Raw genomic sequence first — 115,343 nt, 5'->3', positions numbered from 1 at the left:
CGGCAAGTGTAGAGGCTATTGGCCAGCCTATTGACATCGTTGTTAATGTAAATCCTGCGACGATTGGAGATTGTTCCATAACACCTTGTACAAATGTTGGTAAAAAGCTCGAGATCCCAATTAACATGATTCCGGTTGTAAGCGAAGTAGTGTTGGCAATAAGAATGGAACGTTCTTTCCAAATTGTAAAGGGCATAACAGGCTCTTTAGCGCGACCTTCTTGAAACACAAACCCAATTAACGTTGCAGCACTCACTACAAATAAACTTAATGACTGCCAAGAGCCCCAAGCAAAGCGGCTACCACCTTCAACAAGAATAAACATTAACGATGATATCGCGACCGTTAACAAAACAGCGCCAAGGTAATCTATCTCATGTTTTTTCCTGTTGATATTTTCATGTAAGAACATCCAAAGTCCCACTAAAGAGAGTATCCCAAGCGGAATGTTAATCCAGAAAACGTAATGCCAACTTACATATTGGACAAGTAACCCTCCAATTGCTGGTCCTGTTATTGCTGAAATGCCCCAAACACTAGAGAGGTACCCCTGAATTTTAGCCCTTTCTTCAGCGGTGTAGATATCGCCAATGATAGTTGTCGCTATCGGTGTAACAGCCCCAGCACCAAACCCTTGAATCAAGCGAAAAATAATCAGCATTTTCATGGAAGTAGCAAACCCACAGAGTATCGATCCGATTAAAAAGAAAATAATACCGATGGTTAGAATTGGTTTTCGGCCGAATAGGTCCGATAATTTCCCATAGATAAGAACGGTTACAGAGTTCATTAATAAGTATGCAGAAAATACCCAGCTATAAAGGGTAAAACCGCCCAGGTCTGCAACAATTGCCGGCATTGCCGTTGAAACAATCGTAGCTTCAATTGCGCCCATAAACATCGCTAACATCACTGTTGCTAATACTAGTGGTTTTTTTGTTTGCTTTTGTTGTGCACTTTCTTTGGGTATCTTACCATTAGCAATACTCATATTTACACCTCAAAATTAAAAAAATCAAGCTCCCTACTTGGGAGCCATAAGCATCATTTTTCACTGTTTTGAAATTTATTAATTATCTTATTTAATCGATTTAATAATGTACTTCTAGGTAAAATTCCTTCAAAGTAACCATTTTCCGTCTCAACACATAAAAAAGGTTCATTAACAAGTAATTCAAGGCATGTTTTTATCGAAGCCGAAATTTTCACTCGTGGAACCGAACTTTTCATAACCTCTTCTACACGTTTTTTCTCAAGTTGTTCAAACTCAATTCTTTCAAGGCCTAGAATAGAATCCATAATAATCGGCGTACTTATTAACCCGTGAAGTTTGTAATGAGGATCTAACACAGGTATTGCTGTATAACCGCTTTTTGTTAAAACTAATAAGGCATGTTCGAGATTATTCCCAATTTGCACATGGGCTACCCGTTCAGATGGGATCATTAATTCTTTTATCGTTAATTTTAAAAATTCATTGTTAGGAAGACTGATCATCGCCGTAACTCCTCAAATTTGTTTTTCTACAGTTACATTCTACCATAGTATTCGGGAGTCTGTGCTAATTTTGGTAACGAATCTGTTGAACCGTTTTGCATCCTCCACTACTCTTCCTGACATGAAAAAGAAAGGAACCCTAAAGGTCCCTTATTGAATCAAATCAAAAATTTCAATTGTAATCATATCGATGTTGTCAAATTGATAACGCTTTGGTTTTTCCTTATCATTATATACTTCTAATTCAAATGTCTCCGTTTTAGGATGAAATGTTACTTGGCACTTTCGATCACCATTTACCTCGAAATAACGTTGTGCTGGTTCACCACTATTTGCTGTTTCCTGAAGATTTTTTAATCTTGATAATATACCTTGAAGCTGTGACATAAACTCCGTCTCCTTTCAAACCCAAACAAACATCTATAATTATATTTCTCAATTAGCATTTTTCTATCCGAATGGATGACTTTCATAATTTTCCAACCCGTTTTTAGATATGCCAATATTAAAAGAATAAAATAACGGTGCTCATTTGTCCAAGTAAAAATAAAAAAATAGGAAATTTTTTATTACTCGAATGAAATTAGAAGTGATAAATAGTGTTTTTTGTCCTGTTAAAGTAATTGGTCATTTTGGAATAAGTATTGATAGGCAATATCAATAAACAAATAATCATCGCCATTCATAGGAAAAGAAAAAGTACGTATGGTTTCCCCAGTTTCTATATCAGAATATAGGTCAGATAAGATTCCTTTCCGTTCATTTCTCATTTTGATAATATTTTCTAAAAAATATGGCCGCCAGCTCCAATTTTTTTGAATGTATTCGGATTGAGTAATCCAACCGTCTTTCCCTTTGAAAATATTAACAGATTTCTGAAAGCCATCCTCATCACATACATACATCCGAAAGGCAATCTGATCCAATTCTTTTATCAAGGCCTGAAAAAGGGTTTGAAATGTTCCATTCCTATTTTTCATGACAATTTCTTGGACTTTGGCCTGAAAAGTTTCTGCCGTTGTATATACCGCCTCTAATTTCTTTTTTTCATAGGAGATAAAATCATGAAACTTTTCTTTTAAGCGATCTTTTAGAGAATCACGTTGAATAAATTCAGGTGAGGGTGAATGTAAATAATATCCTTGATAATAGCGACCGCCGTTTTTCCACGCAAACTGCAGTTGGTAACTCATTTCAATATTTTCAAACAAAAGAGTTGCTCCTATTTTCCTGGCCAAAAGGGACAACGTAAACAACACATCATGGAAATTTATTCCAGTCGATGTAGATTTTAAAGCTTGTAAATTAATTTTCAATATATCAGGTTCAAGTTGTCCAATCCGTTCAAAATAATGACTTTCACTATCAATTCTTGCAATTGCTATTTTAATCCCGTAGGTCCGATAATATTGCAATAAGTGATCAAATTGATCTAGATCCCCTGTATAATTTCGATCAGATATTTCTAGAACAATACGACTTAGCTTCAAACCTTTTTTTTCAAATGCAAGGAGTTCTTGTAAAAAAGGTTCGCCATGTCCGTACATTAATAAATCAGCATGTCGATTCAAAAAAATACTTACATCTTCATCTAGGGTTAGTGCTTTTTCAAGCGCCATGTTAACTAATAACAAATCCACTTCAAATTTATATTCATCCGGAATTTGATCGTCCTGAAAAAAGGACCCTAAACTAATGATATTTCCTTCGGATTTATATCTCCCTAATACCTCATAGGCAATTACAATTTGTTCATCGGCACTAAAAATCGGTTGAAAATAGGGAAATACATTTTCAAGATCCGATAGTATTTCCAATGCATCCATCCAAGTACCTCCAAAAAAATTTTTTTCATTATACCATACGCTTATGTACGGATTATCGTTCTTTTCCAAAAGGATACCATTATAACCGCTTAGAAACAATCATATCCTATACCCAAGTTGTTTTTTAAGGAGGATATGTTTTGAAAAGACTTTGTTTATTAACCATGATCCTTCCCATGTTTGGATGCAGTCACTTTGATGCTGATACAAACGCAAACATCGAAAAAAAACAGCCTCTTTCTTCGGTATCAGTGGAAGATAAAACATCAAATTCATCATCAGTGGATATTAAAAGAACACAATACAAATTAAACGATCTTAATGAGCAGATGATAAATGTTAAAAATACTGTGAATAAAACTCAGACGGTTACTAAGCCCCAAAAGAAAAAAGATTCAGCCATGCTGAATGTAGTATTAATAAAGCAAAATCCTGAATTAAGATATGGTTGCGAGGTAACAAGCCTTGCAATGGTATTAAATTTTGCAGGAGTAAAAACAAACAAATTGGACCTTTACCGCTCTGTTCGGAAGGATTCCGACCCATTAATTAAATCGCCAAAGGGTGATATTTTACGTTGGGGAAACCCAGCTGATGGCTTTGTAGGGGATATGACCGGTAGAAGAGCAGGGTATGCTGTATTTGATAAACCCATGATTGCCTTAATCAATCAAAAGCTCCCTGGAAGAGCAGTTAATTTAACCAACAAGCCCTTTGATCAAGTATTAGAGCATGTCTCAACTGGATATCCTGTAGTGGTTTGGACAACCGGAGATTACCGGCTTCCCGATCGCTGGGAGGGGTGGTACCACGGAAACCAATATATTAAAACACCTCTAGATTTGCATGCCGTCGTCTTAGTTGGTTATGACAACAGATATGTCTACTTAAATGACCCACTATCTGGAAGAAAACAAGTAAGAGTAACTAAACAACAATTTATCTCGTCCTGGAAAGCATTAAAATGCCGGGCAGTTAGTTATCATTAGGGAAAGCAGCCAAATCTTTGGCTGCTTTTTAGAATGTTTTAATTTTTTTTGAATAAACACATACAAAGGACCTTTTCACTTGCATTATCTACCGTTTTTAATGAAAATACAGAATGACTCTACTTTTTTTAGAACGTAAATAAATGATAGGCTGGTAGAAAAATGGTTAAAAAACAAACGAGGAGAACGTTTCTAAAGCGATCATTGGGCTCGATTCTTACTATGCTTGGATTAAGTTCTGGAGGCTTTCTATATGCCAATCGGATTGAGCCGACATTACTCGATATTCAAGAACTACAAATAACACATCCACTCATCCCTGACAGCTTTAATGACATAAAAATAGTTCAATTTAGTGATACTCACCTTGGTTTTCAATATACTCTTCATCAATTTAATAAATTAGTTAAAAAAATTAATAGTCTTCAGCCAGACATTATTTTATTTACTGGTGATTTAATAGACAAGCCCAATCAATATTCTGAAATTAATAAATTGATACCCATTTTAAAAAAATTACATGCTCCACTTGGGAAGTATTGCATCTTCGGAAATCATGATCATGGCGGGTATGGTTCAGATATTTACAGAAATATTATGGAAACCACAGATTTTACCGTACTTTTGAATGAATCAGTACCGGTCAAACTCAGTGATGGAAGCTTTATCTATTTGCTCGGAATTGATGATGCGATGTTAGGGAATCCCAATTTGCCATTGACTTTAAAAAATGTGCCTAAAAATTCCTTTAAAATATTATTATCGCATGCCCCTGATCTTGCAGAAAATGCGTCACAATATCCAATTCAATGGCAGCTCAGCGGCCATAGTCACGGAGGACAGATAAAAATTCCATTTTTCGGGGCACTTGTGACTCCTCCATTCGGCCAATTATACCCAGAGGGTCTCTATTCAGTCGGGAATGAATCGCCACTATCACTTTATGTCAACAGAGGAATTGGAACCACACGTCTCCCCTTTCGTTTTTTGTCAAAACCTGAGTTAACAATCTTTACACTTAAACCAGAAAAGTAAGCAAAGAAAAAACTCCTTTCATTTTCGATAAGGAGTTTTTTCTTTCAGGATATCCGTTTATTCCGTCAAAGTTGTTTTTGTAGGAATCGCTTTTCAAGTTCATCTACCGGGAGCGGTTTTGAATAATAAAATCCTTGTATTTTATGACAATTGGCATTTGATAATAATTCCACCTGTTTTTCATTTTCCACACCTTCTGCAATCACTTCAAGTCCTAGACTTTTCCCTAGGTGAATAATGGTTGAGGTAATCGCAGCGTCCTTTTCATCAACATGGATATCCCTTATAAAGGACTGATCGATTTTTAAAACATCAATAGGAAACTTTTTAATATAATTTAATGAAGAGTAACCTGTCCCAAAATCATCGATTGAAATGGAAATTCCCAGCTCTTTCAAGTTTCTTAAAATTGGGATGGCTTCCTTCGTATCAGTCATAGCCCCTTCTGTAATTTCAATTTCCAAACAATTGGGCAGTATTTCGTATTTTTCAATCATTAACTTTATGAACTGGACTAATTTAGGATGCTGAAATTGTTTAGGTGAAATATTGACGGCAACACGTATACCAGAGTAACCTTTTTCACACCATTGTTTTAATTGTTGGCATGCAGTTTCAATTACCCAGTAGCCAATTGATATTATCAGCCCCGTATCTTCTGCCAAAGGAATAAAAACACTTGGTGAAATATACCCTAGTTCTGTATCTTTCCAACGGAGAAGAGCCTCAAAGCTATGGGCCTCACCAGTGGAAATCTCAACTTGAGGTTGATAATACAAGGAAAGTTCATTTTTATTAATGGCCTTTCTTAAATGTGTTTCCAATGTAACCACATTAGTAAAAACAGTTTTCATATCAGTGCGATAAAATTGATAATGTGCCTTTCCTCGTTCCTTCACCCGAAAGAGTGCCTCATCAGCATTCTTGATAAGCATTTCCGCATCTTTCCCGTCAATAGGATACATGCTTATACCAATACTTGGAGAAATATAATACTCCTGTGAATTAAAATAAAACGATTGAGAAAAGGCAGAAAAAACCTTTCGTACAAAAGTACTTGTGGAATGCCGGTCTGTATTGACCATTAATATCGTAAACTCGTCACCACCAACCCGATAAATAAAGCACTTATCATTTTGAAATTGTAAAAGACGCTCAGCAACCCTTTTTAAAATTTCATCCCCTGCCAGATGACCAAGTGTATCATTCAAAAATTTGAAACGGTCCAAATCAATCGAAATTAAAGCAAATTCTTGGTTTTTCTTGGTAGGTGAATAAATATGATTATGTAAATGTTCCAATAATGCCCGTCTATTTAACAACCCCGTTAGTTGATCATGAAAGGCCATAAACTTAATCATTTCCATATTCTTCGCCTGTTCTGACAAGTCTTTACAAATGATATAAAGTCCTTTAATATTTCCATGTATCACGATGGGAACAGTTTTTATTTGCACGATTAATAATTGTCCCTTATCATTCAGGATCTTACAATCAAGAGACTCGAGTGCATACCCTAAACAAGTCTTTTCAATCATCCCTTTAAATTTTGCTAAATCATGGTCATTAATTATGTCATAGATAGAATGATTTGACATTTGCTTTTCTGAGTAGCCAGTTAACAAAGCGGCCGAAGGATTCGCTTCAAGAACTTTCCCTTCAGGATTTATTGTAAAAATCGCGTCTAAATTATGATCAACAATAGATCGATACCTTTGTTCACTTTCTATAATTTTATTTTTTTCAATCGACCATTCGGTTACATCTCGGGTAACAGCAACCACATAACTGATAATGTTTTTTTCATTAAAAACTGGGGTTAATATTGTTTCTCCATAAATGATCGTTCCATCACTAAAAACAAATTGATCATCAAACGTGATAATTTCTTTTCTGCTTAACATATATTCATACTTTTGCTGGAGAGACTTACCAAATTTAGCTGGGAGAACATCGAGAAGAGTTTTGCCAATGGCTTCAAGCGTTAGATTAGCTTTTTTCATTCCAGGTTCATTGACAAATAAATAGCGAAATTTAGGCCCTTCTTCAACCTTCATGACAAAAACCATATCTTGGACATGCTGAAAAATGATGTCAAAAATGATTTTTTGTATTGTCCCAGCAGTTTTCCCTGAATCTAATTCATTAATTAATAATCTATTTAAACGCCCCATTTAATCATCCTTCAGATAAAGAAAAGTTCTTATATTTTACAATAATGTTTGTACATACTAATACTTATATTTTACAATGAAATTAACTGAAAGAAAGTAATTTATCAAAAACAATGAATATTCCGCAAAAATTTATGTTTAATCTTTTATAGTATATGATTAGGTTAACATCTAAAACTCGCTTTTATTCCCGAGATATGAAGAACATTTATTATTTTCTTAATATAATTCAAAAAAGATGTTACTGTTTTATTCCTATTTCTTTATAAAAAAGGTATAATATAGATGCTTTATATAACTGAAAGGAGAACATATTTTGAATCGTGATCATAAAGGCCCCCTAATCAATCTAAATCTAACCATCGACAACCTCGCTCAAGCTATCTTTATTGTGAATCGCCATGCAAAAACAGCACCTAATCCCAAATTATTGTACAAATTAAAACAAGAAACACTAAAAAAATTAATTGAAGAAGGCAAAGCGAAAAAAGTGGGTCTCCATTTTTCTGAAAATCCGCGAAATAGTCAACAGCAGTCCGATGTGCTAGTTGAATGTGGAAGATACACCTTCCATATTCCTCCAACTAAAACTGACTTTCTAAATCTACCTCATTTTGGGAAATTAGATGAACGCGTAAGAAATCCTAAGGCTACATTATCCCTTAATTCAGCAAAAGCATTACTTCAGTTATATACTGGAATATCTGAACTCGAACAAATGCCACCGAAGCATAAAAAGAATAAAACCTATCAAAAGCCCATTTTTAAAAAATTAGGCGAAAGATATTCTTGAAGCCAGTTCTACTGGCTTTTTCTTATGGGAATTTGTCTTATTTCGCAACATCTTCTTGATGATTTTGTGAACAACATCACGAATATATAGACGCTTCATAGCCGCGGATATACAATACAGGTATAAGATAGATAAATCATTTAAAGAGGTGCTTAACCAATGAAAGGAACAGCGATTCTTTTTCAGGACCATAAGGTTACATTTATTGAAGATGTTGATCATTCTATTTATGAAGAAATAAAAGAGCAATGTGGTTGCGAACAATGCAATTGCAAACTCGAAAATAAAATAGTTAATTTTGGTTCCGTTTCACCAGTTTTCTGGCACGAAAACGAAGTTGACTGGGACTATGGTTATTAAGATTCTTTAATTTAATATAAACTCCCCTCCCCAAAAACGGTCTGAGATTCAGATCGTTTTTTAATTTCTGATTGTAGAATCTTCACCCAAAAATAGTCTATAATCATTTTAAACATAATAATAAAATTAATCCTCACTCGGAAGGATGGACAATGTTGGAACATTTAATTAATCAACGTGTTAAAAAGATCGAAATATCGGGAATAAGAAAATTTTTTAATATGGTAGCCCATATTGATGACTTAATTTCTTTTACAATTGGACAACCTGATTTTCCTACTCCAGAGCATGTGAAAGAGGCCGGTATTGCAGCGATTGAGCAAAACTTTACTTCTTACACTCATAATGCAGGAACCCTTGAATTAAGGGAGGCTGCTTGTAATTTCGTTAAGGTCAAATATGGCTTGGATTATAAACCTGCATCAGAGGTTATTGTTACTGCAGGAGCAAGCGAGGCAATCGATATTGCCTTTCGAACTATTTTAAAAGAAGGTTCTGAAGTCCTATTACCAGGGCCGATCTATCCTGGCTATGAACCTATTATTAAAATGATGGGAGCCACCCCCGTTCATGTTGATATTCGTACCAATCAGTTTCGCTTTACTTTAGAAATGATTAAACCTTTTATTACCGAGAAAACCCGCTGTATCGTACTCCCATACCCTTCTAACCCGACGGGAGTGAGTCTCTCAGAATCAGAATTAAGAGAAATAGCAGATTATCTAAAGAATAAAGATATCTTTATCCTTGCAGATGAAATATACAGTGAGCTTGAATATGACCAGCCACATAAATCCATTGCGGCGTTTCTAAAGGATCAAACCATCGTCATTAATGGTTTATCAAAATCGCACTCGATGACAGGCTGGAGAATCGGTTTTTTATTTGCACCTGAGGACATCACTAAACATATTTTAAAGGTCCATCAATATAATATTTCATGTGCCACTTCGATTGCCCAAAAGGCAGCCTTAGCGGCCGTAACAACAGGGATTGATGATGCGCTTGTAATGAAGAGTGAATATCTTAAAAGGAGAGAGTATGTTTTCCAGCGTTTATCCGCAATGGGACTTGATATAATTAAACCAGATGGTGCTTTCTATTTCTTTATAAAAATTCCTGATACCATTCCATTAAGCAGTTTCGACTTTGCCATGAAGCTCGTTCAAGAAACAAAAGTGGCCGTTGTCCCAGGAAGTGCATTTTCAGAATACGGAGAAGGTTATTTCCGGTTATCGTTTGCTTGTTCTATGGAAACCTTAGAGCTTGGCCTAAATCGGCTGGAACAATTTTTAAGAAACTGGAATTAATGAATAATTAAGACCCTCACATTTAATGTGAGGGTCTTAATTATTCATTATTACTGGCCTTTATATTTCCCATTGTTTTTAGGAGCCTTTTCTTTTTTCGCCTTTTCTTTATGTGCTTGATTTGCTGCAGCCGAGCCGAACTCACTTGCGAATTCTTCGTTTGCTACTGCAGAATCAAACCCCTTTTTGTTTTTTTGTTTAGCATCATTCTTTTTTGTTCGTTTAGCCATCAACCATCCCTCCTATTTTCTTGGTTTCTCTCATAGTTTCAAGAAGATAGGAAGAATTTATTCATGAACTATTTTAGCTCTTCCAATATTTATAGAGTGCATGTGTGCCGCTGTTTTCTTCACCTTTTTCAGCTAATTGATCGTATAAAGATTTCGCTAAAGAAAGACCTGGAACTTCCATTTCCATTCGTTCCGCTTCATTTATCGCAATTTTCATATCCTTAATAAAATGTTTTATGTAAAAACCAGGTTCAAAATTTCCTGCTAACATTCTTGGAGCAAGATTGCTCAGCGACCAGCTGCCAGCTGCTCCAGTTGTAATATTTTTCAGGACATTTTCAGGATCCAGTCCTGCTTTTTCAGCATAAATAATAGCTTCACAAACACCAATCATATTGGATGCAATCGCAATTTGATTACACATTTTTGTATGCTGACCTGCACCTGGCTTTCCTTGATAGACGATGTTTGTTCCAAGAAGCTCTAAAATTGGCTGTACTTCTTTAAATGCTTCCAGCTCACAACCGACCATAATCGAAAGCTTGGCTTCTTTTGCCCCCACATCCCCACCTGATACTGGTGCATCAATGGCCTGGATTCCCTTCTTATTAGCTTCATCATAAATTCTAATTGCCAGTGACGGGGCTGAAGTGGTCATATCGATAAGATAACTGCCGGATGCTCCATTGTGAATCAAACCATTTTCTCCGAAATATATTTCCTCTACATCGGATGGATACCCAACCATTGTGAAAGTGACCGATGCCTTTTCAGCGACCTCTTTTGGTGTTGCTGCCCACACTGCTCCTTTATTCAATAGTTCTTGTGCTTTTTCCTTTGTCCTTGAATAAACAACTAAAGAATAACCAGCATTTAATAAATGCCCTGCCATACTTTTTCCCATTACGCCCGTGCCGATAAAACCAATTACTGTATTTTCAGGTGTTAACAAAATAATCTCTCCTCTCAAAAATAATTTTCTTATATATTTTAGCATTAAGATGAAATATTAGGCATAAAAAAACCGGAACGTCCCAGTCGCTCCGGTTTTTATGCTCCATCTCCAATATTATGCACAAATTTATTTTGTCCGTTTTCGTTAGAACATAATCACAATTTACAACTCTGATGAAAAGTTTGTTAAATAAGCACGTCCGAATACTTCTTGATTATTAAATACTTCAATTGAAACGGCCTTATCCTTTTCAATCATGTTTTTAAGGTCATAAATATGTAAATCTTCTTTTAGAGGAAGCGGGTCCATAAAAATATATTTTTCACTTTTTCCTTTTACATCTAAATATTCACCGTTTAGTACTTGATCTTCACCGTAAACTATTTCCCGTTTACCAATTGCTGCAGCTAACCTGTCATCATGAATAGTAACTTTCACCTTATACAATTGATGCCCAGATAATATTTCATTGTTAATTCGAAAACGAAATTGTAGTTCGTTATTTTTTGTCAACAAAGCGTCAGCATAACGATTGACAATTAATTCATTTGAAAAGAGTAAACCACAGCCACTTAAGAGCATGGACCCACATAGGATCAAGAGCAAAACAGTAATTAATCGAATATTTTTCAGCATGTAATAACACTCCCTTAATATTTTTACCATAGCCAAATTACTTCGGTAATAAACGTAAAGAAAGGTTAATATAGGAAAAAATAATTGCTATTAGATCGCTTTGACCATTCCTCCGTCTACTAAAAATGAACTGCCTGTCATATAGGTATTAGCATCTGAAAGTAGGAAAGTGGCAACATTGGCAAATTCCTCTGGCGTACCGTACCTCTTTAAAGGAATACCTGCCTTTACTTGTGAGACAACAGTCTCCATGTTAACACCAAGCTTATCTGCGTTCATTTGATCTAAATGTTTGACTCGGTCTGTTGCAATTCGACCTGGAGCAATGGTATTAATTAGAATATTATACTGAGCTAATTCCGAAGCAAGTGTTTTTGAAAGGCCGACAATCCCAGTCCGGAAAGTGTTCGAAAGAATCAATCCTGGTATGGGTTCTTTAATCGAAGTAGATGCGATGTTTAAAATTTTCCCGCCCTGCTGTTTTAAATAGGGTAATGCTGCCCGGATCATTCGAACATATGATAATAAATTCAATTCAAATGACTTCTGCCATTCTTCATCAGTTAATTCTTCAAACGAACCAGTAGGAGGACCTCCAGCATTATTAACTAGCATATCAATTGTTTGAAACGTTTCTGCAGTAACTTTTGCCAACTGATTAATATCATTTCCATCCGTTATATCAGTTTTTTGGTAGGCCACCTTTCCCAAACCGAGAGATTCAAGCTGACTTGCTTTTTGTCTGAGCTTATCCTCTTCGCGCCCAGAAATCATAACATTTGCTCCCTCTTTTACTAACCGTTCTGCTATTGCAAACCCTAAGCCCTGGCTTGAAGCAACCACCAACGCTGTTTTACCGGATAAATTCAACTCCATTGTGTTCGACTCCTCCTTCATAAATCTACTTCTAGTATACAGGATATATTGAGGGAATACTTGGTAAAATATATTAAAAAAGAGACAGATTTTATCTGCCTCTTACCTAAACTTAAGATATGGTTAGAATGTGTGTGCAAGATCCTTTGCACGTGCAATCGCATTTTCTTTTATTTCTTGCGCCTTGTCAGGCATGGCATTATGACCTTCCACAAACAGCCCTTCAAGAGTTGGTACTCCAAAGAAACTCATCATAACGCTAATATAACGGTGTCCCATTTCCATCTGTGCTGCAGGCCCTTCTGAGTAAAATCCACCTCTGGCTTGAATATGCAAGGCTTTTTTATCCGTTAAAAGACCGATTGGACCCTGTTCCGTATATTTGAAGGTCTTTCCTGCAACAGCTACTGAATCAAGATATGCCTTCATAATGGGTGGAAATGAGAAATTCCATAAAGGTGTGACAAACACATATTTATCCGCACTTACAAACTGCTCACTTAACTCGTTAAGACGGCCTACCTTTTGCTTTTCTTCTGCAGTTAATTCATCAAAGCCTTGACCTGAACGAAGTTTCCCCCAGCCACTAAATACATCTGCATCAATATGAGGGATATTTTCTTTATACAGATCTAGATGAATAACATCATCACCAGAATTGATTTGTTTATAACTCTCAATAAATGCTTTACCTACTGCCATACTATAGGACTGTGTTTCATTGTGAGGATGTGCAGTGACATACAAAACACGTACCATTTAAGCTCCACCTTTCTTTTAAATAGGCTGTGTTAAACTTGTCTGTTGATTTCCACTCCAGGCGCGAGCGGTTCGCGGGCGTTGCGGGGAGCCTCCTCGGCGCTATAGCGCCTGCGGGGTCTCCCCTGCTCCGTACTCCCGCAGGAGTCTTCGCGCCTTCCGCTCCAATCAACAGAGTGTAAAAATCAACAATAACCTTTAACACAGCCTTTATATAAAGACATAATTATTATCTGTTAAAATGATAAAAAATAATCAAAAAAGGATTCATCCAAAGACAAATCCTTTTCTTACATCATTTATTCATTTGTATCAAAGGAGTAAGGGTTAGGACCAATGTTCATTCTCATTTCATCAGTCAACTGGAATGGTTCATTAACCATTGCCTCATTTGTTGTTTGACCTAGTTGTGAACTTCCATCATAATGTACAGGTTTTTGTTCCATAATTCCATTCACCTCCACTATATCGACTTTTTCACGTGCCATTCTAATGAAACATTTTCCTATTTCTGTTTATCAAATCACCTAAAAGAACTAATCGAAAATAGGTATTATGTATCAGTTATTATTATACTCAATATTCCACAAAAAAAAGATAATAATATGAAAAATCAAAAAAATAAATGAATAACAGAAAAAGACCGGCTAATTATCAGCCGGTCTTTTCTATATAATCTATTTACTTTGTAGCAGCATTAACTGCTTCAATAACCTGATCGGTAGTTTGCATATTTAAAACCTCTAGAGCAAGCTTTTCCATATCAGATTTTTTCAAATCCTTGATTTGTGAGCGAGCTTTTAGTATGGAAGTGGCACTCATTGAAAATTCATCAAGTCCAAGCCCTATTAGAACTGGAATAGCTGTTTCATCTCCTGCCATTTCCCCACACATACCTGTCCATTTTCCTTCTGCATGTGCAGCATCAATTACCATTTTTACTAATCGCAAAATGGATGGGCTATATGGCTGGTACAAATAAGAGACACGCTGATTCATCCGATCGGCGGCCATCGTATATTGAATTAAATCGTTGGTTCCGATACTAAAGAAGTCTACTTCTTTTGCGAATTGATCCGCTAAGATAGCCGTTGACGGGATTTCCACCATGATTCCAAGTTCAATATCATCGGCAACTTTTTGACCTTCAGCAAGGAGCTTTTGTTTTTCTTCTTCAAGAATACCTTTTGCAGCACGGAACTCATCTAGGGTTGCAATCATTGGGAACATAATTTTTAAATTTCCATAGTTGCTAGCCCGTAACAGCGCTCTAAGCTGGGTGCGGAATATGTCTTGCTCTTCTAAACATAAGCGAATAGCCCTGAAGCCTAAAAATGGATTCATTTCTTTTGGAAGCTCTAAGTAAGGAAGTTCCTTATCTCCACCGATATCGAGGGTACGTACAACCACTGGCTTCCCGTTTAAACCCTCTAATACTGCTTTATAAGATTCGAACTGTTCTTCTTCTGTTGGAAGTTGATCTCTGCCCATGTAAAGGAATTCAGTCCTATAAAGACCTACACCCTCTCCACCATTTTCAATTACTCCTTTTAAATCCTTTGGAGTACCGATATTGGCGACTAATTCAACTTGGTGATTATCATTGGTTACAGTTGGTTCATTGACAAGCTTGGCCCATTCAGCTTTTTGGACTTCATACTCGGCATGAACTTTACGGTAATGCTCGACAAGTTCAGGTGTTGGATTAATATGTACTTCACCTTTTAAACCATCAACAATGACAAGATCCCCATTATTAATTTCCTCTGTAGCTGTTTTTGTTCCAACTACCGCCGGAATTTCCATGGAACGAGCCATAATGGCTGAATGTGAGGTACGTCCACCAATATTTGTTGTAAATCCTAATACAAATTGTTTGTTTAATTGTGCTGTGTCTGAAGGAGTTAAATCTTCCGCAACAATGATTACTTCTTCAGCAATCATGCTTGGATTGACAAGCTGTACACCTAGTAAATGAGCTAATACTCGCTTCGTTACGTCACGAATATCGGCAGCACGTTCTTGCATATATTCATTATCCATTTGTTCAAACATCATTATGAACATATCTGCTGTTTCTTTTAATGCAGACTCAGCATTTACTTTATCCGACTGAATTTTATCTTCAATTGGGGAATGTAATTCAGGGTCAGATAAAACAAGAAGATGTGCTTCAAAAATTGCTGCTTTATCAGCACCAAGCTCAACTTTGGCACGGTCACGAATTGCTTCGAGTTCTGTTTTAGATTTCTCTATTGCCTTACGAAAACGGTCAACCTCAGCAGCAGCATCATCAATTGTTTTTGATTCAAATGCTAAATCTGGTTCAACAAGGCGGTATGCTTTTGCAATAGCGATACCGTTTGATGCGGCTATCCCATGTAAAAAAGTCATTATTCTGCCAATCCTTCTTTTTTCAATGTTTCTTCAAGGCTATTTAATGCATCGTTTGCATCGTTACCTTCTGCAGAAATGGTAATATCAGCTCCTTGGCCAACACCAAGAGACATAACGCCCATAATTGATTTTAAGTTTACTTTTTTACCTTTATATTCTAAATGAATTTCAGAATCAAATCTGCTTGCTGTTTGGACTAATAAAGTTGCGGGTCTAGCGTGAATACCTGTTTCTGCGATTATTTTAAATTGCTTTTCTGACATGCTAATCAAACTCCTTTAATTTATATAAAATATCCTTCATTAAAAATAAACATTTCTCATCATTTAGTCAACTAAATCGATAATTAACTAAAGAGAAAAAATCACTTCTTTTCAGTTATTTTTTCCAAAAAGAAAACAAACATGTAATGAATAATATCATTTTGGACTTATTCAAACAACTGAAAAATCTATTTTATATCAATTGTCACAAATCTGTCAAAAACAATCAAAATCTATCATTTTTATTTGGATTATTTTTCTATAAATCTTTTAACTTTTGCCTAATCTGACGAATTTTCCTAGAAATTCGAGTGGTCTCCTCTTTAGAAAAAGTAAAACCTCCATATCGAACTTTATTAAAGATTTCAATTATTTCCTCCGAATCTGTAATACCTACTCGCAACCACCATTCCCTCAGCGTCTCAAAAGGAAATCGTCCTAAATTTATTTTAGATTGTTCCTGGTAATTTCCGGCTTCTTTTAGGTCATCACTTCCCTCAAGAATGGATTTACTACCTTTACTGCTAATTCTACTTAATAGTAAGTGGAGAAGATTTAAGATTGGTCCAGCAATACCAGAAAATACCCAAACAAATAATTTTAAAATACTAAAAAAAAGCAATTGAATAGATCTTATTAAGAAAGTAACAGATATACCAATTATAAAAAGTGACGCAAGGATTTTTATTAAATACATCGCAAACTTAGATTTATCAGTTTTTATTGTATTCCACTTTCTAACAAAACCACCGATAATAACTAATAGGATTTGTATAATAAGTAGAAGGATTATCTGATTTTGATATGGGTAATGACTCTTCCTGAATAGACGATTGCAATAATCCCCACAAGGAATGTCCAAAAAAGTAAGAGTGTCTCAGATTGCTGAAAGGCATCTACCTACAAGGTAAGCCCCCGCCAAAAAACAAACAATTCAAGTACCAGACCCATAAAAATGGATAAATCCGACCGGTGCCCAACCACCATCAGCAAAGGTAAAATGGTGAAGAAAAAGATCCATTTTCCTTTATTGCTAAATTTTTCAAGAATAATGATGTATAGTATGAAACTGCTAAAACACAAAGCAGCTAACAAGAGAATAGGAGGTAACTCTTCTTTATTTATATAAAATAAAAAAAGAAAAAGAAAACTCATGTTTAATTCCAAAAGAAAATGGCTCGATATTCCTGCCAAACGTTTCATCATAGCAGAACCCCACTCTCTTGATGAATTTCCATTTTTCTTAACCTTCCTTGCTGATGTTCAATTTTAAGTTCAAATAATTCAGTCCCTTTATTAGCCATGTTGAAAAGGGTCCGGTTGGTATCATCCGTTCTAATACCAGCATGTAAAAATATAGCCTGAATAGGCAAATGCCTATTATAAAAAGAGAGCATCTGCTTATAAGGTAAACTCGTATTTTGTGTATTAATAGATCGAATATTTATACACATCGAATTTATTTTATTAAAATTTTATATTTTTTCCAAAACATAAAAAAAAAGGAGATCTCTTTCTGAGACTCCTTTCAATAATTCGATTAACTTCTTGGTTCTTTTAGATATTGATACAAAACATCGCCGCCCCTCTGACCAATTCCACGGAAATGTTTAAAATCTTTTCTTTTTACCAGCACCTGACGAAATTCCATAAACTGATCGTTTGTAACATAATACTCAGAGAGTTCCCCTGTCATGAGCCGATCCAAGATCTCTTTAATCATTTCTTCCGTCATTCAAAACACCACCTTTACCTAATTATATTTTATCGTATCTGCCTTTCATTAAGCCAACATTGCAAATGTTCAATAATATTTGAAAGCGTTTTCGATTCTTTTGTTGTTATTTTTTTCATATAAATATAGTGGTAATAAAGAATTAACATAATTGTCAAATAAAAGGCTTTACGAATTGAATAAAGTAGTGCAAACTGTTATTTAACTGGATTTTATTTATAGTTTTTGAGGTAAAGGAGCGAGACTTAATGAGAAAAGCAGAAGTAGGAAATATCATTGAATTCCGTGGTGGATTGAAAGGGATTGTTGAGAAGGTAAATGAAAATTCTGTCATAGTCGACCTAACATTTATGGATAATTATCGTGATTTAGAATTGGATCAGCGAACAGTTGTCAATCACAAAAACTATAAAGTTATAAAAGAAAGCGCTTATTAAAATACTAGAATGCTAGAAAAGGCAGTCCGTGTAATGATGGCTGCCTTTTCTTTTTTGACCTCAAATGGATTGTTATTGGCCTTTTCCAGTTTCATTTGCCAACTGCTTTAATGATTTGACTTTTCCGTGTGGATTTTGATCTTGTTTCCGGACAGTCCATTCTCGTTCTTGTTCACTTTTAGATTTGCTCATTTCTTTCACTCCTTTCCTTTTTTATTTTTTTCTTTTCTTTAGGTTCTAATCAAAGGAAATAGTAAAATAAGTGATGTAATGATTTCCATTTGAAAAACTTATTTGATAAAATTATTTTTATGTTTCTAAAAAGGAGATCGCATAATGAAAAAATTCTTCCTAGACCCTCGTCTGCTTATTGGTTTGATTATTGCTCACGCCCTTATATTTTTTTCATTTCATGATAAAGCGATCTTTTGGTATATATTCACTGGATCAGTCCTTGTATTAATCGCTTATGCCATGTTTCAAGAAGAGGTTGATGATGAAGTATCCTTCATTGGTTATATTTTTCTTGGGGCAATTACTGGTTTATTATTGTATTTTGTTTTTTGGCTTGGCATCCGAGGAATGAAGATTCTCCACCTTCCGTATGAGACAAGTCTTAAGAATCTATACAAATGGTTTGCGCCCACATTATTCTGGCAATACCTTGCACTTGTATTAGTTGCAGCTCCGGGGGAAGAACTTTTCTGGCGTGGTTTTATCCAAAAAAGATTGAGCAATAAGTTTACGCCAATATTCAGCATTTTGGTCGCCTCGATTCTGTACGCTTCTGTCCATATTTATTCTGGCTCGTTTTTGTTAGTCCTTGCTGCCTTTATTTCTGGTTTAGTATGGGGATATCTGTATTTGTGGAAAAAGAGCATGCCTTTGGTCATCGTATCTCATATTATTTTTGACCTAATGTTGTTTATTATCTTACCTTTACATTAAAAAGCAGTTGCTCTTAAACAACTGCTTTTTTTATTTTCTTAAACTTGTTGGTAGTGGCTTTAACCAAAGTAATATAAAAAAAATCATGCAAATATAACCAAACAATGGATATAAATAGGAGAGCAGCGTTCCGTAGTTCACAAGACTAATCAAGTAAGAAACGACAAAAATAAGCGTTACAGATATCATTGTCGGAATTGACATATATTGTTTCAACTGCCGGTCCAGTCCAAAGACATTTCCAATCACGGAGGTGAAAATTTCTCCATAAATAACAAGTACAAAGATCCCATATAAGAAAGGTGCTAAATTTCTCATAACAATTGCCATGGGGATATTATATTGTTCCAAATTTGGAAGCATAATTAAGGTAAAATGACTGGCAATTAAAATGATTGTTAGAGCAGCTCCCCCAAGAATACCTCCCCATTTAATCGTCCAATCATCCTTAACTTCTGTTGCAATCGGTACTAAAACTGCTTGGGATAGCCCCAGATTTAATGCCACATATGAAAATGGAGCAATAACACTTTTCCAGCCATCATCAGCATGGGGGATAAATAATAATTGCTTCATGAAGTTGGGCATTTGAACTGAAAAGAGCATTAATATAATGCTGAATGTTATCATTAATGGAACAACAAACGTATTAACAGCATAAAGACCTTTTGTTCCAACTAACATGACTATAAAAGATAAAAAAATGGTTAGGAAAACACCAGCTGTTTTCGGCAGACCTAACTGTTCCTCAAAAACTGCCCCAGCTCCTGAAAGCATGACAGCACTAACTCCAAGAAGCATAAAAAGCATAAATACATTTATGACACGACTTGGCCATTTACCAAACAAGTACTCATTAAACTCTTGATAAGATTTGGCATCTATATGGGCAGCCATTCTCATTAGTTTCGAACCCAATGCTATAAAAAGATAGCCGCTCATTAATATACTTATTAAGCCAAAGAAACCAAACCGTGAAAAAAACTCCACGATTTCTTTTCCCGTGGCGAAGCCAGCTCCTACTACAGTCCCTACATAAACTGCAGCTACTTGAAATGCTTGAGTCCAATCCCTCTTCACATCATCTCCTCCTTATCATCAATATATGATAAAGAGGACAAACAAAGACGAGCTTTTTTCCTTAATTAGAAAGCATTACCATAAACAAATCTCTTGAAAGTCAAAAAAGGTCAGAGTATACTATCGACATAAGGTCAAATATAGTCAAAGTCAAACTATAAATCTAATATATACAAGGAGGATATTTACTTATGCTTTGTCAAAAATGTAATGAAAACAATGCGAACATACAATTAAATGTAATAATTAATGGACAGCGTAAGGAAATCAAACTCTGTCAAGAATGTTATACAAATGAAAAGCAAACTTTAGGAACCGGATTTAATCAAAATATGAACTTTTTTCAAGGATTCCCATTTGAAAACTTATTCATATCTAACGCAGAACCAATTAAAGAAGGCATCAATCAACCTACACAACAAACTGGAAGAAAAAATGGTCAAAGCGGTTTTATAGACCAATTCGGACGAAATTTAACCCAATTAGCGAAAGCTGGTTTGATTGATCCAGTTATCGGTCGCGATGGAGAGGTTAAACGTGTCATCGAAATCCTAAATCGACGTAACAAGAATAATCCTGTCTTAATTGGTGAACCAGGGGTCGGGAAAACGGCGATTGCTGAAGGTCTTGCTCAGAAAATTGCTGAAGGAGATGTCCCAGGCAAGTTACGCAATAAAGAAGTTTATTTGCTAGACGTTGCTTCCCTTGTTGCCAACACAGGAATCCGCGGCCAATTTGAAGAAAGAATGAAACAGCTCATTTCTGAATTACAAGAGCGGAAAAATATTATTCTTTTCATCGATGAAATTCACTTACTTGTTGGTGCTGGTTCGGCTGAAGGGTCTATGGATGCAGGGAATATCTTAAAGCCTGCCCTTGCCCGTGGTGAACTGCAGGTTGTTGGTGCAACTACACTTAAAGAGTATCGACAGATCGAAAAAGATTCCGCCTTAGAACGCCGCTTCCAGCCAGTTCATGTTCTTGAACCAACACTTGAGGCTGCGATTGACATTTTAAAAGGGATACAAAAGAAGTATGAAGATTACCATGATGTGACCTATTCCCAAGAAGCAATTCTTGCTTGTGTTCAATTGTCACATCGCTATATTCAAGACCGTTTCTTACCTGATAAGGCAATAGATTTGTTGGATGAGGCTGGTTCAAAATTAAATCTTACATCAAATTATCAAAGCAATGAACAAATTGAACAGCGCTTAAAAGATATTGGTGCTGAAAAAGAAGAGGCACTGAAAAACGAGAATTATGAAAAGGCTGCTTCTCTTCGCGATGAAGAAGCCAAACTGGAAAAGGCATTAAATATCGTTTCAGCTGTTGATAGACCGATTGTCGATGTATCACATATTCAAGAAATCATCGAAGAAAAAACCGGCATCCCTGTTGGAAAATTACAACAAGATGAACAGCTAAAAATGAAGTCATTAGAAAAAAATCTAAATCAGAAGGTTATTGGCCAGGAAAAGGCTGTGAACAAAGTGGCAAAAGCGATTAGACGCAGTCGTGCTGGCTTAAAATCAAAATATCGTCCGATTGGTTCCTTCTTATTTGTCGGACCCACTGGAGTTGGGAAAACAGAACTAACCAAAACACTTGCCAAAGAACTATTTGGCTCTAAGGATTCGATGATCCGCCTTGATATGAGCGAATACATGGAAAAACACAGTGTCTCCAAGTTAATTGGCTCACCTCCTGGTTATGTTGGACACGAAGAAGCTGGTCAGCTCACAGAAAAAGTGCGTAGGAATCCTTACAGTATTATTTTATTAGATGAAATTGAAAAGGCACATCCTGATGTCCAACACCTCTTCCTGCAAATTCTAGAAGACGGACGCCTGACGGATAGCCAAGGTAGAATAGTTAGCTTTAAGGACTCTGTAATCATTATGACAAGTAATGCTGGTGTAGGCCACAAAACTGTTCATGTAGGATTTGGAACAAACGAGGCGATTGAAGAAGCAAGTATTCTCGACTCCCTTGGCAGCTTCTTTAAACCTGAATTCTTGAATCGCTTCGATAGTATCATTGAGTTTAATTCACTCGGTAAAGAGCATATTCTTTATATTGTTGATTTAATGATTCATGAATTAAAAGAAACGCTTACTGAGCAAAAGATTGAACTAACTATTACATCGGAAGCAAAAGAAAAGCTGGCAATGCTTGGATACCACCCAGCATTCGGGGCCCGTCCGCTCCGCCGGGTAATCCAAGAGCAGCTTGAAGATAAAATAGCTGATTTTATCTTAGAACAGCCAGATGTTAAAAATTTAACTGCTATTGTTGAAGAAGATGAGCTTAAAGTTGTATCAAATGAAGCAGTGGTTAAATAAGTAAAAGAAAAGCCTTTCTTGAATGTCTAGAAAGGCTTCTCTTATTGATTCTTATAGATTTTTATCATCAACAGAGTTTAACCAATTTTCAATGACACCCACCACAGACTCCACACAACCAGCCTCAAATGGAGAGATTAGATTAGCAGACTCCACTAACTTTGTGAATGACATACTGCCACCTAGCTTACATAGCTTCACATAGTCAGTCCATGCTTCTTCTTGATTTTCTCTGGAGCGTTTCCAGAATTGAAAGGCACAAATTTGCGCAAGTGTATAATCGATATAGTAAAATGGTGAATTAAAGATATGCCCTTGGCGTTGCCAGAAGCCACCATTTTCTAGGTATTCATTGCCTTCATAATCTTTATGCGGTAAATACTTTTTCTCAATTTCTCTCCATTGACGCTTTCGCTCTTTTGGTGTTGCTTCCGGGTTTTCATAGACCCAGTGTTGGAATTCATCAACGGAAACTCCATATGGCAGGAATAACAATGCATCACTTAAATGAGAAAACTTGTATTTATCGGTATCTTCTTTAAAGAACAAATCCATCCATGGCCATGTAAAAAATTCCATACTCATTGAATGAATTTCACATGCTTCATAGGTCGGCCAAGCATATTCAGGAATCTCAAAATGACGGCTCGAATAAACTTGGAACGCATGACCAGCCTCATGTGTCAAGACATCAATATCTCCTGAGGTACCATTGAAATTTGAAAAAATGAAAGGTGCTTTGTAATTCTCAATAAAAGTACAATAGCCACCGCCGGCTTTTCCCTTCTTCGCAACAAGGTCCATCAAATTATTTTCCTGCATAAATCGGAAAAATGCACCAGTTTCCTCTGAAAGATCCTCATACATTTTTTGCCCATTTTCAATAATCCATTCTGGAGTACCCTTTGGAGTGGCATTACCTGTTTGAAAATTAAAAGATTCATCATAATATTTTAGCTTATCGAGGCCTATTCTTTCCTGCTGGCGCACCTTTAATTTTGTTGCGATTGGGACAATATATTCCTTTACTTGATTACGGAAATTGGCAACCATTTCAGCATTGTAATCGGTTCTCATCATCCGGTAATAACCAAGTTCCACAAAGTTTTTAAAACCAAGTGTCTGAGCAATTTCAGTCCTTACTTTGACAAGGTCATCATAAATTCGATCAAACTCTGCTTCATGTTCAACCATAAACCCAAATTTCGCTTCATTTGCCCTTTTTCTCATGTTTCTGTCAGTTGACTGAGTAAATGGCTCTAACTGGGCAAGAGTCCTTTCTTCCCCTTCAAAATCAATTTTTGCAGAGGCCATTAGCTTCGTGTATTCCGTTGACAATCGATTTTCTTTCTGGAGTGACGGAACAATCTCTGGCTTAAATGTCTTAAGTTGACCTTCCGCAAGGGCAAAAAGCTGTTTCCCCCATTTTTTTTCTAATTCAGGCCGGAACTTCGAATGAACAAGGACTTGATAATACTTTGTCACTAACCCTTCAACCTCAGGTTGTATTTCATCCATATAATCCTGTTCTTCCTTATAAAACTCATCATTAGTATCAATTGAATGACGAATATTACAAAGATTGAACATTGTCCCTAAGCCATTTCTAAGTATATTTATCTCATTCATTACCCCGTTTTGTTCTTCTACCGTGGCTGCGTTTTTTAAGTTCTCAATTGCAGAATTAAACTTTTCGGTTACTTCTTCTAAATTTGGCCTTATGTATGTATAGTTCTCAAACCCCATTGAAACAACCCCTTTTAAAATTTTTCTAATATTCCAACCTATTTTATTATATACTATCAACAAACATTCCTGACAATAAAAAAAATACGGCCAAAGGCCGTATCAGGCTGTCGAAAAACCATCGGCTGCCATTTATTTATTCAATTACCTCAATATATTCACCGCGTTAATTTGTTATAATATTATGGGTATATAGACTTTAAACAGGTCTGTTAATTAGCGCTCCAGGCACTTCGCTTTCCGCGGGCGTGACGGGGAGCCTCCTCGGCGCTTTTAGCGCCTGCGGGGTCTCCCCTGCCCCGTACTCCCGCAGGAGTCTTCGTGCCTTCCGCACCAATCAACAGAGTGTTTTCAATAAAGACCTTCATCTCAACTAATAAATAATAAAAATAAGTGGTGAAATCAATGTTAATCCAATAGAGTCTAGCCAAAGTGAATATGAATTTGTATCTATTGATGAATTGGTAACTGATGACCATCTTCTTCGTTTGATTGATAAATATATTGATTTTTCGTTTCTTCTTGATAAGGTCCGTCCTTATGATAGCGATTGAGGAATGTGAGCGAACAGGCTCTTCTTACTGCATCCTGCCAAAATATAGAAAAGATTGTGACACACTTAGCAAGGTTAGAAAAAGTGTGTTGCAATACTTTAGGTTGATTTGCCTCCCTGTTGATTGGAGCGCAGGGCACTCGACTCCTTCGGGATAGAGAGGTCACTGGAGACCCCGCAGGCGCCAATGCGCCGAGGAGGCTTCAGGACCTCCCCGCGGAAAGCGAGTACCAGGAGCGGAAATCAACTGGCCCATTTGCAGGGACATTCAATAAATTTAGTATTTAGATTCTGACAAAATAAAAAATTGCCGAGAATAATACCCTTTCTCGACAATTTGATACGGCCAAAATGGCCATATTAAAATTTACCAGCAGGCAAACCTAGTTTTTTTAACAAATCAATCGCTTCTAATTTTTCCGATTCATTAAGTGCTGACATGAGTTTATCGATTTGCTCTGCATGTTCAGGAAAAATTTCCTGAATAAACTTTTTCCCGTCTTCTGTGATTTGAGCATAAGTGACTCGTCTATCTTTCGGGCAGGCAATTCTTTTTAACATCCCTTTTTGTTCAAGTTTGTCAACAACGTAAGTAATACTTCCACTTGCAAGTAAGATTTTCCCGCCAATTTGCTGCATTGGCTGGTCACCTTTATGATATAGAAGTTCCAAAACGGCAAATTCCGTAGGATTTAACCCACTAGCCTGAATTACTTTATTTACATGTTCGTTAATAGCTTTATATGCTCTTGAAAGGACGATAAAAAGCTTTAATGAATTAGCTGTTGAATTATTTTCCATAAAAAACTCATCCCTTTAGTATAATATATTACACTGACACTAATATCTTGATTTCAAGATTATTATAAGAAATTTTTCGAAGGATGTCAATTTAGCCAATATGGTAAGAATATTATGTAAGTAAGCGAAACTATTGGATAATAGGAATATTAATCGAACCAATATTAAATATTTCTTATTTCCATCATTCGATAGTAAGATATGGTTAGAAAATATTTACTATCTGAATAAAGAAGGGATAATTATGAGTCAACAAGCAGTTTTACCCCAGCGCGCACCAAATGCCTCAGGGTCAACCATGTATAAAATATTATTTATTATTGGTTTGTGCCATTTATTAAATGATGCGATTCAAGCTGTCGTCCCTGCAATGTTTCCTATTTTGGAAAAATCAATGGGTCTTAGTTACACCCAGCTTGGAATCATTGCTTTTTCCTTAAATATGGTATCTTCTGTTATGCAACCAATTGTAGGATTTGTTACAGACAAAAGACCAATGCCTTTTGTACTGCCGATTGGGCTGTCTTTCACCTTAGTAGGAATACTTGGATTAGGGTTTGCCTCAAATTTTGGGTTGATCGTCCTGTCAGTTCTTTTCATCGGCCTTGGGTCAGCCGTATTCCATCCTGAAGGCTCACGGGTTGCTTATATGGCAGCAGGAAATCGGCGAGGACTTGCTCAGTCTATATATCAGGTCGGCGGTAACACGGGGCAGGCATTAGCTCCTCTTATTACTGCATTAATTTTGGTTCCACTTGGACAGATTGGTGCTTCCTGGTTTACAGTTGTTGCCGCACTTGCGGTTATTTTATTAGTTTATATCGCTAATTGGTATAATAAAAGGTTAGTAGTTTCTCCCGATAGGATAATGAAAAAGAAATCTAGTGTAGAAAACAAGAAGGGGTTAACTAAAGAGGTAAAAAATACCTTAGTGTTGATCCTATTATTAATTTTTGCACGAACTTGGTATACATCTGGAATAACTAATTTTTATACTTTTTATGCCATTAAGGAATATAGTCTAGCGATTAAACAGTCGCAGTTTTTCCTCTTCGCTTTTTTAGTTTCTGGTGCAGTCGGGACTTTTTTTGGTGGTCCACTATCAGACCGTTTTGGAAAGAAAACCATCATTTCCTTTTCAATGTTAGCGACCGTCCCATTTTCAATTATTATTCCATATTCACCGCCAACACTGGCATTTATATTCCTTATTATTACTGGATTTATTTTAATGACTAGTTTCTCCGTTACGGTGGTTTACGCGCAGGAATTAGTCCCAGGAAAAATTGGTACGATGTCTGGGTTAACAGTAGGCCTTGCATTTGGAATGGGGGCAATTGGTTCTGTGGGACTTGGGTATATTGCAGACTGGGTTGGATTACAATCGATGATGAAATGGCTCGGAGTTTTGCCATTACTAGGTTTAATTGCCTTCCTTCTGCCGTCAGATAAAAAAGTTTGGGAATGGAATAAACAACACTGAAAAAGGATGGGCGTGGGAGCCCATCCTTTTATATTTCCTGAATTTTTTGGAATAATTCTTCTTTTTCCTCGTCGGTAAGCATTCTTTCTGCCATTGGAAATAAAACATTTTCCTCTTTGGAGAAATGCTCCGTTAAGATGAAGTAGGCGTTTTGAATTAGCTCGGCCGCTTGTTTCTTTTCCTCTGTTGACCCGAGTCCACTCCCTACCATAGTCAGAAATTCACCAATATTTGCTTTTGCTTGATCATGCTCATATTCCATTACAGCAATTGGTCCTGAAGTTGTTCCGATATAAACACCCATCATTGGAAAAAGTATCCCCTCTTCTCGTTCTGAATGGGGATCTAACGCCGCCCTAAATTCTTTTACTTTTGTAATCAATGCTGCAAAATTAGCCTCGATATCATTTTCTTGATTAATTTTTTGTGTTAAGTCATAAAGGTCCTCTAATTGCCTTAATAACGGCTGATGCTCACTTTTTAATTGCTTAAGTCCTTTACTTAGTTCAGCTTGGGGCATGCCTCCAAACGTACTCATACAGCCACTCATCAACAATCACCTCTATCTCATTCATTGCTTCAAGTATAAAATCAAGCAGTCGTATATGTAGTGACATTGCTCACATTTATAAAAAATTGTGAATGACTGAATTAATTTTTGTCTGATTCATGAAATCTTCTTAATTTTTTTTTAAATTTTAACATTTATCACACAAAAAAAGTTTGAATGTTTCATATAATAGAGATAGAACCTACAAGGGAGGGAAAAGATATGAAAACCCCAAATTATCACGATTTTTATCAAAAAGCATTAATACCTATTGGTTTCAATGACTTACTAGCCCTACAGGAATCTAAAGCATACTATCCGAACTCACCGTTGACTCATTGGCTGATTGCCGTAGAAGGGGTACAACTCCCACAAACAAAAATATACTATCATTGGAAAGTAAGTATTTACCCTGCTGATAGTGAGGGCGACTTCAATTGGAAAAAACCATACTATTGTTCTCCGAATATGGAATTCATTGAACAAGCAAACACATTTGCCGCTTCGCTTGTTACAGCCAGCAAAAACGATCATTTGTCTTCAGCTACCCTTCTAGAGAAAATAAGCTAACTCCTAAAAAATATCCTTCTGCTTCACCTTCTTTTTACTCTCATTTGTGAAAAAACCCACATATAGTAATAATCAAAAGTTTACATAAAAATAGGTGCCGTTTGCAGATAGCAAACAGCACCTATTTTATTTTCATTTACGCTAAACGAAAGACAATTCCATGTCCACCCTTTGGATATTCCCATTTTATGTTTTGATAAGGGCACCCGATCCGACAGCTTCCACATTCATGGCAGCCTTCATAACCTACCTGCATGCGTGTTCCTTCCCACTTATAAACCTCAGCTGGGCAAAATACTGTACAAATTTTATCGGGACATTGTGTCATGCATACATCATGATCCAGTACGGTCAAATGAGATTTTGTATCACATTTAAAACGGAGGAGATACTGTTTTTCCTCGATATTCTTCGTTGACATTATTTCACCGCCTTCCAAGCTCGATAAATATCTTGTAACACTCGAATGGTTCCACGTTCAGATGTCACACTCTTCATTATTTGTTTTTGTTTTTCCCGCTTTGGTGTCCCATCAACGGTAAAGAACTTGCTCATTGCTTTATTCATCATTGGAACATATTCATTAAAGTATTGTGGATATTTCTCAAATGTATGTGCGGCATCTTTATATTTCTCTAAATCTTTCATTATAAAACTATTATGAAGTGCATCACGGTAACTATTTAAACTTGATTCTCTAAAGTCACCACGGTTATGGGCGGAAACTACAGCCTCAGCAGCCATCTTTCCAGATGACATCGCCATGTTCGAGCCTTCACGATGAATCGCATTAACTAACTGTGCTGCATCTCCTACGACAATCACTCCATTTCCAGCAACCTTCGGAACGGAACGATAGCCACCTTCAGGAATGAGATGGGCAAGGTATTCAGCGGATTCTCCCCCAGCAAGCATTGGTTTGACCATCGGGTGAGTTTTCAAGTAGTCTAAGAGCTCATATGGCTTTATTTTCGCTTTGATCATGCTTGACAGTGTTGTACCTACCCCTATATTTAAGCTTTCCTTATTCGTGTAAACAAAAGCTGTCCCAAGGTTTCCTTTGGTTGAATCACCAAAGATTTCAATCGTACATCCCTGGTTATCTTCCAAATTAAAACGATCATTTATTTTTTCTTTTGGTAAATTAACCACTTCCATCACTGTTAAGGCTACTTCATCTGGACGAAATTCTTTATGGAAGCCTAACTGTTTTGAAAGGAGTGAGTTAACCCCGTCAGCAAGCACGACGACATTCGCATATACTTCACCATTTGGACGATCAGTACGTACTCCAACGACCTTGCCGTTTTCAACGATACATTCAGTAACTACCGTTTCAGTAATGAGGAGGGCCCCGGCATCGACTGCCTTTTTGGCAAACCATTGGTCGAACTGTGCTCGTAAGACTGTAAAGTTATTATATGGCTCTACACCCCATTCAAGACCTTTGTAACCAAATTGTACAACGGATTCTTTATCCATCATCCAAAAACGCTGTTCAATAACAGGTCGTTCCAATGGTGCTTCCTTCCAAAATTCAGGAACTAATTCCTCCATTTGTTTACGGTATAGTACCCCGCCCATTACGTTTTTAGCCCCTGGGTATTCCCCTCTTTCAATAAGCAAAACATTTAGTCCATTCCTCGCACATGTAAGCGCACACGATGTACCCGCTGGGCCTGCCCCAACAACAATCACATCAAATTTTTCAGGCATAGCTTATTTCACCGCCTTTTACAGATCTTAACTGTTTAAATTGTTCGATTAATTTTGGAATGATCTCCAGAGCATCTCCAACGATTCCATATGTGGCTACATCAAAAATTGGTGCATTTGGATCTTTATTAATTGCGATAATTAAATCAGAATTTTTCATACCAACTACATGTTGAATGGCCCCGGATAAGGCAACAGCAAAATAAATTTTCGGAGTAACAGTTTCACCTGTCTGACCAATTTGAAGATGGTGTGGCAGCCAGCCCGCCTCAACTACATCACGAGTGCCGCCAACGGTTGCGCCAATGGTTTCTGCAAACTCATAGAGAAGCTGAAAGTTTTGTACATCCCCCATTCCTTTTCCTCCACAGACGATGACATGTGCGTCAGCTAAATTGGCTTTTTTTGTTACGTCATTCACAATTTGTAGTACTTTTGTGCGCATATCTTCTTCTTGAAGTGCTATTTTTTCTTCAATAATTTTACCTGTTCTACCTGACACTGGTTCAAGTGCCTTCATAACCTTCGGTCTTACGGTTGCCATTTGTGGACGATGCTTTTTACAAAGGATAGTAGCCATAATATTACCGCCAAAGGCAGGTCTGCTTGCTTCTAGCAATCTATTATCTATATCCACGTCTAACATGGTTGTATCTGCGGTTAATCCAGTGTTTAAATCTGTCGCTACAGCACTGGCTAAATCCTTCCCATTTGGTGTTGCACCGTAGAGGATGATTTCTGGTTTGTACTTTTCAGCGAGGAGCATAACGCCCTTCATATATGATTCTGTACGATAATTCTTTAAGACAGGATGGTTTATCAAATAGACGATATCCGCACCATAGGAATTAATTTTATTCGCTAATGGTTTAATTTCATGACCTAGTAAAAAACCTGCTAAAGGAACATGTAATTTATCCGCCAACTTCCTTCCGGCACCTAGTAATTCTAGAGATACGCCTTCGATCTTACCATCGTTTTGTTCGATGAATACCCAGACTCCCCGATAATCATCTAGATTCATATAAAATTCCCCCCGTGACAAAAGATCAATCCTTATTATTTAGATGGCTGGATTGTTAATAGGTCTTTTTTCTCCATCAAAATCTCCATAAGCTGCTTAACCTGCTCATCTGCAGCACCCTCAAGTCTTTTACCACCTTCTGGGCGTGGTGGTGTAAACATTTTCCCAACGATTGTTGGTGAACCTTTCAGTCCAAGCTGGGAGCGTTCTACATTTTCAAAATCACTAACTGCCCAAATTATAGGTTCGTACCTTGCGGCTGTAATCATGTTTGGCATTGGTGAATACTCAATCTCATTAATTTCTTTTTCAATTGTTAATAAGCAAGGCAGGTCAGATTGAATTAATTCATAACCGTTGGTTAATTTTCGTTTAATAAGAACTGTCTTTTCTTTCTGATTTACTTCTGAAACTTCAATTACGTTTGTGATGGGCGGAATATCCATTCTTCTTGCAATTCCGGGACCAACTTGTCCTGTATCACCATCAATCGCATGCTTGCCACAAATAATCATATCTACTGGGTGTTCTTTATTGATTTTTTCTAATGCTTTAGAAAGGGCATAACTAGTTGCCAGTGTATCTGCTCCTGCAAAGGCACGATCGGAAATTAAAAATCCTTTATCAGCACCTATTTCTACACTCTTTTTAATGACAGCAGTCGCTTGTGGCGGTCCCATTGATAAAACGGAAATAGTACCTCCCGTTTTTTCTCTGATTTTTACCGCCTCCTGAACAGCATGAGCATCGTAGGGGTTCAAGATGGTAGGGGCACTGCGTCGGTCGAGTGTGTTGGTTTTTGGGTTAATTTTAATAATTTTTGTATCAGGTACCTGTTTGACACATACGACAATATGCATGTAGGAATTTCCCTCCTCCATAAGATCTGAGATTATTGAAAGCGTTTGCTCTCCTATGGTTGAAAATGCTTTTATTAACGATATATGAATCGCAACAGAAGCATAGTACCAAACAATGATAGTTTTCTTATTTTTTTTACAAGATTTTATTTAACTAGTGATGATTAAAAGACTCTAAACAATTCTTTGTGCAGTATCTAGGAGGTGGTTAAATAGTATAAACAATTTGAAGATATGACAAGTTGTGGTAAGATATGTAGTTAAACGTGTTGTAAATATTTGATAAAATAGTACTAATATAACTATATGAAATATTTAGATATAAACAATGATAAAAATCACAGTTCATGTCTAATTTTGTAGATGTTTTGATTTGGGTTATAAGAAGGAAAGGAGATGTGTGGTGACTAAGGTTATTTTTGGCAGTGTACTTTCGGCGTTATCTACAGGGGCAGGGGCACTAATTATTCTATTTATTCATCAATCCATTACACATCGCTGGAAGGATGTTTTATTAGCCTTTAGTGCTGGATTATGATGGCTGCTTCTACAATAGGTTTGATTCCTGAGGCAATGAAAAACGGGGGATTTGCAGCCCTTTTTGTAGGAATATGTCTGGGGGTATGGACGCTGTCTCTATTAGAAAAAAATATTCCTCATATTGACTTACAGCACAACAAAACTGGAATCCAATTTGACGAGAAAGGCTCTCTTAATTATCTCTGCGATTACTCTGCATAATATTCCTGAGGGATTGTCTGTAGGCGTCAGCTATGCGTCCCAACAAGGCGATACGGGAAATCTTATTGCTTTAGCGATTGGATTTCAAAATGCGCCGGAAGGCCTCCTTGTTGCATTATTTTTAATTAATCAGCGGATAAGTAAATTAAAGGCCTTCATTATTGCCACCTTAACAGGTGCCATTGAAATCGTTACTTCGTTATTAGGGTATTTTTTGACCTCATTTGTTCAAGGCCTTGTCCCTTATGGGTTATCTTTTGCGGCTGGGGCGATGTTATTTATCATTTATAAGGAATTAATACCTGAAAGCCATGATAACAGAAATGAGCGGGTTTCTTCCTATGCTTTTATCTTGGGGTTACTAGTCATGGTGTACATAATAAATGTCTTTTCATAATATTATTTTATCTTAAGGAATGCAGTGTAAAAGTTTTTTTTGCTACTCTTGTTGTTAAACTAATACCTTGGGCAATATCATAATCATTTGTTTAAAAGCAAATTTAATTTCATCATTTGGCCTGGAGGAAGCTTCCATGACCTTTTGATACTCATTTATTAACTCATCCAGCTCTTGGCTATATTTTATAGTCACTTCACTTGTAAATCCAAGTGAATACGCACTATTTATCATAAGTTCCCTTTTAGCTTTTATCTCTTCAATCATTTCATTATGGCTAATACGATGCTCGTACAATGTAATCCCCCTACCTATTACTCTATTGCAATAAAACACTAAAAATTAGACTACTTGATGAATTATGACAAGAATTATGATAAAAGTAAACACATTCGCAAAAGTAGACAAAACATTTTATTTCTTTCGTTTTTCGACAATTTTTTCGATTGATTTCTTGTTTTTGCGACAAAATTCTCCAATTCCAACCAACACTTTCTTATATCTCATGGCTGTTTTAGTAAAGATTGTTGTTATTTAACCCGCAGCCCAAATACACTTCGCTTTCCGCGGGCGGCCCGGGAAGCCTCCTCGGCGCAAGCGACTGTGGGGTCTCCCCAGCCCCGTCCTCCCGCAGGAGTCTTCGTGTATTCGGTCTGCTCAGTACTTTCTACAAAGTTTTTCATCTTATTTCAAGAACAACAAACTTTTAGAAAACAGCCTATTTCATTAATTCAATAAATGGGCAATAAAAAACTGGCAGTAGATTTCTACAGCCAGTTTTTTATTTTTTTATTGAGGAATTTCTAATTTTTCGTAAATCGGCACCCATCCTTCGGTTGTAACAAAGATCCTTACTGCGACCACTTTCCGATCTTCTTCCAACGTAAAATAGTGCCTTGTATTTTCAGGTACAGAGATCAAGTCGCCAGGATTTAGATGGACTTCAAAGAACTCACCATCTTTGCCTTGGATGATAAATACACCGTGGCCACTAACTATAAAGCGAACCTCATCATCAGTATGATGATGTTCATTTTTAAAATTTGTCAGTAAGACATCCAAATTTGGAGTATTTTCTGACAAGGAGATAACATCGTGTGCTTTGTAACTCCTTCTAGCAGAGATATCAGCGATTTCTCCTGCAAAAGCACTTAGAATTTGTTCTTTTTCTTCCCCGCTCAAAAGATACTTTTCCACAAGCTCTACTGGGAGTTTGCTAATATCCCAAGTTTCATAAATAACGTCCTGAGATTCAAGAAAACCTGCTACTTCTTCTTGGACTTGGATTTGCTCATCTTTGTTCTGAAAAGTAATATACGCCATTTTAATCCATCCTCCCCTTTGTGTTGTTGGTTAGATTACTTTAAATAATTGGTTTGATTTGTACTCTAAAATGCGTAATTGATATCGAAATAAAAACTCGGATGCTTCAAGGATTTTTTTCGCCTCAAAAGCCGTTCTCCCCCATACAGTGATTCCATGGTTACGAATTAAGACGGCACCTGTATCTCCTGAAACATGTTCAGAAAATTTAGTCGCAAGTGTTGGGATATGGGCATAATTTCGAATGATGGGTATTTTTAAGACGGCGTCTTCTTCCCACAAATCAAATGCCTTGATTAGTTCTTGTCCTTTGAATGTAACCTCACCGTGATCACCATAAACTTCTGAGATAACATTATTATCAATAGTATGGACATGGAGACTGCAGCCAGCCTTCGTTTTTCGATAAATTTCAACATGAAGAAGTGTTTCTGCTGAGGGTTTTAAATGAGTTTCTTCAACTGGGTTACCAAATTTATCAACCAGTAAAAAATCTTCATCTGTACGCCTGCGCTTATCCTTACCACTAGCCGTCACCAAAAATTGAAGTGGATGTTCACTAACTTTAATCGCCAAATTTCCGCTTGTACCCATAAACCAGTCTCGGTCTGCTAGTTCATCCTTTACATCGGCTAATTCATTCCATCTTTCGTTTAGCATTTGAGTTCCCCCACCTCAATTCAATGTCATACCGTTACCTCAGGATTCCCCCATAGCTCTAATGCTAGTTTAAGTTCAGGATAGTTTTCAGCCCCTTCGGCCAATAACTTGCCTTGGAGATTTGTTTCTATCGCTTGTCGGAATGCAAGACCGCCGCCTCGGGCACCATCTGGATGGCCATGAATTCCACCGCCTGCGTTTATGACAGAATCGATACCAAAATCCCGAATCAATAAAGGCACCAAGCCTGGATGAATCCCAGCTGACGGAACAGGGAAGGACCTTTTAAAGCTATCTTTACCTGTTAATTCACTGGCAATTGAAAGTGCCTTCGTATTTTCTAATGCCACAGTCCCATAAGGAGATGGGAACAATGATAAATCAGCACCAGCATAACGGAGAAGTTTACCAAGCATTAATGAATGGGATAATCCAAACACCTGAGATGATGTAAATGCACCACTGACGGCTGGATGAGCCATTAGCGGTAAAGAGATTTCATTATCCTCTCTTAATTCCTGCAAAACATCTAACCCATAGGAAAAAACATTGAACAATAAGAGGTCAGCGCCAAGCTGAGCAGCCTTCCTTGCCTTATCCTTCAGGTGCGATGTTCTGCCTGTTAGGTTTATTGCATATAAAGTTCGGTGCCCGGTTTGATCATATACTTCTTGAAGTACTTTTTTTCCTTCAAGAATTCTTTTTTCAAATGGTGTTAATTGATTTTCGAATAGGATTTCATCATCCTTCACAAAATCAACACCACCCAGGGCTTGTTGTTTTAACTGCTCGACTAAAAACGTGAGGTCTTTCCCGAGTACGCCTTTAAAGATGCTCATTAATAGCGGTCGATTATAGACGTTTAATTTCTCCCGAAGACCTTCGATCCCAAATCTTGGACCTGGAAACTGACTCTTTAATCCCTCATCAAATTGCAAATCAAGTAATTTAATTTTTCCATCCAATGAAAGCTTACCGAAAACGGTGGTTAAGATGGCAGGGAGGTCGTTTGAAAAATTGAGCGTTGGATAGGCGATTTGGATTATTGATTGATCCTCTTTTTCTGATGGAAACTCTTCTACAGAGACGACTCTCCCTTTATGCTTGCGCAATTGGCTTTGCTCTAATTCAGGCAAGTTTGTCCATGAACCGACTGTTAGTCCAAGCGCAATTTCTTCAGCCTTCTTGTTCGGATTCTTTTCATTATGAAGTAAATATGTAGCAATAATTTCAGTCACTCCAGAACCACTTCCTTTTAATCAAACATAAAAAAACCTCTTCAGCAAAGAAGAGGTTAGCTGAAAACTAACATCTTCTCATCTATCAGCCTTGTTGCTGTAAGAATTAGCACCGTGCTTAACACTACGTATAAGTCGGTTGCCGGGCTTCATAGGGCTTTTCCCTCCGCCTGCTCTTGATAAGAAAACGATTCGTATTTTTATTAAATTATGATACTTTTTAACTTTAATTTGGATTATCGCAAGAAAAAAATAAATTGTCAATTAATTTTTTAGAATATTTCCAAACGACTAATTCTTTCGACAGCTTCAGCTAATCGGTCTTCACTTGATAGTAATCCTACCCGGACATAGCCCTCTCCAAATTCCCCAAATCCAATTCCAGGTGCAACCATAATATGCGCCTGTTCAAGGAGCAGATTAGCAAATTCCGCAGAGGAAAAACCTTCAGGAACCTTAAGCCACGCAAAAAAAGATCCCTTTGGAGCGCTGACATTCCAACCTAAGGAACGAAGACCATCAATCAATACATTCCTTCTTCGCTCATACAACTCATTTAGTTCTTTTACACATTCCTGAGAGCCCGTTAATGCCTCTCTTGCTGCCTCTTGAACGGCTCCAAATAAACTGACATACAAATGGTCCTGTAGGAGTTCAATCGCGGAAATGACGCTCTCATTTCCAATAGCAAAACCAACACGCCAGCCCGCCATATTAAACGTTTTAGATAATGTATAAATTTCAATTCCAACGTCCTTTGCGCCTTTGGCCTGTAAAAAACTCAAAGGTTTTTCACCGTCAAAACCAATGGACCCATAGGCAAAATCATGGACTATACAAATATCATTTTCACTCGCAAGTTTTACAGTTTCTTCAAAAAACTCACGAGTGGCCACAGCGCCAGTGGGATTATTAGGATAATTGAGGAACATGACCTTTGCTTCGGCTAAGACTTTCTCGTCTAATTCGCTATAATCTGGCAAAAAGTTTTTTTGCTCCTTTAACGGCATCATTACCATTTCTGCTTTGGCCAGTGCAACCCCTGACAAATAATCCGGGTAGCCTGGATCAGGTACGAGGATGGTATCTCCGGGATTTAATAAGCACTGGGGTATTTCAACAAGCCCAGCCTTCCCGCCAAACAAGATGGCCACTTCTTTATTCGGATCAATGGTTACTCCATATTCTCTTAAATAAAAATCAGCCACTGCCTGCTTTAAATAACTGTGTCCCTGAAAGGGAGAGTATTTGTGATTGATTGGATTTACTGCTGCTTCCTGAAGTTTGGCAACGATATGTGCGGGTGTTGGCTGATCAGGATTGCCCTGTCCTAGATTAATCACATCATACCCCTGTGAAATATACTCCCCGACTTTTTTAACAAGCGAAGCAAAAAACTGCTTCGGAAGACTGTTTAATAGTTCAGATGGTGGAAATTGCTTCATGGTTCACCTGCTTTACTGATTTATAAAAAGATAATTTATTGTGAAATTCTAGTCACAAATGATATAACTTTTATAACAGCTTGTAAAGAAAAAATTCCGAAAGTTCAAACGAGGTGGAGATTTTTGAAATTTAAAATTTCATGTTTACAAATGGATATCGTCTTTGGTGATCCAAATAAAAACTATCAATCGGCAGAAAGACTCATTGAAAAAGCAGTAACTGACCAACCCGACATCATTGTCCTTCCAGAACTTTGGACGACAGGGTATGACTTAACCCGTCTTAATGAAATTGCCGACAATAATGCTAGTCAGACAATTGATTTTCTTCAAAAAGCAGCCCAAAAATACCAAGTGAATTTCGTCGGAGGATCGGTAGCCAACCGTGAAGAAACCGGTGTAAAAAACACCCTGATCATCATCCATAAAGAAGGCAAACTCGTCCACAGTTATAGTAAACTTCACCTTTTTAAGCTAATGGATGAGCATGTATATTTAGAAGCAGGATCCCAAAAAGGACTTTTTCAATTGGAAAATCATAAATTTGCCGGGACGATCTGTTATGACATCCGTTTTCCAGAGTGGATACGGGCTCATTCAGCAGAAGGGGCTGAGGCACTGTTTGTGGTGGCGGAATGGCCAGCACCGCGCTTGTCTCATTGGAGAGCATTATTAATTGCCAGAGCGATTGAAAATCAATGTTACGTTATCGCCTGTAACCGTTCCGGTCAAGACCCAAATAACCATTTCGCCGGGCACTCGATGATTATTGATCCGTGGGGAGAGGTCATAGCGGAAGCCGGCAAAAGTGAAGAAATCTTATCAGCAGAGATTGACATGGACTTAGTTAAGGCTGTTCGCAAGCAGATCCCAATTTTCACAGATAGAAAACCAGAATACTATTAATAATTTTCAAAAAATATTGACAATATCATTTTGTTACTGATATGATTTTTACCAGTTGAATAGATTTTCTCTTATCATGAGCTGGCTGAGGGATTTGGCCCTTTGAAGCCCAGCAACCGACCTTAAACCGATCGTAAAATGGAGCGCTTAATGCGCTTGGAATCTCCTTAAGGCACGGTGCTAATTCCAACAGAAGGATGATCTTTCTGAGAGATAAGAGGTGCGACAGACAAATTGTCTTCCCAAGCCTCTTTCAGATGAGAAAGAGGCTTTTTTATTGCCTGCGTGCATAAATAGGCCTTCAAAAACAAGGAGGAACCCTAATGAGTCTACTAAAGCAGAAAACATACCAGCCTTTAACAAGCGAGAGTGCTATTGAACTAGCACTTGAATTAAATATTTTTACTAGGTATGCTAAACTATCCTGTAAGGAAATTGGTGACGGCAATCTCAATCTTGTTTTTCATATTGTTGATGATTTAGAAGGTAAAAGTATTATTATCAAACAAGCTCTCCCCTACGCAAAAGTAGTGGGTGAAAGCTGGCCATTAACACTGAAAAGAGCAAAGATTGAAGCAGATGCCTTAAAAATTTTCAGGCAAATTGCTCCTGTTTATCTACCAGAAGTTTTTTTCACAGATGACGTGCTTGCCGTCACTGTAATGGAGGACCTTTCCCATCTAATCATCGCAAGAACTGGCTTTATCAAAGGTGAAACCTATCCATTGATTTCTAAACATCTTGGTGAATACCTTGCAAAAACATTATTTTACACTTCTGATTATGGATTAAGCCCAGCCATAAAAAAGGAATATGTCCAACAGTTTATCAATCCCGAACTTTGCAAAATTACTGAGGATTTAATTTTCACCGATCCGTATTTTAATGCAGACACCAACGAATTTGAAGAGGGTCTCCGTCCTGCTGTCGAAGCAATTTGGCACGATGATGAACTAAAATTTCATGTCAGTGTTTTGAAGAAAAGTTTTTTAACAGAGGCAGAAGCACTCCTTCATGGTGATTTACATACCGGAAGTTTGTTTGCCGATAATTTTGAAACAAAAGTAATCGACTCTGAATTTGCTTTCTACGGACCTGCCGGCTTCGATATTGGTCAAGTATTTGCGAATCTACTTTTCCAAGTAATTGCAAATGTTGAAAAACGGGACCTTTTTATCAATCATATTGAAACGGTATGGAAGGTATTTGAAGAGCACTATACACGTTTATGGAATACAGATAATAAAGAGGAAGCAGCAAAAACTTCTACCTTCTTAAACTACCATTTAACAAAACTTTTTGAGGACTCACTTGGATTTGCTGGCTGTGAGTTAATCAGAAGACAGATTGGATTGGCACATGTTGCCGATTTAGATGGGATTGAGAATGAACATACACGAATTGCTGCAAAACAAAAAACCCTAGAACTAGGAAAAGTCCTCATTAAACAACGAAAAGACATCAAGAATCTTACAGCATTTATTGCAACGATAAAGCAATTACAATAAGAAAAGCGAAAGCGCCTTGCACAGGGGCTTATGACCCCGAGCCCCTAGGCGCTGGAGCTAGACATTAGAAAAGCAATCCACAGCGGATTGCTTTTCTAGTCAATTGTTGCCCACATTTCCTCTGGATTTAGTTCATAAATACCATTTTCACGAAACATGTAGTGATTAATGATAAATTCTCTGCGAATAGTGGCATAATCGTCATGAAATTGTTTTATAAACTCATTTAGCTGTTTTTCTTCGTACTTTTCACCTATTTTTAACCCGCGTATTATGTGCTCGAACACAATTAATTTTTTCTTACGCTGGGCGGGAATATTTTTTAGTTTCCCATTTTTCGTAAAGAAATTTTCGATAATTTTTTGTCTCTCAAGACTCGACTCGACCATTTCATCCAACTCCTCACCCTTTTTTTCTAACAACTCTGTAAACACCTTTGCCTGCTGGTTTATCAGCGATTCATTTAAGTAAAAGTAGATGGTGTTCTTGACTCTTCTGTCATACACTACATGGATTTCCCGTAGTTTCTTTAAATGATGCGTGATGGTAGGAGCAGACAAGCCGAGTTTTCCAGCAATTGCCTGTCCATGGAGTGGACCTTTTGCCAATATAGCCACAATTCTAATTCGTGTTGGATCTCCCATTGTTTTATAAAAAGCAACCACCCTATCTAATTGGATCAATGTATTCCCCCCATTATACAAATTCGATAATCATCTAATTAGATATATATCAAATTAATTAAATCCTGTCAATTACCAGTAAAAAAACACTCCCCAAAGGAAGTGTTTTTAAGATACTCTTCTATTTACAGCATTGGATTTTCATCCTTTGCTTTTAGACGCTGCCATCTTTTCTCAACCTCAGCTTCAAACTCTTCTAGCATTGGCTTGTTCTCATCTTTTAAAAGGTGTTTTGTTTTGCCCATATATTTTAACCAATCCGAAAGCGGAATGCGTTTTTTCTTGTCTTCTGGATTGTAAGTAATAGTTGTAACACCCTGCTCCACTTCATAGAGCGGGAAGAAACAAGAATTAACAGCAGCTTCGATAATGGTTGTGCCGAAACGATCATCAGATTTCCAGTTAAGTGGGCATGTGATGAGAAGTTTCCCATAAACAGTACCTACATTTTGTGCATACCATTGTGCTTTCGCACCTTTTTTAACTAAATCCTGCGGAAATGCTTCGGAACCAGTAAACACATATGGAATATTGGTAGATGCCATAATTTGCGCTGTATCTTTATGATGGAAAGCCTTTCCGCGCTGTGTTTTTCCTACACCTGAAGTACTTGTCATATGACCAATAGGAGTCGAATAGGACATTTGTGAGCCAGTATTCATGTAACCTTCATTATCATATTCAAGCATAATTAGTTTATGACCACGAAGAGCCGTACCGATAGCTGATCCCATACCAATGTCCATCCCGCCATCACCAGTAATCATCACAAATGTAGCATCATCCGATACCTCAATTTCACCGCGGCGTTTTAATTCCATGAACGCTTCAACAGTACCTGAAAGCGTAGCAGCACCGTTTTGGAATAAATTATGCATCATCGTTTGCTTATGGGATGTACTTGGATAGGATGTTGTTGTTACATACGCACAGCCTGTTTGGAATAGAGTAACAATGTCTCCCTCAATTCCTTTAAAGAACAACTCAAGACCTGCAAAAATTCCGCAGCCTGGACAAGCCCCATGACCTGAAGCAATTCGTTTTGGTTTACCAGTTAAGGCCCGCAGCGGTGGGATTTTCACCTTTAATTTATTTGTTTCTTCATCCATTTTCACATCGATTAATCCGGTTTTAAAGACATCACCATGCTGTGGTAAAATGACTGGCTTAAGAATTTTCTCTGCGTTGCCAGGGATATGACCATAGTAATCAAATGGCTTTTCGGCGTAGCCTTTTTCCATTGTATCCAGTGCCATATCGAAAAAAGCCTGTGCATCACTTGCATAGAAATCCTTACCGCCAAGACCAAATACGCGGCTCAACACAATCGTCTTGTTGTCTTTGTCATCTTGAAGTGCAGATTTCACTTCATGGGTAAGGTTAGGACCATTTGCCCCGTAGGAATCCGCACGTTCCCCAACCAATAAGGATTTTACATTCTTAAGTGCTTCACGAATTTCCTTTGCAGGGAACGGACGGATAATGTTCGGGCTGATAACCCCGGCCTTAATTCCTTTTGCACGAAGTTGATCCACAACATCCTTAGCAGATTCAGCAGCAGAGTTTAATAGGAATAGTGCTACTTCTGCATCTTCCATTCTATATAAATCTAATACAGGATATTCTCTTCCGGAAAGCTTCGCATATCCTTCAGCAACCTCTTTAAATACTTCGCCAGCATTGTACATTGCTTCTGACTGTTGGAAGTGATTGTTGAGGAAATCATCACCACTCATATGGGCACCAATCGTTACTGGTTCCCTCAAATCTCTAACAAAGTTGTAATCTGTTGGACACTCACCCACAAATTGCTGCACAACTCTGCGGTCTTTAAAGAATTCAACGCGACGTTTTTGATGGGATGTAAAGAATCCATCATAAGCTACAATAACTGGTAAACGAACTTTAGAATGTTCCGCAATTTTTAACGCCATGATATTCATATCATAAACAGCTTGAGGTGTTTTTGCAGTTAATATTACCCAGCCGGTATTTAAAGCATAATACAAGTCGGAGTGGTCACCGCGAATATCTAGTGGACCACTTACAGCACGAGTAACTAGGTTCATCACCATAGGAAAGCGAGTACCTGATTGTACTGGCATTTGTTCAAGCATATATAAGAATCCATTTGCACTTGTTGCATTAATTACCCGTGCACCTGTAGCCGCTGCCCCATAACAAATACCTGCTGAACCATGCTCACCATCTGCAGGAATCAACTTAATATCATGTTCTCCACGTGTTTTCATTTGATCTAAAAATTGTGCAACTTCTGTTGAAGGGGTAATTGGGAAATAGCCCATAATATGATAATTGATTTGTGCTGCAGCCATTGCAGCCATTTCATTTCCAGATTCAAATGTTGAAATTTGTTCTGCAACTTCTTTGGTTGTTAATTTATCTTCTAAAATAGCCATTATTGGACCCCTCCTGCAATATAAGGAAAGTTTTGCTTTACACGATGGTCATCTGCATACCCAAGTAATTCGCGAAGATCACCTAGTGCATCTGTTGGGCAGGCTTCCACACATTTCAGGCAGCCTTTACAGTATTGATAATCAATACCTTGAAGGAACATTTGTTTTCTGCCACGCTTATCTTCTCCTTCTTCCCAAACAAAACAAAAGTCCGGACAAACATTGTCACAAGCTGCACAGTGAATACATTTGTCTTGTTGGAACTCTGGAAGGAATCCTTGGCGTGAACCACTTAAATCTTTATAAATACTATTAGCTTGAGAAACCATGACCCCACCAATTTCCTGAGTCATGTATCCTAGCAGTGGCAATGGACGTGTAAAGGCTTTCCCTTCTGCCCCAGCTGGTACTTCATATGTTTTAAATTGAACCTCATTGTAACCGCGGTCAAAGGTACGTATATTTGGTTCAACAAGATGCGGATATTTCTTCGTAAACGTTTTCCGAATGACATCTCTCATTGATTCGGGATCTAAAAAGTCACAAATACGATATAGTGCACCAAGCATGGCTGTATTTACTTTAGTTTTTTCCTCAACGGCAATGGATAGCGCATCTACAATTGCAAGTGTTCCGTATTCCAATTGTAAATCCTTTTTTACGTCATCAAAATCTCTAGATGTATTAACTAGAACGATTCCATCAGCATTTAATCCGCTGACAACATTAACCGTTCTATATAATGCTTCATGGAAAACACCAACAATATGTGGTTGTTCAATTGGACTATGGTCGCGAATTTCTACATCTGGTTCACAAAAGCGAATGAAGCTCTTAACTGGAGAACCCTTTTTTTCTGACCCGTAAGATGAAAAATTAGCTCCCTTTAAGCCAAGACTTAGAACGCCTGCCTCCGCTAACATTTTTCCAGCTAAGTTAGCTCCGAGTCCTCCAATTGATTCTAAACGAATTTCAAAGAATCCTAGTTCGTTTTTTTTCGGTAAAATTGACATAATGTCCCTCCCCAATTTTGAAAAGCTGAAGCACCTTGACTTGGGGCTTATAACCCTGAGTCCATAGGCACAACAGCTAGACATCTCGTAAAAAATATTATAGAAATAGACAGAAAATTTAACTCCCCTCAATCATTGTAAGACAATTATTTTTATTAATCTGTGATAAAAGTCAAACACAGTGAAAAAAGTTTTATAACACATCAATTTTTTATCTCATAAACGTTACTATATATGATTTAAACAACAGTTTATAATTATATAACAGATTATTTTTTGTTATATAACAACAAGAAAAAAAATAAAAAGAGGCCTGCACCCCGATATTAGGATACAGACCTTTAGAAATATTTATAGATCATTAATGACAATATACGATGCCTTTACTGGTCCGTGCACTCCAACGACAAGATTCAATTCAATATCCGCAGAGTTACTAGGCCCTGTTATGAAATTGATGCACGAAGCAACATGACCAGTACGCTTATGAATCTCCCGCATTTTTTGAGCAGCTTGTGTGATCCGTGGAACAAGAGTACTTTTCGGGACAAGGGCAATATAAGTAGCAGGTAAAAAGCTGACCGTTCTTCCTTTATTCTCATCGCTAAACAACACAACCGTACCAGATTCAGCAAGTGTTACTTCACTAATTGTTATTCCCACATTCGCCTTTTCAGCTTTAGCGATGTTTTGTTTCCCTTTGTTATGATCCCATTCGTAAACTTCAATATTTTGAGCTGGCCATTCCTTTTTTAACAGTGCATCCAGCCCCCATTTTGAAAAGCGTTTATCTTTCCATGTTACAATTGGGCCGCCCCCATATCCTGAAACTACTTCATTTAGAGTCGATGATAAATCTTTACTGTCAGTAACATAAAGGTTTGTATGAATTTTCTTACATTGTTCTTTTAGCACCTCTAATAACTCGTCCTGTCTAGCATCTTTTAAAACGTCATATTGGGGCTGAAATTTCCAAGTCGGCCTTTCAACCTGGGAGGAAATTCGCGGGCGTCCAAGACGGCTCGCAATTTGGTTTAAAAATTTATCTCGATTGTGAATCGTCCCAACCATGATTATTTACCTCCTTTTTCACGGTTTTTAAACCAATCTCTGAATCTCTCTTTATTTGGTGCCGGAAAATCTCGAATATCTGTCCAAGCCTTTAACGGACCTGGTCCTTTTGATATCTTCTCTCCAACTGTAAAAGGATTCATAGCAGCGGGTGCCAGCTTAGACCCGATATTGTACATGATTGGTGATGCTGCCCCTAATCCAAACGCCTTCATTAACAGCTTTTCGGAAATTGGTGCTTTTCCCTCTTTTTCAACAATAACTTCACGGTGTTTATGCAGAAGGTTATGTAACGGTATTTTTACTGGACATACTTCTGTGCAAGCACCGCATAGGGTCGAAGCGTAAGGCAATTCTTTAAACTCGTCGTATCCGCCTAATAATGGTGATAGGACTGCGCCGATGGGACCAGAATAAATGGAGCCGTAGGAGTGTCCGCCTACATGTCGATAGACTGGGCATACATTAATACATGCAGCACAACGGATACACTGTAATACTGACTGGAATTCTCCGCCAAGAATCTTGGATCTTCCGTTATCAACAATGACAAGGTGAAATTCCTCCGGACCGTCAACATCCAATGCTTCTCTCGGTCCTGTTAATACAGTTATATAACTAGTTAATTTCTGACCTACCGCGCTCCTAGTTAATAAACTAACTAAAACCTCCATCTCCTCAAAGGTTGGGACCAATCTTTCCATTCCCATAACTGTAATTTGCGTTTTAGGTAATGCTGTTACTAAATCAGCATTTCCTTCGTTCGTTACGAGGCTAAAAGATCCCGTTTCTGCAACAGCAAAGTTACAGCCAGTAATTCCGATGTCTGCTGATAAGTATTCCTTGCGGAGCATTTCACGTGCATGCCATGCTAATTCTTCTGGTTTTGATGTTTTGGTGTAACCTAACCTTTCCGTAAACACGTCTCGAATTTGCTCTTTATTTTTATGCAATGCTGGCACGACGATATGTGATGGAGGATCATGGTCATCAATTTGCAAAATGTATTCACCTAAGTCGGTTTCGATTACCTCACAGCCTTCTTGCTCCAGTATGGAATTTAAACTGATTTCTTCAGTAACCATTGATTTAGATTTAACAATTTTCTTGGCTTCCTTCTTTTTGACAATACTTCGTATATATTCGTTTGCTTCTTCTTTTGTTTGTGCAAAAAATACATGACCGCCACGTTTGGCCACATTCTCACTTAATTGATCTAAATAATAGTCTAAGTTTTCAAGTACATGTTGACGGATTTCTTCCCCATGCGAGCGCCAGTCTTCCCAATTTCCTAATTCCTCAGTTGCCAAACGTCTTTTTACGCCCATACCGTCTTGTGCTCCAGCAACGGCACCACGCATGAAGTCATCATGAATCCCTTTACTAACACGTTCTTTAAATTGATCCGTGCTAATCTTCATTGCCATACAGCTATTCCTCCATCCTTCTAGATTAATAAATCAATGACTATTTAATACTTCAGCAATATGCATCACCTTGATTGGCTTTCCTACACGATCAATCCGTCCGCCAATGTTCATTAAGCAGGCTGCATCGGCACCAATTAGATACTCAGCGCCAGTTTCTTCCACATGGCGGACTTTTTCATCCACCATTTGCTCTGATATTTGCGCCATTTTAACGGCAAAGGTGCCACCAAACCCACAGCATTGTTCCTTTCCAGGTAGTTCAGTGAATTTTAGACCTTTTACATTACTTAATAGAATCATAGGAGCTTTTTTAACACCTAATAATCTTGTCATGTGACAAGAGGTATGATAGGTTACATTTCCTTCAAAGCGAGCACCAACATCCTCAATCTTCAAAACATCAACAATAAATTGTGTAAGTTCAAATGACTTTTCAGCCAATTTTTTTGCTTTTGGTTCCCAAACAGGATCTCCTTTAAAAATGTGAGGATATTCGTGGAACATCGTTATGCACGACCCTGATGGAGATACAACGTACTCAGCATCTATAAATGTGTCAATCATCCGTTTCATTGCTTCTTTTGTTTCTTTAACATACCCACTGTTATATGACGGTTGACCACAACAAACCTGTGATTCAGGAAAATCAATTTCACATCCGAGTCTTTCAAGTAGTTCGACCGTGGCTTTCCCTACATTACTTTGAAACATGTCTACAATACAAGTTGCAAAAAGTGTAACCTTCATGTTTGTCTTCCTCTCCTAAATCAAATTTCATTAACCTTCTGATGAACTGGTCATCTGATGACTCGATGAAAAAAAACTACTTTTTTATATTTATCATACTACAATAAAAGTAGTTCTTTTTGAAAGTGCTTCCACAAAATTTTTTTTTACTTCACTATATTTGATAGTACTAATTTATATAGATAAATGAGCAGATTGAAAATACTTTTGCAGTATGGCCTCCACATTTTCCAAGTGAACATGCATTAACTTCCGAGCTTTTTCTTCATCTTGCTCTTTAATTGCTTCATATATTTCCTTATGTTCTTCATAAAGGCGTTCCACAGTGGTTTGCTTGGAAAAGAGCCAAACCCTCCGTGTTTCTTTCATGGTTTCACCCATTAATCCAGAGACATGATTCATTAAGCTAAGCAGCAAAGAGTTTTGTGCAGCATCTGCAAGGGCTAAATGAAATTCTAGATCTGCTTTTTCTCCAAGTGTTTCATTCCCTTGTGCACTCTTCATCTCTTCAAGCGCTTTCTCCATCATTTCCAAATGATGACTCGTTCTTTTCTTAGCCGCCGCCGCTGCAGTACCAATTTCAATAATCTTACGAACCTCTAATAGTTGGGCAATATCTTCTTTGTTCATTAAAATCGCTGTCGATAGTGGAAAAGTAATTTGGTCTGTTTCAAATTCCTTTATGTATGTGCCTTCCCCTTGTTTCATCTCAACAAGCCCCATCGCTCTCAATGAAGTTAAAGCTTCACGGATGGCAGACCGCCCCACTTGGAAATTTTCAGCCAACTGTTGGACAGAATCCAGTCTTTGACCAGGTTTAACCTGACCTGTTCGAATCATTTCATAAATAGCCTCTGCTACTTCTTCATATATTTTTTTGGGTTTTATTTTTTTATAATTCACTAATCCAGCCCCTTACAACATTCGTTTCTCAGACGCATCTTTATTATACAGTTTTTTCAAAAATCTGCATCTGTAATCTATTTTCTACTCAACAAAGCTTTCCGCTATTTATAACGTGATAATATCGTAAAAAATAAATTTTGCAAAAAAAGATTGAAATTTTACCAATTCGTCCATATAATTCTTTTTAGCAGCATGAACATCTAATCATCTGATGACCTAATCACCATTTGAAAGCGGTTACTCATATAAAGGAGGGTAGACATTATTACTTAGGGAACAAATTAAAATAAGCTAATTCGGGGGGATTAAGCTAATATGACATTTACTCAAAATTTTACCGCTGTGGGAGATAATCTCGCACTTTCCGCGGTTGTTGCACTAATTCCTATTCTTTACTTTTTCTGGGCTTTAGCTATTAAACGGATGAAAGGCTATCTAGCTGGATTATCGACGCTTGCAATTGCCTTAGTGATTGCAATTTTCGCTTATAAAATGCCAGCGGGTATGGCATTTATGTCTGCCTCACAAGGTGCTGTTTATGGTATACTGCCCATTGGCTGGATTATCATTACGTCAGTATTCCTGTATAAACTAACTGTAAAGACAGGACAATTTGATATTATTCGAACTTCCGTCGTTTCTATTACCGAGGATCGCCGTTTGCAAGCTTTATTGGTAGCGTTTTCCTTTGGAGCATTTCTTGAAGGTGCTGCAGGTTTCGGAGCACCAGTTGCCATATCAGCTGCACTTTTAGTCGGTTTAGGGTTTAATCCCTTATATGCTGCAGGGCTTTGTCTTATTGCTAATACTGCACCTGTTGCCTTCGGAGCTATTGGTGCCCCTATCATTGCCATGGAAGGTCCAACTGGTATTGCCGCCACAGAGATCTCCAAAATGGTTGGCCGCCAGTTGCCATTTCTATCAGTCTTTATCCCATTCTATCTTGTATTTATCATGGCAGGCTGGAAAAAGACAAAAGAGGTACTGCCAGCGATTCTTGTTTCAGGAGTAGCATTTGCTGGTACTCAGTTTTTTACTTCTAACTTTATGGGACCAGAACTTCCCGATATCTTATCAGCCTTGGTTTCATTATTCGCACTTGCTGTCTTCTTAAAATTCTGGAAACCAAAAACTATCTTCCGTTTTACTTCTGAGCAAGAACTTGCTGCTACATCAGCAAGGAAACTTAAAACCCAAGAAGTAAAACATACGGGTGGACAAATTTTCAAGGCTTGGTCACCTTTCCTATTATTAACTGCAATTATTACATTATGGGGCATGCCGACAGTTAAACTTGCGTTAACTGGCCATTATGAAGGTGCAAATGCAATTTTAAAAGCTATTAATACCATCGGACATGCACTAACATTTATTCCAAATGTTCCATTAATTAACAATAAAATAATCAACTCGGCTGATGCACCGATTCCTGCAATTTATAAACTTGAACTTCTTGGTGCCGCAGGTACAGCAATCCTTATCGCGGCAATCTTAACAAAATTCATTGTCGGCATCTCTTGGAAAAATTGGATTGCTACATTTGGAGAAACCATTAATGAATTAAAATATCCAGTAATTACAATTGCAGCCGTTGTTGGTTTCGCTTATGTAACCAATTCATCTGGAATGAGTACAACTCTCGGAATGACACTAGCCAAAACTGGTTCATTACTATTTCCGTTTTTCTCACCTTTCCTTGGCTGGCTTGGAGTGTTCATTACTGGTTCTGATACTTCTGCAAACTTATTATTTGGTAACCTCCAAAAAATCACAGCAACTTCCGTCGGAATGGACCCAGTGCTTGCGCTCGCGGCTAACTCATCAGGTGGTGTTACCGGAAAAATGATTTCACCACAATCCATTGCCGTTGCTTGTGCCGCTGTAGGTCTTGCAGGAAAGGAATCCGACTTGTTCCGTTTTACAATCAAACATAGTTTCTTCCTAGTAATCATTATTGGGATTATGACCTTTGTTCAAAGTCATTTTCTAAGTTTTATGATTCCTTAATAAATAGTTCGTCAAGACCCATGCCCAAAACAGCATGGGTCTTTTGTATGACTTGCTTCTTTTTTTGTCTAAAATAGGCTATAATAGAATATTGTTTTCATTTATCTTAAAGGGAGTATTCATATGAATGTTATTTGCTCTACCTTGAATGCTAAGTTTATCCATACGAACCTAGCGATTCGTTATTTAAAGGCTTATGCCGCACCGGATTTTAATATACAAATCAAAGAATATACTATAAAGGATCCTGTCCTAAATATCGTTACTGATCTTTATCAACAGAAACCAAAAGTGATTGGATTTAGTTGTTACATCTGGAATATTGAAGAAACGATTAAAGTAGTAAATCTGTTAAAAAAAGTAGATCCATCGCTTGTTATTGTTCTAGGCGGTCCTGAAGTTACTTATGATACGCGTGAATGGATGGAGAGAATACCTGACGTGGATTTTATTGTGATGGGTGAAGGTGAACAAACCTTTAAACAACTTTTAGCTGAAATCCAAAAAAACCATAATTATAACAAAGTACCTGGCATTGCCTTCCGTGATAATCAGCAGGTTGTCATTACCCCCCAAATGAATAAGCTGGACCTTAAGGAATTACCGTCACCCTACCGTTTCCCTGAGGATATTGCTCATTTAGGTAAAAGAGTCACCTATATTGAGACAAGCCGTGGTTGTCCATTTAGTTGTCAATTTTGTTTGTCATCGATTGAAGTTGGTGTCCGTTATTTCGATCGTGAAAAAATTAAAGACGATATACGATATTTAATGGCAAATGGAGCCAAAACAATTAAATTTGTCGATCGAACCTTTAATATTAGCAGGAGTTATGCAATGGAAATGTTCCGTTTCTTAATTGATGAACATCTCCCTGGAACCGTCTTTCAGTTTGAAATCACGGCAGATATCATGCGCCCTGAAGTTATTGAATTTCTTAATCAAGAAGCACCAGCAGGACTTTTCCGCTTTGAAATCGGTGTCCAATCAACTAATGACTTTACAAATGAACTCGTGATGCGAAAACAAAATTTTTCGAAACTGACAAGAACTGTCTCGATGGTAAAGGAAGGTAGAAAAATTGATCAGCATCTAGATTTAATAGCTGGTTTACCTGAGGAAGACTATCATTCATTTCGAAAGACATTTAATGATGTCTTCGAGTTGCGTCCAGAGGAGCTGCAATTAGGTTTTTTGAAAATGCTCCGAGGAACAGGGGTCAGACTTCGTGCTGACGAGCACAACTATATTTATATGGATCATTCACCATACGAAATCTTGAGCAATAACGTGCTTTCCTTTGATGATATCGTTAGAATTAAGCAGGTCGAGGATGTGTTGGAAAAGTACTGGAATGACCACCGGATGGATACAACGGTTGAATATTTAATAACAAATGTTTTCCCGTCACCGTTTGACTTCTTCCAGCAGTTTGGTTCTTACTGGGAAACCCAAGGCTGGTCAAGAATTGGTCATCAACTGGAAGACTTATTCCGCAGACTATATACCTTTTTGGAACACTTGGACGTTAGTGACATTGAGGCAATAGTTGGCCTTATGAAATACGATTATCTCAAAAACCATAAATATAAACCGAGAAAACCATGGTGGGAAGTAAGCTTTGACAAAGAAAAGAGAACACAAATTTACAAACAAATTTCCGAACATCCATCCATTTTAGGGCAATCGTTTGTTGACCTTCATCTAGATGAAAAGGAATTATTTAAACATACGATGCTGGAAGAACTATCCTTTGATTTAGCAGAGTTTCAATCAACTGGGAAGATTTCTAAACACCCTTCCTGTCTATTAGCTTATTTTGATCCCATTAAAAGTGGAACACTTATCTTTTCATATCTTGAAAGGTAATAAGCCGGCAATGCCGGCTTATTTCTTTTTTTTGTTTTTCTTCTCTTTTTCAGATACCCGCAAAATATCATATAATTTTGTGCCGTTAACATCGCCAAATTCGATGCTGAATTCTTCAGTAGGAATACGTGGTGGAGTTTTACGGCGACTTTTCATTAACTTCTACCCTTTTTCCCTAATTTTGAATTTCGATTTTGAAACCTAATAGCATTGTTATTATCGGTAAATTCCGCTGAAAATTCGCTTTCCTGGACATTTTTATGTGGTGTTTTTGTGTACTTTTCGACTGCATCAAATTCTGCTTTACGCTTAGCCATATATAATCCTCCCTTAAAAATTAATCTTACATCCTTAGTTTTGAACAATTTAGAGGTAATCATTCGTTTCCTTATTTTTCATAAATAAAATTACAGGACTCGAAGAAAATAAGAAAAAACAGGAGTGAAGCAAACATGAAAAAAGAGAAAAAGAATACACAGACTGTAGATCAAGTAAGTATGAATGAAACAATGCCACATCAAATTAGTGCCCCAAGCTTCGAAGGTACTGGCATAAAAATGGAGCCGCCTTTTGTCAATAAACACGGTGTAACTATTGGTGATAGTATTTATGCCTCTCCTAATTCACCATTAGAAAATTGGACAAAAGATACGGACCCCTCAACCATGGCGGGGGATGAATGGGTTCATCCTACAAATGATATTGGCTGGAACACATCAGAAAATCGTGAGTTATTGGAAAGTAAAAAGAAACCACAAGCCTATCCTTTTATGCACCCCTCAAAAGATGTTAGTCAAGGAACTGATTGATAAAATAATTTTCAGCACACTCTGGGTCTCACCACTCAGAGTGTCCTTTTTTTATCAGACACCCCCAAACAATCACTGATATAATAAAATCAGCAGTTTTCCGGAGGTGCCATTATTGTTAATACCTGAATTAGCTGAAAAAATTGTCCGAGAAGTCCAGAAGTTAATCGGTGAAGATATTATTGTAGTAAACACAGAGGGGTTTATTATTGCAAGTACTGACCCAGTTAGAGTCGGGACTTTCCATGAAGGAGCCTTGATCGCTTTACAAAAAAAACGCAAGTTGATTATTACAGCTGAAGATCAATTAAAGTTATCTGGTGTAAAGGCAGGGATAAATTTACCTATCTTCTTCCAGCATGATGTAATTGGAGTAATTGGAATTACTGGCGAACCAAATAAAGTTACCCCTTTTAGTGAAGTAATCCGAAAAATGACAGAACTTTTGATAAGCGAAAATTATTATGCCGAACAGTTTGATTGGCATACTCGAGCAGTAGAATCATTTGTAATGGATTGGGTTCAAGCAAAAGAGTGGAATCACTCTTTCTTAGACAGAGCAAAACTTCTCTCCATTGACATTGTGGCCAAACAGAAATGTCGATGAAAATGCTCAATTATAAAATGGCGCAATCAAAAGACACACTTGCCTCGACCATTGTTACTGCTAACCCCGGTTGCTTATTACAAATGAAGGTTGGGATTGAAAAGGAAGGACTCTCTGAGAAAATGAGAGGTGTACACATCGTTGATCTTTTATTGGAGGCTGTAAAGGAGTAATAGAAAAGAGCCGTTTGGCTCTTTTTTATTATGTTTTCAAAATAATTATCCAATAACGAAAAACATTACCACTAATAAAACAACAAATTATATTAATAATACTTATACAGAGGAAATTTATTTATCTCTGTACCGAAAATAAGGAGTTGAAAAAAATGGCTAATAGCAGAAACAAGTTGTTAGTACCTGGGGTTGAACAATTTTTAGATCAAGTTAAATACGAAATTGCCCAAGAATTTGGGGTTAACTTAGGATCAGATACAGTTTCAAGAGCAAACGGATCTGTAGGCGGCGAAATTACAAAACGCCTAGTACAACAAGCACAAGCACAATTATCTGGACAATTCCCACAAAAATAACTTCATAAATATGGACAAAAAGTCCGGAATTATTTCCGGACTTTTATTTATACTTATGACTATTCTTATTTTTTCCATCTGATTTTTTATTTTTTTGCTCATCATTTTTATGGGTGTCTTTTTCTTTATTTTTCCCTTTAAGCTGGTTGTCTTTTTTTTCCTTGTTATTTTTGTTGCTGTTATTTTTGTTGTTGTTATTTTTGACAGTATTTCCAGGACTATCATTCTCTTTTTGTTCTTCTTGGTTCAGAACTTTTTTGTTCACTGATGTTTTTTCTTTTTGATTATTTTGCTTTTTAGGCTGCCCCTGATTTTGTTTTAATTGATTTTCATCAATCTTTTTTAATTGACCAGGTGATTTTGATTTTCCATTGATCCATTGCTTTTCAGATTGCTTTTTCATATCTGCAATCCCTTTATTCTGGATGGCCTTATTTTCTGCGTGTTGTTTTATAAGTCCTGAAGGAATGGAGTCGTTAGGTTTGGTAAGTATTACTTTACTATCTGCTGGTTTTTCTTTCTTGTTTGGTTTCACTGTACTTGTTCCATTAGTAGAAGCTTGGTATTTTCCAGGTGTAATACCAAGTTTATGCGCTTTCTTCCATTCTTCCTCCGTAGCAGTTGTAAAAGTTAGTTCAATATTTTGTTTATCTACTGATTCTTTAATCTCTTCAATGCTTTCTTTAAGTCTCTTTTCCACCTTAACATCGGGTTCTTCGGTCCGAACGGTGGAGATGATTACTTGTTCTTTAGTATTCAAATAGCCTTCTTTATTCATTTCAGCTATGATCGTTTGTGTTAATTTGGAAACATTTTCCTTTTTCCAGTTATTCAGATGAGAGACAATTTTCTTACCATCTTTGTTAAATCCTGTGATCTTAACTACTTCCATTTTTTTATTAACAGCAAGCTCGATACTAGGATTAACATCAATGGACATGTATGCGTATGCCTTATTATTTTGATACATTGGAAAAAATGAGCCTAACAAAATTACGAATGCAGCCATAAGTGCCCATACCGGTTTACATTTAATAATATTTTTTAACGGATTAAAAGAATTTGAAGTTTTAACCCTTTCCAAAGGAAAAAAGTGAATTTCTTCCCCTATCACATATGGAAGATTTTGTTTCCTTGAATGCAAAAATTCACCTTCAGGGGTCAACAACGTAAGGAATTCATTATCAATTTCCATTATAATTCCCTTTTTCATGTATCAAGCACCCCCTTTATATAATCTTTCATATAAACATAATCACTCGCTAAAATAAGTGCAATTGCGATAATATATTTCCTGTTTCGTTCAATCGTCTTTCTACTGACATCTACCATTTTTTCTAATTGTTTAATGGGCAGACGTTTATTAGTAAACAGCATTTCTTTTAATTCTTCGTTTTCTACTAACATTTTTGCTGCAATAATTGCGTTTTTGCGAGCATCGAAATGCTTAGGTGAATTTTCAACTAAGTCATTAAAACTCAAATCAAAGGTGGTTAATAATTTCTGAAAGTGAACAATCTCATCCTTTCTTAATTGTTCATCATTCTTTTTTTGGTAATCATCTAGTGAGAGTTCGTTAACAATAATTGTTCCTGCGGTTTCTTCATCGGTAGTATCATTAGTCAAGTCAAAACTTAGATGTTGATTTTTAGATTGTTTACGGATGTAGTCAATTACTCTTCTTTTAATAATGACTTCGGAAAAACTCAATAAGGAGTTTCCTCGCTCTTTTGAATATTTCTCAATCGCTTCATTGAATGCGATGAGACCAATACTAAATTCATCATCGGTTTCATAAATATATCGTCTACATACAGAAGATACTGTTTTAGCAATAAATGGTTTATAGGATCTAATTATTTCATCAAGTAAATAACGGTCACCTTGTTGAATTAGCAGGACCGTTTCTTCCAATGTTTTCTTTTTCTTTTTGGCCATAAACAATAAACCTAGCATATGCTCACCTCTATTCGACCCATTATAACATACGAGCGTTATCTTGGACTTTTTTTGGAGGTAAGCATTTAGAAAAAAGAAGAACAAAAAGGCTTTCTTTACCTATTTTATTTTTTAAAGCCATTGCACTTCCTTTCTGTCTGATCATTCTTTTTGAAAGCTTTTACTACATAGTTACGATTCACCTTAAGCAATTTGTGGGGGTTCAATTTAAAAAATTTTTCCCAATAAAAAACTTCAAACCAGAATCTCCTGATTTGAAGCTTTTTAATGATTTGAAAGCTTTAATGACAGTAAATATTTAATCAAAAAACCAACGAATAACCCAGGAATCAAAAACAACATCGGTAAAAATACAGGACCAGGGTGAATTTGAAGAATCGTAACCTTAGGTGACACCATTAAACCAACAGTAACAAAATAGGCACTGAAGACAAATGGTAAATACGAGTTTTTTTCATTTTCAGGCATAGCAGTTCGATAACCATCCCACATGGAAAACATATAGACACATGGATAAAACATAAGCCATTGATAATTAATAACCGCTTCTGCTTGATCAATTTCACCTAAGAAACTATACATAATCCCCAAATTAAAATGACTAAAGGCATTTATCATTACTTCTAATACAACAAATAAGATCCCTTTAATATATTGACCCATTAGCACCTGACTAAAACCAGGGAAAGCAATATTCCATAAAACCGCTTCGTGTTTGCTCATCTTTTTCATCTTACAATCCCGCTTCTCATGGCATATTTTTTAACTAAAAAACACCTCAACTTAGCTTAACCAAATATGCCAAAAAATAGCGGATATTCAATAATTTTTCCCAACTTTAATTCCTCTTCAAAATCCGTAAGTATGTTTTCGCAAAATGACAGCTTGTGTGCAAATAAAAAAGTGGCGGGTTTTTATTCCGCCACTTTTCTTAATTTTCTTGGTCCATTGGATTATAGAGTTTAACTGTTGGATTCTTCTCTTGAAACCATCTAAGAGCAAAGTCGTTTTCAAACAAAAATACATAGTTCTCATACCGGTCTTTAACTAAAAGTGAACGGGAACTTGATAAATTTTCATCAACCGTTTCACTATCTACCCAACGAGCAATTTTTGAACCCATGCGTTCCATTAAAACTTCAGCATTATATTCATTTCTCATCCGATGTTCAAATACTTCAAACTGTAATTGACCAACTGCACCTAATAAATAATCATCCGTTTTAATTGTCTTATAGAGCTGAATCGCTCCTTCTTGGACAAGCTGCTGAATTCCTTTATAAAAGGATTTTTGCTTCATGACATTTTTAGCAGAAACTCTTACATATAATTCAGGTGTAAATTGAGGGAGTCTCTCATATTGAAAGTCATTCTTCCCCGTAGTCAATGTGTCGCCAATTTGATAGGTACCGGTATCGTATAAGCCGATAATATCCCCACTAACCGCTTCATCTACGGTATTTCGTTCTTCGGCCATAAATGATGTTGATTGCGAAAGTTTAATTTGTTTATTCAAACGTGGAATGTTCACTGTCATTCCTCGCTCAAATTTACCAGAACACACTCGTACAAAAGCAATTCTGTCTCTGTGGGCAGGATTCATATTGGCTTGTATTTTAAACACAAAACCTGAAAATTGTTCTCCTAACGGATCAATTTCCCCAATAGTCGAGTTACGCGCCATTGGCGGCGGAGCAAACTTTAGGTAAGACTCAAGAAATGTCTGAACACCAAAGGCAGTTAGCGCACTTCCAAAGAATACCGGCGTCAAGTTACCTGCTGCGATTTTTTCCGCTGAAAATTCATTTCCAGCCTCATTGAGGAGCATAATTTCATCTAGTGTTTGATCATAAAGTCCTGATTTTTTTAGTGGATGGTCTCCAGCTATTTCCCCGTCATCATTTAAGGGAATAAAACGGTCTTTTTCATCTACACGGAACTGTTCCACTCGATTATTATAGCGGTCATAAATTCCAAGGAATTCTTTTCCCATCCCGATCGGCCAGTTCATTGGATATGATTCTATACCAAGTACCTCTTCTAATTCAGCCAACAGTTCAAGTGGCGGCTTGCCTTGACGATCAAGTTTATTCATAAATGTAAAAATAGGAATACCGCGCATCCGGCATACTTTAAAAAGCTTGAGTGTTTGTGCCTCTATCCCTTTGGCAGCATCTACAATCATAACAGCACTATCAACAGCCATTAAGGTACGGTACGTATCTTCACTGAAATCCTGGTGCCCAGGAGTATCCAAAATGTTAACTCGGAATCCTTCATAGTCAAATTGCATTACACTGGAGGTTACTGAAATTCCCCGTTGCTTTTCAATCTCCATCCAGTCACTTGTTGCAAACTTTCCTGTTTTTTTCGCTTTTACAGTTCCGGCGTCTCGGATAGCACCGCCAAATAATAATAATTTTTCTGTTAGCGTGGTTTTTCCGGCATCTGGGTGGGAAATGATCGCAAATGTCCGGCGTGACAATACATCTTCTTTAAAATTGTTACCCATTTCGTTTTCCTCTCTTTTGACAATAAAAATTTTTGTCCATAACTTCAATCTTATCTCTCCAGCGATAACTTTGCAATATTTCAATTGAGTAAAAGCGATTATTTCTTTATCCCAATGCACAGAAAGAATATAATGAAAGGAAGCGGTAATGATGAAAACAAGAACCGTTAATACATAACCACAACCGGAGGTAACAGGATTGGATATCACTAAAATTGATCAGCAAACCTTGAATTTATTGCATAAAGCCTTTGAAATTGTACTCACCGAGAATAAAATTCCTTATAAAAAAATTGGAATTGCTGAAGAAGACGAACAACTACTATTTTTGTATGAAGGAAAAGATGAAAAAGTTCATGTTTTTAAATGGAGTAAAGCCTCAAGTATTGGTGCAAGTATTGGAACAATTGCTCAAAGTGTATTAATGCCAATCATTCCACATCTTCGCCTATTGTCATAGCTTTTATAAATCACACCATCACTTATTGTGCTGGTGTATTTTTTTGTGATGAAGGTATTTATGTTTCCCAACGATTCCCACATCCATTTTTCTGGAAATCCCTTTATAATAGAGTATGACCCTTTTAAGGAGATGAAGAAAAATGAAGCCTAATATAAAAAAAGTTTCTAAGTTTGTTCCGCTAATTGCAGCGTTAATATTAGTTATTGCAGGAATCGTCTGGATTATTCAGTCCACTAATAAAGAAGTAGCTATTCCGTTTTCTTCTGTTGAGAAAACCATTCAAGCTCAACAAGGAAAGGTAGTTAAAATAATTGAAAAGCCAGATGGAAGTCTTTATATACATGCAGGGGAAGCTGTATTTGTTTCCCATGTTCCTCCAAATAGCCAAATGATAGATAAGTTAGTTGTTAAATATAATATCGAATACTCCTATTCAACAAGCAGCAAATATGGAAAATGGATTCTCGGCGGTGTAATTCTCCTGCTGGCAGGTGCAGCATTCGCTCTTCAAAAAACAAAAGGCGGCTTTGGATTAAATAATTCAATGAAAAATAGTGTTGCCAAGTCTCGTACACTTCCTTCCATTAGTTTTAAAGATGTAGGAGGAATCGGGGATGAAATGAAGGAAGAAATATTACAAACCGTTTCGACCCTGAAAGAACCGGACCGTGCCGCAAAATTAGGCATTAAACCACCAAAAGGGATTCTATTATATGGTCCTCCGGGTACTGGCAAAACCTTACTTGCTCAAGCAATCGCCCGTGAATTAAATGCTGCTTTCTTTTCGGCAAGCGGTTCGGCATTTAATGAAATGTTTATCGGCGTTGGGGCCAGCCGAGTCCGTTCCTTGTTTAAAGCCGCAAGAAAAGAAGGTCCTGCCGTTATATTCATTGATGAAGTGGATGCTTTAGCTGCTAAAAGAAAGGCACATGGTGGAGAGGAAGCAGAAAAAACCTTAACAGAATTACTTGTGCAACTGGATGGCGGTCATCCTAATGATGGGATTCTATTTATTGCTGCGACCAATAGAAAAGATATGCTGGATGAAGCTTTTCTTCGTCCGGGAAGAATCGATTTCTCCTTCCATGTACCACTTCCAGATACAAAAGGAAGAAGGGAAATTATCGCTATTCATGCTAAAAATAAATCATTTTCCAAGGATGCTCTTGCACACTTAGATGAATTAGCAGAAAGCACTTCAGGCTTCTCTGGGGCGGAACTTCAGTCTTTGTTTGAAACGGCAAGCAGAAGAGCCGTTCGGAACGGCCAAGATATGATCCAAAAACAAGACATTGATTATGCACTTGATCGGACGATCTTAGGAAACACTTCCCGATCATTACAAGATTATGAAACTAAACGGAGAGTCGCCATTCATGAAGCCGGTCATGCTATTGTAGCCTCTTTAACAAAGCCAGGTTCAGTTAGAAAAGCAACCATTATCCCTCGTGGTGAGGCGTTAGGCTATGTAGCACCAATTCCAAAGGAATTGCATTTGTCGACAACCAGTGACCTCTTAGAGCGCGTTGCAATGATATTAGCTGGTGGGGTTGCAGAAAGAATGCATCTAGGAGAACACAGCATCGGTGTAAGCGGCGACGTCGGGCAGGCAAAACAAATCATCGAACAAATGGTTGATACCGGAATGCTCCAAGAAGGTTTTACCTTGACCTTCAATAAACAAGATAAAGAAGAAAAGATGCAAGAACTATTTGAAAAAGCATTAGAAAAAGCAGAAAATCTTATTAAGAGTCATCCATATCAGTATCAACAATTAGTCGATGCCTTATTAAAGAAAGAAACACTAGAAGGCTCAGAAATTGAAGATATTGTTTCCGGAACCCAAGCGACCTTAAGTGACAACATGGTATTAGTATAATTAAAGCTACGAAAAACCAGGTGTTATTTCGAGCACCTGGTTTTGTTTATGTTAATTATCTAATGTTTTTTTGATTTGGTGGTAAACTAAGCATTGACTTCACCAAAAAGGAAGTGAATGATTTGTTCGGAAAAACTAAGATTTTTGAAAATGAGCAGCATAAATATAATGACAAAGCAAAGGAATACCTTGTCAGTCCCCAGAAGACACAAGGCTTACTTAACAAAGCGATAAAAATGGCGAATGCGAAGAAAGAAAATTTAGGAGAAGTTTGGGAAAAGCTGCAATTATTTTTTGAATTAGTTAAAGCATATTCAAAAGGTGAATATAAAAATGTCTCGCCAAGCACCATCCTCACCGTCATTGGTACCTTGATTTACTTTGTTTCGCCACTTGACTTAGTACCAGATTTCATCATTGGTCTTGGCATCCTTGATGATGCAGCTTTAATTGGTTATACTGTAAAGAAAATTTCCACCGAATTAGAGGCTTTTAGTAAATGGAAAAGAGCAGAACTTTTTGCGAATAAAGACCCGCTTGATTAACCAAGCGGGTCTAATATTTTTATCTAAAGCAAGCTGCCCCTACAATAATCAAGAGGATAAATAATACTACGATTAAAGCAAAACCGCCGCCATAACCGCATCCACCATAGCCGTATCCACAATATCCACCATAACCAAACATTTTTCAAGACCTCCTTTTTATCTTAATCAAATTCTTAGCACCATGAAGCCCCAATAATGATTAACAAAATAAATAAAACGACTAGAAGGGCAAATCCGCCGCCGTAGACACCAACTGCACCTGACATGTACATTACCTCCTTTTCTTAATTCCATATATCCTATTCACTAGGTGAAAAATGTGCGATAGACACATATCCAAAATACCCAGTTTTGAAAAAAAAGAAGAAGCCCATTCTTGGTACAAAATCAAGTACAAAAAGGTATACATCTGTTGAAAAAAATATTTTTTACAAATTTATCCTTCTTCAATTGACATTCTTTTCTATTTTTCATACCATGTTCACAAATAAATATAGAATGGAGCCCCTAACTTGAGGAACGCCGCAACCTTATTGTTCATACTTTTCATGGTATTTTATCGGACAATTACTCGGATTTGTGTGAAAACTGAAGAGCACTCCCCCTTGAAAATTGGCCATAGAGGTGCAGCAGGATATTGTCCAGAGAATACAATTTCATCCTTTACGAAAGCGATCGAATTAGGAGCCGATTACCTCGAACTCGACATTCAGATGACAAAAGATGGTGAATTGGTTGTGATTCATGATTCAACAGTTAACCGGACAACGAATAGTAAAGGGAGAGTAAGGGATTTTACCTTACGAGAAATTCAAAGTTTTGATGCAGGCAGTTGGTTTCATCGTAAATTCGCGGGCGAGAAAATACCTTCTCTGTCAGAGGTTTTTGATAAGTTTACTGGAAAGATTGGTTTTCTAATTGAATTAAAAAAACCATCGCTTTATCCCCTAATTGAGGAAAAACTTGCGGAGGAACTAAAGAAAAGAGAGTTAACATCAGGTGACAGGCAAATTATTGTTCAATCCTTTGATCGGGAAGCTCTTAAACGTTTTCATGAACTTCTTCCTTCCATTCCAATTGGCGTGTTGGTTAAGCATTCCGGTGTGAAGATTATTACTAATAGGAATTTAAAGTCGTTTGCTGGCTATGTGTCGTATGTAAATCCCAAAATAACCATGGTGAATAAGCGGATGATTAAAAGAATTCACCACCATGGCTTCAAAACGATTATTTGGACAGTGAAAAAAAAGAATGACTTAAAAACTTTAAAAAATTTACATGTCGAAGGAATTGTCAGTGACTTTCCAGATTTATCTTAAGGAAAAGGAATAGGGCCTATTTTAAATAGACCCTCTTTTGTTCTTTTTTAACATTTTGGTTCAACAATGGGCAGTTCCCGATTTACTAGTTTAGGTGATAAAGGTTTAATACTACAAAAACAAGACAAATCAACAATAATGCAGGTATCTGTTCTTACCAATGAAAAAACCTCATCGCAAAATTCCACTGGATACCCATCCATATCTACTGGCATTAGCAGCGATAATGTTGCACAACAATGTCTTGAATCGATATTTTCTATTCGGAACACTTGTGTAGTAAAAAAATGACCATTCCTTGTTCTTCCAAAAACCTCAAATGCACATTTTCCATTTGACAGGACAAACGGAATGGTATCATATCCAATCTTATCGCACACAAATCGAAAATCTTCTAAGACTAATCTTTGTTGTTCTTCAAGAAGTTGTTCCATTTCAACACATAAACAGTGCTCCTCACACCGTTCTTTCCCCATGTTTTCCCTCCTCCCTTGTCACCACTCAACTGTCCCTAATTTTAAAATATTCTATTGAGAAATGTTGGTATAGGCAACTTTCTTATGAAAAAACAGGTAAGTAACTAATTATTTTTAGATAGGCTTTTACCGTGCTAAAAATATATAGGTATACAAACAAAAAAACTGGCAGTAAAGAAACTCCATGTTTCTTCACTGCCAGTTTTATATTTGGAATTATTACTCTAAGACTTAATTTAGAAGAAGATGATATAGAGGATCAATGCCAACAAAATACGATAAATTGCAAATGGCAACAATCTTATTTTGTTAATAAGCTTTAAGAAAAAGCGAATAGACAAAAGGGCAAAAATAAACGCACTAATAAATCCTGCTATAAAAATCGGCATGGCATCTAGAGTCATATATTCCCAATTCTTTAATAAAGAGAGAAAACTAGCACCTGCCATGATCGGTACAGCCATAATAAAAGTAAAATCAGCTGCAGCACGGTGACTCATCCCCATCAGAACCCCGCCTGAAATAGTTGACCCAGAACGAGAGAACCCTGGCCAAAGTGAAAAGCATTGAAACAATCCAACAGTCAATGCTTGCTTATAAGTAATTTGGTCAACTGTTTGTACTTTCGGTAGTTTTGGACCAAAAATGTCAGCAAGAATCATTAGGACCGCCCCAATTACTAGGCCAATTAAAACAGTTGCGGTTGAAAATAAATGATCATCGATATAATCATTAAAAAGAACGCCAAGAACACCGGCAGGAATTAATCCCACAATAACTTGGGAAAGTTTAAGACGACCATGGCCTGCAGTTGTTGCGTGTTTTCTGAAGCGACCTAATCCTAATAAATCTATAAAGCGGTCTTTAAAGGTAACAACAACTGCCAATATCGAACCAAGTTGGATGACGACTTTGAATGTGTTAGCTCCATGCTGAGTCAAAAACTTTTCAGATTGCAGCCACATATCATCCACGATAATCATGTGCCCAGTCGATGATACAGGTGCAAACTCTGTTAAACCTTCTACCAATCCAAGAATAATAGCTTTAATAATCATAAGTAGATCCATTTCTGTCTATCTCCTAACCTTGTTGTAAAAGTTTTGTATCGGATTATGTTGTATAACTCATCCATTTTACTCATTAAACAATAACAATGCAATATTTATTAAATTCCAGTTTCCCCTTCACTCTAAATAACGAAGCTACTCTATTAATAGTTTCATGTATTTTTTTATAGATATTAGAAATGTAATCTCTTACAGTAAATTCACTAAATATTGTTTTAAAGCGGCAAGCAAAAAGAAGCGATGCCATTGAAAGGATCGTTTCTTATTATTAGGCTCTATTCCATGTAATTTGGAATTACTTGAAAACAGCTTTTCATTATTATTAATCGTTGATGATTCTCATTACACGTCCATTAAATTTCTTTTTGTAGTATCCTTGTGTTAAATCAGCAATACCAATTCCGGTTGAACTTTGTGAACCAATGAATTTTCCAGCGCCTAGGTAAATACCCACATGACCATCTATTTTATACGTATCAAAGAATACAAGATCACCAGGACGAGCTTCACTCATTGTAACTCTTATTCCAGTGTTTTTTAAGATATCTGTATGAGCGCCTACTTTAATACCTGCCTGGCTAAAGGCCCAAGCAACAAATCCAGAACAATCAAATCTTCCATGGGCAACATCATAGGAGTTTCTTCCTCCGCCAAAAACATACACGGAGTTTCCAATATACTTTTCTCCAGCACGAATGACAGTATTAATTGCTTCATTAGTGGTTGTAGGTAAAGAAACATTCATATTGACGGTTTCATTATTCGTATCTATACCCTTAGAATTTTCGACTTCGTTTATTAACTGCGCTTCTTTAATCGCTAGTGACCCATCTTTCTGTTGTAAATCAGCTTTATCGGAAAGTATTTCCTGTTCTTTCTTCTTAAGTTCTTCTTTTAAAGCTTCATTTTGCTCTTTTTGTTCTAATATCTGTGCTTGCATTCCAATAAGTTCCGTTTTCATATTTTGCAAATCATTTAACTGTTTCACTACTGAAGATTGCTTCGTTTGGACTGCTTTTAGATCCTCTTTATGCTGTGTAACAAGATTTTGATCTGCTTCAACCATAGATGCCACAGCGCCAAGTCGGCCTACGAAGTCACTAAAGTTTGAGGAACCTAGGATAACATCTATATAACTAACTTGCCCTCCACTTTCTTGAAGTGATAAAGCACGTTTTTTTAAGATGTGATTCCGTTTATTAATTCTCTCTTGAATGGTCATGACTTCTTGTTGAAGATTCTTTACTATGGATTGTGCGGCCTTTACTTTTTCTTCTGTCTGAACAATTATTTTATTATTATCTTTAATAGCTTGCTCAACTCTGTTAATCTGTTCAGATAGTTTAATTAATTCGTCTTGAACTTGAAAAACTTCTATATTGGCATTTGATATATCCGTTTGAAGTCCTGAACGCTCATCCTGTATGCTTTTAAGGTTTTTATTTTCCTTTGCATTCACGGCTGGACAATAGAATACACTCCCTAGTCCTATAAAAATGGTCGAACTCAGTACCAGTACCTTCTTTTTCAATTTGTTCCCCTGCCTTCTTAAAATAGACATCAAGCCTCTAAGACGTATGGTATTTATAGTTCTAAGTAAACGGAAAAATTTTCTATGTAATTACTAATTTACCAATTTAATAATCTATGCTATCCAATAATATAGGTCAATCTTCATATTAACTTCCCAATATCAGCTTATTTTGTCCCTATTAGAAGTATATCAACTAACTTTGTCAAATAAGTAAAAATTACATTACATTTATATATCAATGGTAATTTTAGGTAAGGTTTACCTTCGAAATCAACACTTAGGTTTAACAGAACCTAAACTAAAAGAACCACAATCTCTATGAACTAATGAAAAGAGATTGTGGTTCTTATAATTTACCATCGTTTCTATTGTCACTCAATGCTGTAGATCTCCTTAGATGCAGATAAAAAATACTACTGATTCTTTACTAATTCTTTCAGACTACCTTTGCTTCGTTCAATAATGTTTAAATGCGTTTCTCTTGCCAATTTAACATATTCCTTCCTAACCTGATTCCAAGCATTTCGACGGTCACGTCCAAAGGCTACACTTGATTCTGCATTTTTTTCGAAACTATCCTCTAACTGGTCAACAATATTGAAAATTGACATGATTGGTGTTAAAGCTAATTTCTCTACTTGCCCAGAAACCTCTAAAACCTGATTCTTAAGTTCTTCTCTCTCGTTCTTTGGTAACTCCTCATCCTTCATTTCTTCTTTACCGAAGGAGAATTGATGCATTAGTTCAGACACCATTTCCTTGTTTGTTTTTTTCGACTGTTCATACAAATTCGCAGCTGATTTCCTGAATTGTTTATTAAATTTGATAACTTCCCTTAATGCATTAATGTATGCATCCTCCCTATTTTCGCGAATCTGCTCAGCTCGTTCACGTGATAGTTCAAATTGATCCCAAAATGTGTTTATAAATGAACCTACCGCTACCGATTCTTCTGCTGATGGCATAATTGTTTCTTCAGCAGCTTGAACCGTTTCATTTTTCTTCTGTGCCATCGTCTTTCCTCCTCTTTCTATTATTGACTTTCTCTATTGGATCCTTCATTTGGAATGAAGGAATATAGAGCTCAAAAAAGCTGGTATACATTTTGAAAAATTGATCCAATAACGATTGGTAGGATTCTAGTTGATTAGCATAACCCTTTAAGTATGTAATTCCTGCCTTAGTTATTGAGTATCTTCTTTTAGCAGGACCGCTTCCAGTTGTATCCCATTCTGAAGATAAAAGCTCGTCCTTTTCTAGTTGTCTTAACAATCTGTAAAGATTCCCCTGGTCAAGTGTTTTAAACCCAAATGCCTCTAGCTTCTGGCTAAGTTCATACCCATGTAGTGACACCCTGCTAAGAAGCAATAAAATAAATGGTAGCACAAAATTTTTTGATGGATTAATTGTTTGATTGTCTTGATTCACCATATCTTTATCACCTCACCCTATATATGTATTTTACACCTATGAGTAATATTTTGTCAACTCAGTCAATAATTATGAGTAAAACTAAAACTCGGGTGTCTACATTTTCTTATATTTGGCAATACACTAATAAAAATACCAAGGTGGTGTGAAATGAAAAAAGCAAAAATTAGTAAATTAGGTGTCCCCTATTTGCATTTCGGCAAAGGAGATCCGTTGGTGTTAATCCATGGATTAGGTGAAGTAAAAGAAGGCTGGGAATACCAGTATGAATTAGCTGACCAGTATGAGTTGATTATCCCTGATTTGCGTGGTCATGGAGCGTGTAATAAAACAGAAGGAATTTCAATTATAAACTTTGCATTAGACATAATCGGTTTATTAGAGGAGTTAAGAATTGAAACCGCCAACATTTTGGGTTTATCAATGGGCGGGGCTGTTGCCCAGGAGATTTACCGCCAGGCACCCGAACGCTGCCGCACTCTTCTGTTAATAAGTACCTTTCATTATTTCCCTCTGAAGCTTAAAAATATATTATTTGAACCTCGCAAAGAACTACTCGAGTCAATTTCACTGTCAAAAGGTCACTCAGAATATGCTTCACGGCTGGCGCTTTACTTCTGGAATAAGGACATAGTAAAAAAGTTCGATAAATGTTTCCAACCAAAACAACAGATATTCGTTGACTCCTTAATGGCATGCTTTGAGGTCAATAATTTGTCGTTATTACCATTGGTAGATGTTCCGACCCTAATTGTTGGCGGACAATATGACTCCGTATTGCCTGTTTGGATTCAAGCTTGGATGCACAAGTTGATTCCACATTCGGAATTTATAATAATGAGGAATACCGGTCATTTTGCCAAATTGGAAGCAAAAGACCGGTTTAATAAACTCTTGAGGAGATTCCTCAATCAACAAAAAACAGCTGCTTAACTAGTAATAGCGGGAAGGATGGGATGTCCTTCCCGCTATTACTTTATTCCTGTATTATGAAAGAAATTCCTATATTTCTTGTGACCGAGAGGAAAGCCATTTGTCCGCGGAAATGGAAAACTTTCCGGTTAAGGCCAAAGAAACATGGCCGCCTTCAAAGACTTCGTACGTTTTATCTTCACTAGATACCATGTCAATAACCGGAAGGCTTTGTTTTTCTAATACTAAGGTATCTCTTGATGTAGAGAATACAAAGAGTGGACAATGGATATTTTTTAAATCTACTTTCTTGCCGGCAATGGTAAGCTCTCCTTTGAGGAGTTTGTTATCTTTATAGAGATCATTAAATAGCTGCTTGAAAGCTGCCCCCGAAAACGATGCGGAGTCTTTTGTCCACTTGTCCATCCTGCGCCATTTTTTTACATACTCTAAATCATGTGCTCGTGAAATCAGGTTTACCCATGGGCTAACGTAAACTGGAGAAAGTCCTCTAAACATTCCATACATTATTTCAGTTGGAATAACACCGTAAACCTCTGATAGACGATCAAAATTAAGTGTCCCTTTTTGCAGCCCTTTTAACCACTTATCCGGAACGATCCCCACACTAAAATCAATTGGTACGGTTGCAAGGATTAAATTCTTGATTGGCAATTCTGTAAGGGCGGTAAAGATAGCAGCAATTGTTCCGCCTAAACAATAGCCAATCATTGATATTTCCTTTGCACCTGAATGTCGTAAGGCACGTTTGACACCCTTTTCCAAATAATCAAGAATATAATTATCAAGGGTGATCTCATTGTCCTCATAACCAGGAGAACCCCAATCAAGGAAATAAACATCATATCCTCTTTCCGTTAATCCTCCGACAACACTACTCCCTTCCCCGATATCTAAAATATACGGCTTATTTAGTAAGGAATAGACTAAAAATACTGGGATTTGATATTTTTTTTCTTTTGCTGGGTGGAAATATAATGTTGACTTATTTCTTTTCCAAACAATTTCTCTTGGTGTTGGAATAATATCTGGCTTCGGCTCAGTTAAGACTTTATAAACTTGTTCCCACCTTGCAGATTCTTTTTCTACATCAATATAAGGAATAAAATTTATCGCTGATGCTTTAGCACTCATTATTCTCAGCCCCTTTCATCTTTAATGCCAGCAGCAGATAGAACTAACTCTTTTTCCTTGTCATCTACCTTTCCTTTTTGGACAAAATTTTTTAGAGCGGTAATTTCCTGCCTTAATTCTTGTAAATCCTCTTTCAGTTTGTGTGATTCAGCCATTTCTTGGCCCACTTTTTGAAATTCAGTCTTCATCTGTTGTACGATATTGACTATTTCTTGAAACATCGCAAAGTTTTCCTTAGTTAACGAACCTAAACTATCTTGTAAATTCCAAATTTGTTCTTCTAAAATATCAATTTTTTCTTCCGTTTGAAGAGTTAGTTTTGCAACATTGGCAACATCTTTTTTCGTAGGAATATTCATGACACCCGCCATAAACGCTTGGTTTTTCCTTAACAGCCCCATGTAACGTGCATGACATTCTGTTCCAACCTTGAGAAGCCGAACGAACTCATTGTTGTCAGTCGCCATGTATAAAAGACCGTTTAATTGTTTTTCCCACACTTCACTAATTCTTCTGAATCCTTCATATGGATCATAGGATTGATACTTTGACATGTGGTCCCCCTCCTTGTCATTATGATTTTGATATTTCGTCTACTTTCTCCATATATTTATTTAATGGAAAGATCAAGGTTTTAATTTGTCTCGCAAAAAGATTGACAAAACTTTTTTGATTTTCATAGAGTAAGCTTCCAGCTTGTTTAACCGTGTTAATATATTGCTTCCTGCCTTTTTTCCTAAGCGCCATATATTGTTCAATCATTTCAAGGTATTTATCCATTGATTGATTATTGGTAATTACTTGGCATGGTTTGCCTAGAAGAGAAATGGTTCTTTTTTGAATTAGATCAATCTGGGCATTGATTTCTTCGTACGACCTAAGTGGAAAGAAATGCTGCAGACTAGTAGTGGACATTAAAAATTCTTCCCTTGCTGCCCTTTCCCATTCGGTAAATTCCTTATTAAATTTTTCGGAAATTGCTTTAATATTTTCCTGATTTCTTTGTATGTTGTCTGCAAAAAACATTGTCTCTTTAAGAAAGAACTCATCTCGGAAGGTTGCACGCTTGGCCCATTCGTCTAATTCACGAAAAGCATTGTGCCAGAGAGTATCTAGGCTGGATAGCTCTGAATCACTCCCATTACTTTCGGTAACTTGTTCATCTTCTTTCTTAGTTTCAAGGGTATACTCTGCTGCTATTTCAACTACAGCTTCTACTTCTGTTTCAGTCGGTGTTTCCATTTCTTGTTTTTTCTTTTTTGATTTAATTTCTTTAACTTGTTCCTTTTCACTATCTCTTTTTTCAGGCATCCTACTCGCATCCTTTTCAAGAATTTTAATTTCTTCCTTTTTCATTACTACTAAAGGCCTGACGGTAAATTTCAGCAAGTTCACTTATAAATGGTTGTTTTGGATTGGCAATCGTATCTTGATCGTCGAAGGCATGCTCTGCCAGTAATGGTACTTTGCTTTCGAATTCTTCTCTTCCGACCCCATTCATCTCGATACTCATTGAAATTTCTAGTTCTTCTGCTAGTTTAATAATTGCTTGAACTAGGCTTTCTACACCTTCTTCAGTTGTACCTGCAGGGAGTCCAAGCATACTAGCAATTTCCGCATACCGCTCATCGGCAATGAAACTTTCATATTTAGGGTATGTCATGAATTTGTTGGGTTTTGCAGCATTGTACCTTATTACATGCGGTAAAAGAATGGCATTGGCACGTCCATGTGGAATATTAAATTCAGCCCCCAAAACATGGGCAAGACTATGATTTATTCCAAGGAAGGAATTGGCGAATGCCATTCCTGCTATGGTTGAAGCATTGTGCATTTTTTCACGGGCAAGTTCATTACTGCCATCCCGATAGGCTATTGGTAAATACTTGAAGACAAGTTGAATAGCCTTCAATGCAAGTCCATCCGTATAGTCATTGGCCAACACAGAAACATACGATTCAATGGCGTGCGTCAAAACATCCATCCCTGTGTCAGCGGTAACATGCTTCGGAACCGTCATAACAAACTGTGGATCGATAATTGCTACATCTGGTGTTAATTGGAAATCAGCTAGAGGATATTTAATATTATTTTTATTATCTGAAATAACAGCGAAAGCTGTGACCTCCGAGCCCGTACCAGAAGTTGTTGGAATCGCAACAAACCTTGCTTTTCCGCGAAGTTCTGGGAATTTAACTACTCTTTTACTCGGATCAAAGAATTTTTGTGTTAAGCTATGAAAATCAGTTTCTGGATGTTCGTAAAATAACCACATCGCTTTTGCGGCATCCATCACAGAGCCACCGCCAAGGGCAATAATACAATCTGGCTGAAACCTTTTCATACGATCTGCACCACTCTTAACAGCATCAATAGTAGGTTCTGGCTCAACTTCTGAGAAGGTTTCAAATGTGATTTTACCTTGATTCTTGCTGAGGTAGTAAAGGATCTTGTCCACATAAGCATTTTTGATAGCACTTTTGCTTGTAACAATAAATGCCTTTGAGATTCCAGGGGTAGTGGCAAGTATCTGGATTGAATTTTTTTCAAAGAAAATTTGTGATGGAACCTTAAACCATTGGGTAAATGTCCTCCTTTTTGCAACCTTTTTAATATTAATAAGATTTTCCACTCCTACATTTTGTGACACAGAGTTCCCCCCATAAGTACCACATCCGATCGTTAAAGATGGTAAAGATGTGTTATAAATATCTCCAATTGCCCCATGCGTAGATGGTGTATTAACCATGATTCGTCCTGCTTTCATACGAAGTGCGAATATATCTACTAATTTTTGGTCTGCAGTATGAATAGCGGCTGAGTGCCCAAGACCACCATACTCCAAGGTTTTCTCAGCAAATAGCATGCCCTCTGCAAAACTATTAACCTTGTAGCATGCAAGAATCGGACTCAGTTTTTCACATGAGAGCGGATATTTCGAACCTACACCATCAATTTCTGCAATGAGAATCTTGGTATGTAAAGGAACATTCACCCCCGCCAATTTGGCAATCATAGTGGCAGGTAACCCGACAATTAAAGGGTTAATCGTATTAGTATTTTCAAAGATAGCAATCTTCTCTACCATTAATCGTTCTTCTTCATTAAGGAAATAACAATTATTACTAATCATTTCCTGTTTCACTTCATCATAAATTTCATGATCAATAATAAGTGCTTGTTCAGAAGCACAGATCATACCATTATCAAATGTTTTCGATAGGATGATGTCGTTGACTGCACGTTTGATATTAGCAGTTTTTTCAATATAACAAGGAACATTCCCTGCACCAACTCCAAGTGCAGGTTTACCTGAACTATAGGCTGCTTTTACTAAATTGGGTCCCCCCGTTGCGAGAATGAGTGAAACCTTCGGATGTTTCATTAATGCCTGAAAGGCTTCATGTGAGGGGACTTCAATCCACTGAATGCAATCCTCTGGTGCACCTGCCTTAATTGCTGCTTCCTTGAGCAATATTGCTGTCTCAGTACAACATTTTTGACCAAACTGCGGAAAGGCAAAAATAATCGGATTCCTTGTTTTAAGCGAAATCAATGATTTAAAGATAACAGTAGAGGTTGGATTTGTTATCGGAATTACAGCTGCAATCACCCCTACAGGCTCGGCAATCTCTACCATTCCTTCATTTTCGTTTTCATTGATTACACCCACAGTTTTCATATCTCTAATATTGTTATAAATGAACTCTGTGGCAAACATATTTTTAAATACCTTATCTTCATAAACCCCTCTTCTTGTTTCATTCACCGCCAATTTTGCTAGATGCTTATGATTTTGAAGAGCAGTTAGGGCCATGTGTTTGACGATTTCATCAATCATCTCCTGGGTGTAACAACGGAAGTCTCCAAGTGCCTTCTCTGCATTATTCGCTAAGGTGTTAATCATTGAAGTGATTAAATGTTTTTCATATACTACCTTTTCTTCAACTGCCATATAATAATCCCTCCAAATTTAATACTCTTTGGTCCATTCGACTCAAAAATTGGCTAGTACATCCGATACAATTACGTGAATTTTCACTCCTTCTCTCTACTGGTTAAAATATATCACGAGGGATAAATCGAAGAATGTCGAATTTTGCATGAAAATGAATGAATAACCATTCATTTATAAATGATTCATAAAATGTTCAAAATTAAAGTCGCACCCTTTTAAACGAATTTATTAATGAAATAATTGGTCACTTAAAATATAAAAAGCCATAAATTCTTTTTCAAAAAGAATTTATGGCTTTAACTATATTTATCAACCAGTATTCCGTAATCCGGCTGATATTCCGCTGATTGTTAGTAAGACCTCAATTAATAGATCTTCATTTGAACCGCCCTGATTGCGCAGTTCTTTTATTAACTCAACTTGTAAAAAGTTTAGCGGATCAACATATGGATTTCTTCTATATACTGATTCCTTTATATTTGGTGTATGATCCAGCAATTCTTTATCGCCTGTGATTCTGAGGAGAATTTCTTTGGTTCTTTCAAATTCTTCAAGGATATTAGTAAATATCCGCTCTGCGATTTTCTGGTCCTCAACAAGTGTTAAATATTCTCTAGCCGTCGTAATGTCTGCTTTCATTAATGCCATTTGCAGATTATCAATCGTTGATTGGAAAAACGGCCATTTTTCATACATTTGCTGGAGTAGCAACAAATTTTGTTCTCCCTTTGCTACAAATCCTGATAATCCCGTACCAGCTGCATACCATGCAGGAAGAAGCTGCCGGCTTTGCGTCCAAGCAAACACCCATGGAATGGCTCGCAAGTCTTCAAATCGGCCTTGATTTTTTCTGCTCATTGGTCTTGATCCAATGTTTAAGTCCCCTAGCTCTCTTAGCGGTGTCGCTTCCGTAAAGTAGGTAAGGAAATCTGGGTCTCCAAACACCAATGATTGATATTTTGTCAGGGCTAAGCTAGAGATTTCTTCAATCGTCTCAACCCAGATCGGATCACGTTGATATCCTTGCTCCGCTTCTTTAGAAATATGTGTTGCCGCTAGAAGTAACGTGGACGTAGCTTGTTCTAAACTACGATAAGCAATATCCTCTAGTAAATACCTTGAAGACAAAACTTCACCTTGCTCGGTAATTTTAACCCCATCGCCAATTGTTTCTGCCGGTTGAGACAGGATACTTTTATTTAATGGACCGCCGCCACGGCCTAACGAACCACCACGGCCATGGAAGAACTTAAGACCAATCTGGTACCTTTTCGCCATTTCATGAATTTCAATTTGTGCCTTATAAAGTTTCCAGTTAGCTGTCAACGTACCTCCATCTTTGCTTCCGTCTGAGTAACCAAGCATGATTTCCTGCTGGTCGCCCAATATTTGCAAATGATTTCGATAGACAGGCATCTCAAAAAGTGTCTCCATAATTTTTGGTCCAGCTGTTAAATCATCGATTGTTTCCAGTAATGGTGCCACATGTAAATGACTTTCCAAGGTTCCATCTGCATGAAGCCGATAAATCCCAGCCTCTTTGGCAAGAACAAGTACCTCAAGCAAATCACTAGGAGATTTTGTCATACTTACAAGGTAAACGGAAATGGACCGTTTTCCGAATTCACCATGTGCTTGTTTAATCATTTGGAATACTTTAATCATTTCCTGCGTTTCTTCGGAATAATCTTCATTTAACAATAACAGCGGGCGAGGATCCAAAAGGATATTTTGCAATATTTTTAGTTTCTCTTGTTCCGTAAGCGCCACATAATTTTCGGAAATACTTACTTTGCGCAATATTTCTGTAATTGCCGCCTCATGTTCACCGCTATGATTCCGAATATCGAGTGTAGCTAAGTGAAATCCAAATAATTGTACTTGGCGAATCAGCTTTTGAATAATCTTTAATTCATGTGCTGCTGGATGGTGATTTTTCAAGCTCTTTTTAATAACATATAAGTCTGCTAATAATTCATCGGCCGATTTATAACCTAAGTCCGTTTTTCCTACTTGTTTTACTCGTTCAATAATGATGGCAAAGGCCCGACGGTACACTTCTGCTTTAATTGGCCATTTTTTCTCATCTGTTAAATATGTATCTTCTAGTTCAATTAATTTAAGAAGATCATTACTAACTTCCACCCTTGAAGTGGAATGGCTGTACCGTTTCATTAAATCAACTAAAACATTTTTATATTTTTTTAAGACAAGTCTTCTCTGCTTGTTTAGCGTCTCCCAAGTGACATCATGTGTAACGTTGGGATTCCCATCGCGGTCCCCGCCAATCCATGAACCAAAACGCAAGAAATTAGGAACTTCCCAGTGTGTTTCGGTAAAGTTCTTCTCTAAACACTCTGCTACCTCTTGATGAATTTCAGGAAGCACCTCGAAAAGTGTTTGATCAAAATAATACAAACCATTTCGCACTTCGTCTAAAACGGTAGGCTTATTTTGCCGTAATTCATCCGTTTGCCAAAGAATTGAAACCTCATTAGACAAACTTTCTTCAAGCTTTTTTCTTTCTCTTCTTGTTAACAATGGATGATCAAGACTTTTAAGGATTTCAGCAATTCGCTGCTGAATCTCAAGAATGGACCGCTTCGTTGCCTCTGTGGGATGTGCTGTAATAACAAGTTCAAGAGACAAAGTATTTAGGGTATCTTGAATGACATCTTCTTCAATATTATTCTCTTTAAGCGAAAGGATCGCACTCTCTATGGAAGCAGGTTGTACAATCGTTTCATCTTCTAGTTGGTATTGTCTCCGTCTACGAATGCGGTGGTTAAGTTCTGCAGCGTTAATCAAATGGAAATACATTGAGAATGCCCGAATAACTTGTTTCCTCATTGGTGCATCTAAACTAGATATTTCTTCCTTTAGGGCATCATATATTGATTGATCAAAATGTTCTCGTAATGTTTTGCACATTAAACGTATTTTTTCCACTTTATCAAGTAATTCGGAACCACCATGATTGATTAGAATTTCTCCTAGAATATTACCTAGTAACTTCACATCACGACGCAACGGAAGACTGCTGTTATTTACTTTTACCTCTGTAGTCATACTGCCACCTTCCTTTAATCAAAAAATTCGCTAAATTTTTTATTTATTAATATACCACAATTTCATAGGTCGTGTTAAAAATAAGTTTTCTTTTTTTTTAATAAATTTTCTTTCCTACGAAAAAAACCTGCTATGAGCAGGTTTTAAGGCCGAAAAAAATTGCTTCCAATTAGGATTCTTTATCAATTACAAGCACGTATGTTTTTCGATCATCCTCATAGTTTGTAACGACAACAGAAATAATTGTTTTCTTGTCATCTTCCAGTTTAATCGTTTTGCTATTGTCGCCTTCTATCAAAATTTCTGAACTGCTATATTTAGCAATCGGTTTTAGTGTGATTTCCTCGACATCACTTGACACCTTTACATGGTAGGTAAACTCCTCACTGGTAAAGGTGCTGTCCCATGTTCCTTCAGACACTGACAGCGAAGAAAGTAATGCTTTACTTACTTTTTCGGGTGTCACGAAACCTTGTTGTTGGGTTGTGGGCTGTGTAGAATTAGTTCGATTATTTGCTTTTGAAATTGGCTGTGTAAAACCTGGTTTATTGTTTTGATTTGGTGTAGTGATCTTATCTTCTCCAGCTTTATCTTCTATAGCTTTATCTTCTAAAGCTTTAGCTTGCGTAACATGGATGGTGTACGTCTTTTGCACACCATTTTCAGCTGTTACCGTGATAATAATATCAGTCTTTCCAACGGGAAGCGTGACACTAACCCCATCTTTCACTACTAAGCTGCCATCCACCTTTATGGTTGATGTTGTTTCAATTGCTGTTGGTTTGATTGTCACCTCAGGAACTTCATTAGGAACTTCGACCTTGTAATCAGTAACCGCTGAAGAAAATTTGGGTGATAGCTCCCCTTTTGATAGTTCAATATTTTGCAAGAGATTATTGGCATTTTTCTCTCGCGTTATTGTTAAGGTATAGGTAGTTGCTGTACCACTGTCATTATTTACGAAAATGATAAATTTATTTTCACCTGTTTGGAGCGAATAAGTTCCTGCTGCCCCGCTAATTACCGCGTGCCCATTAATTGTTATCGATGATTCTGGATTGGTGCTTTCTACTAATAGCTTCATCGTTTCAATTTCGTTCCCAACTGTGGCTGCATACTCATATAAATCAGCTGCAAATTTCTGGTCAAGCTCAATCCCTTCAATTTCTAATTTTGAAAGAGTGGTTTCTGATTGGTTCTCTTGAACTGGAGCTGTGTTCGTTTCAGCATATGCTGATGGTATGTATGATCCAACTCCCAACCATACCATTGAAATAATAAGCATTGCATTTAGTGCTTTGCTAGCTTTTGGTTGTTTCATCGTTAATCCTCCTGCCTACTATCTGACGGGATAGTGGAATTTGGACTAACTTTATCATTGAATGCTTAAGTTTATCTTAATTTTTTATCTGCGATGAAATTCTTCTAACTTCGAAGAAATCACTGACGCTACCTCTTCATCCGATTTTTGGAGTGCTTTTTTAAAAAGGGAATTGGCTAAAGAGCCCATCGGCCCTGATGCATTAATTTCAAGAAAGCCCGTCACACGAGTTTTATTACTATTTAAGGCTCTTGCTTCAAAATAGCCTTCACCTAAATACTTTTCATTTGAACGTTTTAATTCAAAGGTTACCCTGGAAGGCTCATTCCACTCTTTAATATCAATTAATAAACTAACCTTCTTTTTCATTACACCGAGGTCACTCTTAAATTCCCAACAAATTTGATGTTCATTTATTTTTTCATGATGAATATAACCTGGTACAAGTGGCGCCCAATTATTTTCGTCTCGAATAAAGTCCCAAATCACTTCAATCGGGATATCTAATTCTAAATGTTGTAAATCGCTTAGCATTTTATCCCTCTTTCGTCTTCAAAGTAAAAGACCTTCGAATGTCAGAAGGTCCTTTTAAAAAATATATGTAGAATTATATATATATAGAAGAGAAAAGAGGAAGTTTATTCCACCACCCCTATAAGAATGATACTAATCTCTTTAATTATTTCTTGAATATACCGTTAGAAATTCATCAATTCGTTCGGCTGCCAGGGTAAGTCGTTCTGGCGGTTGTACCATGGCAATCCGAACATACCCTTCACCAAGCTCTCCAAATGCATCACCAGGAATGACAGCAACTCCAGCTTGATCAATCAATTCAAAGGCAAACTCACGGGATCTCCAGCCGGCAGGAATTCTTGCCCACACAAACATAGTTGCCGGGGATTTTGCCACTTGCCAACCGCTCTTTTTAAGTCCAGAAATCAGCACATCTCGGCGAAGCTCATATTCTTTCACCTGGGTTTGAAGGAATGTGAAGTCTGAAGTTAACGCCCTCACAGCCGCTTTTTGGATTGGATAAAAGACCCCATAATCAATATGTGATTTAAATGAAGCCAAGATGTCGATGACCTGTTTATTGCCAACGACATAACCGATCCGGCAACCTGCCATATTAAAGGTTTTTGAAAGAGAATTAAATTCAATTCCGACCTCCTTTGCGCCTGGGACCGACATGAAACTAATTTGCGGGTTCCCATCAAAAATCAGCTCAGAATAAGCAAAATCATGAACAACCAAAATATCATGACGCTTAGCAAAGGTAACTACCTTTTCAAAAAAGGCCTTATCCGCTAAAGCTGTAACTGGATTCCCAGGATAACTAATAATCATCATTTTCGTTTGAGCTAAAATATCTAACGGAATTTCATCAAGCTTGGGTTGGTACTTGTTTTCTGCTAACAATGGCATTGGATAGATGGCCCCGCCTGCAATGTTTACGCTAGCCTCATAGATTGGATACCCAGGGTCAGGTACCAACACATAGTCTCCTGGATTAATGATTGCCGAAGCCAAATGGGCAAGACCATCCTGCGAACCCATCAACTGCAATACCTCAGACCTTGGGTTAAGTTCAACAGCATATCTTTGCTGATAAAAATAACTTACCGCATCATTAAACTCAGGTATCCCAGCTAGTGTATACCCATACTTACTTGCATCGCCAGCGTAATCAATCAATGTATCCACAACAAACCCAGGCGGTGGAAAATCTGGACTTCCTACACTTAAATCAATGACATCCTTACCGCTTTTGATCGCTGCTAGTTTCCGATTGGCTACCTCTTGGAAAATACTAGCCGACATTTTTTTTACTTTATCTGAAGCAACGAAATTCATAGATTTCCCCTCAATCCTAAGAAAAATTTCAACTATTCTAACATATTTTAAATTATATCAGTCTAATGATTTCAATTCTATATTCCTAATTAACCATTGGTTAGGATTCATCGAGAAAGAACTAAAAAAAGAGAAGATGCACAAGGCATCTTCTCTGAGGTTATTTTTTGCGGATCGCGATAATCAGTGCAGCAAATGAAAGCAATGCCGCTAATCCAGATAGAACTAGTGATAATGAATTAGATGTTTCTAATTTCTTTTCAGTATCTTTTCCTTCAGTTTTTTTAGTATCTTTTGTCTGGGCCTTATCATTATGGTCTGTCGTTTGGCTGTCATGATGGTCCGTGGTTGTGGCTGTTACAATATCCGTAATAGAATGGGGAGCGTCTGACCCTTCATTACCTGTCCACTCGACAATACTGCCATCCTTATAATATTGAAAGGCATCCCAAGCAGCTTTTGTTGCCTTTTCCGGGTTTTTCGCCACAAAGACAAATTGTTGGAATTGACCACTTTGGATCCCTTCCCCCGTCGCTTCAAAGGTGAAAGTTTTTACTTTTCCACTAGCATCCTTTTCAGATGAATAAGTCCAGCCCGGAACAGGTTGGTAGGACATCATTTCTACCCCTGCTGGGACTTTAACCGTTACTTTTGTGGTAGCTACATCTTTTTCAACCGGCACTTTTAAGGTATAGGTTTCCCATGCGCCTGTTGATGATGTTTTTGGCATTACTGTAACATGGGCACTTGCTATACTTGAATAGAAAAATAAGCTGATTACTGCTGGGATAAATACTTTTGAAATCCTGCCAATCATTTTTTTCATAGGTAATTCTCCTTTTTAGTTACGGCTCTTTTCGTAAAATTTGTTGCTTTTGGAGCTATATAAGGGTCATTTACAAAGTTTCTAGGCAATTTTCGCAAAAGTTATTTCGAAAAGATGCCACGAAGTATATAGTTATACGGGTTGATGAACTTATACGAAAAACAACAATCTATGCGAAAATAGCCTTAGTTATTGACTTCCCACTAATACTTTGAAGTTAGAATCGATACTTTCTAATGACTTTGTCAGAACGTGTACTCTTACGTTCCACTTACCCGCCATACTAAAATGCAACCCCTTCACTTCATACTTACCATCAGCCGTTTTTGTTAAACTTACCGTTTCTTTTCCCATATCCATTTCAAGCATGGTAAAAGTTAACTGCAATTGTTCAATATCTTTGATGGGCCGTCCTGCTTTATCCTTCAGAGTGACTTCAAATAAATTCACTCCAATAATATTTGGGGTTGCTCTCAAGGTAACTTGGACGCCTTGATTGACGGTGTTGGTTTCCTTATAAGGTCCAGGCGATTGCATGGCTGTCGGTAAATTGGTTAACACCACAGATAGAACAAGGATGATTAGACCGATCAAAAGTTCACCCTTTAAGGTTGCCCCAAGTCCCTTTGCGGTTCCCTTTTTTCCTTTATAAAAATTCACACTTGCAACCAGGACCATCAACACAAACAGACTAACTTTACACAACAATACCCTTCCGTAATTCGTATGGAAAAGCGTTAAAAGGTTGGGAATATATAAAAGGCTGCCATATATTCCTGTAAAGGTTAAAAGAAGGACGAGAATTAATCCCCATTTTGAGAACTTTTTTATCATTTTTAGATAATCTTGTTTAAAATCTGTGTTTTTCCGTAATGAAAGTACACCGACAAAACCAATTAAACTTCCAATCCAAATCGATGCGGCAAATAAATGAAGAAAATCCATTGCAATTGCTAATATTTGATTCGATTGTGCTGCTGCATGACTTGTTAAGGACTTGGTCCATAACACGGCAATCCCTAGACAAAAGCAAGCCCATAAAATGATTCGTTTGGTGCGCTCGGCCATACCCAGGAAAGTAGTGAGTAGAGCAAGAGTGATTAGGATCGCCATTTGTATTAGCCAAGAATGACCATAACTCGTGTTGGTTAAGATATTTTCAAGTAATGAAAAACTAAACACTTCACTCCAAGGGATACCAGATTCAATCGTTGCCTGTAATGGCAAACTTAGTAGGATACTAAGGAATAGCAGTGTTAAACTCAAGCTAATCAGTTTCCGGAACCTCTTATCAACTGACTGCAATTCCCTTATGTCCTTAGGCATAACAAGAAGATAAAAGAAGATTAGCCCCACATAGCAGGCATTACTTATGTATTGAAGCCAGCGGAGGACAATTAGGTCCGCTTTGGGAATGTATCCTCTTGTTTCCTTATGTAAAGAAGTCGAATCTTCACCTTCATCACCAATTTGAAAGGGAATAACCCCTTCAACTGGATGGCCATCACTTGAAACCACCTTCCATTTTATTCGATAGGATCCATTGGGAAGGTTTTTCTTTATTTCGCTCTTTAGGATAGATGGTTGCTTTGGATCAATGCGCCCATTTTTTTGATCGACTCGACTCCCGTTTGAATCAAACACCTGAATAGAGTGAAAAGCCGGCTGAATGGATTCATCAAATTTAATCGTTACCTCACTAGGAGCTTTTTTTACTGTTTCATTTTCTAAAGGTGTAGATTTTTTAATATAGGCGTGCGCCGAAGAAATAGACGGACATAAAAATAGAAACAAGGAAAGGATCATTAGTAATGTACTGACCTTCATTTTTGTCTGCATCCCACACTCCCCTTGTCATCAGAATCGTTGAGGCAGTATATAAATGACATCAAATTGCCATAAAGTTTCTACTGTCGTTACTATGATAATGGTAATTAAGAACGTTAACAATATCTTTATCCAACTAACTTGTGAACAAATATTGAACTATCCTATTAATATAGATAAATTTGTCATTCATATTATCTTTTTCGCAAATTTTTTTTTAAAACAAGGGCTGTGTTAAAGGTTATTGTTGATTTTTCCACTCTGTTAATTGGAGCGGAAATCAACAGACAACTTTAACACAGCCAAAACAATAAGCCACTCTTATAAAGTGGCTTAAAAATAATTCAAATTTAATTATTTTCCTTGTGGTAACGCCCAAACCTCATCAAGAACTTCTCGGAACACATGATCCAAAATTGGGGTCATATCCTCTTTTGACACTTTTAGGGTCTTCGTATATTCCTCTAGCCGATTAATTTCTTTTTCTAAAAAAGTATTTATGGCTGCAACCTTTGGTTCAAGGTTTAGCTCATCACCGCTAATCTTCCTCTCTAGCAAAGTAAGGATTTCCTGCTTTAGCGGGCCAACCTCAAGAAGCTCCTCTACTAGTGTTCGAAATGCAATAGGCGGGACCGTATTGTACCTTTCTATCCATAGACAAGCTAATACAGGTCTAAGCACGTAAAAGTACTTTTTAATTTTCACATGATTACCACGGAGGTAATCGCGAAAATTGCCCTTCGCCATATTTAAATAATGATAGAGAGCGGATTGTGGCAAAAACACTTGATTTTGAATGGCCTTCAATTGATCTGCTAATGTAAAGGCTTGATAATAAACAATTCCCGAATGGAGCCACTCCATTAGCGGCGGATTAGATTTACGAAATAGCCTTAAAGCTTTTCGAATTTCCCAGCCATTGATATCAAGAAGATTATTAATCGGAAGCTCAATCACCTCTCGCTTTTGGTCAATGCTTAAATACCAATCCTTTTTATGGACATAAATAAACCGCACATCATAATCACTGTCCTTGGAAGGAAAACCCCATGCTCTACTGCCAGACTCAACGGCAAGACAAATTTTTACTTCATATTGCTCTTCAATTTTTTTGAGTTCAGTTAGTATTTTTTCTTTCAAGGTCATTCACTCCCTAAAAAATGCCGTGACCACAGGTGTTTACAATAATGGCGATATTCGTGATGCAATTGTTGGACTACCTGACCCTGTTTTCCTGGCAATTGATAACCCTCAAATGTAGTAATAGGAACGATTTCTTGAATGGAATTGGTGACAAACATCTCTTCGGCCTCAAAGGCGTGCTCCGTGGGATAATGGCCTTCTTCTACACCCAGATTCTTATTCTTCGCTAATTCGATGACAAACTGACGTGTAATCCCATTTAAAATCCCAGTTTGCACTGAAGGAGTATATAAGACCTTTCCTTTTACCCAAAAGATATTAGAGACGATCCCTTCAGCTACATATCCTTCCTCATTTAGGAAAATACCCTCAATATCTGGCCTATTTCCGATTTCTCTTTTAGCCAGAATATTATTCATAAAATGATGGGACTTAAGACGTTCATTTCCTTCAGGGCTGTTTCGTTTCTGCTCCAAAATAACTGCCTTTTTTTCTACTAATTCCCCAGCCTGAGGTAATGGTTTAGGAAAATAAAGAATATTTGGTTCATTAAACGGCATTACTTGTAAACCAATATCCCCTATCCCTGCCGAAACATTTAGCCGTAGATAAGCATTGGTCAAGCCGTTTAATTTCAATAATTCCTGCAAGTGTTGATTGGTTTCTTCGCGCTGAAAACGATAGTTGATGTTTATAACTTCTAAACCTTGATTCAGACGTTGTAAATGGTCATCTAGTAAAAATGGATGGCCTTCATACACTCTGAATGTTTCAAATAACCCCATTCCATATAAAAAACCATGATCAAACGGGGAAATCATTGCCTCGTCTTTTTTTAAAAATTGTCCGTTTAAAGAGATAAACATCATTAACGCCCCGTTTGCATGGCAATTTTCTTTTTATAATATTCGACGAAGTTGCGCAATAGATCTTTTCCTGAAGTGGTCAAAATAGATTCAGGGTGAAATTGTACTCCTTCAATTGGTAAATCCTTATGACGAATGGCCATAATTTCTCCTTCTTTTGTCCATGCGGAGATCTCAAAGCATTCAGGCAAAGTCTCTCTTTTGACGATTAATGAATGATATCTTGTTGCTGGAAAGGGATTTGGCAATCCTTGAAAAATCGTCTTTCCATCATGATACATTTCGGATGTTTTCCCATGCATCAGCTTTTCTGCACGAATTACATCTCCATTAAATGCTTGGGCAATTGCTTGCTGACCTAGGCAGACACCAAATATCGGGATTTTTCCTGCAAATGCTTTAATGGCATCCAAGCTGATTCCAGCCTCATTTGGACTACACGGCCCAGGAGAAACCATTAAGAATTCAGGCTGTAGTGTTGAAATCTCCGCAATTGACGTTTGATTATTCCGCTTAACCACCAATTCTTCACCAAGTTCACCTAAGTATTGCACTAAGTTAAAGGTAAAAGAATCGTAATTATCTATCATAAAGATCATCGCTCTACCTCCTCTGCCATTTCTTTCGCTTTCCATAATGCCGCTGCTTTTTTCATCGATTCTTTGTACTCATGCTTTGGATTAGAATCAATAACGATACCGGCACCTGCTTGGACATGAGCCATCCCATCTTTAACTAGCATGGTTCGGATGATAATGTTTAATTCTAAATCACCGCTAAAATCAATCCATCCAAGCGAACCGGTGTACACTCCACGTTGGACAGGCTCAAGTTCCTCAATTATTTCCATTGTTCGAACTTTAGGCGCACCAGTAATGGTCCCACCAGGAAAAACAGCATCAATAATATCAAAGCTTGTTTTGTCAGCGGCTAATTCCCCTCTTACATTGGAAACAATGTGCATGACATGGGAATATTTTTCAATGACCATAAATTCATTAACCTCGACTGTCCCATACTTACATACTCTCCCAAGGTCATTCCTCTCTAAATCCACCAGCATTACATGTTCCGCACGCTCTTTTTCGTTTTCAATTAATTCATTAGCAAGTGTGACATCTTCTTCGTGATTCTTTCCTCTTGAGCGAGTGCCTGCGATTGGACGGGTTCTTACTTCTTGTCCATCTTTTTTAACAAGAAGTTCAGGAGACCCACTTACAAGTTGAAAGTCTGGTGTATGTAGATAGGCCATATATGGAGAGGGATTTAAGGACCTTAGTTGTTCATACACTTCAAGTGCTTCTACTTTAATCGGTTTTGATTGGCGGACAGCAAGGTTCACCTGAAAGACATCGCCCTGACCAATATAATGTTGAATCTTGATTACAGCCTGAATAAATTCATCTTCAGTCATCGAAACCTCTAGATTCTTTTGGTTAGTTCCTTTAACGATATTTTCTTGACGAGTTGGGAGGTGTCGAAGCCATTTTTCTTCCCAAAAGGATATTTTCTCCTCGATTCCATGATCATTTTCAGCTAGGAACAAAAGCCACAAAATATCTTCTTTATGGTCATAGACAAACCATTCTTTCACAATAAAAAAGTAGATTTCCGGCATTTCTAAATCATCTGTTGCTAAATCCGGAAGCACTTCAATGTAACGAGCATAATCATAGCTTATGTATCCAATCGCACCGCCAAGAAAACTAGGAAGACCTTCTATTTTATCGACATGGAATTGGCTCATGTATTCCATCAAGAGGTGGAGCGGATTTCCTTCCTGTCTCTCAGTACCATTTTCATTTTGAATTTCAAGTATATGATTTTTCCCTTTGATAATAGTCTCAGGCTGAAAGGCAGCAATGCTGTAACGCCCTCCGCGACCGCTTTCCAATAGCACATGATGAGTACTATTCTCTGCTAGTACACGATATTGACTGAAAAACCTTGAATAAGTAAAAGGAATTTTCTTACTGTATAAATGAAGCTTCTTCAACAAATTCACTCCTTAGCTTTTCTCTTTTCTCATCATACTTGAAAAGGGTGTCAGGCACCACCTAATAGTGTGGTGCACGATAATGACAATGAACTTTTTCCCTGAGAACAGAAAGAAGCCCATCCATTTTCTGGATAGGGCTTCTTTTTTTAAATTAAATAGTCTTTTGTGAGTAAGTGATTAGGAAATCTTTTTCAGTTCTTCTGTTAATTTTAGGAATAATTCCTTATCCCCATGTTGTAATGTGTGGTCGATTTCCTTGCGGATTTTCTCCCTCTTAAACTCTAGTAGGGCATTATTTAGAAACATCTCTGCAACAACAGCATCTGTATTCTCATCCGATTGTTGTGGTGAATTAAGTAATTTCTTTTCCATGGAAATCAACTCCTTACGTTTTTTCTAATTATACAAGTAGTTTTCTAAAAATTCAAATATTTTATTTTAAAAAAGCAAAAAAAATTTCAAAAAAGGAAAATGTGGTGTCAGGCACCACAAAAGGACACTTGTCCGCGGTGAACGGACAAGTTAATTTTTAGTGGATTTGGCTTTCAAATAGGGTGTTTCTTTGGTTGAATTTGGTGATGAGTTTAAGTAAGACGCCATTGGCGATGAGTAATCCTACCCCTATCAAGAATAAGGTTAGTGGACTTAAGAAGAAGAGCCCGCTCACTTGACTGATGATAAGACCGACTACCGGTAAAACCATAATACCTCCAAATTGCTGCGCTTCTTGATAGGATTTTAATCTTGCGGAAACTAACACATTCATAACGATATTAAAGATCACTAAGGCAGGGATAACCCAAAACATCAAAATTAGCCATGTCGAATCCAAATATAAAATTTCATTAAAAACGCGATAAGATATTAGATTTACAATCAAGGCATTAAGTAAAAATGCCACAAAAGTAATGAATATTGTCGGGATAAAAGAAGCAATCACCTTTCCCAAGAACAATTCAGTTATAGTTATTGGTGCGAATAGTAAAGTTTCCAATGTATTTCTCTCCTTCTCTCCTGCAAAACTATTGGATGAAGTGACTATAGAATTGATGATTGCTGTCATTAAGAAAAACGGAATCAACATAAAATTTAAAAAGAAATAAACCGATTTGTACCCCAATGACGGTAGCGTAGCTAATGTATGTCTCATGTCTTCATTTGGAAAGTTTTTGATTATTGCATTGATTGGTTTTTCTAAATCCTTAGAGGATTCACCGATTAATTCGGTATTTAGACCAACGTAAGCAAATATGGCTGGTAAAAGGATACAAAGCACTAAAGGAAGGATGATCATTGGAACCCAGATCTTTTTGGACGAAAAAGTACTTTTTAAATCTTTATGAGCAACGGCCGCAATGATGTTCTTATTCATGACTTTCACCCCTTATTTTAAAATAAAGTGACTCCAGACTTCTATTGGTAATCTCACATGAGTGGATCCACGATTCACTGAGAATCTCCTTAAGTAACCCGGCAATTTCATTTTTTGACGGAAGGGTGAATTCGATAAAATAAGGATCCTTTCGAAGGTAAGTAAAACCCTTGTATGTGTTTGCGGCGATGGGCATTAGTCCAGTTTCAACCAATAAGGTAACCTCAGTTAAATATCTATTCTCTAATTCACTTCTCGTTCCCTTTTCAATGATTTGACCGTCCTTTAAAAATAGGAAAGAATCACATGTGGTCTCTAGTTGGTGCAAGACATGTGAACAGATGACAATCGTGACCTTTTCTTCCTTATTTATTTTTTTCAAGTAATGAATCACATCGTTTATTCCTTCAGGATCTAAACCATTTGTCGGCTCATCCAAGAACAAAAGTTTAGGCTTATGGAGCAGCGCCTTTGCAAGGGTAATTCTTTTTTCATCCCTGTCGAAAACGTGCCGACCAAATGGTCCTTTTTCTCCAGCATTTCAAACTGTTCGAGCAGATGAGTGATTCGTTTCGGGTTATAAGCATTATAGATTTTAGAAAAAAAGACTAGATTGTCCCACGCACTCATGTCATGGTACAAAGCAGCACTTTCCGTAACAATACCAGCCTTCATTCTGATTTCATCACCCTGTGTTTTCGGGTCATAGCCCATTACCTTCATTTTTCCGTTTGTCGCTTCAATTACTCCATTCAGCAAGCGAATCATCGTTGTCTTCCCCGCCCCATTTGGTCCAAGCAGCCCAATAATATTTCCTTCCTTAATCGTAAAAGACACATCCTTTAAAATATCACGCCCATTAAAAGCCTTATTCACATGAAGTGCTTCAATAAATGTCAACCTACATTCCCCCTAATTTGGTGTCAGGCACCGCAAAAAGACACTTTCTCCTTTTTGTCCGCGACGGATGGACACCTCTCCAAAAATAACCAATTTTAATAAATTTTATCAGATTTGTATGGATGGTTTGTACTATTATTTGAACTTTTTTATTTATTGCAGATAATTATGTTCCTGATTTTTTGGCAACTTTTTTTGTGTATGTACAGACTTTTAGGGAACATTAAACTCATCTATTTTATTAAGGAAGCAGGTGAGAGATATTGATGGAACAAACTGTCTTAGCAGGTTATCAACCAGTAAATAACATTAATGTTTATTACGAGTTTTATCCTAACCAAACATCTGAAAAAACGTTTGTTTTATTACATGGCTTTCTTTCTTCCACCTTCACATTTCGCCATCTAATAACATTATTGAAACAGGACTACCAAGTATTATCGGTTGATCTTCCCCCATTTGGAAAAAGTGCAAAATGTAACCGATATGTATATTCTTATAAGAATCTAGCCCAAACGGTAATCAAACTGACTGAAACTCTAGGCTTAAAAAAAATGACTTTTATTGGTCATTCCATGGGTGGACAAATCGTTTTAAATATCCTTCATATGATGCCTGAGCTTGCAGACAAAGCCATTCTTCTCTGCAGTTCGGCCTATCTCAAACGATCTAAATTTCCTTTAATAATCACAAGTTACTTACCATATTTTCATCTTTTTGTAAAATACTGGTTTGCGCGAACGGGAGTAAAGAAAAATCTTCAAGACGCACTTTATAATCACACCATCATTAATGATGAGATGATTAATGGGTACTTACAACCGTTTTTAACGGACGAAATTTTCGTAGCACTTACAAGGATGATTCGTGATCGTGAAGGAGATTTGCCTGTAGAGATTCTTAACCAAATCAAAACGCCCTGTTTATTACTGTGGGGAGATCATGATAAATCAATGCCTCTAAATATAGGTGAGCAGTTAAATAAAGATTTGTCCAACTCTGAGCTAATTGTATTAAAGGATTCTGGACATGCACTTCCTGAGGAACGTCCTAGCGAAGTATTTGAATATATCAAAGGTTTTATTGATAAATACAAAACGGCAGCTGAAGCATAGCTGCCGTTTTTGTTATTCCAGATGTGTTGTTTAAACGTTCTTATTTAAACCAGCCTTTTTCTTTAGATTGAGTAATGGCCTCAATACGGTTTTTTACTTCGAGTTTGTCAAGGATGATCGAAATGTAGTTGCGGACGGTTCCTGTTTTGATACTTAGTGTTTCAGCGATTTCTTTTGTATTTTTACCATCTGCAACAAGCTCTAACACTTCCTTTTCTCGGTCAGTTAATGGATTTTCTTCGCCATACACATCATCCATTAATTCTGGTGCATAAATTCTTCTTCCTGACATCACACTACGGATGGAACTAGCTAGCTCTTCACTTGGACTGTCTTTTAATAAATAACCGTTCACCCCCGCCTTCAACGCCCTTTGAAAATAACCAGTTCTAGCAAAAGTAGTTAATATGATTACTTTACAGTTCAGCCCCTTCAACTCTTCTGCAGCCTCTAGACCGCTCTTTCCAGGCATTTCGATATCCATGATACAAACATCGGGCTGAAATTTCTTTACGAGTGCCACGGCCTCTTCTCCATTTGATGCCTTTCCGACCACTTCCATATCTTCTTCCAAATTAAGAAGTGAACCAAAGGCGCCTAATAGCATTTGCTGGTCTTCAGCAATCACAATTTTAATCATTTTGCTCCTCCTTTTCCATCCCTGGTTTAACATCATTTGGTACGCTTATAATTAAAGTTGTTCCATCTTTGGGCAAAATTTCTAGACTACCGTTGATAAATTCCAAGCGCTCTTTTATGCCAATCAACCCATGACCCTCTTGCAGCGCTTCTTTTTCTCCTTTAAAAACCCCATCATCACGAATAGTCAATACTAATTCTTGCATCGATTGATGAATGGTAATAAAACAAGATTTCGCTCCACTGTGTTTGACAACATTATTAACTGCTTCTTTCATACACATGCTTAAAATATTCTCTGTTAAAAGTGTTACTTTTGCCGGAGTAAAATCTCCTTCACTAATCAAAGTAATTTCTGCAGCGTTAAGGATTTGTTCCACACGGACGATTTCATCGCGCAAACGGATTCCCCGCATGGATGAAACCATTTTCCGTACCTCACTTAATGCAGTTCGTGCTGTTTGTTGCACATCCTTCAATTCATTGCGTGCTTGCTCCGGATCCTTAGCAATTAACTTTCGTGCCAAATCTGTTTTCAATCCAATAAGTGAAAGCTTTTGTCCGAGGGTATCATGAAGATCCCGGGCAATCCTTTGTCTCTCCTCTAGTTTACCTAATTCTGAAATTCGTTTGTTTGCATCCAATAGCTTTTCTTCCAGCTGCCCTCTTTCCTTCCTGTTGTGGATACTAAACGGGAGAAGAATTACACTAATCCAGATGATAATGACAAAGGGCAATTGCTGTAGAAATAGTTTTTCTTGCATGACGATACTAAAGTTTATGGAAACTGACGTACTAAACAAGTGAATAAAATACAAAGTTAAAAAAGCGATTCTTTCTTTAATATTGCCGATAAAATAAGCAAGAAAAAAGGCAAAATAAACATAGCTGAAAAGGCTAGTCGCAGTAATAGAAATACCAATCAGGATCAACGTCCATAAATAAACAATCCAGCCCTTAGAAATAAACGCAATTCGGTAAAGAATGAAGAAGATTAATGTTAGCAATATCCCAACTACAATTTCAATCGTAGAGGAAGATTGAAAAATAAAGTAAAAAGGCAAAATGCCAAGAACCGTCCAAATATACGGGGCAATCCCATTATTTTTTTGAAATGTCAGATATTTTTTTATCATGAACGAAACCTCAATTTCCCTTATCATCCTTTATTCTTCTATCATAACTCAAAGCTGCCCTATTGTACTCTAATACACCACTCATTTTAACTAAAAACATTATCACTTTAAACCCGACAATGTTTTTGGCTTAGACAAGTTGATTCCATATATGTGATTTACACCCATATGTAATATTTTCCAATAAATAAATATATAATAAAATAATCAGAACTTTATACCCGTTTACACCATTCAAATATTGGAAATAACAGTTGTTATTAAAGACTCTTTTCGTAAACTTTGTTGCTTCTGGAGCTTTATAAAGGCAATTACTAAGTTTTTAGGCAATTTTCGCAAAAGTTCTTACAAAACGATGCCACGAAGCTAATAGTTTTACGGTTTGATGAACTTATACGAAAAACAACAATCCTTGCGAAAATAGCCTTATTAAACAACTAGGAGGAATGAATGTTGAGGGAAATATTCAAAAGTTACTCCGAAATTCCTTATTTGCGGCTTGGTGCAGGTGAGCCTTTAGTTTTTATTCACGGCCTTGGTGAAGTAAAGGAGGGTTGGACAAATCAGTTTGAGTTTGCGAATCAGTTTGACTTAATCATTCCTGATTTACGTGGGCATGGAGAGTACATTACCCCTGGGGAGATTTCCATTAAAAACTTTGCCGATGATGTGATTAGTCTATTGAAAGGACTGGGAATTGAAAGCGCGCACATATGTGGATTGTCTATGGGCGGAATGGTCGCACAAGAAATTTATCGTCAATCACCTGAGATGTGTCGATCATTGATGTTAGTAAGCACTTTCCATTATGCTCCAAAGCAGCTCGGGAAGCTTTTTATAAACTACCGAAAAGCCCGCGCAGAAAATAAATCTTCTGAGACTATTGCAGCAAGATCGGCAAAAGTTTGTCTTTATTCTTGGAGCAAGGAGAATATCGAAACCTTCTCCAAATTCTACAAGCCCAACAGCGAATTCTTTTTTAAATCCATGGAGGCTTGTCTAAATGTAAATAACATAACGTTACTCCCAAAGATTAAAGTACCCACCCTAATTATTGGCGGACAATATGATTCGGTTATCCCTGTTTGGGTCCAGTTTTTAATGCATAAACAAATTCGCCACTCTGAGTTTGTCATTTTTCGGAACACTGGCCATATTGTAAAATTAGAGGCAAAAGATGAATTCAACAAGGTTTTAAGAACATTTTTGAACAAACATAAAACGGCAAGTTAGGAGAGGTGGGATAATCCTTCCTCTCTTTACTTGCCAAACATAATCTATTTACATGTACCAAACTTTAATCCACAATCATTTGAAAAGCGGATTGGAGCGGCTAGCTGCCCATTGATCAACAATACCCGCAAATAGACCAGATAATGCAAGACCGACATGCCCTGATTCAACACAAACATAAGTTTTATCTTCACTCGATACTAAATCCATAATTGGTTTACTTTGCTCTTCTAAAACTAAATTGTCTCTAGACCCTGAGACTACGAAAAGATTGGCTCGAATATTTTTCAAATCGGCCGGTTTATTCCCAACCATAAATTCCCCTTTAACTAGCTTGTTACCTTTAACTAATTCATTTCCAAATTGTTTATAGGCTTCACCAGCAAATGGCACTTGATCAAGTGTCCATTTATTCATCCGACGCCACTTTTCAACATAACGGTGATCGTGGGCCCGATTTAAGAGCATGGTATAATTGGTAAAATATATTGGCGATCCAATAGCTCTAAACATCATTTCCACATATTTAGAGGGAACAACCCCATAAACATCTAGAAAATGATCGAGATTAATATCTCCATTTTTGAGACCTTCCGCCCATTTTTCCGGCCCTACAAACGTACTGAAATCAATAGGTACCGTAGCTACGATTAAATTTTTGATTGGTTCTTCGGCTACAGATGCGTAGATAGAGGCAATCGTACCTCCTAAACAATATCCAACGAGTGTAATTTCCTCCGCTTCAGAATGGCGAATGGCCCTCTTTACAGCTGTTTTTAGATATTTCTCGACATAAGTATCGATACCAATCTTTTTGTCTTCATAGCCTGGTGTACCCCAATCCAATAAATACACTTCATAGCCCATGTCAGTTAAGTTTTTTATCACACTTTTCTTTGGGTCAATATCTAAAATGTATGGTTTATTAAAAAGCGAATACACAAAAAATAATGGAATCTCATACTTTTTTTGTTTGGCAGGATAATGCCATAAAACTGATTTATTTTTTCTCCATACTTCAGTCCTTGGAGTTTGACCAACCGTGGGTTCAGGTTCAGATAAAAGTTTAACCACATTTGCCCAGCGGTCCATTTCTTTTTGATAATCAAACTCCGGAATGCTCCCCTTGAAAGGTGCTTCTGTTGCCAAGCTCACCCCTCCATTTCATTTTATTTCGCTGTCCCTGATCCGGCCAACTCTCGATCCACTTCTTTATTCTTTTCAAGAAGACCTTTTATTGACTCGAATTCTTCTTTAAAGTTAGTTAATTTCATTAACTCAAACTTCATTTCTTGGAGTTCTGCCTTTAATTCTTTGGTCTCTATTTGCTCTTTTTTCGTTTTAACTAACTCTGTTTTAAGCTGCTTTGTTAATTTAATGATTTCTTTTGAAATTTCCACAACACTCTCGATTTCCTTGTTCTGGGACTTCATGGTATCCTGCAAATCCCAGATTTGTTCCTCAAGAGCTTCAATTTTTTCCTCGGCTTGGACCGTTAACGTTGCAACATTCGCTATATCATTTTTAGTTGGTAAATTCAAAACACCTGCAAGTGCTTCCTGATTCTTTTTGAATGTCTCAAGATAACGAGAATTAATTTCTGTTCCGGTATTAGACATTTTTATGAAATCCTTGTTATCCGTCCAATGATAGATAAAATCATTTATCTGTTTTTCCCATAAAAGACTAAGCTTATGAAAGGATTCAAATGGATCGTAAGGTTTTTTACCAGACATTACTTCCACTCCTATTTTGTCATTATTTAGATTGATCGGTTGCATTCTTCATATAATTCTGAAACGGCAGGATTGCAGATTTCACTTGCTTAGCAAACATATTTACAAATACTTTTTGATTTTCATATAAAACATTGCTTGTTTTCTTAACACTCTCAATATATTTTTCTCTGCCATTTTTCCGATAAGCGATATACTGTTCAACGGTTTCTACATATTTATCTAAGGCATCTAATTGTCCTGTAATTAATGCTTGAGTTGGGGTTAATAATAAATGAGCTGTTTTATTTTGAATATCCTCAACAACTTTGTTAATTTCTTCATATGATTTCACTGGAAAGAACTGCTGTAGTGGAGTCGTTGTCATAAGTAATTCTTCGCGTGCTCCCTTTTCCCACTCTTTCAGTTCCATCCCAAATTGCGCAGAAATGGTGAGGGCATTTTCCTGATTCTGTTTAAGCTTTTCCACGTAGTTTCTGACCGCTTCCAAGAAAAGTGTATCTCGTTTATTTAAGCGGTCTTCCCAAGCATCTAATTCATTAAATCCTAACTTCCAAAGCAGATCTAAGCTTGATGAATCCTGTTCCTCGTCAACCTCTACTTCTTGATTTTCTAACTCTAATACTTTTTCAATTTTTTTCGTCATGGTCATTCTCCTCCAAATTCAAATCAAATAATTGTTTTAACTCTATTAACTCATCTTCCAAGCTTTTTAGTTTACAGGCATGGATTTCCACTGCTTCCTTTTCCAAAATAGCTTGCAAGTCTTCCCATGATTCACGAATCATTTTTAACTTGTTCCGGTTCTCTTGCTGTCTTTTGTTCATCCAATAGATGGATTCATCCAAAAGATCTAACTTTCCCTCATAATCTACAATTCTTACAGAAATAGCACTTATTTCATCTTTATTTGGAAGGTCAAACTTTTTTAACCTTCTGGTTGTTAGTCTTCTGTGAATTTTTAACTGCTTCACATGTGCATCTATTGCTTTTCCAAATGCAATAGTGAATTTTCTGTTATTTGTGTAGGCATGGATTTTCTTATTCATTTCTGCTTCTATTTTTTTATAAAAAGAATCTCTATCTTGATGCGTGGACTCCATGTACATCCCTCTTAACTAATTGGCCAGTATCTACTATTTAACTTACACTGGCAGTTGTCCCACCGTCAACAACTAGTACATGACCATAAACATAGTTAGAAGCATTTGAGGCTAAAAATAGTGCTGGACCTTTTATGTCATCATCTGAACCAAAGCGCCCTGCAGGTGTACGCTCAAGAATTTTTTCACCTGAGTAGTCCAGAATCGCTTTAGCCATTTTTGTTGGAAAAAACCCTGGAGCAATTGCATTGACATGAACATTATACGGTGCCAGTTTTACGGCTAAATCCTTTGTTAAGGTAATGACCGCACCTTTGCTTGCTGAATACCCAATCGCATCCATCACTAAAGGGTCTTGTCCACCCATACCTGCGATTGAGGCAATATTAATAATTTTGCCGGATTTTTGCTCGACCATAATTTTACCAACTGCCTGAGAAAATAGGAAAACCGCTTTGAGATTGATGTCCATTACCTTATCCCATTTATCCTCTGACATTTCTAATGCGGGTGCTCCCCAACTCGTACCGCTGTTGTTAACTAAAATATCGATCCGGCCAAATTCTCTCAGCGTTTCATTTACAACAAACTGGATATCGTTTGGAGTGGCTACATCACATTTCAGAGCAAGTGCGCGAACTCCTTTTTTCTGCAAAGCTTCTGTCAATTGTTGACACGCATCTAGGTTTCTAGAACAGATGACCACATTTGCCCCTGCTTCCGCATAGGCGACCGCAATTTGCTGACCTAGACCTCTTCCTCCGCCAGTAATTATAGCTGTTTTCCCTTTTAAACTAAAAAGCTCTTGCGTATTCACGGCTATCACTCTTTCTATTAAGCTTTTACTTTTAATTTTTCTTGATCTCTTATGACTCGTCGAAGTAGTTTTCCTACTGAAGATTTTGGCAAATCTGCAAGAATTTCTACTGCTTTTGGCGCCTTATATGGGGCAAGGTTATCTTTCCCAAACTGTTTGATTTCCTCTTCTGAAATGGTATATCCTTCTTTTAATTTAACAAATGCCTTTACTGTTTCCCCACGATAGGAATCTGGAACACCAATAACAAGCACCTCTTCAATTCCCTCTAATTGATAAAGGACATCCTCGATTTCACTGGGATAAACATTGTATCCGCTTGCAATAATCATATCCTTTTTCCGGTCAACGATATAAAAATAGCCGTCTTCATCCATTTTTGCGACGTCTCCCGTGAACAGCCAGCCGTCTTTTAATACTTCGGCCGTATCTTCTGGGCGGTTCCAATAACCTTTCATGACTTGTGGACCTTGGATTATTAATTCCCCTTCTTGTCCAACTGGTACATCAACATACCCATCCGGAGTCTGATGAACAATTCTGGCAATTGTACTTTGGACAGGTATTCCAACACTTCCATATTTCCTTGGCACAAACGGCGGACTAAAAATAGCTGTTGGTGCTGACTCAGAAAGGCCATACCCATCGAGTAACATTGCCCCTGTTTTCTTTTCAAACATTTTTATTTGTTCTACGGGTAGTGGGGCACCGCCGCTGCTTAGGTAATACATTTCATTAAAACTACATGTATCTAAATCTGGCTGGCTATTTAGTGCAAAATACATGGTTGGAACCGCCGACATTTGGAAGGGCTTTTCACGGTTAATTGTTTCCATTACTTCTCTAACATCAAAACGAGGTAAGACAATTTGATTAGCACCTTCCCTAATTCCACATAGCGCCACACTAGATAATCCATATACATGGAACATTGGCAGGACGGTGATCATCTTTAAATTTTCTGGTTTATAATCACAAGTTTTATAGGCAAAATCACAAACTTGATTGAAATTGGCCAGGAGGTTGCGATGAGTGAGCATGACACCCTTAGATACACCTGTTGTTCCACCAGTATATTGTAAAAGGGCTACGTCCTCGTATTGGTCTATCTCAACTTCAGGGATATTTACGTCCTCATGTAAAAATTCATCAAAATAGTGGTCACCTTCAGCTAGGTCGACTCTAGTTCCACCGAAACTTACTACGATAACCTTTTTTAAGTTTGTTTGAGATTGTAATGCTTTAATTTTTGGATAAAATGCATCTAACGCGACTATGTATTCAGAGCCAGAATCATTTAAAACGTGTTCTATTTCTCTTTCTACATACATTGGATTAACTTGAACAGCTATACCACCTAAACGAAATGTACCGAATAGCGTGAATATATAATGCGGGGAATTTGGAAGCATAATAGACAGACGATCACCCTTGGTAAATCCTGACCTATGTAGGGCTGCAGCAAATTTATCGGTAATCAGTTTTGTATCGTTATACGTCCAAATGTTTCCGTAAAAAGTAAAGGCAGGATTGGTGTTATAACGTTTTACTGAACCATGTAAAAAATCATAGAGAGAATTGTGTTCAATATTCACATGCTCGTTAATTCTTGGATCATAAATTTTTAACCACGGCTTTTGCTGATAAACCATTAAAACGATGCCTCCTCAAGATTTTTAATATCAAATAGTAAATATTCCATTTAAAAAAGCTGTAAATTCTACTGAAGCGGTCGTCAATATCATTAATTAGAATATTAATATAGTTACGATTATTGTAGTTTAATGTGGTTTTGTAAACCTCCCTCTTTCGACAAAATTCCACAAAATCCTCCGAGTCATGAAGTAATATATAACCAACGCTGTAATATTAAGCAACCGTTTTCAAAAGACTTACTCAAAAACAGGAAAAATGACGAAAATTGTCGGAATATTTTTTCAGTATTTCTCATCCCAAATCGTAAAAAATGTAATTTACAGTCACTGAACCACTTAATCTCCCCACACCCAAAGAACCCTTAAACCAAGAAAGTATTATTCTCCTATAATACTTCTAGGTGTCAGGCACCAAAGAAATACACTTGTCCGCCTGAAGAGGACATGCGAAATTGTTACGTTTCTATTATTCTGAATTTTATAAAAATTAATACTTTACAAATTGTGGTAGTGCCATTTATGATATATAACAATAGGAGGGGTATGTTTGAGTAAAGTTTCTTTTAGTTGTTCTGAAATTCCTTACTTACGTTTTGGTGCTGGTGAACCTTTAGTCTTTATTCATGGTTTAGGAGAGGTAAAGGAGGGCTGGAACAATCAGTTTGAATTTGCGGATCAGTATGACTTGATTATTCCTGATTTACGAGGGCATGGTGAGCATATTACGAATGAGAAGATATCTATTCCACAGTTTGCCAGTGACATTATTACTCTATTAAATAACCTCCAGGTTGAAAGCGCCCATATTTGCGGATTATCAATGGGCGGAATGGTAGCCCAGGAAATTTATCGTCAGGCTCCCCATATGTGTCGATCATTAATGTTGGTAAGCACCTTTCATTTCATCCCTAGACACTTGGCAAAGTTAATAATAAACTATCGAAAAGTTCGCTCATTATCTACAACCCCAAGTTTACCAAAAAACACGGCTGCACGTATTTCACTTAATTCATAGAAAGGTAAAGTTTATCAAGACTTTCATAAATTTTACCAACCTAATCACGAGGTTTTTCTAAAATCGGTTAAAGCATGTCTGGAAGTGAATAATTTAAAACTACTTCCTAAAATAAAAGTCCCTACATTAATCATGGGATCCCAATATGATTCTGTCATCCCTGTATGGATCCAACTATTAATGCACAAACAAATTCGCCACTCTGAATTTGTGATCCTTAGGAACACTGGTCATATTGCCAAATTAGAACAGAAGGAGGCATTTAATAGAGTTATTCGCAACTTTTTGAAAAAACACTCAAAAGTAAGTTAAGGGAGGGACTTTTTCCTCCCTTCTTCCATGTTCTTTCCTTAGTTAAATTATCATATAATTTACCGTTACTTTTAAAAAGGAGGATTGAATTAATGCCAATAACTAATGGGAATGGTATTAATCTTTATTATGAGGTTCATGGAGAGGGAGAACCATTACTTTTAATAATGGGGTTGTCACTGAATTCAAAATCTTGGTTCAGGACTCTCCCAGCTCTAAGTGAGCACTTTAAAGTAATTATTTTTGATAACCGAGGTACAGGTCACAGCGACAAACCTAATTCTCCCTATTCGATTGAGCAAATGGCTGAAGATGCTAAGTGTGTTCTAGATGCAGCCGGAGTAGAATCAGCCCATGTATATGGCATTTCAATGGGTGGGATGATAGCTCAAAGATTGGCTCTTTTGTATCCATCTCGAGTCCGTTCACTGATCTTGGGTTGTACAACCTCTGGGGGAGCAAGTCATGTACAACCTAGTGCAGAGGTATCCATGCTAATGCTTTCAAGAGGCTCTTCTGTTGCAACACCCGAAGAAATGGCGTGGGCCACAGCTCCAATCCTTTACAGTCAATCATTTATAGAAAATCAACGGGAATTCATAGCAGAGGACATCCAAAGAAGAATAGAGATACCTGTTCTTCCTTATGCCTATATACTTCAGCTCCAGGCCTGTTTAGCCCATGATACCTACAATGACATTGATCAAATTAAGGTGCCAACCTTAGTTATTCATGGCGATGAAGATAAATTGGTTCCCTACCAAAATGGGGTAACCTTAGCAGAGAAAATTCCGAATGCTGAATTTTTAACCATTCAAGGTGCTGGTCATATCTATGTAACAGAAGCAAATGATTTAGTAAATGAAAGAGTGATAGATTTTTTAAAAACAATAAGTTAATTTTATAACTTCCATACATGAACAAAAGGCGCAAGAGCCCGTTTACTTTGTTAATTTATAAAATCCATACATTAAAAAAATGCCCGATCATCTATTGAACGGGCATTTTTATATAGTTCTCCATATATCCACTTTTATTATATAGAAGCAATAGAAAATAAGTCTGGAAATTTCATAAAGCTTTTCCTACTCTCAATTAAGCTTTTACCTTAGCCATTTCTTCATCTCGAAGTACTCTTCTAAGCAATTTCCCCACCGATGACTTTGGTAATTCTGAAAGAATTTCGACTTCTTTTGGCGCCTTGTACGGAGCTAGGTTATCTTTTGCAAACTGAATGACTTCTTCCACGGAAAGTGTATAACCTTCTTTAGGTTTGATAAAGGCCTTGACGGTTTCCCCACGGTAAGTATCAGGTACGCCAATAACAATCGCCTCTTCTACCCCTTCAAGCATATAAAGGACTTCCTCTACTTCTCGTGGATAAACATTGTATCCGCTTGCAATAATCATATCCTTTTGGCGGTCAAGGATATAGAAATAGCCCTCTTCATCCATCTTTGCAATATCACCAGTAAACAGCCATCCATCCTTTAATACTTCTTCTGTATCCTTTGGACGATTCCAGTAACCCTTCATTACCTGTGGATAAAAAATAAAACTAGAATTTAGTGAACTTGAATAGAAATATCAATAGTCTTATAAGCGATGAGAAAGGTTGCTAATGAGTATATTGCCTCACCCAACCCAAAGATGAAAATCGAACTTCCAAAAATGAAAAAATTAAATAATAAAATAAATTGTCCAATGGATAGTGAAGACCGTTCGCTAAACAATATGGCCAATACCTCCGTTCCATCAAAACAGCCGCCAAACCGAATGGTTATTCCGACTCCCAAACCTAAGATAATACCGCCAAATACGATGACGATGATGGGATTTTCAGAAATAACAGGAATCGGCTCTAATAAATAGGTTTCAAGCGAAAGCGTAAGGATGGCATAAATGCTAAGCATGAGAAACCTTCGCCCGAGAAATGTATAGGCAATCAAGAAAAAAGGTGTATTTAATATCAACAAAAACAATCCTATTTCTTGACCTGTAATATGTGAAAGAAGGATGCTAATCCCTATGATTCCCCCGTCAATCACATGATTTTTAACCAAAAATAATTGTAATGAAATGGCTACAAACGTTGCCCCCATAAAGATTATCAAAACCCGTTTATAAAAAGAAATGGCAGCCGATCTACTAAAATCAATATAGAATTTTTTCCTTTTTCTATACATACTTGTCCCCTTTTGGCCATAAATTCCGTGACATGTACTTTAAATATATTCTGTTAAAAAATAAAAATTCATTATGACACCAATTGCAAAAATAAAAGAGCCGCCAGCAACAAAAAATAGATTTGTTGCTGGCGGCTCTTTATGGGAATAACAAAGGACGAATCGCTAAGCACGAATCGTCCTTCCACAATAGATTAGATTAATTCTTTAACATTCTAAATACCTGCTCAACATCCTTATCCCCGCGCCCTGAAAGATTTACGATTAGAACATCGTCCTTTGGTAATTCTTTTGCTAGTTTAATAGCGTAAGCCACTGCATGAGAACTTTCTAACGCAGGAATGATTCCCTCAGTCTTGCTTAACGTTTGAAAAGCCTCCAGAGCCTCTTGTCCAGTTACAGTTACATACTCTGCTCGTCCGCTGGTTTTCAAATAGCTGTGCTCTGGCCCGACTCCTGGATAATCCAATCCTGCAGCAATGGAGTACGTTGGTTTCGGGTCGCCCTTATCATCTAATAATGTTAAACATTTAAAACCATGGATAACTGCTGGTACTCCTTCCGTCAGAGTTGGTGCCTCAGCTGGTTCAACTCCAATTAATCGTACATCTTTTTCATCAATATAATGGGCAAAGGCGCCGATGGCATTACTGCCGCCTCCCGCACAAGCAACCACTGCTGTAGGCAGCTTGCCTTCTTTTTCAAGAATCTGACGCTTCGATTCTTCACTAATAATTGCCTGGAAATGTTTGACCATTGAAGGGTATGGATGTGGTCCAACGGCCGAACCTAATAAATAAAAGGTATTTTTATAGTTTTGTACCAAGTCACCCAAGGCTTCATCGACGGCATCCTTTAAGCGGCCTTGTCCTTTGTCAACAGGAACGACTTTTGCACCTAACAATTCCATTCGAAAAACGTTGAGGGCTTGGCGTTCCGTATCCAATTTACCCATATAAATAATGCATTCCATCCCAAACATCGCGCATGCTGTTGCTGTTGCCACGCCGTGTTGTCCTGCCCCCGTTTCCGCGATTATTCTTTTCACTCCCATTCGTTTTGCTAAAAGAATTTGGCCGATTGCATTATTAATTTTGTGTGCACCAGTATGGTTTAAATCTTCTCTTTTCAGATAAATTTTTGCCCCTTGATTTTGCTTGGTTAAATTTTCTGCATACGTTAATGGATTCTCCCTGCCTACATATTCCTTTAAATAATATTTGAATTCCGCAATGAATTCCGGGTCATCCTTATAACGATTAAATTGTTCCTCTAATTCGTTCATTACGACTTGCAAATCCTCAGGAACAAAACTTCCCCCAAACTCCCCAAAAAAGCCCTTACTCTCAACACTAACTCTCTCCATTCTCTCAGCTCGACTCCTTTATATCTATTATTCTAATTCAGCCTCATCACTAAAAATTAACTGAATATTCCTATAATTATTCTATCACATTGTCCAATATCTGCAAACAGATAACTATTCAGCAATAATAGGAAAAAGTCTACACCTGCGTGTAGACCCTTGATCTAGATTTCTTAATAAATCTTTATTCATATCTAAGAGAGTCAATTGGATCAAGCTTTGAGGCCTTATTTGCTGGTAGAAGTCCAAAGACTACACCAATAACCATAGAAAACAAGACTCCGCCTAGTACCACTTGCCAAGACACTAAGGATGGCCAACCTGCAAAGAAACTTACAACTGTCGATGTCCCCCAGCCGAGTAATATTCCAAGGATACCGCCTATAAAGGTAAGTGTCATCGATTCAATTAAAAATTGAGTCAGCACCTGTCCTCGTGTTGCACCTAGTGCCATGCGAATTCCTATTTCCCTAGTTCTTTCCGTCACGGAAACGAGCATAATATTCATGACACCAATCCCGCCTACAAATAAGGAGATTCCGGCTATACTCCCGATGATTAAGGTCATGATTTTGGTAATCTGCCCCACCCCTTGAGCGATTTCTTCCATATTGATAACTTGGTAGGATTTTTCCGTATTATGCAGATTATTTAATAACTTAGCAGCTTTTTTACCTGCAACCTGCAACTGTTCCGCAGACGCTACTTGCAGGGTTACCTGCGTAAAATCACTACTTCCGTAAATGGTTTTCCAAGTCTGAAAAGGCAGATAAACCTCCATGGATCCAAATGAAAAAAGTCCCGTTGGTTTTTCTAATACCCCAATAATTTCGATGGGTTGATTGGCAACCATAATAACCTTTCCGACAGGATTTTTCCCTTTAAATAGTTCCGCTTGCAATTTGTTACTTACTAAAGCCGCCCGTCGGCCACCTAGGAAATCTGAGGCTGAAAAATTTCTTCCCTTGGCAACCTTCCACTCATTTAATTTTATATAGGCCTGATTAATTCCGGTCGTAGACGCATCCACGTTATCCTTTTGAAATTTAACTGAAGACAATTTGGTGCTTGATGCTACTACACTATTAATTTCCGGAATTTGTTCAAGTGCTCTAATATCTTCCTGATTGAACGGGGCTTGCTGAAGTATATTAGGGTTAGCTCGGATTTCTTCATCGGAGGGCTGATAAAATAACTCAATCGTATTCCCTGGACCGGTAATTTGAGATTTTAGCATCGCTTCTCCGCCTTGTCCGATGGCTACTACGATGATAACAGCTCCTACCCCAATAATTATCCCAAGCATCGTTAGAATACTCCGCATCTTATGGGCCTTGAGGGAGCTTAATGCCATAAAAAGATTTTCCATAAAACTCATACGGCTGGCCCCCTAACACCCTCAGAGGAAGACTGAATCATTCCATCTCTAACCAAAATCGTTCTGTTCGCGTATTCGGCTACTTCTGATTCATGAGTAACGATTATAATAGTAACTCCTTCATCATTAAGTCCTCTAAATTGTTCCATAATGTCTTTACTTGTTTTCGAATCAAGGGCACCTGTAGGTTCGTCCGCTAGGATAATCTTTGGTGTATTGACAATAGCTCTTGCAATGGCAACACGTTGTTTTTGTCCCCCAGATAGGGCATTGGGAAGATGATTCATTCGATCTGCTAAACCTACTTTCGTTAATGCCTCTGCTGCACGGGCCTGTCGCTCTTTTTTGGAGATTCCTGCATAAATCATCGGTAATTCAACATTTTTTAGGGCCGTCAAGCGTGGGAGCAAATGAAACTGCTGAAACACAAAGCCAATCGATTGGTTTCTAACCCGCGCCAATTCCTTGTCATTATAATGCGACACATTTTCCCCACCAAGGTAATAATCTCCCTCAGTCGGTTTATCCAAACAGCCGATAATATTCATTAAGGTGGATTTCCCTGATCCAGAAGGACCCATAATGGCTGTAAATTCACCTTCATGAATGGATAGACTGATCCCATTTAAGACTGGCACAGTTTCTTTTCCCAATAAAAAAGATCTTGTGATGGATTCTAGTCGGATCATTTAACTGTCACTTCCAGCCCATCCTTAATTTTGTCGGGTCCGTTCTCGATGACTTTGTCTCCTTTTGAAACACCTCCAAGGATCTCAATCTTCTTTCCAGATGTTATGCCGGTTTTGACATTCTGTTTATGGGCTTTTCCATCCTTGACGAGATATACATAAGGCTTACCCCCATCATCAAATAATGTATCAAGCGGCAGGACCATCGCTGTTTTTTTCTCCGTTTCTATCTCCATAATGACTTGGAAACCTGGTTTTAACGTTTTTGTATCACCGGAAATTTTTACAGTGACAGGGTACTGCACGGCTTGGGTGCTATTTTGCAAACTTGCTTGGTTCTGCTCTGGTAAAATAGCAGTCTTGGTGATTTCACCCTGCCATTCTTTTCCTGGCGCTGCATCTGATCGGATTATCACTCTTTGACCTTTACTCACTTTAAGTGTGTCATATTCAGAAAGTAGTCCCGATGCTGTCATTCCTTCTAACTTACCAATATGTATAATAGGTTCGTTTGCTGCATCGATCGTTGATGCTGCTGGCTTTTTTGCCGCTAAGACGATTCCAGCGATTGTACTCTTGATCTCTAATTCATCCTGACGTTTGTTAATCAGATCTTTTTGAAGTTCTGTTTGCTTAAGGTCGATGTTAGCAAACTTTTTCTCCATCTCAAGTTGTTCAAATTCAGGAGAAAGCTGCTTTTCCGCCTCCTTTTTTCCAACCTGATCACTTAACGCCTTCTCTTTGTCTTCGAGTTGATCTAGTTTCATTTCTATTTGGCTTATTTTTAAATTAGCTGATTCAACTGCTAATTTATTTTGCTCGATTTCCAACTCAAGCTGAGGATTTTCTAGTTTAGCCAAGACAGCACCTTTGTTGACCGTCTGTCCCTCCTTGACTAGCAGTTTTTTGATTTCCCCTTTGTCAGGAGTCGCATACACCATTTGTTCTTCTGAGAGTTTCACTGTACCAGGAATCATCAAAAGGGAGGAGATTTCCTCTTGGCTGATTTCTGTTGTTTGAACGGTAGGACCCTTAGCAAGAACCTGACGATAGACACTTACAGAAATCATCATAATAATTAAACTAATTACACCTAGCATAATCCACGTTTTCTTTTTCATTATAACTTCGGCGCTCCTTGTAATAGGGTACCGACCAAAGCAAAACCAATACTAATGAAGAAGAAGATGATCGCAATCGTCCAGGCAAGCCCTTTAGATAATTGCGCTGTTTTATGAAGCCCAATTGCAGTCAATACAGCTGACCAGATTCCAAATACCTCGATTGACCCCAACACCCCTGCTTTATCCTGATTGAGAAGTCCTGCTAAACTAGTAATATATATTTCTGGATCCCCGCCGATGGCATACCTGATTCCCATATTCAATATAAGACCTGCTGCCCCGATAATCATGATAAAGGTATTCATTGAAAATAATTGTTTAAAAGTAACTGTAGAACTAGCAATTCTTGCAATCGCTAAATGAATAGCACTGCTAATTAACACACCAAAAATAGGTGTAATGATGCCTGTTAAAGCAACTGTTACTTTTGAAATGGTTAACACCAAATCAGCTTGGTCTTCTGGCACTCCCTGTTCAATTAAAGTAGAAGCGTCCAAAGATAGTGCCATAAATGCTGTTCCAACGACATAGAGAATACTAATAATGATTAGCGGTACCCAAATTTTCGGACTTTGCTTAATCCGCTCAAACTGTACACTTGGACTTGTAAACATTCCTAATAACTTTGGATTCTCAGTCAGTGAATTTACTTCTTTTTGCAATTCCATAATAAACACCCCTTCTTTCCACTTCTGTAAAATATTCCTATTAATTATACGATATTATAAGTCGAAAGTTTCATTTTTTTTAATGTTCCATTGTGGTGCCTGACACCATAAGACATACTATAATTTGTCTTCTATTCCAGGTTTTTGATATAATTTTAGTTATACTAATTTAAAAAAGGGGAAAATAATGTCAAAAAGAAAATTTCAATACGGGTTAATCCAAATTCTATTGATATTAACCATTATCTTTGTCTCAACAAAGATTTCATTTTTATTTATGCCAATTGGGATCTTTTTCTCCACTCTTTTTTTTCCAATTCTGATTACTGGATTTCTATATTTCTTACTTAATCCAGTCGTTAATTTTCTTCAGCGTCAGAAAGTGCCAAGAATTCTTGCAATTCTAATCATTTATGTAGTGTTTATTGGTATTCTAGTTTTAGCGATTGGCAATTTGGTTCCTGCCATCACAGAGCAATTTACCGCCCTTGCGAATGCACTTCCTGATTATGCCAACAAGACCTTGCAGTATTTTGATAGGCTATCTCAAAGCTCTGAATTCAAATGGATCATGGAAGAACAAAACGATCTTTTGGAAACCGGTAAAGAAAAACTAATTGCCTACGCTAATACCTTACCGGACAGGATTACTGGCGGTATAACGAATATCCTTGGCGTGTTTGCCAATATTGCTGTCATTTTAGCGACCGTTCCATTTTTATTGTTCTATATGTTTAAGGACGGATATAAGTTCCCTAAGGCTGTATCAAAATTCCTACCTGTTACCTATAGAGAAGCAGGGTTATTGATGTTAAAAGAGACAGGTGAAACACTATCCTCCTATATTCAAGGACAAGTCATTGTGGCCCTGTCAGTAGGTATACTTGCTTTTGTTGGTTATCTAATTATTGATTTGCCATTTGCGCTCGTTATGGCATTAATTGTCGCTTTTACCAACATAATTCCTTATGTGGGCCCTATTCTCGGAGGAGCTCCTGCGGTGATTGTTGCATTATTTGATTCACCGACAAAGGCATTATTGGTTGTTGTGATTATCGTTATTGCCCAGCAAGTGGAAGGAAATGTATTATCACCACTCATCCTTGGAAAATCACTTGACACCCACCCCGCAACAATTATTATCGTCTTGCTTGCTGCCGGAAATTTAGCCGGCATTTTGGGGATGGTTTTAGCAGTACCATTTTATGCTGTAGTTAAGACTATTGTTTTAAATATAATAAAGTTTCTGCAGGCACGAAAAAGAGCAACCTTATCTAACGAGCCTTAAGAATCGTTGAATAGTGAAAAAAAACTGTTAGGAAATGTTTCCTAACAGTTTTTTTAGGCCGAAAAGAAGAGCCTTACCATCGTCTCTACAATAAAAAGCCCAATCTGGATACGATTGGGTTGATCTAACCAATTATTCGTATTTTGTTGGGTCAACAAAAGCTGTATAAACTAAATAAATGACCATACAAATCGCTGTTGTCAGAAATCCCCAGCCAAGTGTAATCTGATCAATAATTAAATAGTTGTTACATAATTGTACGGGAGAATCGATATATAACCAACCCATTCCGGAAAACAGGATAATAAAAAAATAAAAAATAATATTTTTAATAATTGGTTTAAGTTTTTTCCAACTATCTCTAAGTGGTATTCCTGCAAAGAGTGGTAAACTGATAAATTTAAATCCTTCCATACTCTGGGTCGTTAGGGCTTCGTCCATTGACCTCGGCAGTGTCCAATAGGCGACGATAATAACAAACAATATAATTCCTGGGATCCCATTACGATTCCACTTTTCAAAAAAGCGCGGGACCCGGAGCTGAAAGAAACGAGCCAGGAGAAATCCCGTAAAAATCAACAACGGCATTTGCATGTGCATGTGAATAATCATGACTGATTCCATTAAGTTCGCCACAGGTGGCAGCGCAAGGAATAGCAGGACCAATAGGCCATATAATGATTGCTTCATGATTATTCCCCCGCTTTCTTGTCAAGAATATCTATGAGTTTTTTCGCTGCTTCATCAATTTTTTTGTAGTCTAAGACATCAAGCAGTCTGCCTTTTTTATCAACTACATAAAAAGCGGAATTATGAGCAAAATTACCGTTCCCATCGGGAATCACAATAACACCAAACGCTTTTAATAACGAATTTAATTCTGCTTTATTTGCAATTCTTACCATTCTCCATGTTTCACCATCACTATTAAAATATCCCTGATATTTTGCTAATGTGGCAGGTGCATCCCTAGAAGGATCAAAGCTGATACTTAAAAAGACAAGATCTTTGCCCATATACTTGCTTGGGATTTTTTCATAAACCTTCGACATGTTCATTTCCAATTGCGGGCAAACGGTTGTACAGGATGTATATAGAAATGTAATAAATACATATTTATCTTCAAATTCAGAAATGGAATACTCTCGTCCCTTACTATCCTCTAACGTTACATTTGGAAATTTTGGTTTATCGTCAATAAGTTTATTTACCCGCGCTTTTTCGGCGGTATATGCCTGGAATCCATCCGTTCCAAAGAAGAATAACGTAAAACCAAAGGTGATGACTAGTAAACACGCAAATGTAGTATGCCAATGTTTGATCACGGAAGACCACTTCCCAAATCATTTGTTTTTTTCCACATGAGGTATTAGTAACAGGAAGGATAAAGAGATAGCCCAAATCCACAAAGAGCTATCTCTTTTTTTACTATTACCAAGTTTTAAATGGTGGTGAACCTGGAGGAGCATTGACGATAAATTCCGTTAATGGAATGACATAGGCCATAGCCACAACTAAAAGCATCACAACAATCCAAAGGCCCCATCGTTCTGTCCAATATGGAGTTTTAGCGGCATCTTCCTCTTCTTCCGCTATTGGGAAGACTGTTTCCCCTTTTGGAGCAAAGAACATCATATTGACAACGGCATAGACTTGAAGAATAACGCCGATAATTAACAATGTTCCTCCGACCGCCAAACACATTAAATACGGATCCCAGCTTAACGCTGTGGCATTATCACCATAGGTTGTATAGGAAGTTCTGCGCGGAGAACCGAGTAATCCAACCCAATGCATCGCACCTGCCATGAATATCATACCGACTGTCCAGATCCAAGTTTGAATAACACCTAACTTATTTATTTGCGGAGTTAAAACACGTTTTGAAATATATGGAACTAACCAATAACTAATCCCAAAGAAGGTCATTACTACCGACATCCCTAATGTTAGATGGAAATGTCCAACAATCCACATCGTATTATGAACCACCTGGTCTAATTGATTGGTACTTTGGGCAATACCACCCGCACCGGCTGGAATAAAGGCAACCATTGCTATAAATGGTGCTAAGAACCGAACATCACCCCAAGGCATTTTCTTATACCAGCCTATTAAGCCTTTCCCCCCTTGCTTTCTTGCTGTCCGTTCAAATACAGCAAACATGGCGAACGCCGTCATTAATGAAGGGAATCCAATCGCTAAACTCATAAATACGTGCATAAATTTAACTGCTTCTGCAATTCCTGGATCAATAATCTGATGATGGAATCCACCAGTAATGTTCATAATAACTAAGGCAATAATAACGACGCGAGTTAGTGTATCACTCCACCGTTTTCCTCCGATAATCTTTGGTACAACTACATACCATGCGGACACGGCGGTTAAATACCAAATATTAACCAACGTGTGACCAAAAGCCCAAAATAATGTTCTAGCAACCATGACATTGATGGTTTTAACCCAGCCAAAAGCCCATGGAATAATCGTTAAAACTTCAATGGCAACTGGGATAAGAGCAAAGAACAAAAGGATAAACACTCCAGTTGCAAAGTAAGCAAGGATTGGAACATGCAGTCCTTTATTGTTTTTTCTCCAATTAGCCACATTGATAAATGCCCCAATACAGCACATCCAAACGCCTAATGCGATGAATACTAATCCGATATAGAAAGCCGGATGGGCGGCCATCGGTGGATAAAATGTATACATTACAGATGCTTCGTTCATTAGGATTGGTACGACGCATAATACGAAACCGACAATCTTCATTCCAAAACCAATCCATGCGATCTTTCTTACTTTTGGCAGCAGGCCGCCTAAGGTATGGGAAAGTGATGCATAAAAATAACCAATCGTGAAAAAGGCAGTTAAGACAACCACTAGTAATAAACCATGTGCTGTTAGGACTTGATAGTAGTTAAGCCATGATGGCAATTCTAGTAGTCCGGATCGATTTAGTCCTTGCACCAGTCCTAATATTCCGCCCAGAAGGAGTGCCGCAAATGCTACAAATATATAGGACTTTGTTAATAAGGCATCTTCCTTGCTTATTCCCATCGCTTTATTTGCTTTATCTTTAAGTGTAAAAGAATTTACTGTTTGCACTTTGTTTCCCCCCTTTATTTCACCGTAATAGTTGTACTCATGGCTTGGTGACCGGCCCCACAATATTCATTACATAGCACTAAATAAGTACCTGGTTTATCAAATTTTTGAGTGATTTTTTGAATATGTCCTGGCATAACCATTGCATTCACATTTGTTCCCGCAATTTCAAATCCGTGGACAACATCCTTTGACGTTAGTGTAAAATGCACGGTTGACCCAGCGGGGATTTCAAAATTTCCAGGATTAAAACTGAATACTTGTAAAGTCATCACAACCTCATATTCATTTTCACCAATTTGCTTTACACCTGGTTGATCGAATGGTGCTGATTGGTCTACCTTCTGGGGATCAATAATTTCTTTATTACTTGGTGGAGCCATATCTAAAGCAAATGCTTGGTAGCCGGTGATAAACATGAATATCATGATTATCCCAAAACTTAAGGTCAGCCAAATCTTTTCATCAAGATGCATCTTCATCGTTTTTCCCCCCTATACTCTAGCCATATATAGTCCAAACAATAAGAAATACGTTAGTAAGATGACCACACCTACCACACTGACAGAGATCCATGTACCTTTTAACGGTGCTTCTTGAACCTCGCCAGACTTCTTTTTGTTATTTACTTTTGTAGGTCCCATCCAAAACCAACCCCTTTTTTTATTTTCATACTTATATCATAATTGGGAACAATTCTCAGTGTAGTGAACCGAATCACACATCTTTGCATTTGAAAAAAAAAAGTCTGATCCCTTGTAAGGCAACAATTTGCCTACAGGAATCAGACTTTATCTAAAATGTACCCTTAGTGATTGAATATCGGCAAGGTAACCACAATCATCGTCAGGAAGATAATGGTTATATAATTTACGGAATACAAAAAATTCACATGTGCCCATTTATAATTATCTTTACTAAAAAATCCACTAATGCTGACAACCAACCATCCCACGTTAAGCAAGGTAGCTATGACCATAAAGGTAGTCCCTAGTGGTGCTAAAAAGAATGGTAATGGACATAAGCAGGCAATATACATAACCATTTGCCGCTTGGTCACCGCTAATCCACGAACAACGGGAAGCATGGCCACTCCAGCCGCTTTATATTCATCATATTTCTTAACAGCAATTGCAAAGGTATGGGGCATTTGAAAAATAAATAAGATTAAAAATAAGATCATTGGAACTTTTTGAAATCCAGGTGCAATAGCTGTCCAACCAATTAATGGTGTCACTGCACCAGAAACACTGCCAATTACGGTATTAAAGGCATACCGCCGTTTTGACCACATGGTATATGGAAAACAATAGGTAAACCAGCCTACAAAAGCATATAAAGTCGCTTCGAAGGTCGTAAAAAATAAGAGAATAAAGCCAATTCCAGTAAGGGAAATGCCTATTGTTAATACTTGCAGAAGCGAAAAATTCCCAGTTACCGTTGGACGATTCTTTGTTCGATCCATTACGGTATCAATATCAACATCGTACCAATTATTGAGCGTAAGTGCCCCAGCAATGACCATTGTACTTCCGAAGATTGTCAAAAGTAAGACATCCAAATTGGCTGAAAGAGAACCATTCGTAAAATATAACGCTAACCAAAATCCCGCAAAAACTGGAAGGACATTAGCGATTAAAACATTGGCTTTAAAAAGTAATTTTAGATCAGTTATTATGTTAGAGATATTTCGTTGATTTGATAGCATAGAGCTCCCATCCTTCTGTAGAGAAGGTATCTCATTAGTACTCATTTAATATCCTCTCCTAAGAAGTAGTACAAAACAAATATAATTCTATCATACCTTATTTAGATTATCACATTAATTGGTGTCAGGCACCTGGAAATGACTGTTGCCTATTCCCAATAGGCTGCATTTCATCTTGTAGATCAACAAAAAAGGCATGGAGAATCTCTTTTTTAAGAAGATTCTCCACGCCTTTTTAATTTATCTAATTTCGGTTAATACATCTTGATTAATTAAGGCTCTTTTCGTAAACTTTGTTGCTATTGGAGCTTTATAAGGGGCATTTACTAAGTTTCTAGGCAATTTTCGCAAAGGTTCTTACGAAAAGATGCCACGAAGCATATAGTTATACGGGTTGATGAACTTAAACGAAAAACAACAATCTATGCGAAAATAGCCTTAATTATTGATGGCGGCTGTTTCCCCTGCAGCCCAAGCACTAGATTTTCTGCGGCAAGTTGGGCCATCTTCAAACGAGTTTCGTAGGTAGCAGAACCAATATGCGGCAATGTGACTACATTATCCATAGTTAATAGTGGATGATCCGGACTTATTGGTTCCTGGGTATACACGTCTAGTCCTGCAGCCAAAATCTCCCTATTTTGAAGGGCCCAAACTAAGGCATCTTCATCCACCGTTGCACCACGTGAGCCATTCACAAATATGGCCGATTTCTTCATTAATTTAAATTCCTTTTCCCCGATAAGCTTAACTGTGTTTGGAGTTAGTGGCGTCATTAAGCAAATGAAATCAGCTTGCTGACATATTTCTTCAAGGGAACAATAGGTTGCTTGATAGGTTTGTTCAGCTTTTAAATTTCGTGAGCGGTTGTGATACAAAATGGACATATCAAAGCCAAAATGCGCTCGTTTAGCAATAGCCGCGCCAACCCCACCCATTCCGATAATTCCTAATTTCTTATGATGAACGTCTACGCCAAATTGTTCTTCACTGATATTCTGTGTCCACTTCCCTGACTTTACCATCTGATTTAATTCTGGCATTCTTCTTGCGGTTGCCAATAATAAACCAAAAATTGTATCGGCAACACTATCATATAAAACCCCAGGAGTATTGGTTGCCATAATTTTTCGCATCGTTATTTGAGGAAGATCTAAATTATCGTAGCCAACTGAAATATTGCTTATCACTTTTAGTTTAGGAGCCTGTTTTAAAAACTTCTCATCGATTCTTAATCCAGAGCCAAGAATTCCCTCTGCCTCCTTTATTTCTTGATAGAAGTAAGAAAGTGTCTGCGAATCTAAGTTTTCAAAATAAATTACTTCACAAGTATTACGAACATAATCTAAAACAGTTGAATCGACTTTTTTATAGACAATAACTTTTGGTTTCATCAAAGATTCCTCACCTTCAAATCCTTCATTCTATCGACTAACATAATTACTTAATCAATATACATCTTATTGAAGGAAAAATAATAGATTTTTGACTGAAACAGCAAGATAAAGGAGTTATTTTTTATACTCTTGTGATAATAATAGAATATAGCAAATAACCGGGGGAGATAAAGTGTTCAATACTAAAAATACATTAGAAGATCAGCCTGATAAAGTTGAAGAAGATATTATTATTCCACTCCCAGAAGAGTTTGATATGAAAATAAATCTTGGTTATTTAGAGCGGAATAAAAATGAATGTATGTATGAAATTGAAAATGAAACTATTACAAGGGTTATCGCTATTGACGAAATTCGAACTCTTGTACAAATAAAAGTAAACGATAACAACCAAATGATTGTTCACTTTTTAGAAGGTAAACCGTGCGATACTACTAGGGTGGTCCGATATATTCTAGAATGGTTTGACCTCGATAAAGACTTAACCCCCTTTTATAAACTGGCGAAAGCTGACCCATTACTTAAAATACCCGTAGAAAAATTTTATGGATTACGCCTCATCGGCATTCCCGATTTGTTTGAGGCGCTCTGTTGGGGAGTCTTAGGGCAGCAAATTAACTTAGCCTTCGCCTATACCTTAAAAAAACAGTTTGTTGAAAGGTTTGGCGATTCGATCGAATGGAATGGAAAAAAATATTGGATCTTCCCATCTTTTGAACAAATTGCCCAGCTCACACCAAATGATCTGGCTGATATTAAAATGACCGTGAAAAAGAGTGAATATATTATTGGCATTGCGCAATTAATGGCGAATGGCGAGTTATCCAAAGAAAAATTAATGGACTATGGCTGCTTTAAAGATGTCGAAAAAAGCTTAATAAAAATACGCGGAATTGGTCCATGGACAGCCAATTATGTGCTGATGCGCTGCCTTCGCTTTCCGACCGCCTTCCCAATTGATGATGTCGGTCTAATTAATTCGATAAAAACATTACTACATATGGATAGAAA

Annotated in this window: 118 protein-coding genes, 3 pseudogenes and 2 riboswitches (2 of these 123 running past the window's edge); of the genes and pseudogenes, 31 read left to right on the top strand and 90 right to left on the bottom strand. The window is 37.3% G+C overall.

The annotated features are described in order from the left end of the window. From ACJ004_RS01780 to ACJ004_RS01765, 4 genes are all read right to left on the bottom strand, one after another. Positions 1–991: the 5' portion of an MDR family MFS transporter gene (locus tag ACJ004_RS01780; protein ID WP_410890833.1), read on the bottom strand. The gene continues 521 nt to the left of window position 1, outside the view; the window shows 991 of its 1,512 coding nt (coding positions 1–991); the start codon lies at positions 989–991; its stop codon lies off the left edge, out of view. Between the two features lie 53 nt (positions 992–1,044). Beyond that, positions 1,045–1,497, bottom strand: a complete 453-nt coding sequence (gene cbpB / locus ACJ004_RS01775; RefSeq protein WP_410890832.1) for a cyclic-di-AMP-binding protein CbpB — start codon at positions 1,495–1,497, stop codon at positions 1,045–1,047. 150 nt (positions 1,498–1,647) lie between these two features. Beyond that, entirely contained in the window at positions 1,648–1,884 is a 237-nt protein-coding gene (locus ACJ004_RS01770) for a YkuJ family protein (RefSeq protein ID WP_410890831.1), read from the bottom strand. Positions 1,885–2,111: 227 nt separating this feature from the next. After that, positions 2,112–3,323 carry an EAL domain-containing protein gene (locus tag ACJ004_RS01765; RefSeq protein WP_410890830.1) on the bottom strand — a complete coding sequence of 404 codons (1,212 nt, stop codon included), beginning with the start codon at positions 3,321–3,323 and terminating at the stop codon, positions 2,112–2,114. Positions 3,324–3,463: 140 nt separating this feature from the next. Between ACJ004_RS01765 and ACJ004_RS01760 the strand changes: the two genes are divergently transcribed. After that, positions 3,464–4,312, top strand: a complete 849-nt coding sequence (locus ACJ004_RS01760; RefSeq protein ID WP_410890829.1) for a C39 family peptidase — start codon at positions 3,464–3,466, stop codon at positions 4,310–4,312. Positions 4,313–4,474: 162 nt separating this feature from the next. Continuing rightward, complete coding sequence (locus ACJ004_RS01755; protein WP_410890828.1) at positions 4,475–5,347, top strand: metallophosphoesterase; 873 nt, start codon at positions 4,475–4,477, stop codon at positions 5,345–5,347. 65 nt (positions 5,348–5,412) lie between these two features. On the opposite strand, the gene ACJ004_RS01750 is transcribed toward ACJ004_RS01755, so the two are convergent. Beyond that, a complete protein-coding gene (locus tag ACJ004_RS01750; protein ID WP_410890827.1) occupies positions 5,413–7,521 on the bottom strand; it encodes an EAL domain-containing protein in 2,109 nt (702 codons plus the stop codon). Positions 7,522–7,837: 316 nt separating this feature from the next. On the opposite strand from ACJ004_RS01750, the gene ACJ004_RS01745 reads away from it, so the two are divergent. The 3 genes from ACJ004_RS01745 (at position 7,838) to ACJ004_RS01735 (ending at position 9,984) form a co-directional block, all read left to right on the top strand. Beyond that, complete coding sequence (locus ACJ004_RS01745; protein WP_410890826.1) at positions 7,838–8,314, top strand: YkyB family protein; 477 nt, start codon at positions 7,838–7,840, stop codon at positions 8,312–8,314. A gap of 159 nt (positions 8,315–8,473) precedes the next feature. After that, positions 8,474–8,674, top strand: coding sequence for a hypothetical protein (locus ACJ004_RS01740; RefSeq protein WP_410890825.1), 201 nt, complete (start codon positions 8,474–8,476; stop codon positions 8,672–8,674). A gap of 155 nt (positions 8,675–8,829) precedes the next feature. Then, complete coding sequence (locus ACJ004_RS01735) at positions 8,830–9,984, top strand: aminotransferase A (RefSeq protein ID WP_410890824.1); 1,155 nt, start codon at positions 8,830–8,832, stop codon at positions 9,982–9,984. A 50-nt stretch (positions 9,985–10,034) separates the two neighbouring features. On the opposite strand, the gene ACJ004_RS01730 is transcribed toward ACJ004_RS01735, so the two are convergent. The 10 genes from ACJ004_RS01730 to ACJ004_RS01685 all read right to left on the bottom strand — a co-directional run bounded on the left by ACJ004_RS01730 (position 10,035) and on the right by ACJ004_RS01685 (position 17,835). Further along, a complete protein-coding gene (locus tag ACJ004_RS01730; protein WP_410890823.1) occupies positions 10,035–10,214 on the bottom strand; it encodes a hypothetical protein in 180 nt (59 codons plus the stop codon). Positions 10,215–10,287: 73 nt separating this feature from the next. Further along, positions 10,288–11,166, bottom strand: a complete 879-nt coding sequence (locus tag ACJ004_RS01725; RefSeq protein WP_410890822.1) for an NAD(P)-dependent oxidoreductase — start codon at positions 11,164–11,166, stop codon at positions 10,288–10,290. A 165-nt stretch (positions 11,167–11,331) separates the two neighbouring features. Then, the gene (locus ACJ004_RS01720) at positions 11,332–11,805 is read right to left on the bottom strand and encodes a hypothetical protein (RefSeq protein WP_410890821.1); all 474 of its coding nucleotides are present in this window, start codon (positions 11,803–11,805) and stop codon (positions 11,332–11,334) included. A gap of 90 nt (positions 11,806–11,895) precedes the next feature. Further along, positions 11,896–12,681 carry an SDR family oxidoreductase gene (locus ACJ004_RS01715; RefSeq protein ID WP_410890820.1) on the bottom strand — a complete coding sequence of 262 codons (786 nt, stop codon included), beginning with the start codon at positions 12,679–12,681 and terminating at the stop codon, positions 11,896–11,898. A 123-nt stretch (positions 12,682–12,804) separates the two neighbouring features. Next, positions 12,805–13,440 (bottom strand): FMN-dependent NADH-azoreductase, encoded by a 636-nt coding sequence (locus ACJ004_RS01710; protein ID WP_410890819.1) that lies wholly within the window; start codon positions 13,438–13,440, stop codon positions 12,805–12,807. Between the two features lie 299 nt (positions 13,441–13,739). Continuing rightward, the gene (locus tag ACJ004_RS01705; protein ID WP_410890818.1) at positions 13,740–13,928 is read right to left on the bottom strand and encodes a hypothetical protein; all 189 of its coding nucleotides are present in this window, start codon (positions 13,926–13,928) and stop codon (positions 13,740–13,742) included. A 193-nt stretch (positions 13,929–14,121) separates the two neighbouring features. Continuing rightward, positions 14,122–15,834 (bottom strand): phosphoenolpyruvate--protein phosphotransferase, encoded by a 1,713-nt coding sequence (gene ptsP / locus ACJ004_RS01700; RefSeq protein ID WP_410890817.1) that lies wholly within the window; start codon positions 15,832–15,834, stop codon positions 14,122–14,124. After that, positions 15,834–16,100, bottom strand: a complete 267-nt coding sequence (locus ACJ004_RS01695; protein ID WP_144548718.1) for a phosphocarrier protein HPr — start codon at positions 16,098–16,100, stop codon at positions 15,834–15,836. The genes ptsP and ACJ004_RS01695 overlap by 1 nt, the downstream gene beginning before the upstream one ends. 259 nt (positions 16,101–16,359) lie before the next feature. Further along, positions 16,360–16,797 carry a hypothetical protein gene (locus ACJ004_RS01690; RefSeq protein WP_410890816.1) on the bottom strand — a complete coding sequence of 146 codons (438 nt, stop codon included), beginning with the start codon at positions 16,795–16,797 and terminating at the stop codon, positions 16,360–16,362. Positions 16,798–17,640: 843 nt separating this feature from the next. Continuing rightward, positions 17,641–17,835 (bottom strand): hypothetical protein, encoded by a 195-nt coding sequence (locus ACJ004_RS01685; RefSeq protein ID WP_410890815.1) that lies wholly within the window; start codon positions 17,833–17,835, stop codon positions 17,641–17,643. Between the two features lie 248 nt (positions 17,836–18,083). On the opposite strand from ACJ004_RS01685, the gene ACJ004_RS01680 reads away from it, so the two are divergent. Next, positions 18,084–18,272 (top strand): YkvS family protein, encoded by a 189-nt coding sequence (locus ACJ004_RS01680; RefSeq protein ID WP_218345799.1) that lies wholly within the window; start codon positions 18,084–18,086, stop codon positions 18,270–18,272. 72 nt (positions 18,273–18,344) lie between these two features. On the opposite strand, the gene ACJ004_RS01675 is transcribed toward ACJ004_RS01680, so the two are convergent. Then, the gene (locus tag ACJ004_RS01675; RefSeq protein WP_410890814.1) at positions 18,345–18,464 is read right to left on the bottom strand and encodes a DUF6254 family protein; all 120 of its coding nucleotides are present in this window, start codon (positions 18,462–18,464) and stop codon (positions 18,345–18,347) included. 144 nt (positions 18,465–18,608) lie between these two features. Between ACJ004_RS01675 and ACJ004_RS01670 the strand changes: the two genes are divergently transcribed. Further along, complete coding sequence (locus ACJ004_RS01670) at positions 18,609–19,220, top strand: CPBP family intramembrane glutamic endopeptidase (RefSeq protein WP_410890813.1); 612 nt, start codon at positions 18,609–18,611, stop codon at positions 19,218–19,220. A gap of 30 nt (positions 19,221–19,250) precedes the next feature. Here the strand turns inward: ACJ004_RS01670 and ACJ004_RS01665 are convergent, their stop codons facing one another. Beyond that, the gene (locus ACJ004_RS01665; RefSeq protein ID WP_410890812.1) at positions 19,251–20,300 is read right to left on the bottom strand and encodes a YkvI family membrane protein; all 1,050 of its coding nucleotides are present in this window, start codon (positions 20,298–20,300) and stop codon (positions 19,251–19,253) included. A 191-nt stretch (positions 20,301–20,491) separates the two neighbouring features. Between ACJ004_RS01665 and ACJ004_RS01660 the strand changes: the two genes are divergently transcribed. Then, entirely contained in the window at positions 20,492–22,645 is a 2,154-nt protein-coding gene (locus ACJ004_RS01660; RefSeq protein ID WP_410890811.1) for an ATP-dependent Clp protease ATP-binding subunit, read from the top strand. Positions 22,646–22,696: 51 nt separating this feature from the next. On the opposite strand, the gene ACJ004_RS01655 is transcribed toward ACJ004_RS01660, so the two are convergent. The 3 genes from ACJ004_RS01655 to ACJ004_RS01645 all read right to left on the bottom strand — a co-directional run bounded on the left by ACJ004_RS01655 (position 22,697) and on the right by ACJ004_RS01645 (position 25,745). Beyond that, the gene (locus ACJ004_RS01655) at positions 22,697–24,391 is read right to left on the bottom strand and encodes a M3 family oligoendopeptidase (protein WP_410890810.1); all 1,695 of its coding nucleotides are present in this window, start codon (positions 24,389–24,391) and stop codon (positions 22,697–22,699) included. Positions 24,392–24,841: 450 nt separating this feature from the next. Next, positions 24,842–25,039, bottom strand: coding sequence for a hypothetical protein (locus ACJ004_RS01650; protein WP_410890809.1), 198 nt, complete (start codon positions 25,037–25,039; stop codon positions 24,842–24,844). Between the two features lie 265 nt (positions 25,040–25,304). Beyond that, positions 25,305–25,745 (bottom strand): MarR family winged helix-turn-helix transcriptional regulator, encoded by a 441-nt coding sequence (locus tag ACJ004_RS01645; protein WP_410890808.1) that lies wholly within the window; start codon positions 25,743–25,745, stop codon positions 25,305–25,307. A 244-nt stretch (positions 25,746–25,989) separates the two neighbouring features. On the opposite strand from ACJ004_RS01645, the gene ACJ004_RS01640 reads away from it, so the two are divergent. After that, positions 25,990–27,228: an MFS transporter gene (locus ACJ004_RS01640; protein ID WP_410890807.1), complete on the top strand. Its 1,239-nt coding sequence runs from the start codon at positions 25,990–25,992 to the stop codon at positions 27,226–27,228. Between the two features lie 28 nt (positions 27,229–27,256). Here ACJ004_RS01640 and ACJ004_RS01635 read toward each other — a convergent pair whose 3' ends face one another. Further along, on the bottom strand, positions 27,257–27,778 hold the full coding sequence (locus ACJ004_RS01635) for a hemerythrin domain-containing protein (RefSeq protein WP_410890806.1): 522 nt from the start codon (positions 27,776–27,778) through the stop codon (positions 27,257–27,259). Between the two features lie 222 nt (positions 27,779–28,000). Here ACJ004_RS01635 and ACJ004_RS01630 point away from each other — a divergent pair, with 222 nt between their 5' ends. Continuing rightward, positions 28,001–28,348: a hypothetical protein gene (locus ACJ004_RS01630; RefSeq protein WP_410890805.1), complete on the top strand. Its 348-nt coding sequence runs from the start codon at positions 28,001–28,003 to the stop codon at positions 28,346–28,348. Between the two features lie 136 nt (positions 28,349–28,484). Here the strand turns inward: ACJ004_RS01630 and ACJ004_RS01625 are convergent, their stop codons facing one another. The 4 genes from ACJ004_RS01625 to ACJ004_RS01610 are packed head-to-tail and all read right to left on the bottom strand — an operon-like array spanning position 28,485 to position 31,948. Next, a complete protein-coding gene (locus ACJ004_RS01625; RefSeq protein WP_040204690.1) occupies positions 28,485–28,769 on the bottom strand; it encodes a ferredoxin family protein in 285 nt (94 codons plus the stop codon). After that, positions 28,769–30,064: an FAD-dependent oxidoreductase gene (locus tag ACJ004_RS01620; protein ID WP_410890804.1), complete on the bottom strand. Its 1,296-nt coding sequence runs from the start codon at positions 30,062–30,064 to the stop codon at positions 28,769–28,771. Before ACJ004_RS01620 ends, ACJ004_RS01625 begins: the two co-directional genes overlap by 1 nt. Beyond that, positions 30,057–31,088 carry an electron transfer flavoprotein subunit alpha/FixB family protein gene (locus tag ACJ004_RS01615; RefSeq protein ID WP_410890803.1) on the bottom strand — a complete coding sequence of 344 codons (1,032 nt, stop codon included), beginning with the start codon at positions 31,086–31,088 and terminating at the stop codon, positions 30,057–30,059. Before ACJ004_RS01615 ends, ACJ004_RS01620 begins: the two co-directional genes overlap by 8 nt. 35 nt (positions 31,089–31,123) lie before the next feature. Beyond that, positions 31,124–31,948, bottom strand: a complete 825-nt coding sequence (locus ACJ004_RS01610) for an electron transfer flavoprotein subunit beta/FixA family protein (RefSeq protein WP_410890802.1) — start codon at positions 31,946–31,948, stop codon at positions 31,124–31,126. Between the two features lie 403 nt (positions 31,949–32,351). Here ACJ004_RS01610 and ACJ004_RS01605 point away from each other — a divergent pair. Further along, positions 32,352–33,086 (top strand): annotated as a pseudogene (locus ACJ004_RS01605) (ZIP family metal transporter). 54 nt (positions 33,087–33,140) lie between these two features. Here the strand turns inward: ACJ004_RS01605 and ACJ004_RS01600 are convergent. The 5 genes from ACJ004_RS01600 to ACJ004_RS01580 all read right to left on the bottom strand — a co-directional run bounded on the left by ACJ004_RS01600 (position 33,141) and on the right by ACJ004_RS01580 (position 37,752). After that, entirely contained in the window at positions 33,141–33,383 is a 243-nt protein-coding gene (locus ACJ004_RS01600) for a Spo0E family sporulation regulatory protein-aspartic acid phosphatase (protein ID WP_410890801.1), read from the bottom strand. Between the two features lie 492 nt (positions 33,384–33,875). Further along, positions 33,876–34,409 (bottom strand): 1,2-dihydroxy-3-keto-5-methylthiopentene dioxygenase, encoded by a 534-nt coding sequence (locus ACJ004_RS01595; RefSeq protein ID WP_410890800.1) that lies wholly within the window; start codon positions 34,407–34,409, stop codon positions 33,876–33,878. 30 nt (positions 34,410–34,439) lie between these two features. Further along, positions 34,440–35,069, bottom strand: coding sequence for a methylthioribulose 1-phosphate dehydratase (locus ACJ004_RS01590; protein ID WP_410890799.1), 630 nt, complete (start codon positions 35,067–35,069; stop codon positions 34,440–34,442). A gap of 26 nt (positions 35,070–35,095) precedes the next feature. Next, the gene (mtnW, locus tag ACJ004_RS01585) at positions 35,096–36,307 is read right to left on the bottom strand and encodes a 2,3-diketo-5-methylthiopentyl-1-phosphate enolase (RefSeq protein WP_410890798.1); all 1,212 of its coding nucleotides are present in this window, start codon (positions 36,305–36,307) and stop codon (positions 35,096–35,098) included. Between the two features lie 75 nt (positions 36,308–36,382). Next, positions 36,383–36,493, bottom strand: a riboswitch (SAM riboswitch). 86 nt (positions 36,494–36,579) lie between these two features. Further along, positions 36,580–37,752 (bottom strand): pyridoxal phosphate-dependent aminotransferase, encoded by a 1,173-nt coding sequence (locus ACJ004_RS01580; RefSeq protein WP_410890797.1) that lies wholly within the window; start codon positions 37,750–37,752, stop codon positions 36,580–36,582. Positions 37,753–37,875: 123 nt separating this feature from the next. Between ACJ004_RS01580 and ACJ004_RS01575 the strand changes: the two genes are divergently transcribed. Then, positions 37,876–38,658 carry a carbon-nitrogen family hydrolase gene (locus tag ACJ004_RS01575; protein ID WP_410890796.1) on the top strand — a complete coding sequence of 261 codons (783 nt, stop codon included), beginning with the start codon at positions 37,876–37,878 and terminating at the stop codon, positions 38,656–38,658. Positions 38,659–38,726: 68 nt separating this feature from the next. Further along, positions 38,727–38,878: riboswitch (SAM riboswitch) on the top strand. 103 nt (positions 38,879–38,981) lie between these two features. Beyond that, positions 38,982–40,166, top strand: coding sequence for an S-methyl-5-thioribose kinase (gene mtnK, locus ACJ004_RS01570; protein WP_410890795.1), 1,185 nt, complete (start codon positions 38,982–38,984; stop codon positions 40,164–40,166). 95 nt (positions 40,167–40,261) lie between these two features. Here the strand turns inward: mtnK and ACJ004_RS01565 are convergent, their stop codons facing one another. The 7 genes from ACJ004_RS01565 to ACJ004_RS01535 form a co-directional block, all read right to left on the bottom strand. Continuing rightward, on the bottom strand, positions 40,262–40,846 hold the full coding sequence (locus ACJ004_RS01565) for a DUF2087 domain-containing protein (RefSeq protein ID WP_410891257.1): 585 nt from the start codon (positions 40,844–40,846) through the stop codon (positions 40,262–40,264). 128 nt (positions 40,847–40,974) lie between these two features. Continuing rightward, positions 40,975–43,269: a thiamine pyrophosphate-dependent enzyme gene (locus tag ACJ004_RS01560; RefSeq protein WP_410890794.1), complete on the bottom strand. Its 2,295-nt coding sequence runs from the start codon at positions 43,267–43,269 to the stop codon at positions 40,975–40,977. Beyond that, the gene (locus ACJ004_RS01555; RefSeq protein WP_410890793.1) at positions 43,269–44,282 is read right to left on the bottom strand and encodes a 2-oxoacid:acceptor oxidoreductase family protein; all 1,014 of its coding nucleotides are present in this window, start codon (positions 44,280–44,282) and stop codon (positions 43,269–43,271) included. Before ACJ004_RS01555 ends, ACJ004_RS01560 begins: the two co-directional genes overlap by 1 nt. Positions 44,283–44,633: 351 nt before the next feature. Then, entirely contained in the window at positions 44,634–45,353 is a 720-nt protein-coding gene (locus ACJ004_RS01550) for a LutC/YkgG family protein (RefSeq protein WP_410890792.1), read from the bottom strand. A 2-nt stretch (positions 45,354–45,355) separates the two neighbouring features. After that, a complete protein-coding gene (locus ACJ004_RS01545) occupies positions 45,356–46,780 on the bottom strand; it encodes a LutB/LldF family L-lactate oxidation iron-sulfur protein (RefSeq protein WP_410890791.1) in 1,425 nt (474 codons plus the stop codon). A 33-nt stretch (positions 46,781–46,813) separates the two neighbouring features. After that, complete coding sequence (locus ACJ004_RS01540) at positions 46,814–47,530, bottom strand: (Fe-S)-binding protein (RefSeq protein ID WP_410890790.1); 717 nt, start codon at positions 47,528–47,530, stop codon at positions 46,814–46,816. Between the two features lie 174 nt (positions 47,531–47,704). Further along, on the bottom strand, positions 47,705–48,433 hold the full coding sequence (locus ACJ004_RS01535) for a FadR/GntR family transcriptional regulator (protein WP_410890789.1): 729 nt from the start codon (positions 48,431–48,433) through the stop codon (positions 47,705–47,707). Between the two features lie 318 nt (positions 48,434–48,751). Between ACJ004_RS01535 and ACJ004_RS01530 the strand changes: the two genes are divergently transcribed. Continuing rightward, positions 48,752–50,443, top strand: a complete 1,692-nt coding sequence (locus tag ACJ004_RS01530) for an L-lactate permease (RefSeq protein WP_410890788.1) — start codon at positions 48,752–48,754, stop codon at positions 50,441–50,443. Positions 50,444–50,566: 123 nt separating this feature from the next. Continuing rightward, complete coding sequence (locus ACJ004_RS01525; RefSeq protein ID WP_410890787.1) at positions 50,567–52,312, top strand: B12-binding domain-containing radical SAM protein; 1,746 nt, start codon at positions 50,567–50,569, stop codon at positions 52,310–52,312. Between the two features lie 18 nt (positions 52,313–52,330). On the opposite strand, the gene ACJ004_RS01520 is transcribed toward ACJ004_RS01525, so the two are convergent. After that, positions 52,331–52,468, bottom strand: coding sequence for a hypothetical protein (locus ACJ004_RS01520; RefSeq protein WP_410890786.1), 138 nt, complete (start codon positions 52,466–52,468; stop codon positions 52,331–52,333). After that, positions 52,468–52,629, bottom strand: a complete 162-nt coding sequence (locus ACJ004_RS01515; RefSeq protein ID WP_166257651.1) for a hypothetical protein — start codon at positions 52,627–52,629, stop codon at positions 52,468–52,470. The genes ACJ004_RS01520 and ACJ004_RS01515 overlap by 1 nt, the downstream gene beginning before the upstream one ends. Positions 52,630–52,764: 135 nt before the next feature. Between ACJ004_RS01515 and ACJ004_RS01510 the strand changes: the two genes are divergently transcribed. The 4 genes and pseudogenes from ACJ004_RS01510 to ACJ004_RS01495 all read left to right on the top strand — a co-directional run bounded on the left by ACJ004_RS01510 (position 52,765) and on the right by ACJ004_RS01495 (position 54,260). Further along, on the top strand, positions 52,765–53,121 hold the full coding sequence (locus ACJ004_RS01510) for a DUF3905 domain-containing protein (RefSeq protein WP_410890785.1): 357 nt from the start codon (positions 52,765–52,767) through the stop codon (positions 53,119–53,121). A gap of 106 nt (positions 53,122–53,227) precedes the next feature. Then, on the top strand, positions 53,228–53,728 hold the full coding sequence (locus ACJ004_RS01505; RefSeq protein WP_410890784.1) for a sugar diacid recognition domain-containing protein: 501 nt from the start codon (positions 53,228–53,230) through the stop codon (positions 53,726–53,728). Then, positions 53,713–53,901: pseudogene (locus tag ACJ004_RS01500) on the top strand (glycolate oxidase); the annotation flags it as partial. The gene ACJ004_RS01505 and the pseudogene ACJ004_RS01500, both read left to right, overlap by 16 nt. Positions 53,902–54,056: 155 nt before the next feature. Further along, on the top strand, positions 54,057–54,260 hold the full coding sequence (locus tag ACJ004_RS01495; RefSeq protein ID WP_410890783.1) for an alpha/beta-type small acid-soluble spore protein: 204 nt from the start codon (positions 54,057–54,059) through the stop codon (positions 54,258–54,260). Positions 54,261–54,303: 43 nt separating this feature from the next. On the opposite strand, the gene ACJ004_RS01490 is transcribed toward ACJ004_RS01495, so the two are convergent. The 4 genes from ACJ004_RS01490 to ACJ004_RS01475 all read right to left on the bottom strand — a co-directional run bounded on the left by ACJ004_RS01490 (position 54,304) and on the right by ACJ004_RS01475 (position 58,731). Then, a complete protein-coding gene (locus ACJ004_RS01490; RefSeq protein ID WP_410890782.1) occupies positions 54,304–55,473 on the bottom strand; it encodes an anti-sigma factor domain-containing protein in 1,170 nt (389 codons plus the stop codon). Beyond that, the gene (sigI, locus tag ACJ004_RS01485) at positions 55,470–56,216 is read right to left on the bottom strand and encodes an RNA polymerase sigma factor SigI (protein WP_410890781.1); all 747 of its coding nucleotides are present in this window, start codon (positions 56,214–56,216) and stop codon (positions 55,470–55,472) included. The genes ACJ004_RS01490 and sigI overlap by 4 nt, the downstream gene beginning before the upstream one ends. Before the next feature lie 267 nt (positions 56,217–56,483). Then, positions 56,484–56,951, bottom strand: a complete 468-nt coding sequence (locus ACJ004_RS01480) for a hypothetical protein (protein WP_410890780.1) — start codon at positions 56,949–56,951, stop codon at positions 56,484–56,486. Positions 56,952–57,150: 199 nt separating this feature from the next. After that, positions 57,151–58,731, bottom strand: coding sequence for a peptide chain release factor 3 (locus tag ACJ004_RS01475; RefSeq protein WP_410891256.1), 1,581 nt, complete (start codon positions 58,729–58,731; stop codon positions 57,151–57,153). Positions 58,732–58,930: 199 nt separating this feature from the next. Here ACJ004_RS01475 and ACJ004_RS01470 point away from each other — a divergent pair, with 199 nt between their 5' ends. The 3 genes from ACJ004_RS01470 to ACJ004_RS01460 all read left to right on the top strand — a co-directional run bounded on the left by ACJ004_RS01470 (position 58,931) and on the right by ACJ004_RS01460 (position 61,618). Beyond that, the gene (locus ACJ004_RS01470) at positions 58,931–59,191 is read left to right on the top strand and encodes a hypothetical protein (RefSeq protein ID WP_410890779.1); all 261 of its coding nucleotides are present in this window, start codon (positions 58,931–58,933) and stop codon (positions 59,189–59,191) included. Between the two features lie 142 nt (positions 59,192–59,333). Then, the gene (locus ACJ004_RS01465) at positions 59,334–61,073 is read left to right on the top strand and encodes an AAA family ATPase (RefSeq protein WP_410890778.1); all 1,740 of its coding nucleotides are present in this window, start codon (positions 59,334–59,336) and stop codon (positions 61,071–61,073) included. A gap of 122 nt (positions 61,074–61,195) precedes the next feature. Further along, on the top strand, positions 61,196–61,618 hold the full coding sequence (locus ACJ004_RS01460; protein WP_410890777.1) for a YkvA family protein: 423 nt from the start codon (positions 61,196–61,198) through the stop codon (positions 61,616–61,618). A 19-nt stretch (positions 61,619–61,637) separates the two neighbouring features. On the opposite strand, the gene ACJ004_RS01455 is transcribed toward ACJ004_RS01460, so the two are convergent. After that, positions 61,638–61,760 carry a YjcZ family sporulation protein gene (locus ACJ004_RS01455; RefSeq protein WP_410890776.1) on the bottom strand — a complete coding sequence of 41 codons (123 nt, stop codon included), beginning with the start codon at positions 61,758–61,760 and terminating at the stop codon, positions 61,638–61,640. Between the two features lie 34 nt (positions 61,761–61,794). Continuing rightward, the gene (locus ACJ004_RS01450; RefSeq protein WP_410890775.1) at positions 61,795–61,887 is read right to left on the bottom strand and encodes a YjcZ family sporulation protein; all 93 of its coding nucleotides are present in this window, start codon (positions 61,885–61,887) and stop codon (positions 61,795–61,797) included. Positions 61,888–62,226: 339 nt separating this feature from the next. Here ACJ004_RS01450 and ACJ004_RS01445 point away from each other — a divergent pair, with 339 nt between their 5' ends. Next, entirely contained in the window at positions 62,227–62,940 is a 714-nt protein-coding gene (locus tag ACJ004_RS01445) for a glycerophosphodiester phosphodiesterase (protein WP_410890774.1), read from the top strand. Positions 62,941–62,987: 47 nt separating this feature from the next. On the opposite strand, the gene ACJ004_RS01440 is transcribed toward ACJ004_RS01445, so the two are convergent. The 5 genes from ACJ004_RS01440 to phaQ form a co-directional block, all read right to left on the bottom strand. After that, a complete protein-coding gene (locus tag ACJ004_RS01440) occupies positions 62,988–63,416 on the bottom strand; it encodes a CotY/CotZ family spore coat protein (protein ID WP_410890773.1) in 429 nt (142 codons plus the stop codon). A 236-nt stretch (positions 63,417–63,652) separates the two neighbouring features. Beyond that, entirely contained in the window at positions 63,653–64,486 is an 834-nt protein-coding gene (locus ACJ004_RS01435) for an undecaprenyl-diphosphate phosphatase (RefSeq protein ID WP_410890772.1), read from the bottom strand. A gap of 322 nt (positions 64,487–64,808) precedes the next feature. Further along, positions 64,809–66,017: a coiled-coil domain-containing protein gene (locus ACJ004_RS01430; protein WP_410890771.1), complete on the bottom strand. Its 1,209-nt coding sequence runs from the start codon at positions 66,015–66,017 to the stop codon at positions 64,809–64,811. A 416-nt stretch (positions 66,018–66,433) separates the two neighbouring features. Beyond that, the gene (locus ACJ004_RS01425) at positions 66,434–67,033 is read right to left on the bottom strand and encodes a hypothetical protein (protein WP_410890770.1); all 600 of its coding nucleotides are present in this window, start codon (positions 67,031–67,033) and stop codon (positions 66,434–66,436) included. Continuing rightward, positions 67,014–67,451 carry a poly-beta-hydroxybutyrate-responsive repressor gene (gene phaQ, locus ACJ004_RS01420; protein ID WP_410890769.1) on the bottom strand — a complete coding sequence of 146 codons (438 nt, stop codon included), beginning with the start codon at positions 67,449–67,451 and terminating at the stop codon, positions 67,014–67,016. The genes ACJ004_RS01425 and phaQ overlap by 20 nt, the downstream gene beginning before the upstream one ends. Positions 67,452–67,601: 150 nt before the next feature. On the opposite strand from phaQ, the gene ACJ004_RS01415 reads away from it, so the two are divergent. Further along, entirely contained in the window at positions 67,602–68,384 is a 783-nt protein-coding gene (locus ACJ004_RS01415) for an alpha/beta fold hydrolase (RefSeq protein ID WP_410890768.1), read from the top strand. A gap of 69 nt (positions 68,385–68,453) precedes the next feature. On the opposite strand, the gene ACJ004_RS01410 is transcribed toward ACJ004_RS01415, so the two are convergent. The 18 genes from ACJ004_RS01410 to ACJ004_RS01325 all read right to left on the bottom strand — a co-directional run bounded on the left by ACJ004_RS01410 (position 68,454) and on the right by ACJ004_RS01325 (position 88,656). Further along, the gene (locus ACJ004_RS01410) at positions 68,454–69,518 is read right to left on the bottom strand and encodes an alpha/beta fold hydrolase (protein ID WP_410890767.1); all 1,065 of its coding nucleotides are present in this window, start codon (positions 69,516–69,518) and stop codon (positions 68,454–68,456) included. Positions 69,519–69,523: 5 nt separating this feature from the next. Then, complete coding sequence (locus tag ACJ004_RS01405) at positions 69,524–70,072, bottom strand: polyhydroxyalkanoate biosynthesis repressor PhaR (RefSeq protein WP_410890766.1); 549 nt, start codon at positions 70,070–70,072, stop codon at positions 69,524–69,526. Positions 70,073–70,091: 19 nt separating this feature from the next. Beyond that, positions 70,092–70,874, bottom strand: a complete 783-nt coding sequence (locus ACJ004_RS01400; protein ID WP_410890765.1) for a hypothetical protein — start codon at positions 70,872–70,874, stop codon at positions 70,092–70,094. Beyond that, positions 70,855–73,473, bottom strand: coding sequence for a bifunctional acetaldehyde-CoA/alcohol dehydrogenase (gene adhE, locus ACJ004_RS01395; protein WP_410890764.1), 2,619 nt, complete (start codon positions 73,471–73,473; stop codon positions 70,855–70,857). Before adhE ends, ACJ004_RS01400 begins: the two co-directional genes overlap by 20 nt. Before the next feature lie 312 nt (positions 73,474–73,785). Beyond that, positions 73,786–76,545: a phosphoenolpyruvate carboxylase gene (gene ppc / locus ACJ004_RS01390; protein WP_410890763.1), complete on the bottom strand. Its 2,760-nt coding sequence runs from the start codon at positions 76,543–76,545 to the stop codon at positions 73,786–73,788. Between the two features lie 169 nt (positions 76,546–76,714). Then, a complete protein-coding gene (locus tag ACJ004_RS01385; RefSeq protein ID WP_410890762.1) occupies positions 76,715–77,866 on the bottom strand; it encodes a cadherin-like beta sandwich domain-containing protein in 1,152 nt (383 codons plus the stop codon). A gap of 84 nt (positions 77,867–77,950) precedes the next feature. Beyond that, positions 77,951–78,400 (bottom strand): SRPBCC family protein, encoded by a 450-nt coding sequence (locus tag ACJ004_RS01380; protein WP_410890761.1) that lies wholly within the window; start codon positions 78,398–78,400, stop codon positions 77,951–77,953. 141 nt (positions 78,401–78,541) lie between these two features. Next, complete coding sequence (locus tag ACJ004_RS01375) at positions 78,542–79,723, bottom strand: LL-diaminopimelate aminotransferase (RefSeq protein ID WP_410890760.1); 1,182 nt, start codon at positions 79,721–79,723, stop codon at positions 78,542–78,544. Positions 79,724–79,883: 160 nt separating this feature from the next. Continuing rightward, positions 79,884–80,549, bottom strand: coding sequence for a YcnI family copper-binding membrane protein (locus ACJ004_RS01370; RefSeq protein ID WP_410890759.1), 666 nt, complete (start codon positions 80,547–80,549; stop codon positions 79,884–79,886). Positions 80,550–80,738: 189 nt separating this feature from the next. After that, the gene (locus ACJ004_RS01365) at positions 80,739–82,388 is read right to left on the bottom strand and encodes a copper resistance CopC/CopD family protein (RefSeq protein WP_410890758.1); all 1,650 of its coding nucleotides are present in this window, start codon (positions 82,386–82,388) and stop codon (positions 80,739–80,741) included. A 342-nt stretch (positions 82,389–82,730) separates the two neighbouring features. Continuing rightward, on the bottom strand, positions 82,731–83,516 hold the full coding sequence (locus tag ACJ004_RS01360) for a nucleotidyltransferase domain-containing protein (protein ID WP_410890757.1): 786 nt from the start codon (positions 83,514–83,516) through the stop codon (positions 82,731–82,733). A 2-nt stretch (positions 83,517–83,518) separates the two neighbouring features. After that, positions 83,519–84,385 (bottom strand): aminodeoxychorismate lyase, encoded by an 867-nt coding sequence (pabC, locus tag ACJ004_RS01355; RefSeq protein WP_410890756.1) that lies wholly within the window; start codon positions 84,383–84,385, stop codon positions 83,519–83,521. Between the two features lie 2 nt (positions 84,386–84,387). Then, positions 84,388–84,984: an aminodeoxychorismate/anthranilate synthase component II gene (pabA, locus tag ACJ004_RS01350; RefSeq protein ID WP_410890755.1), complete on the bottom strand. Its 597-nt coding sequence runs from the start codon at positions 84,982–84,984 to the stop codon at positions 84,388–84,390. Next, on the bottom strand, positions 84,981–86,381 hold the full coding sequence (locus tag ACJ004_RS01345; RefSeq protein ID WP_410890754.1) for an anthranilate synthase component I family protein: 1,401 nt from the start codon (positions 86,379–86,381) through the stop codon (positions 84,981–84,983). Before ACJ004_RS01345 ends, pabA begins: the two co-directional genes overlap by 4 nt. A gap of 180 nt (positions 86,382–86,561) precedes the next feature. Next, positions 86,562–86,756, bottom strand: a complete 195-nt coding sequence (locus tag ACJ004_RS01340) for an IDEAL domain-containing protein (protein WP_410890753.1) — start codon at positions 86,754–86,756, stop codon at positions 86,562–86,564. Positions 86,757–86,913: 157 nt separating this feature from the next. Further along, a complete protein-coding gene (locus tag ACJ004_RS01335) occupies positions 86,914–87,756 on the bottom strand; it encodes an ABC transporter permease subunit (RefSeq protein ID WP_410890752.1) in 843 nt (280 codons plus the stop codon). Further along, positions 87,749–88,195, bottom strand: a complete 447-nt coding sequence (locus ACJ004_RS01330) for a hypothetical protein (RefSeq protein ID WP_410890751.1) — start codon at positions 88,193–88,195, stop codon at positions 87,749–87,751. Before ACJ004_RS01330 ends, ACJ004_RS01335 begins: the two co-directional genes overlap by 8 nt. Then, complete coding sequence (locus ACJ004_RS01325; RefSeq protein ID WP_410890750.1) at positions 88,171–88,656, bottom strand: ATP-binding cassette domain-containing protein; 486 nt, start codon at positions 88,654–88,656, stop codon at positions 88,171–88,173. Before ACJ004_RS01325 ends, ACJ004_RS01330 begins: the two co-directional genes overlap by 25 nt. A 266-nt stretch (positions 88,657–88,922) precedes the next feature. On the opposite strand from ACJ004_RS01325, the gene ACJ004_RS01320 reads away from it, so the two are divergent. Next, positions 88,923–89,771, top strand: coding sequence for an alpha/beta fold hydrolase (locus tag ACJ004_RS01320; RefSeq protein WP_410890749.1), 849 nt, complete (start codon positions 88,923–88,925; stop codon positions 89,769–89,771). 40 nt (positions 89,772–89,811) lie between these two features. On the opposite strand, the gene ACJ004_RS01315 is transcribed toward ACJ004_RS01320, so the two are convergent. Continuing rightward, positions 89,812–90,411, bottom strand: coding sequence for a response regulator (locus ACJ004_RS01315; RefSeq protein WP_410890748.1), 600 nt, complete (start codon positions 90,409–90,411; stop codon positions 89,812–89,814). Further along, complete coding sequence (locus ACJ004_RS01310; RefSeq protein ID WP_410890747.1) at positions 90,404–91,546, bottom strand: sensor histidine kinase; 1,143 nt, start codon at positions 91,544–91,546, stop codon at positions 90,404–90,406. Before ACJ004_RS01310 ends, ACJ004_RS01315 begins: the two co-directional genes overlap by 8 nt. Before the next feature lie 450 nt (positions 91,547–91,996). Here ACJ004_RS01310 and ACJ004_RS01305 point away from each other — a divergent pair, with 450 nt between their 5' ends. Beyond that, complete coding sequence (locus ACJ004_RS01305; RefSeq protein WP_410890746.1) at positions 91,997–92,779, top strand: alpha/beta fold hydrolase; 783 nt, start codon at positions 91,997–91,999, stop codon at positions 92,777–92,779. Positions 92,780–92,854: 75 nt separating this feature from the next. Here ACJ004_RS01305 and ACJ004_RS01300 read toward each other — a convergent pair whose 3' ends face one another. The 6 genes from ACJ004_RS01300 to ACJ004_RS01275 are packed head-to-tail and all read right to left on the bottom strand — an operon-like array spanning position 92,855 to position 98,087. Then, on the bottom strand, positions 92,855–93,928 hold the full coding sequence (locus tag ACJ004_RS01300; protein ID WP_410890745.1) for an alpha/beta fold hydrolase: 1,074 nt from the start codon (positions 93,926–93,928) through the stop codon (positions 92,855–92,857). Between the two features lie 20 nt (positions 93,929–93,948). Next, positions 93,949–94,515, bottom strand: a complete 567-nt coding sequence (locus ACJ004_RS01295) for a polyhydroxyalkanoate biosynthesis repressor PhaR (protein WP_335693812.1) — start codon at positions 94,513–94,515, stop codon at positions 93,949–93,951. 22 nt (positions 94,516–94,537) lie between these two features. Beyond that, complete coding sequence (locus tag ACJ004_RS01290) at positions 94,538–95,161, bottom strand: hypothetical protein (RefSeq protein WP_410890744.1); 624 nt, start codon at positions 95,159–95,161, stop codon at positions 94,538–94,540. After that, a complete protein-coding gene (locus tag ACJ004_RS01285; RefSeq protein WP_410890743.1) occupies positions 95,145–95,618 on the bottom strand; it encodes a hypothetical protein in 474 nt (157 codons plus the stop codon). Before ACJ004_RS01285 ends, ACJ004_RS01290 begins: the two co-directional genes overlap by 17 nt. A 37-nt stretch (positions 95,619–95,655) precedes the next feature. After that, positions 95,656–96,435: an SDR family oxidoreductase gene (locus tag ACJ004_RS01280; protein ID WP_410890742.1), complete on the bottom strand. Its 780-nt coding sequence runs from the start codon at positions 96,433–96,435 to the stop codon at positions 95,656–95,658. Between the two features lie 17 nt (positions 96,436–96,452). Further along, on the bottom strand, positions 96,453–98,087 hold the full coding sequence (locus tag ACJ004_RS01275) for a long-chain-fatty-acid--CoA ligase (protein WP_410890741.1): 1,635 nt from the start codon (positions 98,085–98,087) through the stop codon (positions 96,453–96,455). Between the two features lie 550 nt (positions 98,088–98,637). On the opposite strand from ACJ004_RS01275, the gene ACJ004_RS01270 reads away from it, so the two are divergent. The 3 genes from ACJ004_RS01270 (at position 98,638) to ACJ004_RS01260 (ending at position 100,316) form a co-directional block, all read left to right on the top strand. Continuing rightward, on the top strand, positions 98,638–99,105 hold the full coding sequence (locus tag ACJ004_RS01270; protein WP_410890740.1) for an alpha/beta fold hydrolase: 468 nt from the start codon (positions 98,638–98,640) through the stop codon (positions 99,103–99,105). A gap of 84 nt (positions 99,106–99,189) precedes the next feature. Continuing rightward, entirely contained in the window at positions 99,190–99,417 is a 228-nt protein-coding gene (locus ACJ004_RS01265) for an alpha/beta fold hydrolase (RefSeq protein ID WP_410890739.1), read from the top strand. Positions 99,418–99,509: 92 nt separating this feature from the next. Next, positions 99,510–100,316, top strand: coding sequence for an alpha/beta fold hydrolase (locus tag ACJ004_RS01260; RefSeq protein WP_410890738.1), 807 nt, complete (start codon positions 99,510–99,512; stop codon positions 100,314–100,316). Positions 100,317–100,512: 196 nt separating this feature from the next. Here the strand turns inward: ACJ004_RS01260 and ACJ004_RS01255 are convergent. The 7 genes and pseudogenes from ACJ004_RS01255 to yknW all read right to left on the bottom strand — a co-directional run. Beyond that, positions 100,513–100,962: pseudogene (locus tag ACJ004_RS01255) on the bottom strand (AMP-binding enzyme); the annotation flags it as partial. A gap of 20 nt (positions 100,963–100,982) precedes the next feature. After that, complete coding sequence (locus ACJ004_RS01250; RefSeq protein WP_410890737.1) at positions 100,983–101,603, bottom strand: YitT family protein; 621 nt, start codon at positions 101,601–101,603, stop codon at positions 100,983–100,985. A 199-nt stretch (positions 101,604–101,802) separates the two neighbouring features. Continuing rightward, entirely contained in the window at positions 101,803–102,969 is a 1,167-nt protein-coding gene (trpB, locus tag ACJ004_RS01245; protein WP_410890735.1) for a tryptophan synthase subunit beta, read from the bottom strand. Positions 102,970–103,153: 184 nt separating this feature from the next. After that, positions 103,154–104,347 carry an ABC transporter permease gene (locus ACJ004_RS01240; protein WP_410890733.1) on the bottom strand — a complete coding sequence of 398 codons (1,194 nt, stop codon included), beginning with the start codon at positions 104,345–104,347 and terminating at the stop codon, positions 103,154–103,156. After that, positions 104,344–105,036, bottom strand: coding sequence for an ABC transporter ATP-binding protein (locus ACJ004_RS01235; RefSeq protein WP_410890731.1), 693 nt, complete (start codon positions 105,034–105,036; stop codon positions 104,344–104,346). The genes ACJ004_RS01240 and ACJ004_RS01235 overlap by 4 nt, the downstream gene beginning before the upstream one ends. Further along, a complete protein-coding gene (locus ACJ004_RS01230) occupies positions 105,033–106,157 on the bottom strand; it encodes an efflux RND transporter periplasmic adaptor subunit (RefSeq protein ID WP_410890729.1) in 1,125 nt (374 codons plus the stop codon). Before ACJ004_RS01230 ends, ACJ004_RS01235 begins: the two co-directional genes overlap by 4 nt. Further along, complete coding sequence (gene yknW, locus ACJ004_RS01225) at positions 106,157–106,828, bottom strand: YknW family membrane protein (RefSeq protein WP_410890727.1); 672 nt, start codon at positions 106,826–106,828, stop codon at positions 106,157–106,159. Before yknW ends, ACJ004_RS01230 begins: the two co-directional genes overlap by 1 nt. A gap of 187 nt (positions 106,829–107,015) precedes the next feature. On the opposite strand from yknW, the gene ACJ004_RS01220 reads away from it, so the two are divergent. Next, the gene (locus ACJ004_RS01220; protein WP_410890725.1) at positions 107,016–108,116 is read left to right on the top strand and encodes an AI-2E family transporter; all 1,101 of its coding nucleotides are present in this window, start codon (positions 107,016–107,018) and stop codon (positions 108,114–108,116) included. A 132-nt stretch (positions 108,117–108,248) separates the two neighbouring features. Here ACJ004_RS01220 and ACJ004_RS01215 read toward each other — a convergent pair whose 3' ends face one another. From ACJ004_RS01215 to ACJ004_RS01185, 7 genes are all read right to left on the bottom strand, one after another. After that, positions 108,249–108,806, bottom strand: coding sequence for a hypothetical protein (locus tag ACJ004_RS01215; protein ID WP_410890723.1), 558 nt, complete (start codon positions 108,804–108,806; stop codon positions 108,249–108,251). Between the two features lie 2 nt (positions 108,807–108,808). After that, entirely contained in the window at positions 108,809–109,441 is a 633-nt protein-coding gene (locus ACJ004_RS01210) for an SCO family protein (RefSeq protein ID WP_410890721.1), read from the bottom strand. Between the two features lie 106 nt (positions 109,442–109,547). Continuing rightward, positions 109,548–111,179 (bottom strand): cbb3-type cytochrome c oxidase subunit I, encoded by a 1,632-nt coding sequence (locus ACJ004_RS01205; protein WP_410891255.1) that lies wholly within the window; start codon positions 111,177–111,179, stop codon positions 109,548–109,550. 62 nt (positions 111,180–111,241) lie between these two features. Continuing rightward, the gene (locus tag ACJ004_RS01200) at positions 111,242–111,709 is read right to left on the bottom strand and encodes a cytochrome c oxidase subunit II (protein WP_410890719.1); all 468 of its coding nucleotides are present in this window, start codon (positions 111,707–111,709) and stop codon (positions 111,242–111,244) included. 12 nt (positions 111,710–111,721) lie between these two features. Beyond that, positions 111,722–111,871: a cytochrome c oxidase subunit 2A gene (locus ACJ004_RS01195; RefSeq protein ID WP_410890717.1), complete on the bottom strand. Its 150-nt coding sequence runs from the start codon at positions 111,869–111,871 to the stop codon at positions 111,722–111,724. A 164-nt stretch (positions 111,872–112,035) separates the two neighbouring features. Then, on the bottom strand, positions 112,036–112,980 hold the full coding sequence (cyoE, locus tag ACJ004_RS01190) for a heme o synthase (RefSeq protein ID WP_410890715.1): 945 nt from the start codon (positions 112,978–112,980) through the stop codon (positions 112,036–112,038). A 377-nt stretch (positions 112,981–113,357) separates the two neighbouring features. Continuing rightward, positions 113,358–114,329 carry a 2-hydroxyacid dehydrogenase gene (locus ACJ004_RS01185; RefSeq protein WP_410890713.1) on the bottom strand — a complete coding sequence of 324 codons (972 nt, stop codon included), beginning with the start codon at positions 114,327–114,329 and terminating at the stop codon, positions 113,358–113,360. Between the two features lie 259 nt (positions 114,330–114,588). On the opposite strand from ACJ004_RS01185, the gene ACJ004_RS01180 reads away from it, so the two are divergent. Beyond that, positions 114,589–115,343, top strand: partial view of a DNA-3-methyladenine glycosylase family protein gene (locus ACJ004_RS01180; protein ID WP_410891254.1) — the 5' portion only. 91 nt of this gene lie beyond the right edge of the window; the window shows 755 of its 846 coding nt (coding positions 1–755); it begins with the start codon at positions 114,589–114,591; its stop codon lies off the right edge, out of view.

It is taken from the genome of Neobacillus sp. 204 (assembly GCF_046562815.1).
GTDB lineage: Bacteria > Bacillota > Bacilli > Bacillales > Cytobacillaceae > Neobacillus.
Note: the sequence above shows the minus strand (reverse complement) of the source record. Positions and strands in the feature narration are given on the sequence as shown.

Coding starts and splice junctions, on each gene's coding strand:
- ACJ004_RS01590 (WP_410890799.1), bottom strand. CDS start 35,069: ATGCTAAACGAAAGATGGAATGAATTAGCCGATGTAAAGGATGAACTA.
- ACJ004_RS01685 (WP_410890815.1), bottom strand. CDS start 17,835: ATGACGGAAGAAATGATTAAAGAGATCTTGGATCGGCTCATGACAGGG.
- mtnK (WP_410890795.1), top strand. CDS start 38,982: ATGAGTCTACTAAAGCAGAAAACATACCAGCCTTTAACAAGCGAGAGT.
- ACJ004_RS01385 (WP_410890762.1), bottom strand. CDS start 77,866: ATGAAACAACCAAAAGCTAGCAAAGCACTAAATGCAATGCTTATTATT.
- trpB (WP_410890735.1), bottom strand. CDS start 102,969: ATGGAGAGAGTTAGTGTTGAGAGTAAGGGCTTTTTTGGGGAGTTTGGG.
- ACJ004_RS01720 (WP_410890821.1), bottom strand. CDS start 11,805: ATGCTGAAAAATATTCGATTAATTACTGTTTTGCTCTTGATCCTATGT.
- ACJ004_RS01410 (WP_410890767.1), bottom strand. CDS start 69,518: ATGAGTGCTAAAGCATCAGCGATAAATTTTATTCCTTATATTGATGTA.
- ACJ004_RS01400 (WP_410890765.1), bottom strand. CDS start 70,874: ATGAAAAAGGAAGAAATTAAAATTCTTGAAAAGGATGCGAGTAGGATG.
- yknW (WP_410890727.1), bottom strand. CDS start 106,828: ATGGAATTGCAAAAAGAAGTAAATTCACTGACTGAGAATCCAAAGTTA.
- ACJ004_RS01510 (WP_410890785.1), top strand. CDS start 52,765: ATGAAAAAAGAGAAAAAGAATACACAGACTGTAGATCAAGTAAGTATG.
- ACJ004_RS01550 (WP_410890792.1), bottom strand. CDS start 45,353: ATGGTTGGGACGATTCACAATCGAGATAAATTTTTAAACCAAATTGCG.
- ACJ004_RS01370 (WP_410890759.1), bottom strand. CDS start 80,549: ATGAAAAAAATGATTGGCAGGATTTCAAAAGTATTTATCCCAGCAGTA.
- ACJ004_RS01380 (WP_410890761.1), bottom strand. CDS start 78,400: ATGCTAAGCGATTTACAACATTTAGAATTAGATATCCCGATTGAAGTG.
- ACJ004_RS01680 (WP_218345799.1), top strand. CDS start 18,084: ATGAGAAAAGCAGAAGTAGGAAATATCATTGAATTCCGTGGTGGATTG.
- ACJ004_RS01185 (WP_410890713.1), bottom strand. CDS start 114,329: ATGAAACCAAAAGTTATTGTCTATAAAAAAGTCGATTCAACTGTTTTA.
- ACJ004_RS01520 (WP_410890786.1), bottom strand. CDS start 52,468: ATGAAAAGTCGCCGTAAAACTCCACCACGTATTCCTACTGAAGAATTC.
- pabA (WP_410890755.1), bottom strand. CDS start 84,984: ATGATCTTTATGATAGATAATTACGATTCTTTTACCTTTAACTTAGTG.
- ACJ004_RS01695 (WP_144548718.1), bottom strand. CDS start 16,100: ATGTCAGAAAAGCAATTTAAAATAATCGCAGAAACAGGTATTCACGCT.
- ACJ004_RS01640 (WP_410890807.1), top strand. CDS start 25,990: ATGAGTCAACAAGCAGTTTTACCCCAGCGCGCACCAAATGCCTCAGGG.
- ACJ004_RS01595 (WP_410890800.1), bottom strand. CDS start 34,409: ATGGCGTATATTACTTTTCAGAACAAAGATGAGCAAATCCAAGTCCAA.
- ACJ004_RS01525 (WP_410890787.1), top strand. CDS start 50,567: ATGAATGTTATTTGCTCTACCTTGAATGCTAAGTTTATCCATACGAAC.
- ACJ004_RS01670 (WP_410890813.1), top strand. CDS start 18,609: ATGAAAAAATTCTTCCTAGACCCTCGTCTGCTTATTGGTTTGATTATT.
- ACJ004_RS01555 (WP_410890793.1), bottom strand. CDS start 44,282: ATGTCAATTTTACCGAAAAAAAACGAACTAGGATTCTTTGAAATTCGT.
- ACJ004_RS01405 (WP_410890766.1), bottom strand. CDS start 70,072: ATGTCAAAGTATCAATCCTATGATCCATATGAAGGATTCAGAAGAATT.
- ACJ004_RS01250 (WP_410890737.1), bottom strand. CDS start 101,603: ATGTATAGAAAAAGGAAAAAATTCTATATTGATTTTAGTAGATCGGCT.
- sigI (WP_410890781.1), bottom strand. CDS start 56,216: ATGCTAGGTTTATTGTTTATGGCCAAAAAGAAAAAGAAAACATTGGAA.
- pabC (WP_410890756.1), bottom strand. CDS start 84,385: ATGTTTATCTCTTTAAACGGACAATTTTTAAAAAAAGACGAGGCAATG.
- ACJ004_RS01290 (WP_410890744.1), bottom strand. CDS start 95,161: ATGACGAAAAAAATTGAAAAAGTATTAGAGTTAGAAAATCAAGAAGTA.
- ACJ004_RS01435 (WP_410890772.1), bottom strand. CDS start 64,486: ATGGATCTACTTATGATTATTAAAGCTATTATTCTTGGATTGGTAGAA.
- ACJ004_RS01275 (WP_410890741.1), bottom strand. CDS start 98,087: ATGGTTTATCAGCAAAAGCCGTGGTTAAAAATTTATGATCCAAGAATT.
- ACJ004_RS01620 (WP_410890804.1), bottom strand. CDS start 30,064: ATGCCTGAAAAATTTGATGTGATTGTTGTTGGGGCAGGCCCAGCGGGT.
- cyoE (WP_410890715.1), bottom strand. CDS start 112,980: ATGAGTACTAATGAGATACCTTCTCTACAGAAGGATGGGAGCTCTATG.
- ACJ004_RS01480 (WP_410890780.1), bottom strand. CDS start 56,951: ATGAAAAAGATGAGCAAACACGAAGCGGTTTTATGGAATATTGCTTTC.
- ACJ004_RS01375 (WP_410890760.1), bottom strand. CDS start 79,723: ATGAATTTCGTTGCTTCAGATAAAGTAAAAAAAATGTCGGCTAGTATT.
- ACJ004_RS01690 (WP_410890816.1), bottom strand. CDS start 16,797: ATGTATTTAATAAAAATCCTTGCGTCACTTTTTATAATTGGTATATCT.
- ACJ004_RS01530 (WP_410890788.1), top strand. CDS start 48,752: ATGACATTTACTCAAAATTTTACCGCTGTGGGAGATAATCTCGCACTT.
- ACJ004_RS01705 (WP_410890818.1), bottom strand. CDS start 13,928: ATGGCACGTGAAAAAGTCGATATAGTGGAGGTGAATGGAATTATGGAA.
- ACJ004_RS01715 (WP_410890820.1), bottom strand. CDS start 12,681: ATGGAGTTGAATTTATCCGGTAAAACAGCGTTGGTGGTTGCTTCAAGC.
- ACJ004_RS01630 (WP_410890805.1), top strand. CDS start 28,001: ATGAAAACCCCAAATTATCACGATTTTTATCAAAAAGCATTAATACCT.
- ACJ004_RS01220 (WP_410890725.1), top strand. CDS start 107,016: ATGTCAAAAAGAAAATTTCAATACGGGTTAATCCAAATTCTATTGATA.
- ACJ004_RS01235 (WP_410890731.1), bottom strand. CDS start 105,036: ATGATCCGACTAGAATCCATCACAAGATCTTTTTTATTGGGAAAAGAA.
- ACJ004_RS01540 (WP_410890790.1), bottom strand. CDS start 47,530: ATGAAGGTTACACTTTTTGCAACTTGTATTGTAGACATGTTTCAAAGT.
- ACJ004_RS01475 (WP_410891256.1), bottom strand. CDS start 58,731: ATGGGTAACAATTTTAAAGAAGATGTATTGTCACGCCGGACATTTGCG.
- ACJ004_RS01450 (WP_410890775.1), bottom strand. CDS start 61,887: ATGTCAGGTGCAGTTGGTGTCTACGGCGGCGGATTTGCCCTTCTAGTC.
- ACJ004_RS01215 (WP_410890723.1), bottom strand. CDS start 108,806: ATGAAGCAATCATTATATGGCCTATTGGTCCTGCTATTCCTTGCGCTG.
- ACJ004_RS01455 (WP_410890776.1), bottom strand. CDS start 61,760: ATGTTTGGTTATGGTGGATATTGTGGATACGGCTATGGTGGATGCGGT.
- ACJ004_RS01635 (WP_410890806.1), bottom strand. CDS start 27,778: ATGAGTGGCTGTATGAGTACGTTTGGAGGCATGCCCCAAGCTGAACTA.
- ACJ004_RS01625 (WP_040204690.1), bottom strand. CDS start 28,769: ATGTCAACGAAGAATATCGAGGAAAAACAGTATCTCCTCCGTTTTAAA.
- ACJ004_RS01295 (WP_335693812.1), bottom strand. CDS start 94,515: ATGTCTGGTAAAAAACCTTACGATCCATTTGAATCCTTTCATAAGCTT.
- ACJ004_RS01465 (WP_410890778.1), top strand. CDS start 59,334: ATGAAGCCTAATATAAAAAAAGTTTCTAAGTTTGTTCCGCTAATTGCA.
- ACJ004_RS01440 (WP_410890773.1), bottom strand. CDS start 63,416: ATGGGGAAAGAACGGTGTGAGGAGCACTGTTTATGTGTTGAAATGGAA.
- ACJ004_RS01240 (WP_410890733.1), bottom strand. CDS start 104,347: ATGAGTTTTATGGAAAATCTTTTTATGGCATTAAGCTCCCTCAAGGCC.
- ACJ004_RS01315 (WP_410890748.1), bottom strand. CDS start 90,411: ATGATTAAAATTGTGATTGCTGAAGACCAGCAAATGCTATTAGGCGCC.
- ACJ004_RS01710 (WP_410890819.1), bottom strand. CDS start 13,440: ATGGTACGTGTTTTGTATGTCACTGCACATCCTCACAATGAAACACAG.
- ACJ004_RS01230 (WP_410890729.1), bottom strand. CDS start 106,157: ATGAAAAAGAAAACGTGGATTATGCTAGGTGTAATTAGTTTAATTATT.
- ACJ004_RS01645 (WP_410890808.1), bottom strand. CDS start 25,745: ATGGAAAATAATTCAACAGCTAATTCATTAAAGCTTTTTATCGTCCTT.
- ACJ004_RS01610 (WP_410890802.1), bottom strand. CDS start 31,948: ATGCATATTGTCGTATGTGTCAAACAGGTACCTGATACAAAAATTATT.
- ACJ004_RS01750 (WP_410890827.1), bottom strand. CDS start 7,521: ATGGGGCGTTTAAATAGATTATTAATTAATGAATTAGATTCAGGGAAA.
- ACJ004_RS01415 (WP_410890768.1), top strand. CDS start 67,602: ATGAAAAAAGCAAAAATTAGTAAATTAGGTGTCCCCTATTTGCATTTC.
- ACJ004_RS01260 (WP_410890738.1), top strand. CDS start 99,510: ATGCCAATAACTAATGGGAATGGTATTAATCTTTATTATGAGGTTCAT.
- ACJ004_RS01655 (WP_410890810.1), bottom strand. CDS start 24,391: ATGGGGTTTGAGAACTATACATACATAAGGCCAAATTTAGAAGAAGTA.
- ACJ004_RS01580 (WP_410890797.1), bottom strand. CDS start 37,752: ATGAAGCAATTTCCACCATCTGAACTATTAAACAGTCTTCCGAAGCAG.
- cbpB (WP_410890832.1), bottom strand. CDS start 1,497: ATGATCAGTCTTCCTAACAATGAATTTTTAAAATTAACGATAAAAGAA.
- ACJ004_RS01305 (WP_410890746.1), top strand. CDS start 91,997: ATGTTGAGGGAAATATTCAAAAGTTACTCCGAAATTCCTTATTTGCGG.
- ACJ004_RS01490 (WP_410890782.1), bottom strand. CDS start 55,473: ATGAAAAAGGGAATTATAATGGAAATTGATAATGAATTCCTTACGTTG.
- phaQ (WP_410890769.1), bottom strand. CDS start 67,451: ATGGTGAATCAAGACAATCAAACAATTAATCCATCAAAAAATTTTGTG.
- ACJ004_RS01340 (WP_410890753.1), bottom strand. CDS start 86,756: ATGGAAAAGAAATTACTTAATTCACCACAACAATCGGATGAGAATACA.
- ACJ004_RS01770 (WP_410890831.1), bottom strand. CDS start 1,884: ATGTCACAGCTTCAAGGTATATTATCAAGATTAAAAAATCTTCAGGAA.
- ACJ004_RS01615 (WP_410890803.1), bottom strand. CDS start 31,088: ATGAATCTAGATGATTATCGGGGAGTCTGGGTATTCATCGAACAAAAC.
- ACJ004_RS01365 (WP_410890758.1), bottom strand. CDS start 82,388: ATGCAGACAAAAATGAAGGTCAGTACATTACTAATGATCCTTTCCTTG.
- ACJ004_RS01515 (WP_166257651.1), bottom strand. CDS start 52,629: ATGGCTAAGCGTAAAGCAGAATTTGATGCAGTCGAAAAGTACACAAAA.
- ACJ004_RS01560 (WP_410890794.1), bottom strand. CDS start 43,269: ATGGCTATTTTAGAAGATAAATTAACAACCAAAGAAGTTGCAGAACAA.
- ACJ004_RS01740 (WP_410890825.1), top strand. CDS start 8,474: ATGAAAGGAACAGCGATTCTTTTTCAGGACCATAAGGTTACATTTATT.
- ACJ004_RS01205 (WP_410891255.1), bottom strand. CDS start 111,179: ATGGGAATAAGCAAGGAAGATGCCTTATTAACAAAGTCCTATATATTT.
- ACJ004_RS01675 (WP_410890814.1), bottom strand. CDS start 18,464: ATGAGCAAATCTAAAAGTGAACAAGAACGAGAATGGACTGTCCGGAAA.
- adhE (WP_410890764.1), bottom strand. CDS start 73,473: ATGGCAGTTGAAGAAAAGGTAGTATATGAAAAACATTTAATCACTTCA.
- ACJ004_RS01310 (WP_410890747.1), bottom strand. CDS start 91,546: ATGATAAAAAAATATCTGACATTTCAAAAAAATAATGGGATTGCCCCG.
- ACJ004_RS01195 (WP_410890717.1), bottom strand. CDS start 111,871: ATGGGACCTACAAAAGTAAATAACAAAAAGAAGTCTGGCGAGGTTCAA.
- ACJ004_RS01425 (WP_410890770.1), bottom strand. CDS start 67,033: ATGGCACAGAAGAAAAATGAAACGGTTCAAGCTGCTGAAGAAACAATT.
- ACJ004_RS01495 (WP_410890783.1), top strand. CDS start 54,057: ATGGCTAATAGCAGAAACAAGTTGTTAGTACCTGGGGTTGAACAATTT.
- ACJ004_RS01320 (WP_410890749.1), top strand. CDS start 88,923: ATGGAACAAACTGTCTTAGCAGGTTATCAACCAGTAAATAACATTAAT.
- ACJ004_RS01730 (WP_410890823.1), bottom strand. CDS start 10,214: ATGGCTAAACGAACAAAAAAGAATGATGCTAAACAAAAAAACAAAAAG.
- ACJ004_RS01765 (WP_410890830.1), bottom strand. CDS start 3,323: ATGGATGCATTGGAAATACTATCGGATCTTGAAAATGTATTTCCCTAT.
- ACJ004_RS01755 (WP_410890828.1), top strand. CDS start 4,475: ATGGTTAAAAAACAAACGAGGAGAACGTTTCTAAAGCGATCATTGGGC.
- ACJ004_RS01660 (WP_410890811.1), top strand. CDS start 20,492: ATGCTTTGTCAAAAATGTAATGAAAACAATGCGAACATACAATTAAAT.
- ptsP (WP_410890817.1), bottom strand. CDS start 15,834: ATGACTTTTTTACATGGGATAGCCGCATCAAACGGTATCGCTATTGCA.
- ACJ004_RS01545 (WP_410890791.1), bottom strand. CDS start 46,780: ATGGCAATGAAGATTAGCACGGATCAATTTAAAGAACGTGTTAGTAAA.
- ACJ004_RS01335 (WP_410890752.1), bottom strand. CDS start 87,756: ATGAATAAGAACATCATTGCGGCCGTTGCTCATAAAGATTTAAAAAGT.
- ACJ004_RS01200 (WP_410890719.1), bottom strand. CDS start 111,709: ATGAAGATGCATCTTGATGAAAAGATTTGGCTGACCTTAAGTTTTGGG.
- ACJ004_RS01285 (WP_410890743.1), bottom strand. CDS start 95,618: ATGGAGTCCACGCATCAAGATAGAGATTCTTTTTATAAAAAAATAGAA.
- ppc (WP_410890763.1), bottom strand. CDS start 76,545: ATGACTACAGAGGTAAAAGTAAATAACAGCAGTCTTCCGTTGCGTCGT.